This is a genomic window from Pseudomonas sp. NUPR-002 (assembly GCF_056322725.1).
Map to the genome: position 1 here is coordinate 3,644,192 of NZ_CM150476.1, position 112,845 is coordinate 3,757,036.

114 protein-coding genes (2 of these 114 only partly in view) are annotated in these 112,845 nt (G+C 60.4%); 83 read left to right on the top strand and 31 right to left on the bottom strand.

What is annotated here, in order from left to right; translation table 11 throughout:
* From ACVWSC_RS16335 to ACVWSC_RS16365, 7 genes are all read right to left on the bottom strand, one after another.
* Positions 1-1,173, bottom strand: partial view of a fimbria/pilus outer membrane usher protein gene (locus tag ACVWSC_RS16335; RefSeq protein ID WP_442107824.1) — the beginning only. The gene continues 1,371 nt to the left of window position 1, outside the view; 1,173 of the gene's 2,544 nt are visible here — the first part of the coding sequence; it begins with the start codon at positions 1,171-1,173; its stop codon lies off the left edge, out of view.
* A gap of 20 nt (positions 1,174-1,193) precedes the next feature.
* A complete protein-coding gene (locus tag ACVWSC_RS16340; RefSeq protein ID WP_442107826.1) occupies positions 1,194-1,934 on the bottom strand; it encodes a fimbrial biogenesis chaperone in 741 nt (246 codons plus the stop codon).
* 60 nt (positions 1,935-1,994) lie between these two features.
* A complete protein-coding gene (locus tag ACVWSC_RS16345) occupies positions 1,995-2,462 on the bottom strand; it encodes a fimbrial protein (protein WP_442107828.1) in 468 nt (155 codons plus the stop codon).
* Positions 2,463-2,676: 214 nt separating this feature from the next.
* A complete protein-coding gene (gene gorA / locus ACVWSC_RS16350; protein WP_442107830.1) occupies positions 2,677-4,035 on the bottom strand; it encodes a glutathione-disulfide reductase in 1,359 nt (452 codons plus the stop codon).
* 93 nt (positions 4,036-4,128) lie between these two features.
* Positions 4,129-4,968, bottom strand: a complete 840-nt coding sequence (gene galU, locus ACVWSC_RS16355; RefSeq protein ID WP_442107832.1) for a UTP--glucose-1-phosphate uridylyltransferase GalU — start codon at positions 4,966-4,968, stop codon at positions 4,129-4,131.
* 202 nt (positions 4,969-5,170) lie between these two features.
* Positions 5,171-6,082 (bottom strand): c-type cytochrome, encoded by a 912-nt coding sequence (locus ACVWSC_RS16360; protein WP_442107834.1) that lies wholly within the window; start codon positions 6,080-6,082, stop codon positions 5,171-5,173.
* On the bottom strand, positions 6,079-6,729 hold the full coding sequence (locus tag ACVWSC_RS16365) for a c-type cytochrome (RefSeq protein ID WP_442107836.1): 651 nt from the start codon (positions 6,727-6,729) through the stop codon (positions 6,079-6,081). Before ACVWSC_RS16365 ends, ACVWSC_RS16360 begins: the two co-directional genes overlap by 4 nt.
* Before the next feature lie 239 nt (positions 6,730-6,968).
* On the opposite strand from ACVWSC_RS16365, the gene ACVWSC_RS16370 reads away from it, so the two are divergent.
* Positions 6,969-7,697: a DUF899 domain-containing protein gene (locus tag ACVWSC_RS16370; RefSeq protein ID WP_442107838.1), complete on the top strand. Its 729-nt coding sequence runs from the start codon at positions 6,969-6,971 to the stop codon at positions 7,695-7,697.
* Between the two features lie 7 nt (positions 7,698-7,704).
* On the opposite strand, the gene ACVWSC_RS16375 is transcribed toward ACVWSC_RS16370, so the two are convergent.
* Positions 7,705-8,847 carry an acetyltransferase domain-containing protein gene (locus ACVWSC_RS16375; RefSeq protein WP_442107840.1) on the bottom strand — a complete coding sequence of 381 codons (1,143 nt, stop codon included), beginning with the start codon at positions 8,845-8,847 and terminating at the stop codon, positions 7,705-7,707.
* A 126-nt stretch (positions 8,848-8,973) separates the two neighbouring features.
* Between ACVWSC_RS16375 and ACVWSC_RS16380 the strand changes: the two genes are divergently transcribed.
* Positions 8,974-9,891, top strand: coding sequence for a bestrophin family protein (locus tag ACVWSC_RS16380; protein WP_442107842.1), 918 nt, complete (start codon positions 8,974-8,976; stop codon positions 9,889-9,891).
* Here ACVWSC_RS16380 and ACVWSC_RS16385 read toward each other — a convergent pair.
* Positions 9,872-10,864, bottom strand: a complete 993-nt coding sequence (locus tag ACVWSC_RS16385; protein WP_442107844.1) for a bile acid:sodium symporter family protein — start codon at positions 10,862-10,864, stop codon at positions 9,872-9,874. The genes ACVWSC_RS16380 and ACVWSC_RS16385 overlap by 20 nt on opposite strands.
* Before the next feature lie 79 nt (positions 10,865-10,943).
* Here ACVWSC_RS16385 and ACVWSC_RS16390 point away from each other — a divergent pair, with 79 nt between their 5' ends.
* From ACVWSC_RS16390 to ampC, 4 genes are all read left to right on the top strand, one after another.
* Positions 10,944-11,756: an AraC family transcriptional regulator gene (locus ACVWSC_RS16390; protein WP_442114315.1), complete on the top strand. Its 813-nt coding sequence runs from the start codon at positions 10,944-10,946 to the stop codon at positions 11,754-11,756.
* 81 nt (positions 11,757-11,837) lie between these two features.
* Entirely contained in the window at positions 11,838-12,212 is a 375-nt protein-coding gene (locus ACVWSC_RS16395) for a hypothetical protein (protein WP_442107846.1), read from the top strand.
* A gap of 3 nt (positions 12,213-12,215) precedes the next feature.
* Complete coding sequence (locus tag ACVWSC_RS16400; protein ID WP_442107848.1) at positions 12,216-14,837, top strand: DUF4132 domain-containing protein; 2,622 nt, start codon at positions 12,216-12,218, stop codon at positions 14,835-14,837.
* A gap of 53 nt (positions 14,838-14,890) precedes the next feature.
* Positions 14,891-16,057 (top strand): class C beta-lactamase, encoded by a 1,167-nt coding sequence (gene ampC / locus ACVWSC_RS16405; protein ID WP_442114316.1) that lies wholly within the window; start codon positions 14,891-14,893, stop codon positions 16,055-16,057.
* 92 nt (positions 16,058-16,149) lie between these two features.
* On the opposite strand, the gene ACVWSC_RS16410 is transcribed toward ampC, so the two are convergent.
* The 6 genes from ACVWSC_RS16410 to ACVWSC_RS16435 all read right to left on the bottom strand — a co-directional run bounded on the left by ACVWSC_RS16410 (position 16,150) and on the right by ACVWSC_RS16435 (position 22,969).
* Positions 16,150-16,986 carry an IS3 family transposase gene (locus tag ACVWSC_RS16410; protein WP_442107850.1) on the bottom strand — a complete coding sequence of 279 codons (837 nt, stop codon included), beginning with the start codon at positions 16,984-16,986 and terminating at the stop codon, positions 16,150-16,152.
* Positions 16,983-17,285 carry a transposase gene (locus ACVWSC_RS16415; RefSeq protein ID WP_442107852.1) on the bottom strand — a complete coding sequence of 101 codons (303 nt, stop codon included), beginning with the start codon at positions 17,283-17,285 and terminating at the stop codon, positions 16,983-16,985. The genes ACVWSC_RS16410 and ACVWSC_RS16415 overlap by 4 nt, the downstream gene beginning before the upstream one ends.
* 260 nt (positions 17,286-17,545) lie before the next feature.
* The gene (locus ACVWSC_RS16420) at positions 17,546-19,351 is read right to left on the bottom strand and encodes a sigma-54-dependent Fis family transcriptional regulator (protein ID WP_442107854.1); all 1,806 of its coding nucleotides are present in this window, start codon (positions 19,349-19,351) and stop codon (positions 17,546-17,548) included.
* Positions 19,352-19,401: 50 nt separating this feature from the next.
* Positions 19,402-20,292 (bottom strand): transporter, encoded by an 891-nt coding sequence (locus tag ACVWSC_RS16425; protein ID WP_442107856.1) that lies wholly within the window; start codon positions 20,290-20,292, stop codon positions 19,402-19,404.
* A 69-nt stretch (positions 20,293-20,361) separates the two neighbouring features.
* Positions 20,362-21,486 (bottom strand): NAD(P)-dependent alcohol dehydrogenase, encoded by a 1,125-nt coding sequence (locus ACVWSC_RS16430; RefSeq protein ID WP_442107858.1) that lies wholly within the window; start codon positions 21,484-21,486, stop codon positions 20,362-20,364.
* 19 nt (positions 21,487-21,505) lie between these two features.
* A complete protein-coding gene (locus ACVWSC_RS16435) occupies positions 21,506-22,969 on the bottom strand; it encodes a benzaldehyde dehydrogenase (RefSeq protein WP_442107860.1) in 1,464 nt (487 codons plus the stop codon).
* 332 nt (positions 22,970-23,301) lie between these two features.
* On the opposite strand from ACVWSC_RS16435, the gene ppnN reads away from it, so the two are divergent.
* From ppnN to ACVWSC_RS16455, 4 genes are all read left to right on the top strand, one after another.
* On the top strand, positions 23,302-24,675 hold the full coding sequence (gene ppnN, locus ACVWSC_RS16440; protein ID WP_442107862.1) for a nucleotide 5'-monophosphate nucleosidase PpnN: 1,374 nt from the start codon (positions 23,302-23,304) through the stop codon (positions 24,673-24,675).
* 189 nt (positions 24,676-24,864) lie between these two features.
* The gene (locus tag ACVWSC_RS16445; protein ID WP_442107864.1) at positions 24,865-25,548 is read left to right on the top strand and encodes a TIGR04211 family SH3 domain-containing protein; all 684 of its coding nucleotides are present in this window, start codon (positions 24,865-24,867) and stop codon (positions 25,546-25,548) included.
* Between the two features lie 116 nt (positions 25,549-25,664).
* Complete coding sequence (locus ACVWSC_RS16450; protein WP_442107866.1) at positions 25,665-26,297, top strand: hypothetical protein; 633 nt, start codon at positions 25,665-25,667, stop codon at positions 26,295-26,297.
* Between the two features lie 13 nt (positions 26,298-26,310).
* On the top strand, positions 26,311-26,928 hold the full coding sequence (locus tag ACVWSC_RS16455; RefSeq protein ID WP_442107868.1) for a helix-turn-helix transcriptional regulator: 618 nt from the start codon (positions 26,311-26,313) through the stop codon (positions 26,926-26,928).
* Here the strand turns inward: ACVWSC_RS16455 and ACVWSC_RS16460 are convergent.
* A complete protein-coding gene (locus tag ACVWSC_RS16460; protein ID WP_010227092.1) occupies positions 26,923-27,138 on the bottom strand; it encodes a TOBE domain-containing protein in 216 nt (71 codons plus the stop codon). The genes ACVWSC_RS16455 and ACVWSC_RS16460 overlap by 6 nt on opposite strands.
* A gap of 493 nt (positions 27,139-27,631) precedes the next feature.
* On the opposite strand from ACVWSC_RS16460, the gene fdnG reads away from it, so the two are divergent.
* The 5 genes from fdnG to ACVWSC_RS16485 all read left to right on the top strand — a co-directional run bounded on the left by fdnG (position 27,632) and on the right by ACVWSC_RS16485 (position 33,453).
* Positions 27,632-30,682: a formate dehydrogenase-N subunit alpha gene (gene fdnG, locus ACVWSC_RS16465; RefSeq protein WP_442107871.1), complete on the top strand. Its 3,051-nt coding sequence runs from the start codon at positions 27,632-27,634 to the stop codon at positions 30,680-30,682.
* A gap of 16 nt (positions 30,683-30,698) precedes the next feature.
* The gene (fdxH, locus tag ACVWSC_RS16470; RefSeq protein ID WP_442114317.1) at positions 30,699-31,589 is read left to right on the top strand and encodes a formate dehydrogenase subunit beta; all 891 of its coding nucleotides are present in this window, start codon (positions 30,699-30,701) and stop codon (positions 31,587-31,589) included.
* Positions 31,586-32,230: a formate dehydrogenase subunit gamma gene (locus tag ACVWSC_RS16475; protein WP_442107873.1), complete on the top strand. Its 645-nt coding sequence runs from the start codon at positions 31,586-31,588 to the stop codon at positions 32,228-32,230. Before fdxH ends, ACVWSC_RS16475 begins: the two co-directional genes overlap by 4 nt.
* Complete coding sequence (gene fdhE / locus ACVWSC_RS16480) at positions 32,227-33,138, top strand: formate dehydrogenase accessory protein FdhE (RefSeq protein WP_442107875.1); 912 nt, start codon at positions 32,227-32,229, stop codon at positions 33,136-33,138. Before ACVWSC_RS16475 ends, fdhE begins: the two co-directional genes overlap by 4 nt.
* An 87-nt stretch (positions 33,139-33,225) precedes the next feature.
* Positions 33,226-33,453, top strand: coding sequence for a hypothetical protein (locus tag ACVWSC_RS16485; protein WP_442107877.1), 228 nt, complete (start codon positions 33,226-33,228; stop codon positions 33,451-33,453).
* Between the two features lie 17 nt (positions 33,454-33,470).
* Here the strand turns inward: ACVWSC_RS16485 and ACVWSC_RS16490 are convergent, their stop codons facing one another.
* Positions 33,471-34,217, bottom strand: a complete 747-nt coding sequence (locus tag ACVWSC_RS16490; protein ID WP_442107879.1) for a transglutaminase-like cysteine peptidase — start codon at positions 34,215-34,217, stop codon at positions 33,471-33,473.
* A gap of 193 nt (positions 34,218-34,410) precedes the next feature.
* Here ACVWSC_RS16490 and ACVWSC_RS16495 point away from each other — a divergent pair, with 193 nt between their 5' ends.
* Positions 34,411-34,737, top strand: a complete 327-nt coding sequence (locus ACVWSC_RS16495) for a hypothetical protein (protein WP_442107881.1) — start codon at positions 34,411-34,413, stop codon at positions 34,735-34,737.
* A 60-nt stretch (positions 34,738-34,797) separates the two neighbouring features.
* Here ACVWSC_RS16495 and ACVWSC_RS16500 read toward each other — a convergent pair whose 3' ends face one another.
* On the bottom strand, positions 34,798-35,403 hold the full coding sequence (locus ACVWSC_RS16500) for an RNA polymerase sigma factor (protein ID WP_442107883.1): 606 nt from the start codon (positions 35,401-35,403) through the stop codon (positions 34,798-34,800).
* 458 nt (positions 35,404-35,861) lie between these two features.
* Here ACVWSC_RS16500 and ACVWSC_RS16505 point away from each other — a divergent pair, with 458 nt between their 5' ends.
* Positions 35,862-36,476 carry a LysE family translocator gene (locus ACVWSC_RS16505; protein ID WP_442107885.1) on the top strand — a complete coding sequence of 205 codons (615 nt, stop codon included), beginning with the start codon at positions 35,862-35,864 and terminating at the stop codon, positions 36,474-36,476.
* Between the two features lie 12 nt (positions 36,477-36,488).
* Positions 36,489-38,012 (top strand): FAD-dependent monooxygenase, encoded by a 1,524-nt coding sequence (locus ACVWSC_RS16510; RefSeq protein WP_442107887.1) that lies wholly within the window; start codon positions 36,489-36,491, stop codon positions 38,010-38,012.
* 9 nt (positions 38,013-38,021) lie between these two features.
* On the opposite strand, the gene ACVWSC_RS16515 is transcribed toward ACVWSC_RS16510, so the two are convergent.
* On the bottom strand, positions 38,022-39,227 hold the full coding sequence (locus ACVWSC_RS16515) for a sugar transporter (RefSeq protein ID WP_442107889.1): 1,206 nt from the start codon (positions 39,225-39,227) through the stop codon (positions 38,022-38,024).
* A 249-nt stretch (positions 39,228-39,476) separates the two neighbouring features.
* Here ACVWSC_RS16515 and ACVWSC_RS16520 point away from each other — a divergent pair, with 249 nt between their 5' ends.
* From ACVWSC_RS16520 to ACVWSC_RS16530, 3 genes are all read left to right on the top strand, one after another.
* Positions 39,477-39,701: a hypothetical protein gene (locus ACVWSC_RS16520; RefSeq protein ID WP_442107891.1), complete on the top strand. Its 225-nt coding sequence runs from the start codon at positions 39,477-39,479 to the stop codon at positions 39,699-39,701.
* Between the two features lie 119 nt (positions 39,702-39,820).
* Positions 39,821-40,084, top strand: coding sequence for a PepSY domain-containing protein (locus ACVWSC_RS16525; protein WP_442107893.1), 264 nt, complete (start codon positions 39,821-39,823; stop codon positions 40,082-40,084).
* A gap of 1 nt (position 40,085) precedes the next feature.
* On the top strand, positions 40,086-40,613 hold the full coding sequence (locus ACVWSC_RS16530) for a cytochrome b/b6 domain-containing protein (protein WP_442107895.1): 528 nt from the start codon (positions 40,086-40,088) through the stop codon (positions 40,611-40,613).
* A 112-nt stretch (positions 40,614-40,725) separates the two neighbouring features.
* Here the strand turns inward: ACVWSC_RS16530 and ACVWSC_RS16535 are convergent, their stop codons facing one another.
* Both ACVWSC_RS16535 and ACVWSC_RS16540 read right to left on the bottom strand, forming a co-directional pair.
* On the bottom strand, positions 40,726-41,193 hold the full coding sequence (locus ACVWSC_RS16535) for a copper chaperone PCu(A)C (RefSeq protein WP_442107897.1): 468 nt from the start codon (positions 41,191-41,193) through the stop codon (positions 40,726-40,728).
* On the bottom strand, positions 41,193-41,804 hold the full coding sequence (locus ACVWSC_RS16540) for an SCO family protein (RefSeq protein ID WP_442107899.1): 612 nt from the start codon (positions 41,802-41,804) through the stop codon (positions 41,193-41,195). Before ACVWSC_RS16540 ends, ACVWSC_RS16535 begins: the two co-directional genes overlap by 1 nt.
* Before the next feature lie 269 nt (positions 41,805-42,073).
* Here ACVWSC_RS16540 and ACVWSC_RS16545 point away from each other — a divergent pair, with 269 nt between their 5' ends.
* Positions 42,074-42,760: a TetR/AcrR family transcriptional regulator gene (locus ACVWSC_RS16545; RefSeq protein WP_442107901.1), complete on the top strand. Its 687-nt coding sequence runs from the start codon at positions 42,074-42,076 to the stop codon at positions 42,758-42,760.
* 111 nt (positions 42,761-42,871) lie between these two features.
* Complete coding sequence (locus tag ACVWSC_RS16550; RefSeq protein ID WP_442107903.1) at positions 42,872-43,651, top strand: TSUP family transporter; 780 nt, start codon at positions 42,872-42,874, stop codon at positions 43,649-43,651.
* On the opposite strand, the gene nudC is transcribed toward ACVWSC_RS16550, so the two are convergent.
* Positions 43,619-44,449: an NAD(+) diphosphatase gene (gene nudC, locus ACVWSC_RS16555; protein ID WP_442107905.1), complete on the bottom strand. Its 831-nt coding sequence runs from the start codon at positions 44,447-44,449 to the stop codon at positions 43,619-43,621. The two genes, ACVWSC_RS16550 and nudC, sit on opposite strands and share 33 nt — an antisense overlap.
* A gap of 33 nt (positions 44,450-44,482) precedes the next feature.
* The gene (locus ACVWSC_RS16560) at positions 44,483-45,325 is read right to left on the bottom strand and encodes a crotonase/enoyl-CoA hydratase family protein (RefSeq protein ID WP_442107907.1); all 843 of its coding nucleotides are present in this window, start codon (positions 45,323-45,325) and stop codon (positions 44,483-44,485) included.
* 158 nt (positions 45,326-45,483) lie between these two features.
* Here ACVWSC_RS16560 and nhaB point away from each other — a divergent pair, with 158 nt between their 5' ends.
* Positions 45,484-46,986, top strand: a complete 1,503-nt coding sequence (nhaB, locus tag ACVWSC_RS16565) for a sodium/proton antiporter NhaB (protein ID WP_442107909.1) — start codon at positions 45,484-45,486, stop codon at positions 46,984-46,986.
* Positions 46,987-47,078: 92 nt separating this feature from the next.
* Here nhaB and zwf read toward each other — a convergent pair whose 3' ends face one another.
* On the bottom strand, positions 47,079-48,581 hold the full coding sequence (gene zwf, locus ACVWSC_RS16570; protein ID WP_442107911.1) for a glucose-6-phosphate dehydrogenase: 1,503 nt from the start codon (positions 48,579-48,581) through the stop codon (positions 47,079-47,081).
* A complete protein-coding gene (gene gnd / locus ACVWSC_RS16575) occupies positions 48,578-49,561 on the bottom strand; it encodes a phosphogluconate dehydrogenase (NAD(+)-dependent, decarboxylating) (RefSeq protein ID WP_442107913.1) in 984 nt (327 codons plus the stop codon). The genes zwf and gnd overlap by 4 nt, the downstream gene beginning before the upstream one ends.
* Positions 49,562-49,759: 198 nt before the next feature.
* On the opposite strand from gnd, the gene ACVWSC_RS16580 reads away from it, so the two are divergent.
* Positions 49,760-49,927, top strand: a complete 168-nt coding sequence (locus tag ACVWSC_RS16580; protein WP_442107915.1) for a DUF6026 family protein — start codon at positions 49,760-49,762, stop codon at positions 49,925-49,927.
* A gap of 100 nt (positions 49,928-50,027) precedes the next feature.
* On the top strand, positions 50,028-50,480 hold the full coding sequence (locus tag ACVWSC_RS16585; protein ID WP_442107917.1) for a DUF4440 domain-containing protein: 453 nt from the start codon (positions 50,028-50,030) through the stop codon (positions 50,478-50,480).
* A 7-nt stretch (positions 50,481-50,487) separates the two neighbouring features.
* Here ACVWSC_RS16585 and ACVWSC_RS16590 read toward each other — a convergent pair whose 3' ends face one another.
* Positions 50,488-50,979, bottom strand: coding sequence for a GNAT family N-acetyltransferase (locus ACVWSC_RS16590; protein ID WP_442107919.1), 492 nt, complete (start codon positions 50,977-50,979; stop codon positions 50,488-50,490).
* A gap of 420 nt (positions 50,980-51,399) precedes the next feature.
* On the opposite strand from ACVWSC_RS16590, the gene glgA reads away from it, so the two are divergent.
* From glgA to ACVWSC_RS16675, 17 genes are all read left to right on the top strand, one after another.
* Positions 51,400-52,959 carry a glycogen synthase GlgA gene (gene glgA / locus ACVWSC_RS16595; RefSeq protein WP_442107921.1) on the top strand — a complete coding sequence of 520 codons (1,560 nt, stop codon included), beginning with the start codon at positions 51,400-51,402 and terminating at the stop codon, positions 52,957-52,959.
* 16 nt (positions 52,960-52,975) lie between these two features.
* Positions 52,976-54,754 carry a malto-oligosyltrehalose trehalohydrolase gene (gene treZ, locus ACVWSC_RS16600; RefSeq protein WP_442107923.1) on the top strand — a complete coding sequence of 593 codons (1,779 nt, stop codon included), beginning with the start codon at positions 52,976-52,978 and terminating at the stop codon, positions 54,752-54,754.
* Positions 54,747-56,816, top strand: a complete 2,070-nt coding sequence (gene malQ, locus ACVWSC_RS16605; RefSeq protein WP_442107925.1) for a 4-alpha-glucanotransferase — start codon at positions 54,747-54,749, stop codon at positions 56,814-56,816. Before treZ ends, malQ begins: the two co-directional genes overlap by 8 nt.
* Complete coding sequence (locus ACVWSC_RS16610; RefSeq protein ID WP_442107927.1) at positions 56,813-59,581, top strand: malto-oligosyltrehalose synthase; 2,769 nt, start codon at positions 56,813-56,815, stop codon at positions 59,579-59,581. Before malQ ends, ACVWSC_RS16610 begins: the two co-directional genes overlap by 4 nt.
* Before the next feature lie 18 nt (positions 59,582-59,599).
* Positions 59,600-59,839, top strand: coding sequence for a DUF2934 domain-containing protein (locus ACVWSC_RS16615; protein WP_442107929.1), 240 nt, complete (start codon positions 59,600-59,602; stop codon positions 59,837-59,839).
* Between the two features lie 59 nt (positions 59,840-59,898).
* Entirely contained in the window at positions 59,899-62,043 is a 2,145-nt protein-coding gene (gene glgX / locus ACVWSC_RS16620) for a glycogen debranching protein GlgX (RefSeq protein WP_442107931.1), read from the top strand.
* 62 nt (positions 62,044-62,105) lie between these two features.
* Positions 62,106-62,900 (top strand): endonuclease/exonuclease/phosphatase family protein, encoded by a 795-nt coding sequence (locus ACVWSC_RS16625; RefSeq protein ID WP_442107933.1) that lies wholly within the window; start codon positions 62,106-62,108, stop codon positions 62,898-62,900.
* 312 nt (positions 62,901-63,212) lie between these two features.
* Positions 63,213-64,298, top strand: a complete 1,086-nt coding sequence (locus ACVWSC_RS16630) for an autotransporter outer membrane beta-barrel domain-containing protein (protein WP_442107935.1) — start codon at positions 63,213-63,215, stop codon at positions 64,296-64,298.
* 210 nt (positions 64,299-64,508) lie between these two features.
* Positions 64,509-65,024: an autoinducer binding domain-containing protein gene (locus ACVWSC_RS16635; RefSeq protein ID WP_442107937.1), complete on the top strand. Its 516-nt coding sequence runs from the start codon at positions 64,509-64,511 to the stop codon at positions 65,022-65,024.
* A gap of 158 nt (positions 65,025-65,182) precedes the next feature.
* Positions 65,183-66,397, top strand: a complete 1,215-nt coding sequence (locus ACVWSC_RS16640; RefSeq protein ID WP_442107939.1) for a hypothetical protein — start codon at positions 65,183-65,185, stop codon at positions 66,395-66,397.
* A 1,293-nt stretch (positions 66,398-67,690) separates the two neighbouring features.
* On the top strand, positions 67,691-68,434 hold the full coding sequence (locus ACVWSC_RS16645) for a hypothetical protein (protein WP_023098648.1): 744 nt from the start codon (positions 67,691-67,693) through the stop codon (positions 68,432-68,434).
* A 157-nt stretch (positions 68,435-68,591) separates the two neighbouring features.
* On the top strand, positions 68,592-68,831 hold the full coding sequence (locus ACVWSC_RS16650; RefSeq protein WP_023098647.1) for an AlpA family transcriptional regulator: 240 nt from the start codon (positions 68,592-68,594) through the stop codon (positions 68,829-68,831).
* A 10-nt stretch (positions 68,832-68,841) separates the two neighbouring features.
* Positions 68,842-69,711 (top strand): ParA family protein, encoded by an 870-nt coding sequence (locus ACVWSC_RS16655; RefSeq protein WP_023098646.1) that lies wholly within the window; start codon positions 68,842-68,844, stop codon positions 69,709-69,711.
* Entirely contained in the window at positions 69,695-69,955 is a 261-nt protein-coding gene (locus tag ACVWSC_RS16660; protein WP_074198446.1) for a hypothetical protein, read from the top strand. Before ACVWSC_RS16655 ends, ACVWSC_RS16660 begins: the two co-directional genes overlap by 17 nt.
* Positions 69,948-71,645, top strand: a complete 1,698-nt coding sequence (locus ACVWSC_RS16665; RefSeq protein WP_023098645.1) for a ParB family protein — start codon at positions 69,948-69,950, stop codon at positions 71,643-71,645. Before ACVWSC_RS16660 ends, ACVWSC_RS16665 begins: the two co-directional genes overlap by 8 nt.
* 2 nt (positions 71,646-71,647) lie before the next feature.
* Entirely contained in the window at positions 71,648-72,208 is a 561-nt protein-coding gene (locus ACVWSC_RS16670; RefSeq protein WP_023098644.1) for a DUF2857 domain-containing protein, read from the top strand.
* A gap of 3 nt (positions 72,209-72,211) precedes the next feature.
* Positions 72,212-73,396, top strand: a complete 1,185-nt coding sequence (locus tag ACVWSC_RS16675; RefSeq protein ID WP_023098643.1) for an STY4528 family pathogenicity island replication protein — start codon at positions 72,212-72,214, stop codon at positions 73,394-73,396.
* 74 nt (positions 73,397-73,470) lie between these two features.
* Here the strand turns inward: ACVWSC_RS16675 and ACVWSC_RS16680 are convergent, their stop codons facing one another.
* The 3 genes from ACVWSC_RS16680 to ACVWSC_RS16690 are packed head-to-tail and all read right to left on the bottom strand — an operon-like array spanning position 73,471 to position 76,123.
* The gene (locus tag ACVWSC_RS16680; RefSeq protein ID WP_023098642.1) at positions 73,471-74,871 is read right to left on the bottom strand and encodes a patatin-like phospholipase family protein; all 1,401 of its coding nucleotides are present in this window, start codon (positions 74,869-74,871) and stop codon (positions 73,471-73,473) included.
* Positions 74,872-74,874: 3 nt separating this feature from the next.
* Entirely contained in the window at positions 74,875-75,492 is a 618-nt protein-coding gene (locus tag ACVWSC_RS16685; RefSeq protein WP_023098641.1) for a DUF3313 family protein, read from the bottom strand.
* 16 nt (positions 75,493-75,508) lie between these two features.
* Positions 75,509-76,123: a TetR/AcrR family transcriptional regulator gene (locus ACVWSC_RS16690; protein WP_079280447.1), complete on the bottom strand. Its 615-nt coding sequence runs from the start codon at positions 76,121-76,123 to the stop codon at positions 75,509-75,511.
* 313 nt (positions 76,124-76,436) lie between these two features.
* Between ACVWSC_RS16690 and ACVWSC_RS16695 the strand changes: the two genes are divergently transcribed.
* From ACVWSC_RS16695 to ACVWSC_RS16745, 11 genes are all read left to right on the top strand, one after another.
* Complete coding sequence (locus ACVWSC_RS16695) at positions 76,437-77,222, top strand: PFL_4669 family integrating conjugative element protein (RefSeq protein ID WP_023098640.1); 786 nt, start codon at positions 76,437-76,439, stop codon at positions 77,220-77,222.
* Positions 77,219-77,764 carry a DUF3158 family protein gene (locus tag ACVWSC_RS16700; RefSeq protein WP_023098639.1) on the top strand — a complete coding sequence of 182 codons (546 nt, stop codon included), beginning with the start codon at positions 77,219-77,221 and terminating at the stop codon, positions 77,762-77,764. The genes ACVWSC_RS16695 and ACVWSC_RS16700 overlap by 4 nt, the downstream gene beginning before the upstream one ends.
* A gap of 70 nt (positions 77,765-77,834) precedes the next feature.
* Positions 77,835-78,233 (top strand): single-stranded DNA-binding protein, encoded by a 399-nt coding sequence (locus ACVWSC_RS16705; RefSeq protein ID WP_023098638.1) that lies wholly within the window; start codon positions 77,835-77,837, stop codon positions 78,231-78,233.
* 234 nt (positions 78,234-78,467) lie between these two features.
* Complete coding sequence (locus ACVWSC_RS16710; RefSeq protein ID WP_023098637.1) at positions 78,468-79,247, top strand: hypothetical protein; 780 nt, start codon at positions 78,468-78,470, stop codon at positions 79,245-79,247.
* Between the two features lie 161 nt (positions 79,248-79,408).
* Positions 79,409-81,421 carry a DNA topoisomerase III gene (locus ACVWSC_RS16715; RefSeq protein ID WP_023098636.1) on the top strand — a complete coding sequence of 671 codons (2,013 nt, stop codon included), beginning with the start codon at positions 79,409-79,411 and terminating at the stop codon, positions 81,419-81,421.
* A gap of 843 nt (positions 81,422-82,264) precedes the next feature.
* Positions 82,265-83,827, top strand: a complete 1,563-nt coding sequence (locus ACVWSC_RS16720) for an ATP-binding protein (protein WP_023098635.1) — start codon at positions 82,265-82,267, stop codon at positions 83,825-83,827.
* Between the two features lie 364 nt (positions 83,828-84,191).
* Positions 84,192-84,404 carry a hypothetical protein gene (locus ACVWSC_RS16725; protein ID WP_023098634.1) on the top strand — a complete coding sequence of 71 codons (213 nt, stop codon included), beginning with the start codon at positions 84,192-84,194 and terminating at the stop codon, positions 84,402-84,404.
* A gap of 22 nt (positions 84,405-84,426) precedes the next feature.
* A complete protein-coding gene (locus ACVWSC_RS16730) occupies positions 84,427-84,819 on the top strand; it encodes a hypothetical protein (protein ID WP_023098633.1) in 393 nt (130 codons plus the stop codon).
* Between the two features lie 96 nt (positions 84,820-84,915).
* Positions 84,916-85,377 carry a hypothetical protein gene (locus ACVWSC_RS16735; RefSeq protein ID WP_023098632.1) on the top strand — a complete coding sequence of 154 codons (462 nt, stop codon included), beginning with the start codon at positions 84,916-84,918 and terminating at the stop codon, positions 85,375-85,377.
* Between the two features lie 103 nt (positions 85,378-85,480).
* Positions 85,481-86,140: a hypothetical protein gene (locus ACVWSC_RS16740; RefSeq protein WP_023098631.1), complete on the top strand. Its 660-nt coding sequence runs from the start codon at positions 85,481-85,483 to the stop codon at positions 86,138-86,140.
* Between the two features lie 125 nt (positions 86,141-86,265).
* The gene (locus ACVWSC_RS16745) at positions 86,266-86,988 is read left to right on the top strand and encodes a DUF5983 family protein (protein WP_023098630.1); all 723 of its coding nucleotides are present in this window, start codon (positions 86,266-86,268) and stop codon (positions 86,986-86,988) included.
* Positions 86,989-87,171: 183 nt separating this feature from the next.
* Here ACVWSC_RS16745 and ACVWSC_RS16750 read toward each other — a convergent pair whose 3' ends face one another.
* Entirely contained in the window at positions 87,172-89,019 is a 1,848-nt protein-coding gene (locus ACVWSC_RS16750) for a bifunctional diguanylate cyclase/phosphodiesterase (RefSeq protein ID WP_023098629.1), read from the bottom strand.
* A gap of 441 nt (positions 89,020-89,460) precedes the next feature.
* Here ACVWSC_RS16750 and ACVWSC_RS16755 point away from each other — a divergent pair, with 441 nt between their 5' ends.
* The 20 genes from ACVWSC_RS16755 (at position 89,461) to ACVWSC_RS16850 (ending at position 106,640) form a co-directional block, all read left to right on the top strand.
* On the top strand, positions 89,461-90,258 hold the full coding sequence (locus tag ACVWSC_RS16755; protein ID WP_023098628.1) for a hypothetical protein: 798 nt from the start codon (positions 89,461-89,463) through the stop codon (positions 90,256-90,258).
* A gap of 79 nt (positions 90,259-90,337) precedes the next feature.
* Positions 90,338-90,703, top strand: a complete 366-nt coding sequence (locus ACVWSC_RS16760) for a DUF3085 domain-containing protein (RefSeq protein ID WP_023098627.1) — start codon at positions 90,338-90,340, stop codon at positions 90,701-90,703.
* 347 nt (positions 90,704-91,050) lie between these two features.
* Complete coding sequence (locus ACVWSC_RS16765; protein WP_023098626.1) at positions 91,051-91,971, top strand: DUF3577 domain-containing protein; 921 nt, start codon at positions 91,051-91,053, stop codon at positions 91,969-91,971.
* Positions 91,972-92,126: 155 nt separating this feature from the next.
* Positions 92,127-92,954: a DUF932 domain-containing protein gene (locus ACVWSC_RS16770; RefSeq protein ID WP_023098625.1), complete on the top strand. Its 828-nt coding sequence runs from the start codon at positions 92,127-92,129 to the stop codon at positions 92,952-92,954.
* Between the two features lie 88 nt (positions 92,955-93,042).
* Entirely contained in the window at positions 93,043-93,702 is a 660-nt protein-coding gene (locus ACVWSC_RS16775; protein ID WP_023098624.1) for a DUF3275 family protein, read from the top strand.
* 94 nt (positions 93,703-93,796) lie between these two features.
* A complete protein-coding gene (locus ACVWSC_RS16780) occupies positions 93,797-94,195 on the top strand; it encodes a hypothetical protein (RefSeq protein WP_023098623.1) in 399 nt (132 codons plus the stop codon).
* An 11-nt stretch (positions 94,196-94,206) separates the two neighbouring features.
* Positions 94,207-94,467, top strand: coding sequence for a hypothetical protein (locus tag ACVWSC_RS16785; RefSeq protein WP_442107950.1), 261 nt, complete (start codon positions 94,207-94,209; stop codon positions 94,465-94,467).
* A 78-nt stretch (positions 94,468-94,545) separates the two neighbouring features.
* Positions 94,546-95,196, top strand: a complete 651-nt coding sequence (locus ACVWSC_RS16790; RefSeq protein WP_023098621.1) for a hypothetical protein — start codon at positions 94,546-94,548, stop codon at positions 95,194-95,196.
* Between the two features lie 16 nt (positions 95,197-95,212).
* Complete coding sequence (locus ACVWSC_RS16795; RefSeq protein ID WP_225321758.1) at positions 95,213-96,376, top strand: DUF6094 domain-containing protein; 1,164 nt, start codon at positions 95,213-95,215, stop codon at positions 96,374-96,376.
* A 72-nt stretch (positions 96,377-96,448) separates the two neighbouring features.
* Positions 96,449-96,754 (top strand): hypothetical protein, encoded by a 306-nt coding sequence (locus ACVWSC_RS16800; protein ID WP_023098619.1) that lies wholly within the window; start codon positions 96,449-96,451, stop codon positions 96,752-96,754.
* Positions 96,755-96,844: 90 nt separating this feature from the next.
* Positions 96,845-97,156, top strand: coding sequence for a hypothetical protein (locus tag ACVWSC_RS16805; protein ID WP_023098618.1), 312 nt, complete (start codon positions 96,845-96,847; stop codon positions 97,154-97,156).
* 101 nt (positions 97,157-97,257) lie between these two features.
* Positions 97,258-99,537, top strand: a complete 2,280-nt coding sequence (locus ACVWSC_RS16810; RefSeq protein ID WP_023098617.1) for a DEAD/DEAH box helicase family protein — start codon at positions 97,258-97,260, stop codon at positions 99,535-99,537.
* A gap of 257 nt (positions 99,538-99,794) precedes the next feature.
* Complete coding sequence (locus ACVWSC_RS16815; protein WP_023098616.1) at positions 99,795-100,538, top strand: hypothetical protein; 744 nt, start codon at positions 99,795-99,797, stop codon at positions 100,536-100,538.
* 112 nt (positions 100,539-100,650) lie between these two features.
* Positions 100,651-101,226 carry a PFGI-1 class ICE element type IV pilus protein PilL2 gene (gene pilL2, locus ACVWSC_RS16820; protein WP_023098615.1) on the top strand — a complete coding sequence of 192 codons (576 nt, stop codon included), beginning with the start codon at positions 100,651-100,653 and terminating at the stop codon, positions 101,224-101,226.
* Positions 101,223-101,885, top strand: a complete 663-nt coding sequence (locus ACVWSC_RS16825; RefSeq protein WP_023098614.1) for a hypothetical protein — start codon at positions 101,223-101,225, stop codon at positions 101,883-101,885. The genes pilL2 and ACVWSC_RS16825 overlap by 4 nt, the downstream gene beginning before the upstream one ends.
* 11 nt (positions 101,886-101,896) lie before the next feature.
* A complete protein-coding gene (locus ACVWSC_RS16830) occupies positions 101,897-102,616 on the top strand; it encodes a TIGR03759 family integrating conjugative element protein (RefSeq protein ID WP_023098613.1) in 720 nt (239 codons plus the stop codon).
* Positions 102,598-103,188, top strand: coding sequence for a transglycosylase SLT domain-containing protein (locus ACVWSC_RS16835; RefSeq protein WP_023098612.1), 591 nt, complete (start codon positions 102,598-102,600; stop codon positions 103,186-103,188). Before ACVWSC_RS16830 ends, ACVWSC_RS16835 begins: the two co-directional genes overlap by 19 nt.
* A complete protein-coding gene (locus ACVWSC_RS16840) occupies positions 103,185-103,727 on the top strand; it encodes an integrating conjugative element protein (RefSeq protein WP_023098611.1) in 543 nt (180 codons plus the stop codon). Before ACVWSC_RS16835 ends, ACVWSC_RS16840 begins: the two co-directional genes overlap by 4 nt.
* Positions 103,728-103,731: 4 nt before the next feature.
* Complete coding sequence (gene traD / locus ACVWSC_RS16845) at positions 103,732-105,894, top strand: type IV conjugative transfer system coupling protein TraD (RefSeq protein WP_023098610.1); 2,163 nt, start codon at positions 103,732-103,734, stop codon at positions 105,892-105,894.
* Positions 105,891-106,640: a TIGR03747 family integrating conjugative element membrane protein gene (locus tag ACVWSC_RS16850; RefSeq protein WP_023098609.1), complete on the top strand. Its 750-nt coding sequence runs from the start codon at positions 105,891-105,893 to the stop codon at positions 106,638-106,640. The genes traD and ACVWSC_RS16850 overlap by 4 nt, the downstream gene beginning before the upstream one ends.
* A gap of 13 nt (positions 106,641-106,653) precedes the next feature.
* Here the strand turns inward: ACVWSC_RS16850 and ACVWSC_RS16855 are convergent, their stop codons facing one another.
* The gene (locus ACVWSC_RS16855; RefSeq protein WP_023098608.1) at positions 106,654-107,634 is read right to left on the bottom strand and encodes a hypothetical protein; all 981 of its coding nucleotides are present in this window, start codon (positions 107,632-107,634) and stop codon (positions 106,654-106,656) included.
* A 198-nt stretch (positions 107,635-107,832) separates the two neighbouring features.
* On the opposite strand from ACVWSC_RS16855, the gene ACVWSC_RS16860 reads away from it, so the two are divergent.
* The 9 genes in view from ACVWSC_RS16860 to ACVWSC_RS16900 are tightly spaced (at most 17 nt apart) and all read left to right on the top strand, a layout consistent with a single transcriptional unit that may run on beyond the window.
* Positions 107,833-108,213, top strand: a complete 381-nt coding sequence (locus tag ACVWSC_RS16860; RefSeq protein ID WP_023098607.1) for an integrative conjugative element protein, RAQPRD family — start codon at positions 107,833-107,835, stop codon at positions 108,211-108,213.
* Positions 108,210-108,443: a TIGR03758 family integrating conjugative element protein gene (locus ACVWSC_RS16865; protein ID WP_023098606.1), complete on the top strand. Its 234-nt coding sequence runs from the start codon at positions 108,210-108,212 to the stop codon at positions 108,441-108,443. Before ACVWSC_RS16860 ends, ACVWSC_RS16865 begins: the two co-directional genes overlap by 4 nt.
* A gap of 17 nt (positions 108,444-108,460) precedes the next feature.
* Complete coding sequence (locus ACVWSC_RS16870; RefSeq protein ID WP_023098605.1) at positions 108,461-108,820, top strand: TIGR03745 family integrating conjugative element membrane protein; 360 nt, start codon at positions 108,461-108,463, stop codon at positions 108,818-108,820.
* A 12-nt stretch (positions 108,821-108,832) separates the two neighbouring features.
* Entirely contained in the window at positions 108,833-109,231 is a 399-nt protein-coding gene (locus ACVWSC_RS16875) for a TIGR03750 family conjugal transfer protein (protein WP_023098604.1), read from the top strand.
* Positions 109,228-109,914 carry a PFL_4703 family integrating conjugative element protein gene (locus ACVWSC_RS16880; protein WP_023098603.1) on the top strand — a complete coding sequence of 229 codons (687 nt, stop codon included), beginning with the start codon at positions 109,228-109,230 and terminating at the stop codon, positions 109,912-109,914. Before ACVWSC_RS16875 ends, ACVWSC_RS16880 begins: the two co-directional genes overlap by 4 nt.
* A complete protein-coding gene (locus ACVWSC_RS16885) occupies positions 109,911-110,813 on the top strand; it encodes a TIGR03749 family integrating conjugative element protein (protein ID WP_023098602.1) in 903 nt (300 codons plus the stop codon). The genes ACVWSC_RS16880 and ACVWSC_RS16885 overlap by 4 nt, the downstream gene beginning before the upstream one ends.
* Positions 110,803-112,224 carry a TIGR03752 family integrating conjugative element protein gene (locus ACVWSC_RS16890; RefSeq protein ID WP_023098601.1) on the top strand — a complete coding sequence of 474 codons (1,422 nt, stop codon included), beginning with the start codon at positions 110,803-110,805 and terminating at the stop codon, positions 112,222-112,224. Before ACVWSC_RS16885 ends, ACVWSC_RS16890 begins: the two co-directional genes overlap by 11 nt.
* A complete protein-coding gene (locus ACVWSC_RS16895; protein WP_023098600.1) occupies positions 112,205-112,639 on the top strand; it encodes a TIGR03751 family conjugal transfer lipoprotein in 435 nt (144 codons plus the stop codon). The genes ACVWSC_RS16890 and ACVWSC_RS16895 overlap by 20 nt, the downstream gene beginning before the upstream one ends.
* Positions 112,639-112,845 carry the beginning of a conjugative transfer ATPase gene (locus ACVWSC_RS16900; RefSeq protein ID WP_023098599.1) on the top strand. 2,682 nt of this gene lie beyond the right edge of the window, so only the first 207 of its 2,889 coding nucleotides appear in the window; the start codon lies at positions 112,639-112,641; its stop codon lies off the right edge, out of view. Before ACVWSC_RS16895 ends, ACVWSC_RS16900 begins: the two co-directional genes overlap by 1 nt.

Sequence of the window (112,845 nt, forward strand, 5' to 3'; positions counted from 1 at the left end):
GCGATTGCTCAGGCCCTGTTGCCAACTTCCCTGGGCATGCTCCAGGCCAGTGTTGCCCAGACCATCGCGCCAGCGCCCGAGGCTGAAGTCAAAACGCCGGGCGCCCGGGCGCAAGGCCAACGGCGCTGCCTGATACGGCACCGTGAACGTGCGTTGATTGCCATCAGCTTCCGTCAGGGTCACCTCCAGGTCATCACTGAAGCCGTTGGCATACAGGTCACTGATTTCGAACGGCCCGGGCTGCACGGTTGACTCATGCAAGAGCACGCCATTCTGGCGGATAGTCAGCAACGCCGTACTGTAGGCAACGCCACTGACAGTCGGGGCAAAACCGCGTTGCGATGCCGGTAACATGCGCTCGTCGCTGGCTAACCCGGCGCCGGTGTAGGCGATGCTGTCAAACACCTCACCGCGACTGTAAGCCTCGCCCAGTGTCAACTGCGCTTGCCATGGGGCGATATCACGCTGCACATAGCTGGCCAGTGCCTGGTAACGCTGCTCGATACCCTCGCCGGCTTGCAGGTAGCCTTCATGACGCCAGTACCAGGCCCCGGTGTTGAGGCCACTGCGCAAGCCCAGGAAGGATTGATTCCACTGCTGACCGTCAATGCGGCTGCGCTGACTGAACAGGTTCAAGCGATAGTCGACAAACGCTGCAGGCGTGCCGCTGTCCCATTGCTCCGGGGGCAAATAATCCAGGGGTAGCGACACCAAGGCCGTTTGAGCGACCTGTAGCGACAAGCGCAAGCGACCATAATCCAGGCGCTCACTGGCCTCTATTCCCAACGCCGACAATGGCAGGCAGCTGTCGGTCGGCTGCAACTGCTCGCGCACCGAAGCGCCAAGCTGTGCTTGATCAATGGTCAGCGCCTGCAGCAATGTGCCGCTGTAACAAGGACTGGCCTGCGGCTCATCGCCTTGTTGACGCAAGGCTACCGACCAGCGTCCCTTCCAGTGCTCATTGACCACAACATCCAGCACCTGCTCGCCTTCAGGTACGCTGTCGGCATGCTGGAAACGACTGACATCGACAGCCGCCGCCCCCTCCGTTTGCAGGAATCGGGGATCGAACGCAACCGGTGCTGCATGCAGTCGATTGCTTGCCAGTGCGCTTGCCAGGCACAGCAAGGCCCCGGCCGTACGCCATGCAGGCGCGGCAGAACATTTCATCATCACTGTCGCCTCCACCGCGCTCAGTGCCGGTGGACGACCTCGGCGGACTGTTGGTGGAGCAACACCGCACCGTAGTCATTGACACTGCTGAAGTGCACGCGGGCGCTAGACGCTGCGGCCAATTCCAGCCCCTCTAAAGCAAACAGCTGGGTCGACATTGGCGCGAGGTGGCTGCTTTGGGCTTCGTGCATGCCCGCTGCCGTCTGGATCGCCAGCGCAGCGAGGTTGACGTGATAGCGGCTGGGATTGTGCGCTTCGAGCATCCATGCCTGATGCTGCTTGAGCAGACGCCAGGTCAACGCCTGCGGCGCTTGTTCTGCGGTTCCAGCAAGGCCTTGGGGGCGATACAGCAGCTTGATCCGCGAACGCACCGCAACCTGCAGGGCATTGCCTTGCCCCTTTGGCGGGATTTCCAGCACATTGAGCCAATACAGGCCTTCGCGGTCCTGGGGAAAGTCGTGCTCGGTTTGAAACAAGCGCAGTGTTTGCCCATTGCCCGGATCCAGGCGAAACAACGACGGCGTGAGGCTGAACGGCACCTGCAATTGCTCGATCGGGACCTCTGCCTGGCCCTCATCGATCCAGGCTTGCACCAACGACGGATGCTGCCCTTTGTGGTTCAAGCTGACCGTCACTTCTGCGGCATTCGCGGGATAGATCACCCGGGTTGTGGCAATCACAACACTGGCATTGGCCGCGCTACTGGACAGACAGGCAGCCAGAAGCCACCCGCGCCAGAACGGCAGGCAGATTGTTTTCATAGGAGGTCCTGGGTCGGCAAACAATAGAGGTTGGCAGCCCGGCAAGGGCTGCCAACAACTTCATGGGTACATCAGGGTGTACTGCACGCGGGTGTTCACCAGGCCTGGCGTTGTGCCGCCCAGTGAGTAGTATTCCGCCGAGTAAGCGAGCACTGCCTGACCGTTGATGATGTCAACGATCTGGGAGTTCTGGTTGCCTTGGGCAGCCGACAGGTTCATCGGCGCATTGGTGTTGTTGCGCAGCTGAACTTCAACGTTCTCGCTACCACCGGTATCCACAATCAGGCGCCCCTGCGGGCTGATGGTAGGACCAGATTCAAAGTAGGTAGAAACGCGGGTCAAGCCAGGCGAGCAGTTGGCCAGACGCAGATCGAAGCGCGTGTTGCCTGCGACCTGGCCTGGAGTGATCAACAGACTGGCCGGCACCGTCGGCAAGCTCACGGCCACATCGTTGTTGCCGCCATTGACTTCGCAAGTGCCCGCCTCAACGCTGCCGCTGAAGCTCATTTGACCGCTGGCCTGTGCCATCCCAGTGCTCAGGAGAAGACAGCAACTCAGCGCAAGAAGCGTTTTATTTGTAGGTTTCATCGTGACATTCTGCTTGGAAGTGAGTGGGGCAATCAGTATCTGAAATGTCCGACTCGGAGAATGTCAGCCGCAGGTCACGGCGATGGCCGCTTAAGTAACGGCTCAGGTAGGAAACGTTGGCCACCCTGCGTAGCTCCTACGCAGGGTGGGTGACTCAACGTGAAACTGGCGTGCGCAGGGTCACGAACTCTTCGGCTGCGGTCGGATGCACACCGATGGTTTCATCGAACTGCTGCTTGGTAGCCCCGGCCTTCAGCGCGATACCCAGGCCCTGGATAATCTCGCCCGCGTCCGGGCCGACCATATGGCAACCCAACACACGGTCGGTGTCGGCATCGACCACCAGCTTCATCAAGGTCTTTTCCTGAACATCGGTGAGGGTCAGCTTCATCGGCCGGAAACGGCTTTCAAAAATCTGCACCTTGTAGCCTTGCTCAAGCGCTTGTTCTTCGGTCAGGCCAACAGTGCCGATAGGCGGCTGGCTGAACACCGCGGTGGGGATATTCTGGTAGTCCACTGGGCGATATTGCTCGGGTTTGAACAGACGCCGCACCACCGCCATGCCCTCAGCAAGTGCCACGGGTGTCAGTTGCACCCGGCCAATCACGTCACCGATGGCCAGGATCGACGGTTCAGTGGTCTGGTACTGCTCGTCGACGCGAATGAAACCACGTGGGTCCAGCTCTACCCCCGTATTTTCCAGGCCCAGGTTATCGAGCATCGGCCGCCGGCCGGTGGCATAGAATACGCAGTCGGCAACCAGCTCACGACCGTCTTTGAGGGTCGCCTTGAGGCTGTCGTCGTCCTGACGCTCGATGCGCTGGATATCGCTGTTGAACTGCAAGTCCAAACCGCGTTTTTCCAGTTCTTCCTTAAGGTGGTTACGCACACCACCATCGAAACCGCGCAAGAACAGATCACCGCGATACAACAGCGAGGTTTTCGCCCCAAGGCCCTGGAAGATGCCAGCAAATTCCACGGCAATGTAACCACCACCCACCACCAAGACACGCTTGGGCAGGTCTTTGAGGTAAAAGGCTTCGTTGGAACTGATCGCCAGTTCCTTGCCAGGAATATCCGGGATCTGTGGCCAGCCGCCGGTGGCAATCAGAATGTGCTCGGCGCTGTAACGCTGGCCGTCGACTTCCACTTCGTGGGCGCCGGTCAGCTTGGCGTGGCCTTCAAGCAAGGTCACGCCGCTGTTGATCAATAGATTGCGGTAGATGCCATTAAGGCGCTCGATTTCGCGGTTCTTGTTGGCAATCAGCTGGCCCCAGTCGAACTGAGCGTCTTCCAGCGACCAGCCAAACCCTACGGCCTGCTCGAAGTCATCGGCAAAATGCGCGCCGTAGACCAGCAGTTTCTTCGGCACACAGCCGACGTTGACACAGGTCCCGCCCAGGTAACGGCTTTCAGCAACCGCCACCTTTGCACCGAACCCTGCGGCAAAACGCGCAGCGCGCACACCACCGGACCCGGCACCAATCACAAACAAATCAAAATCGTAGGGCATCTCGATGCTCTCAAGCCGCAAGTATCAAGCTACAGGCTACTAGAAAAAGCCCTGTGCGTTCCACTTGCGGCTTGCAGCATGGCGCTGGAAGACTTAGTACGCCTTACCGGTTTTGTAGAAGTTCTCGAAGCAGAAGTTGGTTGCCTCGATGTAGCCTTCAGCGCCACCGCAGTCGAAACGCTTGCCCTTGAACTTGTAGGCAATCACGCAGCCATCCTGGGCCTGCTTCATCAGGGCGTCGGTGATCTGGATTTCACCCCCTTTGCCTGGCTCGGTTTGTTCGATCAGACTGAAAATGTCCGGGGTCATGATGTAGCGACCGATGATCGCCAGGTTCGACGGGGCATCTTCCGGTTTTGGCTTCTCGACCATGTTGCGCACACGGTACAGGTCGTCGCCGATCAGGTCGCCGGCGATCACGCCATACTTGCTGGTTTCCTGCGGGTCGACTTCCATGATTGCAACGATGGTGCAGCGGTACTGTTTGTACAGCTTGACCATTTGCTTGAGCACGCCGTCACCGTCGAGGTTGACGCACAGGTCGTCGGCCAGCACCACGGCGAACGGCTCATCGCCGATCAGTGGACGACCGGTGAGGATCGCATGGCCCAGGCCTTTCATTTCGGTCTGACGAGTGTAAGAGAACGAGCACTCATCGAGCAGACGACGGATGCCGACCAGGTATTTTTCCTTGTCGGTGCCCTTGATCTGGTTTTCCAGCTCGTAGCTGATGTCGAAGTGATCTTCCAGCGCGCGCTTACCACGGCCGGTAACAATGGAAATCTCGTTCAACCCAGCTTCCAGCGCTTCTTCAACGCCATACTGGATCAGTGGCTTGTTTACCACTGGCAGCATTTCCTTGGGCATAGCTTTGGTAGCAGGCAGGAAGCGAGTGCCGTAACCGGCTGCCGGGAACAAGCATTTCTTGATCATATACGTCCTTAACAAGGGCTTTGCGTACGAAATTCGGCGCAGTCTAATCAGGCAGCGGCCACCTTACAATGCCCCCACCGACTGGCCGATGCCATCATAGAGAAATCCTAGTGTAGATAGTTCCCGCCGATCGTAAATATCGCCCCGTGATTTCATTGTGCTATTTCTTGTGAAATCACGGGGACGCCAGCAAAAACAGGCGTTACAACACTCCTTTACCGATCAGTACACCGTCTACCGTCTGTCCGTACAGGTTGACCCCGTCATTGGCATGGAACTTCAACCGGGTTTTCTCGATTGAGCCCTCGACCAGGCGCGGATCCTGCGGCCGTTCGTGGCGGTTGATGAAGGCCGCGACATCCCAGGCCTCTTGATCGCTCAGCGATCCAGGCTTGCCCAGCGGCATGTTGTACTTGATGAACGAGGCCGCCGTGTTGATCCGGTGCATGCCCGCGCCCCAGTTGTACGAGTCTTTACCCCACAGCGGTGGCATCACATAGTCCTGAGCGACTTTCTGCCCCTGACCTTCTGCCCCGTGGCAGATCGCACACTGCTGCTGATACACCTGCTCGCCGCGTTTGAAGTCATAGCCCTGGGCCGGCTGCGCGACCTCGGGATAGCCCCGGCCCGGCGTCTCGACGCCGATCGGCGCCTTGCTCGCCAGCCAGTAGGCATACACCGAGAGCGCAGTCATTTCCGGGCTGTCGGCCGCTGGCGGAGTACCGTTCATGCTGAACTGGAAGCAGCCCTGTATGCGCTCGGCGAAGGTGTTGACCTTGTCGTTTTTCTTACGGTAAGCCGGGTACATCGGGTACGCGCCCCACAGCGGCGCCGAGTGGCCCAGGCGCCCCTGGTCCAGGTGGCAGTTGCTGCAATTGAGGCCATTACCCACCTTGTCAGGCATCAGGCGCTTGGTGTCGACGAACAGGGCATGCCCCTGACGGACCATCTTGCCAAAGGCGTTGTCGGGCAACTCACTTTCTGCGGGCGGGGTAAACGCCGGAGCGCTGCCCGCCGCGGGGACTTTGAGTTGCGACTGGTCTTCCATGGCGATCGGCGCGGCGTGCGCAGTCCCCAGGGCCAACGCCAGGGCAGCGAACATCAATGCTTTCATGGTTTCACCTCCTGGCTGGCGGCGCTGGCAAAGTAATCGGCCACGGCCTTGATTTCCTCATCGTTCATGGCCTTGGCCACCCCCACCATCAACTGGTTCGGGTCGTTGCTGCGACTGCCATCGCGCCAGGCATTGAGCTGCGCCACCAGATAGGCTGCGGGCTGATGAGCCAGCGGCGGGAAATGCTCGCCAACCCCCACACCACCCGGGCCATGACATTGCACACAGCCCGGAATTTTGCGGTTCCAGTCACCGTACAAGGCCAGTTTCTGCGTGGCGTCGCTTGCCATCTGCTGCCTACGAGTGTCGGCTACCGCGTCGCTGGGCATCGCTGCCAGGGTGGTGGTCACCGCCTGGATTTCCTCATCACTGAGGGCCTTGGCCAGCGGTTCCATGATCGGATTCTTGCGACTGCCGTTACGAAAATCGTGCAGTTGCTTGCTCAGGTACGCCGCCGGCAAGCCGGCCAGGCGCGGAAAGCCCGCAGCCGCCATGCCTTTGCCATCCACACCATGACAGCCCAGGCAGGCCATCGCCGCAGGATTCTGGCCGCCTTGGCTGAAGACTTTCTGGCCGTCTGTGGCGTGGGCCGCGGAGACGGAAAACAGCAGCAGGCTACTTATCAGGATTCGATCCAGTGGGATCATCACGGACTCCATTCTTTTGTTATAAGCTTAGGCTTATTTTTCATAAGCCTATGAATAGTAGGCCTATCTGGCGCCCGCAACAACGTTGATGCTGATGTTCAAATGGCTAATGGCCAGCTGAATCGATTCGTGAGCACCGCCACCACCGCTCATCAGGCAAATGCGCTTATTCAGGCCCCGCTGTCGAAACACCCCCGCTGCGGACGACCATCCATACATCCCCCCACCGGAGCGTCACCATGGACAACTACCGCAACCCGCAAGTGGTTTCCCGCAGCGAATGGCTCAGCGCGCGCCGACAGTTGCTCTTGCATGAGAAAGCCCTGACCCATCAACGCGATGAGCTCAGCCGGGCGCGCCGCGCATTGCCGTGGGTACGCATCGAGCAGCCCTACCGCTTCGAAGGCCCTCAGGGGCAATTGAGCCTGGCCGATCTGTTTGGCGCACACAGTCAACTGCTGATCTACCACTTCATGTTCGACGAGGGCTGGAGTGAAGGCTGCGGCGGCTGTTCGTTCCTCGCCGACCACTTCGACGGTGCCAACCTGCACCTGGCCCACCACGACGTTTCACTGGTGGCCGTATCGCGGGCGCCGTTTGCCCAGTTTCAGGGCTTCAAACAACGTATGGGCTGGCGCTTCCCGTGGGTGTCGTCGCACGGCAGCACCTTCAATCGGGAGTTCGGCGTCAGTGTCAGCGACGACGGCAACAGCCAGTACAACTACGAACCCTACTCGGGCAATGAAACCGAGTTGCCCGGCTTGAGCGTGTTCTATCGCGATACCGACGGCACCCTGTTCCACACATACTCAAGCTATGCCCGTGGTTTGGACATTCTGGTCGGCGCCTATAACTTCCTCGACCTGATGCCCAAGGGACGCAATGAAGAAGGCACGATGGACTGGGTGCGTCATCACGACCGCTACGAGGGGGCCAGCGCCGACCAGCCCCACTGCTGCCACGAGTGAACCGGGCTCAGAAATACTTGAGCCAGGCAACATCCCGGCGCCGCTGTTTCAAGGCCGCGAACCAGCGCGTCGGGTAATACAAGACCAAGGCCAGCACCAGACTGCACAGCCACACACCGCTGACCTGATCGAAACCGAAATAAGCGCCCTGATTCAGCCCCCACAGCGCGACGGCGATCAGGTACAGCGCCTTGAGCACGTACAGGTGCAGCAAGTAGAAGAACATCGGCGCTGCCCCGAACAACGCCAGCAGTGGCACCCAGACGCGGCGCTGGTAGCGTTCCAGCAGTGCCAGCAGCAATAGACACAGGCCAAGGGTGGGCAGCAGGAACATCAGCGACGGCGGGTATTTGCGGGCGCTGAGAAAGCTCATGGTCGTGCGCAGGGCGTCACCTGTAGCCACCCACGGCAACTCGCCATACACGTTCAGATAGCGCACGCCAACGAACGCCAGTAACAGGCCACCCCCCCAACGCATGAGTAGCCTTGACCGGCGCACCGTCGGCACGCCCTGGGCAAACCACGGCCCCGCGCTCCAGCCCAATAGAATGACGCCAATCCACGGCAATACCGGGTAGGTGGTACGCGCGCGGATGCCGCCACCCAGCTCGATGAAATCACGCTGATGCAGGATCGCCCACGGTGTAAACCATGGGGAGTCAGCGCTGAGTACCCAGGGATCCAGCAGGTTATGGCCAGCGACGATCAACGCGCCGAAGCCCAGCAGCAGGCCACGCGGCAGATGCAGGGCCGCCGCCAGCACGATCATGCAGATCCCGATGCACCAGATCACCTGCAGCCACAGGGTTGGCGGCAACAGCGTACCGTTCCAGGCCAGGTTGACCAGGGTCAGTTCCAACAACACCAAAAACAGGCCGCGTTTGAGCAGAAACAGCGAGGTGTCGCGCCGAGTGTGCTTCTGGCTGTACAGCCAGGCAGAAAGCCCGGTCAGAAAGATGAACACCGGCGCGCACAAGGCACTGAGCAAGCGGGTAAAAAACAGCTCGGGCGGCACACTCGTGGCATCCATCGGGTCACCGACCTGACGGTGCAAGTAAAAGGTTTCGCGCACATGGTCGAGCAACATGAACAGCATCACCAGGCCTCGTAGGGCATCGATCGATTGCAAGCGGGAGGATGGAGGGGACATGAACGGCTCACGGCAAATGATAACGATATAATGTAACACCTCATCATCACCGAGCTGTATCCCGGCAAAGCTTTGCCCTACAGTAATGCGCGCACGTTCTCGCGCTTCTGTACAAGGTTTGCCTTGATGATCATCCAGCCGCAAAAACCCTCCATCCGCGTCCTGTTGTTCTCGCTCAAGGGCTCGATCATTCCAGTGATATGGCGCAAAGTGCTGTACACCGTACTGATCAGCTCCGCCGTGGTTGCTACTCACGGCACCCTGTTCGAATACAAGGTCATCCTCACCGCCACGCCCTTTACCCTCTGGGGCCTGACCCTGGCGATCTTCCTCGGCTTTCGCAACACCGTGGCCTACCAGCGTTTCTGGGAAGCGCGCACGTTGTGGGGCGAGTTGCTGATCGTCAGCCGCAACCTCACCCGCCAGACCCTGAGCCTGTTGCCCAACCTTGAGGCGGTCCAGCGCCGCGGCCTGTTCGATACACTGATTGCCTTTGCCTATGTGCTGCGCGATCAGTTGCGTGGAACGCCGCCGAGTGCCGACCTGCAGCGTCTGCTCGATGGCCCGACCCGCACCCTGATCGCCAGCAGCGGTGCGCCGGCCAGCCGCCTGCTGGGAATCCTCGGCCAGCGCTTGATGGCCCAGGCGCGCGAAGCCGGGGGTGGTGAAGTGCTGCAGGCCAACCTTGATCAGCAACTGAGCCGGATGTCTTACGTACTGGGCGGGTGTGAACGGATCAAGAACACCCCGATCCCCTACCCCTACATCCTGATGCTGCACCGCATCGTCCACGTCTACTGCTTCTTGCTGCCGTTCTGCCTGGTCGACAGCATTGGCTGGTTCACCCCGTTTGCCGTCTGTGTGCTGGCTTACACCTTCTTTGGCCTGGATGCCCTGGGCGACCAGATCGCCGACCCGTTCGACACTCAGCCCAACGACCTGGCCCTGGACGCCATGTGCCGCAACCTGGAAATTGCAGTACGCGAACTCGCGGGCGAAACCGCGCCAGCGCCCCTGCAACCGGTCAAGGGCGTTCTGCTCTGAGCGCCAACGCGTCATCGCGCGCAGCGTAACGCTGCGCCAACACCGCACAGACCATCAGTTGAATCTGATGGAAGATCATCAACGGCAGAATCATCGCGCCGATGCCGCCACCGACAAACAGCACCTGCGCCATCGGCACGCCGGTGGCCATGCTCTTTTTCGAGCCGGCAAACAGAATGGTGATGCGGTCTTCCAGGTTGAACCCCAGCCAACGCCCCAACGCACCGGTGCACCACAGCACCAATGCCAGCAACAAGCAACACACCAGCACCAGCCCGGCCAGGCGCGACGGCGCCACCGAATGCCACAAACCGCTGACCACCGCGTCGCTGAATGCGGTGTAGACCACCAGCAGAATCGAGCCCTGATCAACCACCTTGAGCCAACGCGCGTTACGCGCCACCCAGTTGCCGATCCAGCGGCGCGCCAACTGCCCGGCAACAAACGGCAGCAACAATTGCAGAACAATCTTCATGACCGCCTCAAGGCTGGAGCCGGTATCACCCTCCACGCCCATCAACAGCACCACCAGTACCGGCGTCAGCACAATACCCAGCAGGCTCGACGCCGCAGCACTGCAGATCGCCGCGGGCACGTTGCCACGGGCGAGCGAAGTGAAGGCAATGGCTGATTGCACCGTCGCTGGCAACGCGCATAGATACAGCACACCCAGGTACAGCTCGTCCCCCACCAGCGGCAACACCAGTGGCTTGAGCGCCATGCCCAGCAACGGAAACATCACGAAGGTACAGGCGAACACCAGCAGGTGCAGGCGCCAATGCCCGGCCCCGGCGGCCACCGCTTCGCGCGACAGTTTGGCCCCGTGCAGAAAGAACAGCAGGCCGATGGCCAGGTTGGTCAACCCGCCAAACAGCACTGCTGCACTGCCCTCACAGGGCAACAGCGTGGCCACAAGGATGACCCCGAACAGGGCCAGGGTGAAATTGTCGAACAGCATCCGCAGGTACTTCATGGTCAATCCTGACATGTTATGGTGGCGCGCCAGACGATAAGGTCTTTGTCCCTTGCTCACTAACGCCGGTACCCCGCCAGTGTCGCCAAACGGACAAACCAGCGCGCCCGAGCCGCACCTGCTCGAACAGCTGAGCGAACTGCCACGCCCGGTCTACGGCCAACTGCAGAGCCTGCCCAACATCGTCCTTGATTACCGGCACGCGCATCCCTGGGGGCAGTTGTCGTATGCCATCGATGGCGTGCTGCAGGTGCACACCGACCACGGCTTTTACCTGGTGCCGCCCCAACGCGCAGTGTGGGTGCCGGCGCAGGTCCCGCACCGCGTCAGCTGCCCCGGCGAAACCTGCCTGCGCAGCCTGTACCTGCAACATGCCCCGGCCAACTGGTCGAACACTGAGTGCCGGGTCATCGCCATCAACCCGCTGCTACGTGAGCTGATCCGCACCTTCAGCGAACTCCCGGTGCACTACGACCTGCAAGGTGCCGACGGTCGTCTGGTGCAGGTGCTGCTCGATCAGTTGGCAATGGCCACCGAACAACCCTTGATGCTGCCGCTGCCGCAGGACAGCCGACTGCGTGATCTGTGTAGTCACCTGCAGGCCCAACCTGATGCCAGCACCAGCCTGGGCGAATGGGCGCTACACACTGGGGTATCGGAACGCACCCTGAGCCGCCTGTTTCAGCGCGAAACCGGTTTGAGCTTCCGGCTCTGGCGTCAGCGCATGCGCTTGCTCAACGCGCTACCGGCACTGGAGCGTGGTGAGCGGGTCACCGACGTTGCCCTGGCCTGTGGCTACGATTCGCTGTCGGCCTTCATTGCCGCCTTCGGCAAGCAGTTCGGCGCGCCACCGGGGGCGTTCTTTCGTGCGCGCGAGCGCATTGTTTCGTAATCCGTGTCGTTTCTAAATTCGACGCCCGGCCTGCTATCCTCGCCCCACCTGACCTGCTGCCTGCCAGAAAAAGGAGTTTCCATGGCAACACTGACCGTACGCGACGAATCTGTTTCGGGCGAAACCTATGACGCCTTCACCCTGCAGTTTCCCAGCGCCAGCATCACGGTGCGCCAGTTGATCCGCGAGCGGGTCCACCAGGAAGTCCTCCTGCATGAGCAAGGTCGGGGCAGCTCCCCGCGGCAACCGCTGGTAGTACCCACCCGCCCGCAGGCCATTGAGCAAAAAGCGGTGGACTGGCGCCAACAGGCCGAGATTGCCTGCCAGGCGTTCGAACGCAACGGCTTTGTTGTGTTGCTGGATGAGCATCAGGCCGAGCAGCTCGATGAGGTATTGAGCATTCGCCACGACAGCGTCGCCAGCTTCATCAAATTGACCCCGCTGGTAGGAGGCTGAGGCATGGCGCTGGAACAACTGCAGGCGTTGATCAACGACATCCCGCAAACCGAGCTCGGCGCCGTCGAATACATCGGCCCGGACGGCTATCCGCTGCTGAGCAGCAGTGAGCTGCGCGCCGAACACCAATTGATCAGCACACTGCTACCGCAGTTGCAAAGCCTTGACCCTCAACCGCAAACGCTGGCCCGGTCGCTGGCCGCACTGCCCGCCATTCGGGCAGTGGCCGAGCAACAGCAACAGCAACGGGTACGGCTGGTGCTGGCACTGATCGAACGGATGGTGGCCTACGACAGTGGCTTGAGCCGCGCCAGCCTCAAGTATGAGTTCGCCCGTAGTTTCGACGAAGGGGTCATGCCGACGCTGGTCAGCCTGTTGCTGCAAACCGAGGGTGTGCTTGAGCAGGTGGCCGTGCCGGTATTGCGGTGGATCACCAGCTACCGCTTCGGCTATTACCACGTGTTACCGACACTCGGCGTGGTCAACTGGGCCATTGCCCGGCAACCGCTGGCACTGCCTGAAGGGTTGCTTGCGCTCCTGCGGCTGTTGCGCAGCCAGTGCTCAGACGCCGACCTGTACTGCGGTTCATTAAAGCACGGCAGTTTCGGCGAGCACTTGATCGGCCTGCTCGACCCACTGTTGGGCGACGGCACCTGGCAACTGTTGGTGCCCTGCGAATACTGGGCCCAGTTGGCAATCAACGACATCGACGCAATGCCCGCCGCGCACAGCAAACACTGGCTGGCCCTGCTCCGCCAGGCCAGTACCGCGAGCGCAACGCGGCCTTCGGCGAAATGGCTGAAACACGCCCGGCTTGTGCTCGACAATATCGGTGAAGTGCCACTGCGGGCCGCGCTGCTGCGCTGGTTCGCAGAGGTCGATCGCGGGCGAGCAGGCTCACTACTGTTCGACCGCTGGAACAGTGTCGATGATCGCGCCCGCATGAGTGAAGGCAATGCCATCATCCTGCGTGGCCTGTTGTGGATGACCCCGCTGCTGGCCGACAGCGAGCTGATTCGCGCACTCACCCGGGTAACCCTGAGCGCTTACCGCAAAGTCCGCGGCATCGGTGCCCGGGCGCCGAAAGTCGGCAACGCGGCGGTGTATGCCTTGTCATCGATTGCCACGACCGAAGCGGTGGGGCAACTGGCCCTGCTCAAGGCCCGGGTAAAGCTTTCCAGCGCCCAGAAAGAGCTGGAAAAAGCCTTCAGCACGGCCGCCGAAGCGCTCGCACTTCCACGCGACCAGATCGAAGAACTCAGCGTACCCAGCTACGGCCTTGAGCAGGTTGGCCTGCGCCGCGAAACCTTGGCCGACGGCGCGTACCTAGCCGAGCTGCGTGTAGAGGGCAAAACGGTGTCCTTGAACTGGTTTGACGCCGACGGCACGCCACGGAAGTCGCTGCCGGCCCAAGTCAAGGCCGACTGCAATGAAACCCTCAAGGAGCTGCAAGCGGCGGCCAAAGACATCAGTGTCATGTTGACCGCCCAGGCGGCACGCCTCGATACCCTGTTCCTGCTGGAAAAACACTGGCCACTGGAGCAATGGCAGCAACGCTACCTCGACCATCCGCTGGTCGGCACCCTGGCTCGGCGCTTGATCTGGAGTATCCGGGAAGGCGAGCAATCGCTTGCGGTCATGTTCATCGACGGCGGCCTGCACACCGTCGATGGTCACCGCGTGAATTTTTCCAGCACGGCTGAAGTCAGCCTCTGGCATCCCATCGGCCGCACAACGGAAGAAATCCTTGCCTGGCGTGAGCGCATCGAATCCTTGCAGATCACCCAGCCGTTCAAGCAAGCACACCGTGAGGTGTACCTGCTGACCGAGGCCGAGCGCCAAACCGCCACCTATTCCAACCGTTTCGCCGCGCACATCCTGCGTCAGCACCAGTTCCATACCCTGGCCATTGGCCGTGGCTGGCGCAACACATTGCGCCTGATGGTCGATGCCGACTACCCACCGGCGACCCGCGAGTTACCCAGCTACGGCCTGCGTGCCGAGTTCTGGATCGATGGCGTAGGCGATAATTATGGAGTCGATTCCAATGACACCGGTACCTTCCTGCACTTGAGCAGCGACCAACTGCGCTTCTACGCCAGTGATGCCGAAGAGGACGCAGCGCTGCCGCTTGAGCAGGTTCCGGCGCTGGTGCTCAGTGAAGTGATGCGTGATGTCGATCTGTTTGTTGGCGTGGCGTCGCTGGCCAACGACCCACAGTGGATCGACAGCGGGCCTGAGGGCCGCTTGCGGGATTACTGGCAAGCGCATTCGTTTCCTGAACTGGGGGCCAGTGCCCAGATCCGTAAGCAGTTACTGGAAAAACTGCTGCCACGCATGAGCCGCCTGAAGAACAAATGGGCCTTGCATGGGCGCTTTCTGGAAGTCACCGGTAAGCTGCGCACTTACAAGATTCACCTGGGCTCTGCCAACATTCTGATGCAACCGAATGACCAGTACCTGTGCATCGTCCCTGACGCCAAGGCACGTACCCAAGCCACACCCGAGTACCTACCGTTCGAAGGTGATGCGCTGTTGTCGATCATTCTGTCCAAGGCGCTGCTGCTGATTGACGACGACAAAATCAGTGACCCGAGCATCACCGATCAACTTGCGCTGCAGTGACCCGGTGACCACCCCGTGAACGCCCTTCAACTGATATGGAACCTGACCCGATGATGCGCTTCAGAACCCGGATCAGACCGGGGCTACTGGCGGCTGTAACACTTGCCTGCATCAGCACTCAAAGCCTCGCCAGCCCCCTGCCCGACGACCGTCTGGCGTCCACCGTGAATGCACACGTCCGGCCGTTGATGGCGCAACAGAACATTCCCGGCATGGCGGTTGCCGTCAGTGTGAATGGCCAACGCCATTATTTTAACTACGGGCTGGCCTCAAAGCAGACCGGCCAGGCCGTCAGCGATGACACCCTGTTCGAGATCGGCTCGGTGAGCAAAACCTTCACCGCAACCCTTGTCGCCCTTGCCCAGGCTAATGGCGCGCTGGCGTTGAGCGATCCGGCCAGCAAACACTGGCCCGCGCTCAAAGGCACCGCCTTCGATGGCATCACCCTGCTCAACCTTGGCACTTACAGCGCAGGGGGCTTGCCTTTGCAGTTTCCTGACGCTGTCACCGATGAGGCGAGCCTGCTGGCCTACTACCGTCAGTGGAAGCCCGACTACGCCCCCGGCACCCAGCGTTTGTACTCCAACCCAAGCCTGGGTTTGTTCGGATACCTCGCAGCCAGGAGCCAGAACACCCCGTTTAGCGAGTTGATGCAGCAGCAACTGCTGCCGCAACTGGGCCTTCAGCACACCTTCGTGCAGGTACCTGCGGCACAGCTGAACCATTACGCCCAAGGCTACGACAAGGATGACAAACCTGTGCGGGTCAGCCCGGGGCCACTGGATGCAGAGGCCTACGGGGTGAAAACCACCGCTGCCGATTTGCTCCACTACCTTGAGGTGAACATGCAGCCGGGCAGCCTCAGCGAGCCGTTGCAGCGAGCCATCGACACCACCCAGCGTGGCTATTACCGCGTTGGTGAAATGACCCAGGGGCTGGGTTGGGAACAGTACCGCTACCCTGCTTCGCTGGATCAGTTGCTGGCGGGGAATTCCACGTCGATGACCCTCGATCCTCATCGGGTGACGTGGTTCAAGCCTGCGCAGCCGCGGCAAGCCGATAGGTTGCTGAACAAGACCGGATCAACCGGTGGCTTTGGCGCTTACGTGTTGTTCGTGCCGTCCAAAGGCATCGGTATCGTGCTGCTGGCCAACAAGAATTATCCGAATGCCGAACGGGTGAAAGTGGCTCATGCGATTCTCACTGAGCTGGAGCGGTAGGAGCGGGCTTGCCCCGCGATGCGATGTGACTGAATGATCGCCATCGCGGGGCAAGCTGAACTGGTCAAGTAATCCTGGACACCCGTTAAGGTTTACGCCGCCAGCTTCTCTGCCTCGACCGGCGACCGGTATCCGTTGTAGCTGTGAGGCCTAGTGGTGTTGTAGCGGGTGATAAAGCGCTGCACATCCATTCGGGCCTCATGCTCCGAGTCGTAGCCATCTTCGGGTACCCACTCAGATTTCAGGCTTCCAAAAAACCGCTCCATCGGGGCGTTGTCCCAGCACTCGCCTTTACGGCTCATGCTCTGCCGGTGCCCATGCTCGCGCAGCTCATTTCTGAACTTGTGGCTGGTGTACTGACAGCCTTGGTCAGAGTGAAATAGCACACCCTTGGGGCGTCCGCGCAGCTCGGTTGCCATGCGTAAGGCCGCGCAGGTCAGTTCAGCATCCGAGATCATCGAGAACGACCAGCCGACAATCCGCCGTGCAAACAAGTCCAAGACAGCCGCGAAGTACAGCCAGCGCTTACCAGCCTTGATGTACGTTACATCTCCGCACCAGACCTCATTTGTCGCCCGCACATCGAATTGCCGTTTGAGCTCGTGCGGTGCGGTCAGGGCTTCAACGCCTGAAGATTTGTATTTGTGGCGTCTGCGTTGACGGCTGCTGATCCCAGCTTCTTGCATCAGGCGGCGCGCCTTGAAGCGGCCGACTGGGTGTCCACTGGCTTGCAGCATCTTGGCCAAGGTGCGCGAACCTGCCGCCCCTCTCGACTCACGATGATGTCTGATCAACTGGGCCTTGAGTTTTTCCCGTCCGGGGTAACGCCGGTCCTTACGCTGGCGCCAGCAGTAGAAACTGCTGCGGCTGACCCCAAGCACCCGACAACACTCATTAACGCCGTATTGCTCACCCAGCTCATCGATCAACGCGAGTGATCTTTGGCGTCCAAAAGCAGGAGAGCGCTGGCCTTTTTTAGGATTTCGATATCCCGGTCTTTCTGCTTGAGCAGGGCTTTGAGCCGTTGGATTTCCTGCTGGTCTGCCGTTATTGCCTTGGCACCCACAGGGGTTAAGCCTTGACGCTCCTGGCGCAGTTGATCGACCCAACGACGCAACGCTGTAGGGCCAATGCCTAAACTGGCACAGACCTGTGGAACTGATTGGCCTTCGTCCAGCACCATGCTGGCCGCCTGTAGCTTGAAGTCACTCGAGTAAGAATTACGCATATCCAAACACCTCAGGTTTGGGCGCCATCATAGCGCCCGATTGAGGTGTCCAGGATCATTAGGCCAGTTCAAGCCCGCTCCTACCGGAGGGCCGCCTGCGGGGAATTCCACTTCAAGAGCGGCTCAAGCGGTGGTTTAGGTGGCCCATGCAATTCTCACTGCACTGCAGCAGTGGGAGCGGCTTGCCCCGCGATGCGATGTGACTGAATGATCGCTATCGCGGGGCAAGCCCGCTCCTACCAGGAGGGACGCGTGGCCTGTCAGCCCTCGCGCAGCTTCTTGTAGAGCGTCGTCCGGGAGATTCCCAGCTGGCTGGCCGTAGCCGTCACGTTGCCGCCATTGGCGTCCAGCGCCATTTGAATGGTGTTGAGCATCGCCTCCTGCAAACGCCCTGTACGCGGTTCGCTACCCTGCTCATCACACCCCAGGTGCTCCGGCATTACCCACGGTTCGCCTTGCGCCAATGCAGCGGCAAGGCGCAATGCCTGTTCGAGTTGACGAATGTTGCCCGGCCAGTCGCGGCTGTGCAGCAAGCGCCGCGTCTGCGGGTGCAGTGGCGGGCTGGCATAACGTTGCGCCAGGCGGTCGATCAGCAGGTCCAGATCCTTGCGCTGACCAAGCGTAGGCAAGCGCACTTCCAGGCCACTGAGCCGGTAATACAGGTCTTCGCGAAAGGCCCTGGTGGCAATCAACTGCTTCAGATCGCAATGGGTAGCGCTGATCACCCGCACATCCAGGGCGATACTGCTGGTTGCCCCCAGGCGCGTCAGCCGACGCTCCTGCAACACGCGCAGCAAGCGCGTTTGCAGGGCCAGGGGCATGTCGCCAATTTCATCAAGCAGCAGCGTGCCACCATTGGCGGCTTCTAGCTGGCCTTTGGCACCACCCTTGCGCGCGCCGGTAAAGGTGCCTTCGCTGTAACCGAACAACTCGGCTTCGATCAGGCTTTCCGGAATCGCCGAGCAGTTGATGGCGAGGAACGGCGCTTGCGGCTTCCAGCGCTCATGCAGGGCACGGGCAAACACTTCCTTGCCGGTACCGGTCGCACCTTGCAACAACACCGGGACCCCGGCGGCAAAGGCTTTGCACGCCGCCTCAAAGCGTTGGTTCAATTGCCCATCAGCGCCCAGTGGCGCCGCCTCAGTTGGCACACTGACCGTACGGCTGAGGCGAGGCTGCGGGCTAAGCAGTTGCGCGTACAGTTGTGAGCCATCGGCCAGGGTCAGCAACTGCGGTGCGGGTGACGATGGGCTGGCCGGACGTTCGCCAAGCAAGCCTTCCAGACGCTCGCCGACGCGGCGCTCGCGGGTCAGGCCCAACAGGCTTTGCGCCACGCGGTTGGCGGCCTGGATATGCCCGGCCGCGTCGACTGCCAGCAAACCCTGCAACGGCGTGTCGAGCTGGCGCGGGTCATGCTGCAAGGAAAGGATCTGACAATCGCTGAGGTCGGCGTACAGGCGATTCTCCGCCGCCATCGCCGCGTAAGTGAGTTGCTCCATTACAGAGCTGGCCTGACGCTCACCGATCCCGGTGAAGTCCAGCGCGCCGATCAGTTCACCATTGAGCCCATGCAATGGCACGCTGACACAAAAGAAGCGCTCGAATTCGGTGAGGTAATGCTGGGTACCAATCAGCACGATCGGTTGCCCATCGGCCAGCACACAGACTGGAGCGGTGGTGCCAAAGCGGCTCTCATGGATGCGCCGTCCGGTATGCAACTGGTCCAACGGGCTGGGGCAGTTATGCGGCCGCCGACCGTAGACGATCACCCCCTGCATGTTGACGCAATAGAGGGTCCAGGATGGCCCGCCGATCAGCCGCCACAAGCGGTCGATCTCGGGCGCCACACAGTCCGCCAGGCGGCGATCGCTGTCGCCCAGTTCGCAAGGCTCGGGCTCAAGGGCTGCGAGGCACGCCTGCCCTGGCATCAACCCGGCGTCGCGGGAGCGGCGCCAGGAGCGGCTGATCGGTTCCGGCAACAGCCCCTCAGGCAGAGGATCGCCTTCGATGAAACGCTGGCGGGCCAGCACCAGTTGCTGTTGATTACGCAAAGCACCGGCATCCATGGAGACACCTTTATCGTGAGTCGGGCAAAGGTTCAGGGTATCGATCCTGGTCAAAATAGCAATAAAGCCCGCAGGTTGACGCCGCTGTCCTCCTGAAAACCGCCGACCACATGCACATCACGCGTCAGCTGGGCGCTGAGCTGCACCGAGCGCCCAAGCATCTGCTGGACCTCGAAGCGGACTTGCTGCACTTCGGTCTTCTGCCCCAGGTAGTCACCGTCCAGGTATTGCTTGCCGCCCATCGTGCTGCTGACACCCAGGGCGATGCGCTGGGCCGGATTGAAGTCGTAGCGCAGGTTGCTCTGCACCTGATAGGTCGGGTCTTGCTTGAGGGTCTGTGAGCCAGTGCCAGCCTGAGTGTTATGGCCATACACCACGACATCGCCGTACAGTTCCAGCGAGAACCGCCCCCACAACGGCTCGACCCAGCCCAGCTGCAGGTCACCCTTGTAGCGATTTTCACCGATGTTGAGGGTGTCGTGACGGTCGTACTGGCCCCACGGCAGGGTCAGCAACGGCGTGATGCCAACGTAGCGCCCGCTCGCCCCCGCACTGGGTTGATTGACCAACCAGAACGTCGCGCCGACGATCGGATCGCCCATGCCGCTGGCACTGCCCAGGGCGTTGCCGGCGATACGAGCATCGTAGACATGGCCGAATGGCAGCAGGATCTGCGGGTCGACGGTGATGCCGGCAACCTCCATGAAATGGATCAGACGCACGATGCTGATAGTGGATTTGAGGCCGGTGTCGTGCCGGCTGTCGGCCGCGCCATCAGCGTTGAAGCGCTCTGAACGGCTGTATTGCTGGTACCAGGCGGCGACCTGGGTGCCGGCAGGCAGGGCTGTGTAGTCCCCGGCGTTGACGTCTACCGCCAGCGCTTTGGCGGAAATCAGGCTGCAAGCAAGCAGCCCCAGCATGGAGCGGGAATGAGTGGGCACAGTAGAGGTTCCAGATTGTTGTTATTAGAGGAAAGCGCTGCGGGGTGCTGAACACACCCCGCAGGTGTTTCAGCGACCGATACGGATGATCGGCTTCAGGGTGATGCCTTTTTCGCTGTCTTCGGCGGCCTGGTTGATCTGGTCGAAGTCGTAGAACTTGACCAGCTTGTCGAAGGCGAAGCGACCTTGCAGGTACAGCTCGACCAGTTGCGGAATGAACGTCTGCGGCACGCTGTCGCCTTCGACGATGCCACGGATGGTCTTGCCGCCCAGCAACAGGTCATTGACGTCGAACTCGGCAGTGGTGCCCAGCGCCGGGGCGCCGACCACACCCAGGCTACCGCGCAGCCCCAGGGCATCCACGGCCTGGCGAAGCACTGCTGGCCTGCCGGTGGACTCCAGCGCGAACTTCACCCCACCGCCGGTGATTTCGCGGATGGCCGCCACCGGGTCGACGTCTTTGCTGTTGATCACATGCGTGGCACCCAGCGACTTGGCCAGTTCCAGGCGCGAGGGCACGACGTCTACCGCGATGATGGTGGTCGCGCCCGCCACCTGCGCCGCCAGTACCGCGCTCAAGCCCACCGCACCGGCACCAAATGAGGCAAAGCTGCTGGCCGGGCTGACCTTGAGGGAGTTGATCACCGCACCCGCCCCGGTCTGGATACCGCACCCCAACGGCCCGAGCAGCTCCAACGGTGCCTCGACGGGCACTTTGACGGTGTTGTTTTCACGCCCCAGGGCATAGGTAGCGAAGGACGACTGCGCGAAGAAGTGATCGTGCAGGCGTTCACCGTCAGCGTCTTCGATGGCGCACTGCCCCTGTGGGTCGGCACCACTGAAGTTGCGGCCGAAAAACTCCTGGCAATAGGCCGTCTGGCCACTGCCGCAGGACGGGCAATGGCCGCAGTAGCCATACGTCAGCACCACGTGGTCGCCCACGGCCAGGCCCTGAACCAACGGTCCCACCGCCTCGACCACCCCCGAGCCTTCGTGGCCCAATACCGCAGGCAACGGCACCGGGTAATACTGGTCGCGGACGATCATGTCGGTATGGCACATCCCGGTAGCGACGATGCGCACCAGCACCTCATCACCCTTGGGATGACGGATGCGGGCCGATTCCAGCACGAAAGGCGCGCCCTTGGCCCGGGTCACGGCAGCAGTAATTGTGTAGAACGCTTGTTCAGCCATTTATTATTATCTCCGGCGTTTACAGGGGGTAGGCAGGGGCGTCGCCTTTGACCGTCAGCCACTGCCATTGGGTGAATTCTTCGTGGTTGGCAGCGCCACCAATGCTGGTGCCATTGCCAGAAGCGCCAACACCGCCAAACGGGTTGATAACCTCGTCGTTGACCGTCTGATCGTTGATGTGCAGCAGCCCGACGCGCAGTTGCTCGCCCAGCTTCAACGCGCGCCCGACGTCTTGCGAAAGCACCGCCGCCGACAGGCCGTACTCGGTGTCATTGGCCAGGGCAACGGCCTCTTCATCGGTGTCAAACGGCACCACCACCGCCACCGGGCCGAAAATTTCCTCATTGAAAGCGGGGTTATCGCGGGTCACGCCACCCAGCACCGTTGCCTGGAAGAACAGCCCATCAAAACTGCCACCGGCTTCCAGCGTCGCGCCGGCCTGTTGGGCGGCTTGCACCACGCGGTAGGCATGGTCGCGCTGTTGAGCGTTGATCAACGGTCCCAGGTGCACCTCGGCGGTGGCCGGGTTACCGACAGTGAGGCTCTTGGCCTTGCTGGCCAGGCGGGCGAGAAACTGTTCGTAGATGCCCCGTTGTACCAGCAAGCGGCCGGTCGACATGCAGATCTGCCCCTGGTGCAGGTACACGCCCCAGGTGGCGTTGGCCACGGCCAGATCGAGGTCGGCGTCATCGAGCACGATCAGCGAGTTCTTGCCGCCCAGCTCCAGCGAGACCTTTTTCAAATGGCGCCCGGCCGCTTCGCCAACTTTGCGCCCGGCGCCGGTCGAGCCGGTGAACTGGATCATCGCCACGTTGCCATCGCTGGTCAGCGCCGCACCGGCTTCGGCGCCGCCTGGCAGTACATGCAGCAGCCCTGTCGGCAGACCGGCCAACTCAAACAGACGGGCAATCACAAAGCCACCACACACCGCGGTGCGCGGGTCAGGCTTGAGCACTACGCCATTACCGACCGCCAGCGCTGGTGCCACGGCACGCATGGCCAGGTACAGCGGGAAGTTGAATGGCGAAATGATCCCAATCACCCCCAGCGGTCGACGGCGCGCCAGGCTCAGGCGACCGGGGGTCGATGGCAGTACCTCGCCCTGGCTGCGCGATGGCAGGGCCGCGCTTTCATGCAAGGCCTTGAGGGTGATCGAAGTCTCGAACGCCGCCTTGGCCCGGGTCGAGCCGCTCTCGCGGACCAGCCACTGGACGATGTCATCGAAGTGCTCATGGCCCAGTTGCGCCGCGCGGCGAAACACGGCGGCACGTTCCTCATAAGGCTGGGCGAACCAGGCGGCCTGGGCACTTTTGGCCGAGTGGGCAGATCGGGCAATCTGCGCGGCATCCGCATTGGCAACACGGCCAAGCGTCTCGCCGGTGGCAGGCTCGATCACGGCGCTGGCGGGCAACGGCCCGGTCTCCCAGCTACCGGTGAAAAAACGTTGATCCCAGAGGCTCGCAGGCAAAAAAGCGTTACTCATTGCATATTCCTTCTTGTGTGTTTCAACTGGATCGCAAGGTCAAAGGCACCACGGCACCATGACCTGCTCGACACTGTTGCAATGTCTTTAGCAGATGCCGTGCCAGCAGCGACGGATGGCCTGCAGAGCCCGGTTTAGAGGGGGAAAGACGCTGCGATTGCGGCCATCGCAGCGTTCAGTTTCTGGACTGCGGCGTGCACCACCGTTCACATTCTGAACGGTCGAATGCAGCTTCCAGCGCAGCACAACGACAAGGCACTCGTTGCTGCAGCAATTTGTCGGTATGGTGGTGTACAGAAGATGGACGTTTACCCGCTCACAGGAAACCCAGAATGCCTCAACGTGAAGTTATCAATGCATCTGTCAGCCCCAAAGGCAGCCTGGAAACACTGTCTCAACGTGAAGTACAGCAACTGAGTGAAGCCGGATCCGGCAGCCTGTACACCTTGTTCCGCCAGTGCGCACTGGCGATTCTCAACACCGGCGCACATGTCGATAACGCCAAAACCATTCTCGAAGCCTACAAAGACTTCGAGGTGCGCATTCACCAACAAGATCGCGGCGTACGCCTGGAACTGCTCAATGCACCGGCCGATGCCTTCGTCGATGGCGAGATGATTGCCAGCACCCGCGAAATGCTCTTCAGCGCCCTGCGCGACATCGTCTACACCGAGAGCGAACTGGCCAGCCAGCGCATCGACCTGGAAAGTTCCCAGGGCATCACCGACTACGTGTTCCACCTGCTGCGCAACGCCCGCACCTTGCGTCCGGGCGTCGAGCCGAAAATGGTGGTGTGCTGGGGCGGTCACTCGATCAGCACCGAGGAATACCAGTACACCAAGAAGGTTGGCCACGAGCTTGGCCTGCGCAAACTGGACGTCTGCACCGGTTGCGGCCCCGGCGTAATGAAAGGCCCGATGAAAGGCGCGACCATTGCCCATGCCAAGCAGCGCATGAGCAGCAGCCGCTACCTGGGCCTGACCGAGCCGGGCATCATTGCCGCCGAAGCGCCGAACCCGATTGTCAACGAACTGGTGATCCTGCCGGACATCGAAAAGCGTCTTGAAGCGTTCGTGCGGGTCGGCCACGGCATCATCATCTTCCCCGGCGGCGCCGGTACTGCCGAAGAGTTTCTGTACCTGCTCGGCATCCTCATGCACCCGGACAACCGCGAGCTGCCGTTCCCGGTCATCCTCACCGGGCCGAAAAGCGCCGAACCGTACCTGCAGCAACTCAACGCCTTCGTGCAGGCCACCCTCGGTGCCGAGGCCGGCAACTATTACCAGATCATTATCGACAACCCGGCCGAAGTGGCCCGACAAATGGTCGAAGGGCTCAAAGAGGTCAAACAGTTCCGTCGCGAGCGCAACGACGCGTTCCATTTCAACTGGCTATTGAAGATCGAAGAAAGCTTCCAGCGCCCCTTCGACCCGACCCACGAAAACATGGCCAGCCTGCAACTGAGCCGTGACTTGCCCGCCCATGAACTGGCGGCCAACCTGCGCCGCGCGTTCTCCGGCATCGTCGCCGGCAACGTCAAGGACAAGGGTATCCGCCTGATCGAAGAAAAAGGCCCGTACGAAATCCATGGCGATGCCGCGGTGACGCAACCCCTGGGCAAGCTGTTGGAAGCCTTCGTGGCTCAGCACCGTATGAAGCTGCCCGGCGGCGCTGAATACGTTCCTTGCTACCGGGTGGTGAGCTGATTCAGCCCTGATTTCACCTCCCCCCAGCGTGCGGGCACTGCGTGTGCCCGCAACATTTGCTGCCATTTTCCTGCCTACCCCAGTGAACCTGCCTACAGAATAATGGTCTTTCTGCTGGCGGCTGCGTGCACGCCTGTGTTCATCGGCCCAGTCATCGGGCTTTTATTTTTACTCCACGCGAAGACCATCATGCCTATCTCTCGTTCTGTTGCTACGGCGCCTGTTGCTGATTCCACCCCTTTACTGCGCCCGCGCAACAGACTCGCCCTTGGCGTGGTCGCTGCCTTGATCGCCCTGAGCGGCCCGGCCCAGGCCGAAGAAGCCCCGAGCGCCGAGCGTTGGGTCAGTGACAGCCTGACCACCTACGTACGCAGCGGGCCCACCAACGGCCACCGCATCGTCGGCAACCTCAAGTCGGGCCAGAAAGTCACCCTGCTCGACACCCAGGGTAACTTCAGCCAGGTGCGTGGCGAGTCGGGCGACATCGTCTGGATCACCACCAGCGACCTGCAGTCGGTTCCCGGCCAGGCCGAACGCCTGCCGCAATTGACCGAGCAGGTCAGCGAACTGAGCCAGCAACTGAAGACCATCGACGACGGCTGGAAGGCCCGCGTGCAGGGCATGCAAGAGACCATGGACTCGCGCAAAACCCTGATCGATGAACTGGAAGCCCGCAACAAAGCGCTCAGCGCCGAGTTGAGCGACACCCAGTCGGAGCTGCGCAGCACCCAGGCGCGTCTGGGCGATGAGAACAAGCAGGTGCTGATGCGCTACATGGTCTACGGCGGCGGCATCGCCGGTGCCGGCTTGCTCGCGGGCTTGATCCTTCCGGCCCTAAGCCGTGGGCGCAAACGTAACGACCGCTGGTTCTGAATCCCACCCACATTCAAGGCGCCGCAACCACGACCGTTCGGCGCCTGAGCCATTAACGGCATATTTATATGCTGTAATTGATCTTGTAGGCCACTTCACCCGTTGAGGGTACTGCCATGAAGATCAGATTGCCGGTTGTGCTGCTACTTGCAGCCTTGTGTGCCCTTCCCACTTTGAGCCCCGCCGCTCAAACCGCCCCTCCCCAAGCCGAGTCTGCGGCACTGACTACCCGCCTGGCCCTTCGCGACCTGTGGGTTGAACATATTTTCTGGATCCGTAACTACGCCATTGCCAATCAGGTCGGCAATCGTCAGGCCGCCGAGGTGGCCAGCCAGGAGGTGGTCAGTAACGCCACCGCCATTGCCAACAGCATCGCCCCGCTCTACGGCCAGGCGGCCGCCGACCAGTTGTTGAAACTGCTGGCCGGGCATTGGGGAGCAGTCAAGCACTACAGCGATGCCAGCGTCAGTCAATCGGCCTCAGGTAAGCAGGCCGCTGTCAGCGAACTGACCAGCAACGCCAAAGCCCTGGCCGCGTTCCTGGCCAAGGCCAATCCCTATCTGCCTGAAGCGACGCTCAATACCCTGCTCGCCGCTCACGGCGGCCACCATATCGCCCAAATCGACGAACTGGGGAAAAATGACTACACGGCAGAAGCCAGTACCTGGAAACACATGCGCGAGCATATTCTCAGCCTCGCCGATGCCCTGACTGCGGCGCTGGTCAAGCAGTTCCCCGACAAATTCTGAGCGAGGCTTGCCGATGTTCGAAGGTTTGGGACGTACGCAACAGGACCTGCTTTGCGCCCTGCTGTACAAGGCTGCCGGCATGAGCATCGAAGAGCTGGCCAGTCAGTTGGCCGTCACCCGTACGGCGGTGCGCCAGCATCTGGCGGCGCTGCAGGGTGATGGCCTGGTGGTGCGTGGCGAGCTGCGCGCCACCGGCCGACGCCCCGAGCAGCTGTACCGGCTCAGTGCGGCTGGCCACGAGCTGTTTCCCCGGCACTATCACCTGCTGGCCAACTCACTGATCGATGAAGTGGCCAGCCTGATCGGCCATGACGCGTTGGTCATGCTGATGCGCACACTGGGCGAGAAAATGGCGGCAGACCTGAGCACGGAGCGGCTCGACGAACAGCAGATCGCCGCGCACATGAAGGACGTGGGTTATGAATCGGAAGTGTTCTTTCGCTCCGGTGCACCGGCGCAGATCGTCGCCCACAACTGTGTGTTTCATCAGCTGGCCGAAGCTCACCCTGAAGTCTGTGAGCTCGACCTGGCGCTGATCGGCAGCCTGGGTGGAGGGACGGTAGCGCACCTGGAATGCATGCTGCGTGGTGGCCATGTGTGTCGCTTCGAACTCACGCACAACGGCTCATAACTTGGCGATCGACACCTCGGTGGATTTGACGAAGGCAATCACCTCACTGCCCACCCGCAACTCCAGCTCATGCACCGAGCGGGTGGTGATCACCGAAGTGACGATACCTGCCGAAGTCTGCACATCGATTTCCGAGACCACTGGCCCTTCAATGATCTCCTTGACCGTGCCCTTGAACTGATTGCGTACGTTGATCGCCTTGATGGTCATGTTCTGCTTCCTCGTTCCGGGGTGCACTGCGGCGCAGTGCTTGAGGTGCAGAGTGCACGCTTACGCAAAAAACCAAAAAGAATAATTATTAATTTTTATAGAACATTTAGAGATATACGAGATTACCTGTAGGAGCGGGCTTGCCCCGCGATCCGATACACCTGACACACCACTATCGCGGGGCAAGTCGGATCGCCGCACCGCCGCCCCTACTTTAGTCTATGACCCGCCACCCGCCGCGCGTTGGCAGGCCGTCTAGAACGGGACTTACCGCTGTTGATAGAGCCGCTCGATAGCGCCATCAACACCCTTGATTAGTCCTACTTTTAATGCGGGAATACACTACTGTTCATCCGCGTTACCCAAGCCCTGCACCAGACAGGGCCTGCAACCAATCGTGACCTCATCCCCAGCCCACTGCGCTTGCGACGCCCTGTTGCCGGGCATTGCTATGCCCGCTGCTGTGTGCAGCCAATAGAATAAGGAGATAACCATGGGACTTGGCCGACGCCAGTTCTTCAAGCTATGTACCGCCGGTGTCGCCACCGCCACCTGCGCGACCCTGGGTTTTGCCCCCGGCATGGCCCAGGCCACGCAGTCACGCCAGTACAAGCTGTTGCGCGCCAAGGAAACCCGCAACAACTGCACCTACTGCTCGGTCGGTTGCGGCATTCTCATGTACAGCCTCGGTGACGGCGCGAAAAACGCCAAAGCGCGAATCTTCCATATCGAAGGCGACCCCGATCATCCGGTCAGCCGTGGCTCGTTGTGCCCGAAAGGCGCGGGCCTGGTGGACTACGTGCACAGCGAACAGCGCCTGCTGTTCCCCGAGTACCGCGCGCCGGGTTCGAACACCTGGCAGCGCATCAGCTGGGACCACGCAATCGAGCGTATCGCGCGCCTGATGAAAGACGACCGCGACGCCAACTTCATCGAGAGGAACGCCAAGGGCACCACCGTCAACCGCTGGCTGAGCACTGGCATGCTGTGCTCTTCGGCGGCCAGCAGTGAAACCGGTTCGCTCGACCAGCGCTTCACCCGTGCCCTGGGCATTCTCGGTACCGACAGCCAGGCCCGCGTCTGCCACGCCCCGACCGTTTCGGCGCTGGCGCCGACCTTCGGCCGCGGCGCAATGACCAACAACTGGGTCGACATCAAGAACGCCAACGTCGTGCTGATCATGGGCGGCAACCCGGCCGAAGCGCACCCGGTGGGCTTCAAATGGGTGATCGAGGCGAAGATCCGCAATGGCGCCAAGGTCATCGTCGTCGACCCGCGCTTCAACCGCAGCGCCGCCGTTGCCGATATCTACTCGCCGATCCGCGCCGGTTCCGACGTGACCTTCCTGATGGGCGTGGTCAACTACCTGATCAGCCACGACAAGGTCCAGCACGAGTACGTGCGCCACTACACCAACGCCAGCCTGATCGTGCGTGAGGATTACCACTTCGACGACGGCTTGTTCAGCGGCTATGACGCGAAAAAACGCAGCTACGACCGCAGTACCTGGACCTATGAGCTGGACGAAAAAGGCTACGCCAAGCGCGACCTGAGCCTGAGTCATCCACGCTGCGTGTGGAACCTGCTCAAGGCGCATGTCAGCCGCTATACCCCTGAGGTGGTCAACAACATCTGCGGCACGCCGCAAGAAGACTTCCTGCAGATCTGCGAGATCCTCGCCAGCACCTGCGTGCCGGATCGTACCGCGACCTTCCTGTACGCCCTGGGCTGGACCCACCACACCAACGGCGCGCAGATGATCCGCGGCTCCGGCATGATCCAGCTGCTGCTCGGCAACATCGGCATGGCTGGCGGTGGTGTCAACGCCCTGCGCGGTCACTCCAATATCCAGGGCTACACCGACCTGGGCTTGCTGTCGCTGCGCCTGCCCGGCTACATGAACCTGCCCTCCGACGAGCAGACCAGCCTGGCCACCTACCTCAAGCAGACCACGCCGACGGCGCTGCTGGAAGATCAGGTCAACTACTACAAGCACACCCCTAAGTTCTTCATCAGCCTGATGAAAAGCTTGTGGGGCGACAAGGCCACTGCCGACAACGACTGGGGTTTTGACTGGCTGCCGAAGTGGGACGACAGCTATGACGTGCTCAACTACAGCAACCGCATGTACGAGGGCAAGGTCAACGGTTATATCGCCCAGGGCTTCAACCCGGTGGCGGCGTTCCCGGACAAGAACAAAGCACAGGCCGCCTTGGCCAAACTCAAGTTCCTGGTGATCATCGACCCGTTGGCCACCGAGACGTCGAGTTTCTGGCAAAACCACGGCGAACAGCACGATGTCGACACCGCCGCAATCCAGACCGAGGTGTTCCGCCTGCCCTCCTCGTGTTTTGCCGAGGAAGACGGCTCGATCGTCAACTCCGGACGCTGGCTGCAGTGGCACTGGGCTGGCGCCGCACCGCCGGGCGAGGCCTGGCACGATGGCAAGATTCTCGGCCATCTGTTCATGAAGATTCGTGAGCTGTACCAGCAGGAAGGCGGCGCCAACCCAGCGCCGATTCTCAACATGGCCTGGGACTATGCCGACCCGTACGACCCGAAACCCGAAGAAGTGGCCAAGGAGTCCAACGGCCGCGCCCTGGCCGACCTGCATGACGAACAGGGCAACTTGATCTTGCGCAAAGGCCAGTTGCTCAACGACTTCTCGCAACTGCGCGATGACGGCAGCACCCAGTGCTTCAACTGGATCTTCGCCGGTTCCTGGACCGAGCAAGGCAACCAGATGGCCCGCCGTGACAACGCCGACAGTGGCCTGGGCTGCACACCGGGCTGGGCCTGGGCCTGGCCGCAGAACCGACGCATTCTCTACAACCGCGCCTCGGCCGACCCGCAAGGCAAACCCTGGGATCCGAAGCGCCAGTTGATTGGTTGGGATGGCCAGCGCTGGAGCGGCGTGGACGTTCCCGACTTCGCCGTGACCGCAGCACCTGGTGGCAAGGTCAATCCGTTCATCATGCTGCCTGAAGGTCTGGGTCGACTGTTCTCGGTCGGTGCCCTGAACGATGGCCCGTTCCCTGAGCACTACGAACCGACCGAAAGCCCGTTGGCGAGCAACCCGTTGCACCCGCAAGTCACCTACAGCCCGACTGCAAGGGTGTACGAAAGCGACCGTAAACGCATGGGCAAACGCGAAGACTTCCCGTACGTGGCCACCACCTACTCGATCACCGAGTTGTTCCGCCACTGGACCAAGCACGCGCGCCTGAACGCCATCATCCAGCCTGAGCAGTTCATCGAGATCGGCGAAAAACTCGCCGGTGAAAAAGGCATTGTTCAGGGCGACACCGTCAAGGTCAGCACCCAGCGCGGCTACATCAAGGCCAAAGCGGTGGTAACCAAACGCATCCGCCGACTGACCGTTGCCGGCCAACAGGTCGACACCATCGGTATCCCATGCCACTGGGGTTTCGAGGGTGCTACCCGCAAGGGTTTCCTGGCCAACACCCTGACTCCAGGCGTTGGCGACTCGAACACCCAGACGCCGGAGTACAAGGCGTTTCTCGTGAACATTGAAAAGGTCTGAGGGCGAAACCATGTCCATGCAATCTCAAGACATCGTCCGCCGCTCAGCCACCAACGTGCTGACCCCGGCGCCGCACACCCGCGACCACCAGGCCGAAGTGGCCAAGCTGATCGACGTCAGCATCTGCATCGGCTGTAAAGCCTGTCAGGTGGCCTGCAACGAATGGAACGACCTGCGTGACGAAGTCGGTCATAACGTCGGCGTGTACGACAACCCGGCCGACCTCACGGCTGACACTTGGACGCTGATGCGCTTCGATGAAGTCGAAGACGAAAGCGGCAAACTCGAGTGGTTGATTCGCAAAGACGGCTGCATGCATTGTGCCGACCCCGGCTGCCTGAAAGCCTGCCCGCAACCGGGGGCGATCATTCAGTACGCCAACGGCATCGTCGATTTCCAATCCGAGCATTGCATCGGTTGCGGCTACTGCATCGCCGGTTGCCCGTTCGATGTGCCGCGCATCAGCCAGAAAGACAACAAAGCCTACAAGTGCACCCTGTGCGTCGACCGCGTTTCGGTGGGCCAGGAGCCTGCCTGCGTGAAAACCTGCCCGACCGGCGCGATCAACTTCGGCAGCAAACAAGACATGCTGCATCAGGCCGGTGAGCGCGTCACTGAGCTGCAGGGCCGCGGCTTTGCCGGGGCTGGCATCTACGACCCGCAGGGCGTTGGCGGCACCCATGTGGTGTACGTGCTGCAACATGCCGACAAGCCGCAGCTGTACCACAAGTTGCCGACCGACCCGCGCATCAGCAGCGCCATCCAGGGCTGGAAAGGCTGGATGAAACCGGTGGCCGCCGCGGCGTTTTTCGCCACCCTGGCCGGCACCCTGTTCCACTACATCGGCGTAGGCCCCAACGAGGTCGACGAACAGGACGAGAAACGCGAGGAGGATAGCCACGCATGAACACCGACAAACTGATCCTGCGCACCCGCTTCATCGACCGCGCCTGCCACTGGTTCATGGTGATCTGCTTTTTCGCCGTGGCGTTGTCGGGGCTGTCGTGGTTCTTCCCGTCGTTCAATGGCCTCAACGCAGTGTTCGGCACCCCGCAGCTGGCGCGCATCCTGCACCCGTTCTTCGGGGTTGTGGTGTTCGTCCTGCTGATGTTTCTGTTCGTGCGCTTCGTGCGCTACAACCTGCCGGAGCGCGAAGACCTGCAGTGGTTCAAGAACCTCAAGCAGGTACTGGCCGGTAAACATGACCCGGCCTTGAACATCGGCAAATACAACGCCGGGCAGAAGGTACTGTTCTGGGGGATCATGAGCCTGATCACCCTGTTGCTGCTCAGCGGCGTGGTGATCTGGCGGCCCTACTTCGCGCCGCTGTTCTCCATCCCCACGATCCGCATTGGTCTGCTGCTGCATGCCGTTGCCGGCATCAGCCTGATCCTGTTGATCATTGGCCATGCGTACCTGGCGTTCTGGGTCAAAGGATCGATTCGCGGCATGGTCACCGGTTATGTGAGCCGTGGCTGGGCAAAAACCCACCATGATCGCTGGTACCGGCAGATCAGCAAGTCAGGCAAAAACGGGGGCAAATCATGAGCAGCATTCAAATGAACCCCGTACAAACGCCGACGGGCGGGGTCAACGAAATCATCCCGGTGGTGCTGCCGTCACTCAAGGACCGTTACCGCAAACGCGCTGCACGCCTGCGTGAGCTGGCCGAAGGGCATGCCATGGGCGACTACCTGGGGTTTTGTGCGCAGTTGGCTGACAGCCAGCAGCAGCTGCTTGAGCGCCTGCCATTGCCGCAGGCGCTCAAAGACTCGCTGGCACAGCGGCTGGGCAACGGCCAGGCGCCGCTGGCCACTGGCGACTATCCGCGCGACCGCTATTGGCAGCAATTGCTGCAGGGGGTCATCGATCAGCTTTACCCTGAAGCCAACCCGGCGGTGCGCAGTACCCTGGACGCATTGCGCGGGCACAGCCCCGAGCAACTGGAACACCTGGCCAGCGCCTTGCTGGCCGGTGACTATGCACAGGTCGGTAGCGCGCGGGCGTTGTTTGTCTGGGCAGCGCTTTCGCTGTACTTCACCCAACTGGCCAACGCCCTGCCCGCCTCGGCCAGCGCTGCCCTGGGTGAACAGCGCCAACACTGCCCGGTGTGCGCCAGTGCGCCGCTGGCCAGTGTGGTGATGACCGGCGCGCAAGCCGGTTTGCGTTATTTGCAGTGCAGCCTGTGTGAATGCCGTTGGCACATGGTGCGGGTCAAATGCAGTAACTGTGAAACCACCGGCGCGCTGGACTACTGGTCGCTGGAACGGCAGGATGCCGCGGTCAAAGCCGAAAGCTGCAACGATTGTCACAGCTACCTGAAAGTCTTTTACCCGGAAAAAGACCGCGACCAGGAACTGCTGGCCGACGACCTTGCCTCCCTGGCCCTGGATGCCGAGGTGGAGCGTGAGGGTTATGGCCGCAGTGGTGTGAGCCCGTATTTGTTTCCTGGCTGAATGAACATCGCGGGGCAAGCCCGCTCCCACAGCGATCGGGTGGGAGCGGGCTTGCCCCGCGATCAAAGCCACTACCTAGGAGGCCCCATGGCCCTGAAAAAATCTTCCGCCGAACTCAAGCGCGACCTGAAAAGCGTTGCCGCCAACCTGGAGCGCACCGCTGGCGAAATCAGCAGGCTGGCCGAGCGAATCGACGGTGTCGATGTGGTTGCCGTGCTGCACCTGATGAACCGCTTGTACAAAGATTCGGACAAGCTCCACGCTTACGCCGACGAGATCAAGAGCGGGCGCATCATCCGGGCCAAGGCCGAGTGATCAGCCGTTGGCGCAGATCAGTAATTGAGCGCCGACAGCAGCAGCTCGTGAGGCGCGCCGCTTGCCTCTTCACGGGCAATGACCGATTCCTCACGCTTGGCTCTTTGCAGCAAAGGCTGCCAGTTCGGTAACTGATCGACACCACTTACCCATTGCAGGCGGGCATGATCAAAGCTGAACAGATTGCGCTCATCAAAAGCGAATTTCACGTTTAAATCATTGCGTTGGCTAATCGGTAGCATGGCTTTTTCAAGGTTATCCAACAGCACCGGCTCTGCCTGTTCATTTGCCCAGTAGCCGAGCACCATATGCGCTTGCTGTGTTGCTGTCTGTGTGGCGTAAACCATACGCAACTGACTGTCGGCAATACCAAGCAGTTGCAGGGTGAAGAATTTAGCCAAGGCAAAGTCTTCACAATCGCCCATGCCCTTTTCTACGGTTTGCATGGGCGACGCCCAGTAATCAGATTGCTTCCATACATCGATATCTTCGCCATAGCGAATCGTGCGATTGAAGAAATCATTCACCCGCTGCAGCTTTTCTTGATCTGACAAATGGCTTGAGTCGCTGATCAAAGCGCGCCAGGCACTTACCCGCTGGGTGGCTTGCTGGCGTTGCTGGCTGTCCGCGACTGGCACTGTCTGCGTCAACGGGGTGGCAATGGCGCTCCCCGAAACAATTGCACAACCCAGTACAATAGCGGAAAGAAATCGAATGGTTCGTGCACCACTACATTTGGAAATAAGCGCATTGCGAATTATCAAGCAGTACCTCACTTAATAAGCATTGGTTCCTAAAGCCGAACCGCCTAAATCGGTTCGCACCATAAGGTATTGCCAGATTGGCAAGCAAGGTGCATCCGTCGGAAAGCCGCGAAAAATTGGCTGTAACAAACCGCCTTCTCGTTCGTCTATGAATAGCACGCCTCAAGCGCTTGAGCTTTCTGAGGGCTTCATCATGAAACTGATATTTAAAATGTCGGTATTACTTGCGGCTGCCTGCTTTAGCAGTATTGGCACCGCAGCAAGCAACGCAAATAACTCGACACTATTACTTGCCGAAGGTGGTAGTGATCGCTTGCTCAACTATCATTTTGAAAATGCAGCCGCTAGAAGTCAGTTCGATCAAAATGCGGGCGAACGTTATGTACAAATGGTCAAAGAACAACCAACAGCCTCTGGCGTAACTACAACTAAAGAAGCACTTCCACAAACTAACGAGCTTGATCCTCGGTTAACCTCCCCCATCATCAGAGACCGAGAAGAATACCGCAGTGCACACTGAACACTGACGCTGACCGCGCGCACAGGGAGGTGCGCCGATAACCGGAACGCCCATGGCAAGTTAAAACCGGCCGTCCTGTTGAAAGACGCTGAGACGCGCCCGCATGCGCTGGCGGCCTCTGTGCAGATGTACGCGTACATTGCCTTCTGTCATCCCCAGGGCACTGGCAATTTCCTTGTATTCCAACCCGCCAAACTCACGCATGATCACTACATTGCGCTGCGCTGTCGGCAAGTCATGCAACTGCTTTCGGATATAGGCATGCAACTCGACTTCGGCGAGCAGTTCCTCCGGGCCGTCGTGGTGCCATTGCCTGGGGATCGACAGCCATGCGTCATCTTTATCGACGCTGGAGATGATGGGCGAGTAGCGATCAAAACCCCAGCCGTCCAGCGACACCTCGCGCCCCTTGCGGCGGTTGATGGAGTGAGCTTCATTGATGGCGATTCTTGCCAGCCAGGTACGAAATTTTGAACGCCCTTCGAACATGCCAACGGCCGCGACCGCCTTCAACCAGGTTTCCTGAGCGACATCATCGGCAGCGTCTGGGCCGACCAGCGGGGTTACCAGTGTAATGAGAAACGCATGATGCTTTTTTATCAAGCCCTCCAGCGCATGAGCATCACCGTTGCGCAGCCGCTCTAACAGATCATGCTCATGGTCCATAAGGGTTCTCCCAAGTGCTCCGACCTTTGAGCACTTTCAACACACCAGCACAATTAAAATATCACCCCCACTACTAAACATTAGAAATTAATAACTTGGACTCAAATAAGTAGAGAACCTAATAGTTACTCAGGCGTACTTCCCCAACACCGTGTAACGCTGGCATTACACTGATCACCTATAGCGCGCCATGGATCCAATGCAGCGCATGCTCATGTAAATGCTAGATCACTTCAGGCGTTATGCAAACCTGAAACGCGCCCTTACAAACTTCGCAAGTTCATCTTATTCCGGCATTAAAGGCTGCCCCGGCAATGACGCAACACCCGGTTATTTTAGTTACTGAAACCGAAGTGAGTACCATGCGCATTACTTGAGCGCTGGAAGGCGGACTGAAGTCGGGTGTATGTTAAGGCGCTTCACCTTCTCCCCTTACTACCGCATGGAGCGCACTACAAATGCCAAGCCTGGATTTTCTCATCACTTGCCTGATCGTCGTGCTGATACCAGGCAGCGGCGTGATCCTGACCATCTCCACCGCGCTGGTGGCCGGTAAACGCGCCAGCCTGTACACCGCACTGGGCTGTACCGCCGGGATCATCCCCCACCTGCTGGCCTCGATCCTCGGCCTGTCGGCGATTCTGCACACCAGCGCCCTGGCCTTCCAGGCCCTGAAATTTGCAGGTGTCGCCTACCTTCTATACTTGGCCTACGCTACCTGGCGCGACCGCTCGGCCTTTGTCGTGGATCGCAACAGCAAAGTCAGCAGCGCTGGCAGCCTGATGTTGCGTGCCGGTTTGTTGAATATCCTCAACCCCAAGCTGACCTTGTTCTTTCTGGCCTTTCTGCCTCAGTTCATCACGCCGCAAGGCGGATCGGTCACGGGGCAGATGCTCAGCCTGAGCGGGGTGTTCATGCTCATGACCTTCGTGGTGTTTGTGTTGTACGGCCTGCTGGCCAACGTCTTCCGCCGTGCGGTGATTGAATCGCCGCGGGTTCAAGACTGGTTGCGCCGCAGTTTTGCTGCATCCTTTGCCGGCCTGGGCCTGAACCTGGCGTTCGCCCAGCGCTGAGGAGCGCGCGCGATGAAGCGCTGTGAGGTATTGATCGTAGGCGCCGGCCCGACCGGGCTGGTGCTGGCCTTGTGGCTGAGCAAACTTGGCATCAAGGTACGCATTATCGACAAGAGCGCCGCGCCCGGTACCACCTCCCGTGCCTTGGCGGTGCAGGCGCGGACCCTGGAGCTGTACCGCCAGCTGGACCTGACTGCCGCCATCCTTGAACAGGGCCATCGGGTGCCTGCGGCCAATCTCTGGGTCAAAGGCCAGGCGGCGGCCCATTTGCCCTTCAGCAGCATTGGGGGCGGTTTTACCCCCTACCCCTTCCTGCATATTTACCCTCAGGATGAGCACGAAAAGCTGTTGATCGAACGCCTGCAGGGCTACGGTGTTGAGGTAGAGCGCGAGACCGAACTGCTGGAACTCAACCAGGATACGCGAGGCGTCAGCGCTCGCTTGCAGCATGCCGATGACCCGGAGCAACACTGTCAGGCGCGCTATGTGGCCGGCTGCGACGGTGCCCGCTCTACGGTGCGTAAAGCACTGGGGATCGGCTTTCCCGGCGGTACCTATCAACAAGTGTTCTACGTTGCCGATGTGCAGGCCTCAGGCCCGGCACTCAACGGCGAATTGCATGTGGACCTGGACGAGGCCGATTTTCTTGCAGTGTTTCCACTGGCAGGCAGTGGTCGCGCGCGGCTGATTGGTACGGTACGCGACCAACGTGCCGAGCACGCCGAACAGTTGCGTTTCGCCGACGTCAGCCGCCGCGCCATTGAGCACCTGCATGTGGAGGTGCAGCAGGTGAATTGGTTCTCCACCTACCGAGTCCACCATCGGGTAGCGGAGCACTTCGGCCGCCAGTCTGCCTTTCTTCTGGGTGACGCGGCGCATGTCCACAGTCCAGCCGGTGGCCAGGGCATGAATACCGGCATTGGTGATGCCATCAACCTGGCCTGGAAACTGGCCAGCGTCCTCAAGGGCAGCGCTCAACCGAGCCTGCTCGATACCTATGAAATTGAACGCAGCGCCTTTGCCAAACGCCTGGTGTCGACCACCGACCAGGTGTTCAACTTTGTGACTGCCGATGGCCGCCTGGCGGCCTTGTTGCGCACGCGCCTGGCGCCGCGGGTGATCCCGCGAATGGTGGCGTTCAAGGCAGCGCGCGAGTATCTGTTTCGCAGCGTTTCGCAGATCAACCTCAACTATCGCTACATGCCGTTGAGTACCGGCAATGCCGGGCACGTCCAGGGAGGCGATCGCTTACCCTGGGTTGCCGAAGGCGGACGCGACAACTTCGCCGGTCTGAACCGCATGTGCTGGCAAGTGCAGGTGTACGGCGCAGTGGGCGCCAGCCTGGTGCAATGGTGCAGCGGCCACGGCATCCCGGTAGACGTATTCATCTGGAGCGAAGCGCATCAGGCGGCGGGCCTGGTGCGCGATGCGGTCTACCTGATACGGCCGGATACCTACATTGCCGGCGTCTGGAGCAGTGCTGACCCGCACGTCCTGGAGGCCTATTTCGAGGAGCGTGGCCTCTATCCGCGCTAACCGACCTGCTTACCGTTGGTCACCGGCAAGCCCGTTGCCCGCCGCTGACCTGGAAAACCGATAGGTGGTGACTGCACACAACACCAGCCCCAGCAGCGCCAACGCCCCGCCAACCAACCCGATGTTGGCCAATCCCAGGTGTACGCTGACCAGGCTACCGATCAGCGCCCCGGCACCGATGCCAATGTTATAGATCCCGGAGAACATCGCCATCGCCACATCCGTGGCATCAGACGCCAGAATCAACACCTTCGACTGCAACGCCAGGCTGAAGCACATGATCGCGATGCCCCAGAACACACTCAGGGTACCGAGCAGGCTGAACTCACCCGACAGCGGCAACAGCAGCAAGAGGCAACTGGCAAGCAGGGCAATGGCGGCCAGCAAAAACGCGCTGGGAAAACGTTCGCTGTAGCGACTGAACAGCAGCGAACCAAATACGCCGGCGCCACCAAACAGCAGCAACAGCAGGGTCGTGCGCTCGCCTCCGACCTGGGCGACGTTCAAGGCAAACGGTTCGATGTAGCTGTAGGCGGTGAACTGGGCGGCGATGACCAACGCGACCAGCACATACACGGTCACCAACGCCGGACGCTTGAACAGCACCGGCACGCTGCGCAACGACCCGGAGTTCTGGCTGGGCAACAACGGCAGCGACTTCACCAGGCACAGCAAGGTCGCCAGCGCCACCCCGGCGATGGCCAGAAAGGTCGTGCGCCAACCCAATGCCTCGCCGACTACCCGGCCCAGCGGGATACCCATCACCATCGCCAGGGTGGTGCCGGTTGCCAACAGCCCCAGCGCCTTGGCCTGCTGCCCTGGCGGCGCCACACGCACAGCCAACGACGCAGTAATTGCCCAGAACACCGCATGAGCCAACGCGATGCCGATGCGGCTGAGCAACAGCGTGGTAAAACTCTGCGCCACCCAGGACAGTAAATGGCTGGCGATAAACAACACAAAGATCACGATCAGCAATTTGCGCCGCTCGACATTACGCGTCAGCAGCATCATCGGCAGCGACGCCAGGGCGACCACCCAGGCGTAAATGGTCAGCATCAGGCCAACTTGCGCGGTGGACATGTCAAAACTGGCGCCAATGTCACTGAGTAGCGCCACTGGCACGAATTCAGTGGTGTTGAAAATAAAGGCTGCCAAGGCCAGGGCGATCACACTGAGCCAGCTGCCGGCTCGCGCATCCACAGGTGTAGTCATCGGTGGGGGTGTTACTCCAGATCGATTGCAGGTGCCGGACGCAAGTGCGCGCCCAGCATGAAGCGCTCATGGCCGTCGGGCCTGAGTGCAAGCGTGTGCGCTGAGGAATGGATTATAAGTATGCGGGGTATCGCTTGCGGGCAAGGATAGTACGTCAGGGCAAAGCCTGTCACCTGTACAGCGCCCGGCTGGCGACAGCAGATTTCCTCGGCACTGCTACACTGAAGTCGCCGAAAGGAGGATTGCACCATGTCCGAAAAAGACATCACCACGCTACTGACCTTGATCGACCACCGGCAAGCCACGCTGGCCAGCGCCTGCAAAGAAATTGCCGACTGGATCGACCGTCAGGGCGACGTACCCGCTGCTGGCAGGATCCGCGCCAGCCTCAAGGCAGTGGAAGCAGACGGGGCACTGGTCAAAAAGACCCTGACTTCACTGAAAGTCGACCGCCCGCTGCCACGCTTTCGTTGATCGATCCCTGCAGGGCACCACGGCTTGGCGATGTATTCGCAACGCCGCACGCCCTGACTCAAGCTTAATCCGGCTTCATGGCTGTGCTGCCGCGTGTTTGCCCTTCACGAGGACTCGTCATGCGTAATCTTTTGCTCGTTGCATTGCTGATCGCTAGCCCCTTGGCCCTGGCCAAAACCGAATGCACCAAGGCCGACAAAGCCCAGTGGCAAAACCCGGACACTTTTCAGCAATCGTTGAAAAGCCAGGGTTACGAGATCAAGAAATTCAAAGTCACCGACGGCAACTGCTACGAGATCTATGGCTGGGACAAGGATAAACGCAAAGTCGAGATCTATTTCGACCCGGTCAGTGGCAACAAGGTAAAAGAAGAGATCGATTGAAGTGAGCAACGGCACCCTGCGCCTCTGGGATCCCTTGGTGCGGTTTTGTCATTGGTCGCTGGTGCTGGCGTTTGTCGGCGGATACTTCTTCACCGAAGAGGGTGATGGCTGGCATCGCTGGCTCGGCTACTACGGCGTTGCCATCGTGCTGATTCGCGCTGGCTGGGGGTTTGTCGGCACACCGGCTGCGCGCTGGAAAGACTTCTGGCCGACCCCGGGCAGAGTGAAGTGGCACCTGCAGGCCCTGTTCAGCGGCGAGGATTACCACCGCCTGGGCCACTCCCCGCTTGGGGCGCTGGTGATGGTGCTGATGCTGGCCCTTATGCTCGGCCTGGGTTTGAGTGGCTTTCTGATGGAGGAAGTGGATTACTTCTGGGGCGAAGAGTTGCCGCGGGATATTCATGAGTACATGGCCAACACCTTGCTGGCGCTGGTTTGTCTGCACATTGCTGCAGCCGTATTCGAAAGCCTGCGCCTGAAGGAAAACCTGCCGCTGTCGATGGTCACCGGCAGGCGCCGTAAACGCTGACTGTGTTGATCATCCTGTGTGGGAGCGGGCTTGCTGTGGGAGCGGGCTTGCCCCGCGATGGCGGTGTGTCAGATACACCGCCATCGCGGGGCAAGCCCGCTCCCACACACTGTCAGTGCATGTGCTCGTGGCCGTGCATGGCTTCGGCGTTCAGCGCGCGTACTGGCGCGTTGACTTCCAGGCGCTGCTTCTGGCCCTTGGCGTCTTCAATCACCAGGGTCAGCGGGACTTGCTCGCCTTCCTTGACCTGTTGTTTGAGCTTCATCAGCATCACGTGGTAACCGTTAGGGTCGAGGCTCACCGCCTTGCCTGCTGGCAACTCGACGCTCTGCACCTGCTTCATGCCCATGACATCGTTGTCCATGGTCATCTGATGCACCTGGACGATCTCGGCCACAGGTGACTGCACCTCCACCAGCTTGCTGTCGCTGCTGGCGGTGAGGGTCATGAAGGCACCGGTGGACTGCTGGTGCGGCACGGTGGCGCGAACCCAGGCATCACTGACGGTGGTGTCCGCAACCGCTGGCAGCGCCAGGCCGATGAGGGCCAGCGCGGCCAAGGTACGTTTGAACATAGGCATCAGCAAACCTCCATGACCGTGAGCAGATCTTCCGTACACTCTTTAGCGGTCAGTGAATGAGACAACCCCAGGCGCAACTGGCCACGGGAATCGAAGACGTAACTGGTCGAGGTGTGCGAGATGGTATAGGTGTCGCCACTGGGCACCTTCTCGTAGAACACACCGAATTCCTTGGCCGCAGCGGCTGTTTCTTCCAGGGTACCGGTCAGCGCCACGAACGAAGGGTCGAACGCCTTGACGTAGGCATCAAGCACTTCGGGGGTATCACGCTCCGGGTCCAGGCTGATGAACACCACCTGCAGGAAACCGCCATCGCGCCCCATCAACTTTTTGATCTGCGCCGCACGGGCCAGCGTGGTCGGGCATACCGCCGGGCACTGGGTAAATCCGAAGAACACCATGGGCATCGTGCCCCAGAAACTCGACAGGGTGCGTGGGTTACCCTGGGTGTCTTTAAGCTTGAATGAGCGACCAAGGATCTTGTTACTCATGTCCTTGCCGTATTTGAAATCGAGCACACCACCGGAGCGGGGGTCGCAACCTACCAGGGCGCCCAGGCCCAGCAGGCTGATCCCGGCCATGATCTGGCGCCGGGTCAGTAAATCAGTCATGTAACCATCCTTTTGGGAAGGTGTTGCGCCTCGTGTAGGAGGCCTGTCGAGAAAGCGCGACATTTTGTCATGGCGCTCTGCCAAGGTTCCAGCACCTATCGCCCCGTACGTCTGTAACCCTTGATTTTCGGGGTGCGGCCCGTTGTCGCAGAATGTGACAAGAACCTTGAGCTAAAGCCTGCGCAGGCATTTTCCTGCGGAAAACTATCACTACCGCTATATATTTTTGTATATTGCGAAGCTGTTGAACCAGCCAGGCGAGCGCGTAAATGGAACACATGCTGTATGAGGAACCTGCGAGCACGACAGGCAGCGCAGCGTGTGGGGAACACCAACCGCTGGAGAAAAAGGCCAACGCGCCTGGGCGGCGCAATCGCGCGCTGATTCTGCGCATGGCGGCAAAATCCTTTGCCCGCAAAGGCTTCGCCGCTACCACCTTGAGTGAGGTGGCGACGCTCAGCGGCGTGCCGAAGGCCAACGTCAATTACTACTTCCACTCCAAGGAAAACCTCTACCAGCAGGTGCTCGACAGCATTACCCCGCAGTACCTGGATGCCTTTGCCCAGTTGAGCCCTGCCAGTGATCCGCTGGAGGCCGTCGATCGCCTGATCCGCGCCAAACTCAGCATCATCCGCAGCCAACCCTGGGCGGCCAGGGTGTTTATTGCCGAGATGATGCACGGCGCCCGGCATCTGCCGGCGGAGCAGACCGAACGTCTGCAAGGCGAGATTCAGAAGGGCGTGGCGTGCCTGCAGCACTGGATCGACAACCGCCAGCTGAATGCTGTCGATGCCAAACACCTGCTGATCAGCTTGTGGGCGACCACCCAGGCCTACGCCAACTTCAATGCGCAACTGAGCACCGATACCGACCAGGGCACACCACTGAGTGCCGATCTGGACAGTGCGGTGGCGAGCATCACTCGCCTGGTATTGCATGGTGTGCTGCCCGGCTGAGCACCGGCACACGCGAAAGCCGCAGCCGACCCTGACACCGGGCCTGGACTCTATTACCATACCGGGCCTCGGGCGCAGCTCCTTCTGTGCCCACCCGATTAAGCCCATGCCATGCCTTTCGAACTTAGCGTAGACCTGACCACCCTCGCCATTCTTGCCGCCGTTGCCTTTGTTGCCGGTTTTATCGATGCCATCGCCGGCGGCGGCGGACTGTTGACCACCCCCGCCCTGCTCACTGCCGGCATGCCGCCGCACCTGGTGCTGGGCACCAACAAGCTCAGCTCGACCTTCGGCTCGGCGACCGCCAGCTTCACCTACTACCGGCGCAAGCTGTTCCATCCGGCGCAGTGGCGCCACGCCTTGATCGGCACCTTTGTCGGTGCCCTGATCGGTGCGGTGGTAGCGCACTACCTGCCCGCCGAGTGGCTGAACAAGATGCTGCCGGTGATCGTCTTTCTCTGCGGTGTGTACCTGCTGTTCGGCGGCACGCCCAAGGCGCCACTGGATGCCGATGCGCCGGTGAAAAAGAAATGGCAACTGCCCCAGAGCCTGACCCTGGGTTTCTATGATGGCGTGGCCGGCCCTGGCACCGGGGCGTTCTGGACGGTGAGTACCTTGCTGCTCTACCCCATCGACCTGGTCAAGGCCAGCGGTGTGGCGCGCAGCATGAACTTCGTCAGCAATGCGGCGGCGTTGTCGGTGTTCATCTTTTCCGGGCAGGTCGACTGGCTGGTCGGTCTGTCCATGGGCTCAGCGCTGATGGTCGGCGCGTTCTTCGGTGCGCGCACCGCCATCAGTGGCGGTAGCAAGTTCATCCGCCCAGTGTTCATCACCGTGGTGCTGGCCCTGACTGTGCGCCTAGCGTGGCAGCACTGGTTCGGCCAGGCCTAAACGCCGCGCCACGTACAGATCGATCAGGTACCGGGCAATCGAGCGCCCCGCTGGCAACGGCGGCAGCGCATCGACCCGGAACCATTGTGCATCCTCGATCTCGTCCGGCTGCATGACAATCTCGCCACTGGCGTACTCGGCATGAAAGCCGAGCATCATCGAGTGCGGGAACGGCCAGCACTGACTGCCGACGTACTGAATGTTCTGCACCTCGATCGCCACTTCTTCGCGCACCTCGCGCACCAGGCAGTCTTCGGCGGACTCACCCGGCTCGGCAAAGCCGGCCAGGGTGCTGTAGACCCCGGTGACAAAACGCGGTGAACGCGCCAGGAGAATTTCGTCGCCGCGGGTGATCAGCACGATCATGCTCGGCGAAATGCGCGGATAGCTGCGCAAGTCACAGGGCTGGCAGTGCATCGCGCGCTCCAGGGGGATCTGCGTCATAGCCTGGCCACAACTGCCGCAAAACCGGTGTTCGCGGGCCCAGGTAGCGATCTGCGCTGCGTAGCCGAGAATCTTGTAGGTGTCGAAATCACCTTCCAGCATGAACTGGCGCAAGCCGCGCCAGCTGCAAGCCGGCACCGCCTGCGCCTGGCGCAGTTCGAGCAGGTACACCGGCTGCCCATCGAAATGGCCGATGCCATGCTCGAACAGCACGTCCAGGTCCTGACGCTTGAGCCAGTCGCGCGGGAACAACGCGCCGTTGGCATCAACCAGAAAACCTTCACTGCAGCGCGCGACCGCCAGGCCGCCCGCCAATGTCGTGTCCAGTACCGCGGTGGTCCAACGCACAGCCATGTTCCGGTTCCTTGCGCGGGCCCGCCGCTGCAATCAGTCGGCGAACTCGGGTTTCTGTTTGCTCATGTGGGCAGCCACGGCCACCCGCAGATCGGTGGATTGCAGCATGGCGGCGTTCCAGGTGGCAATGTACTCCAGGCCATCGTCGATCCGGTGATCGCGCATATAGCTGAGCATTTCCTTGGTGCCGGCCACGGCAATGGGGGATTTTCCCGCAATTTCGGCGGCAATGGCAAAGACTCCTTCGAGCAATGCCTCATGGCTGTCGTACACCCGGTTGACCAGGCCGATACGCTGCGCCTCGTCGGCCTCCACCGTACGCCCGGTGTAGGCCAGCTCGCGCATGATGCCGTCGCCGATGATCCGCGGCAGGCGCTGCAAGGTGCCGACATCGGCAGCCATGCCCATGTCGATTTCCTTGATCGAAAACTGTGCGTCGTTGCTGCAGTAGCGCATATCGCAGGCCGACACCAGGTCGATAGCGCCGCCAATGCAATAGCCCTGGATGGCTGCCAGCACCGGCTTGCGGCAATTGTCCACGGCATTGAACGAGGCCTGCATGCGCAAAATGGTGCGGCGCAACAGACGCGCGTTGCGCCCGACATCCTTGCCCAGCTCATTGGCCACCGAGGCCAGCAGCATCAGGTCGATGCCAGCAGAGAAGTGTTTACCCGCCCCGCTGATCACCACTGCACGCACTGCATCGGTGTCGTCGATCCACTTGAAGATATCGACGATTTCGCTCCAGAACGCCGCATTCATGGCGTTGTATTTTTCCGGGCGGTTGATCTGCACGTGGGCGATGCTGTTCTTCAGCTCGACCTTGAAGGCCTGATAGGCGGTAAGTTCAACTTCGAGTGCTTGGTAGTCGCTCACAATTGCGTTCCTTGAGAGGGGCTGGTCAATCCGCCGACTATATCAAGGCGCGGAATACGACCAAGGCCGTGCTTGTGCCAAAACCGGGACTTTTACCTTGATCTGACGGCGCGTATCCGGCACCGTGCGCTCCTGTAGAATTATTAGGATACATTTTCATGCCCCGCTCCCTCGCCGGCGCCCTGGCCCACAACTTCCTCGGACAGTCGCCCCGCTGGTACAAGGCCACCCTGTGCCTGTTCCTGATTCTCAACCCGGTCCTGCTGTTCACCCAGGGCCCGGTGGTAGCCGGCTGGGTGCTGGTGATCGAGTTCATCTTTACCTTGGGCATGGCCCTCAAGTGCTACCCGTTGATGCCCGGCGGCTTGCTGGTAGCCGAAGCCCTGGTACTGCGCATGACCACGCCGCAGGCGCTGTATGACGAGCTGCAGCACAACTTCCCGGTGATCCTGCTGTTGATGTTCATGGTCGCCGGGATCTACTTCATGAAAGACCTGCTGCTGTTCGTGTTCTCGCGAATTCTTCTCGGGGTACGCTCCAAGGCGCTGCTGGCCTTGCTGTTCTGCTTTCTCTGCGCCTTCCTCTCGGCGTTCCTCGATGCCCTGACGGTTACCGCGGTGATCATCAGTGCTGCGGTGGGTTTCTACTCGGTGTACCACCGGGTCGCCTCGGGCGCCAATCCGCGGGAAGAGTCGAACCTGGACAGCGACCAGGACATCGCCCAGATGCAGCGCGATGACCTGCAACAATTTCGCGCCTTCCTGCGGAGCCTGCTGATGCATGGCGCGGTGGGTACTGCCCTGGGTGGCGTGTGCACCTTGGTGGGCGAGCCGCAGAACCTGCTGATCGGCCATGAAATGGGCTGGCACTTCGGCGACTTTTTCCTCAAGGTGGCCCCGGTGTCACTGCCCGTGCTGGTTGCCGGCCTTGTGACCTGCGTGCTGCTGGAAAAGCTGCGCTGGTTTGGCTACGGCACCTTGCTGCCAGACAACGTGCGCCAGGTGCTGGCGGCCTATGCTGCCGAAGACGATGCCCAGCGCACCTCGCAGCAACGTGCCGCCTTGCTGGTACAAGGCGTGGCCGCGTTGATCCTGATTGTCAGCCTGGGCCTGCACATCGCTGAAGTGGGCTTGATCGGCTTGTTGGTGATCGTATTGATCACCTCGTTCACCGGCATCACCGACGAACACCGCCTGGGCCGTGCGTTCCAGGATGCCATGCCGTTCACCGCGCTGCTGGTGGTGTTCTTTGCGGTGGTGGCTGTGATCCATGATCAACAGCTGTTTACCCCGCTGATCCAGTGGGTGCTGGCGCTGCCGGCTGATCAGCAACCAGGCATGTTGTTCATTGCCAACGGTTTGCTGTCGGCGATCAGCGACAACGTGTTCGTGGCGACCATCTACATCACCGAGGTCAAGCAGGCGTTCCTCAACGGCCATATGAGCCGTGAACACTTCGAGACCCTGGCGGTGGCCATCAACACCGGCACCAACCTACCGAGCGTCGCCACCCCCAATGGCCAGGCAGCGTTCCTGTTCCTGCTGACCTCGGCAATTGCCCCGCTGATTCGCCTGTCGTACGGGCGCATGGTGTGGATGGCCCTGCCTTACACCGTAGTGATGGGCGGCCTGGGCTGGTGGGCAGTGACCTACTGGTTGTAATCGATTACGCACGGTAGGAGCGGGCTTGTCCCGCGATTGCGGTCTGTCAGTCACAGCGCATCGCGGGGCAAGCCCGCTCCTACCGGTGGGCCTCACTTGCCGATGGGATGCCATACCCGCCGCTCGCGGCTCAGCAGCTCATCCGCCGCCACTGGCCCGTCCTCACCGGCCGCATAGGGCTGCACCTCCCCCGCCTCTTTCCAGGCATCCAAAAACGGCTGCACGGCGCGCCAGCCGTTTTCGATGTTGTCGGCGCGCTGGAACAGGGTCTGGTCACCGGTCAGGCAGTCGTAGATGAGGGTCTCGTAGCCGGTGGACGGGCGCATTTCGAAGAAGTCCTTGTAGGCAAAACCCAGCTCGATGTTCTCCATGATCAACGCCTGCCCCGGACGCTTGGCCTGCAGGTCAAAGGCCATGCCCTCGTTGGGCTGGATCTGGATACGCAGGTAATTGGGCTGTAACCGCTCGACCTCGGTATCGCGAAACTGCGCATACGGCGCCGGTTTGAAACAGATGGCAATTTCAGTGTCGCGTTGACTCATGCGCTTGCCAGTGCGCAGGTAGAACGGCACACCCACCCAGCGCCAGTTATCGATCATGACCTTCAGGGCCACGTAGGTTTCGGTCTGGCTGTGCGGGTCGACCCGGGGTTCTTCGCGGTAACCGGGTAATTTTTTGCGTCCCTGTTTGCCGGCGGTGTACTGGCCACGCACCGAGTTCTTCAAGGCCATGGTCTTCGACCAGGGCCGTATGGCACCAATGACCTTGGCTTTTTCACTGCGTACCGCATCAGCGCCAAAGGCTGCTGGCGGCTCCATCGCCACCATGGCCAGCAGTTGGAACAGGTGATTAGGCACCATGTCGCGCAGTGCGCCAGTGCCGTCATAGAAGGCACCCCGGCTTTCCACACCAACGGTTTCGGCCGCGGTGATCTGCACGTGGTCAATGTAATGGTTGTTCCAGAACGCTTCGAAGATACCGTTGGAGAAGCGGCTGACCAGAATGTTCTGCACCGTTTCTTTGCCCAGGTAATGGTCGATACGGTAGATCTGCTTTTCGCTCATGACGTTGAGCAGGCAGGCGTTGAGCGCTTCTGCGCTGGCAAGGTCGGAGCCAAAGGGTTTTTCCACGACCACGCGGCGAAAGCCCTGGCTTTCATCCAGCAGCCCTGCAGCGCCCAGACGCTGAACCACGTCGCCGAAGAATCGTGGCGACGTGGCAAGGTAGAACACCGCGTTGGCACTGGGATTTCTGGCGATCCGTCGGGCAATGGCTTGATAGGTAGCCTCGTCGAGGAAATCGCCGGTCTGATAGCCAATGCGCTTGGCCAGGCGGCCCCAGAGTTTCTCATCCAGGCAGTGCGCGCCCTGGCTTGCCTTGTCACGCTCATGCATGAACGCGTGCAGACGCTCGACGAACTCCGCGTCGCTGGCCGGGTTATGGTCAATGCCAACGATTCGCAGGTTTTTATCCAACAGCCCGTCACGACTGAGGTTGTACAGGGCCGGCATCAACAGGCGCTTGACCAGATCGCCATTGGCACCAAAGAGGAACAGCGTGCACGGCGGTGCCGCGTCGATCTGAGGTTTACTCATTCGGTTTTCTTCTCAACGTGACCACCAAAGCCGAAGCGCATCGCCGACAGCATGCGGTCGGCATAGGTGCCCTGCTGCTGTCGGGAGCGGAAGCGAGCGAACAAGGCGCTGGACAATACCGGCACCGGCACCGCCTGTTCCACAGCCGCATCGATGGTCCAGCGCCCTTCGCCGCTGTCGGCCACCGAGCCGCTGTAGCCACCCAGTTGCGGGTCGGCCACCAGGGCGTCAGCGGTCAAATCCAGCAGCCAGGAGGTGACCACGCTGCCGCGGCGCCACACCTCGGCGATCTCGGCAACATCCAGGTCGAAGCGCTGGTCGGCGGGCAAGGCGTCGCTGCCTTTGCTCTTGAGGATGTCAAAACCTTCGGCATAGGCCTGCATCAGGCCGTACTCGATGCCGTTATGGATCATTTTCACGTAGTGCCCGGCACCCGCCGGGCCCGCGTGGATGTAACCCTGTTCGGCGCGACCTGCAGGCCCCTGGCGTCCGCGGGTACGGGCAATGCTGCCGACTCCCGGGGCCAGCGTGGCAAACAGCGGATCGAGGCGCTCGACAACACTTTGCTCGCCACCGATCATCATGCAATAGCCGCGTTCCAGGCCCCAGACGCCACCTGAGGTGCCGACATCGATGTAATGCAACTGACGCTTGGCCAGCTCTTGGGCGCGGCGGATATCGTCTTTGTAGAAGGTGTTACCGCCATCGATGATCACGTCATCGGCATCCAGCAGATCGGCCAGCTGGGCGATGGTCTGCTCGGTTGCCTCACCTGCGGGGAGCATGACCCAGACCGCGCGTGGCTGTTTCAACTTGGCCACCAGCGCGCCCAGGTCATGGGCGCCATTGGCGCCCTCGGCCTCCAGGGTTTTCACCGCGCCGTGATCTCGGTCGTGCACCACCGTGCGATGACCACCGCGCATCAAACGCCGTGCAATATTGCCGCCCATGCGGCCGAGCCCCACGATTCCCAGTTGCATGTGCCGATGCTCCCCTGACTGATAAAAACACACCACTCAAGCGTTAAAGGTTAGTCCAGCCTGGGTCGGCTTGGTTCATCGACGAGCGGCAAGACAGCAAGAAACAAAAAAGTTCCCATCGCTGCAAAAAGAATTCAGAATCGCGCCCGATCGAGCAGCTACGCTTGCAACAATGACCCACCATTTGCGAGGTGTGCAATGGCAACCCTTCTACCGAAAATGCCGCCCCAGACCCTCTACGTGACGGTACACCGGGATGAATTGCGACGCTTGCGCGAAGAGCGCGACCGCCTCCAGCAGCAAGTCGCGCAGCTGAGCCTGCAACTGCAACAAGCCCAGGCGGGAGCAAAAACCGCAGCGGTGTGACTGTGCAGTGGAGATTGCTCCCGATGTCACCCACTGTGGCATTGCTCGCACATTAAGGGCCCAGGCGCCATGAGCGTCGCCTATCTGATGGGCCCTTTGCATGAAACACTGTTCCCTGTTTTTACCGCTGGCCTTGCTGAGCATGGCCTCTTTCCCTGTGCAGGCATCGAACTGTGCGCTGATCAGCGAAGCGCAGGTGCTCGAACTCTTCAATCAGTGGAACGCCAGCTTGCACAGTGGTGAACCGCAACAGGTGGCAGCGCTCTACCGCGACGATGCGATTTTGTTACCGACGTTGTCCAGCGAGCCACGCCTGAATACCGCAAGCCGTGTGGATTACTTCACAGGCTTCCTCAGCAAGCAGCCCTCCGGTGAACTGGATACCCACCACGTCACGTTGGGCTGCAACATGGCCAGCCTGTCAGGGCTGTACACCTTTACCTTTGCCCAGACCGGTGAACAGGTGCCCGCACGCTATTCATTCACCTACCGTCTGGACGGTGAGCGCTGGCTGATCGACAGCCATCACTCATCATTACTGCCAGCCAGCTAGGCGGTGATCACAGCGCCTTGTGCCAAAACTGCATGGCGCCGTGGGCCGGGTCGAATCGGGCGTGCTCAAAGCCAAAGGTGCGGTAACTGCCCTGGGCGGCAGGGTTGCCGTCGAGCACTTCCAGGGTCAGTTTGCAGCAACCACGCTGCCGGGCGATCTCTTCGACCTTGGCCAACATCTTGTGGCTCAGGCCTTTACCACGATGCTCAGGCACCACCGACACGTCATGGATATTGACCAGTGGCCGGCAGGCAAAGGTGGAAAATCCTTCAAAGCAATTCACCAGGCCTGCAGGCTGGCCACCGACAAAGGCCAACACGCTGAAAGCATGAGGGCGTTTGGCAAGCTCTTGCGGTAGCTGCGCCAACAGCTGCGGATCAAGCGGCTGCCCGCCCCCCATCGGGTCGCGCGCGTAGTGGTCGAGTACCAGCGCAATCGCCTCGGCGTGCATCGGGTTGCTGTAGCTGGCTTGCAGTACCAGAATCTGTTCGACGTCCATTGTCATCCCCAACGCGCAATAAAAAAATGGCCCGGCAACTGCCGAGGCAGAGCGCCGATTGTACGGCAAGCCATCGAGCGAAAGTAAAGTGACCAGCGGGTCACATATTTCGCGTGATCTCTCCTACACTCAGTATTCGGCCACGAGATTGTCTGGAAAATACGACAGAAATAAGTCGAACTTTCTGAAATCGCAGTAGGTCTGCAACAGTAAGGGGCTACATTTCCGGGCATCCGGATGCGCCCCAACCACCCCAGAACGTATGTACGCCGTCGGCTGGACTGCCGCCTCGCTTAGCGCTTGCGCGCATGGTTTACGGGCACGGAACGCAAGGTTGATTCCACACACAGAGAGAACCTTAAGCAGACACACAACAACACTACGGGTGACCACACCCGCAACATAGGGACGGAGAGAAGTATGATCAGTGCCGCTGTCGAACCTCATGTAGAGCATTTCACCCCGGACAACCGTGCGTCTGTGACCACGGACTTCACCACGACAGCCAAGGCACCCGGCGCCGACTCCCGGCATAACCCGAACAAACGCAAAGTCCTGTTCGTCACGTCGGAAATCGCCGATCTGGTCAAGACCGGCGGCCTGGGCGACGTTTCTGCCGCCCTGCCGCGCGCGATGCGCCATTTGCATGACGTACGCGTGTTGATTCCGGGTTACCCGCAAGTACTGGAGAGTGACAACCCGATTCACCTGGTCGGTGAGCTGGGTGGCCATGCGGCCCTGCCGCCGTGCAAGATCGGACGCATGGACCTGGCCGATGGCCTGGTCATCTATGTCCTGATCTGCCCGGAACTGTATCAACGTGAAGGCACACCCTATGGTGCCAACAACGGCCGCGACTGGCCGGACAATCACATTCGCTTCGCCCGCCTGGGCCTGGCAGCAGCGGAAATCGCTGCGGGCGAAGGCATGGTGCACTGGAAGCCCGACCTGGTTCACGCCCATGACTGGCCGGCAGGGCTGGCCCCTGCCTACATGCACTGGCGCGGCTTGCAAACGCCAACCCTGTTCACGATTCACAACCTGGCCTATCAAGGGGTGGTCAGCCGTGCCTGCTGCCCGGAGCTGGCGATTCCCGCCCATGCCCTGCAACAGGAAGGCATGGAGTTCTACGGCAAGTTGTCGTTCCTCAAGGCGGGCCTTGCCTACTCCAGCCACATCACCACGGTCAGCGCCACCTATGCCCGGGAAATCACCACCCCGGCATTTGGCTGCGGCCTTGATGGGTTTCTCGGCAGCAAAGCCCAGCAAGGGCTGCTCAGTGGCATCCCCAACGGCATCGATGAAAGCTGGGATTCGGCCAGCGACCCCCACCTGGCCCACCCGTTCAGCCTCAATGACTGGGACGGCAAAGCGGTCAACAGCCGCCAGGTGCGCGAACTGTTCGAACTCAAGCCGTCTACCGGGCCGCTGTTTGCCGTGGTCTCCCGTCTGGTTTACCAAAAAGGCCTGGACCTGACCTTGGGCGTGGCCGATTACATTGTCAGCCAGGGCGGTCAGATCGCGATCATCGGCCGCGGTGAGCCGGAAGAAGAGCAAGCCATGCGCGAACTGGCCCTGCGTCATCCGGGGCAAGTCGGTGTGCGTATCGGCTTCAACGAAACCGATGCCCGGCGGATGTTCGCTGGCAGCGATTTCCTGCTGATGCCGTCGCGCTACGAACCCTGTGGCCTGAGCCAGATGTATGCGCAGCGTTTCGGTTCTCTGCCGGTGGCACGCAACACCGGCGGGCTGGCCGACACCATTGAAAACGGTGTTACCGGTTTCCTGTTCGATGAATCCACGGTCGACAGCTACCGCGAGGCGCTCAGCCGGGCGTTCTATGTGTACGGTAAAAAGGATCTGCTCGGCGCCATGCGCTGCCTGGCCATGACCCAGCCGTTCAACTGGTGCCAGGCGGTGGAACCTTACGCGCGACTGTATGAGGAGCTGGTCGAGCGGGTTCAGGTGACGGGCCGCTGAGGCCGAGGTGGCAGGTATGCCCTTGCGGTCAGATCAATTCGCGACCCACGGGGCCGTGATGCTCGACAGCAACACCGTGCGTTTCGCACTGTGGGCACCCGATGCCCACAGTGTCGAGGTGTGCCTGGAGCCGGACCTGCGCCAGCCCTTGCAGCGTGGTGCCGATGGCTGGTTCCGCGGCCGTTGCCCGGCGGGCGCGGGCAGCCGCTACCGCTATTGCATCAACGGCGAACTGCAGGTGCCCGACCCGGCCTCACGCTTTCAACCCGACGGCGTGCACGGCCCCAGTCAGGTCGTCGACCCAAATGCCTACCCCTGGCAACACAACGACTGGCAAGGGCGCCCCTGGCATCAGGCGGTGATCTACGAGCTGCATGTCGGCCTGCTGGGTGGCTACGCAGCGGTCATCGAGCAATTGCCGCGACTGGCGGCGCTGGGCATTACCGCCATCGAGTTGATGCCGCTGGGGCAGTTTCCCGGTGAACGCAACTGGGGCTACGACGGCGCCCTGCCCTTCGCACCGCAACACAGTTATGGCACGCCACAGCAGCTATGCCAGTTGATCGACCAGGCTCACGGGCTAGGTCTGATGGTGCTGCTGGATGTGGTCTACAACCACTTCGGCCCGGACGGTAATTACCTCGGTCAGTATGCCGGCGAATTCTTTCGCCATGACCGTCATACGCCCTGGGGCGATGCCATCGATTTTCGCCGCCGTCAGGTGCGCGACTTCTATATCGAGAATGCCCTGATGTGGCTGCATGACTACCGCTTCGACGGCTTACGCCTGGACGCGGTGCACGCCATCGATGACCCAGACTTCCTGCAGTTGTTCAACCAGCGCGTGCGCCGCAGCCTGCCCGCCGACAGGCATGTCTGGCTGGTGCTGGAGAACGAGCACAACCAGGCCAGCCTGCTCGGCAGCGGCTTCGACGGGCAGTGGAATGATGACGGCCACAACGCCTTGCATGTGCTGCTGACCGGGGAGGATGAGGCCTACTATGCCGATTACCGTCAGAACACCATCGACAAACTGGCCCGGTGCCTGAGCCAGGGCTTCGTGTTCCAGGGAGAGCCTGATCGCAACGGTCGCCCTCGCGGTGAGCCCAGTGCCCAGCTGCCGCCAAGTGCTTTCGTGCTGTTCTTGCAGAACCACGACCAGGTGGGCAACCGTGCCCATGGCGAACGGCTGACCCAGCTCTGCCCGCCCCAGGCGCTACGCGCGGCCATCACCCTGCTGTTGCTGTCGCCGATGATCCCGCTGCTGTTCATGGGCGAAGACGTGGGCAGTGAGCAACCCTTCCTGTTCTTTACCGATCACCACACCGAATTGGCCGATGCCGTACGCAACGGACGACGCGCCGAGTTCGCCGGTTTCAAAGCCTTCACTGACGCCGAGCAACGGGCAGCGATTGCCGACCCCAATGCGCTGACCAGCTTCAACGCTTCACGCCCTCGCTTCCCGGAAGATCCGCCTGGCCCTTGGCAAGCGTTCTACCAGCAGCTGCTGCAGCTACGCCATCGGCACATCATTGCTCATCTGCCGGGTAGCCGTTCCTTAGGTGCTGAAGTGCTTGCCGACAAAGCCCTGACCGCACGCTGGCGCCTGGGCGATGGCAGCGTGTTGCGTATTGACCTGAACCTCGGCGCCCACGCGGTGCCCTGCAAACTGCCCGCAACCGCCACGTACCTCTACCGTTGCACTGCCGATTCGCCGGACACCGAGCAATTGCCTGCCTACAGCACCCTGGTCAGCCTGCTACCGCCTCACACACCGGAGCCCGCCCATGACTGATGCCCACCTGCAGCACCTGGCGCAATTGGCCGGCATCGCCGTGGACTGGATTGACGCCAACGGCCAGGCACAACGCGTCAGCGACATCGCCCTGCGCCAGGTACTGGCTGGGCTTGGCCATCCTGCGGCGGATACGCAAAGCATCAGTGCCAGCATTGATGCACTCAAAATAGCTCACGACGCCCGTCACCTGCCGCCACTGTTTACCGTCGATGAGCAGCAAGCGCTGGACCTGTCTGCCTACTTCCCCGCCGCCAGTGCTTGCCGGGTGCTGGAGGAGAACGGCAGCGAGCATCACCTGCAACTGGATGCCAACGGCGCGCTGCCGCCCGGGTTGCCGTTGGGCTACCACCAGCTCGAGATCAATGGCCAAGCGTTCATCCTGGCCGTAGCCCCCACACGTTGCTTCAGCCTCAACGATGCCCTGAACACACCCACACCAAGGTGTTGGGGCATCAGCGCCCAACTCTACAGCCTGCGCCGCCCCGGCGATGGTGGCTTTGGTGATTGCCTGGCCCTGGAACAACTGGCCCGCAGTGCCGCCGAGCGCGGTGCCGATGCCCTGGCGATCAGCCCGCTACACGCCATGTTCGCCAGCGATACGCGCCGCTACAGCCCCTATTCGCCGTCCAGCCGTTTATGGCTCAACAGCCTGTACGCCAGCCCGGCAGCGATGCTCGGGGAGCGTGCTGTGCGCATGGCCATAGAGACCCTGGGGCTGGAGGAAACCCTCGAGCACCTTGAGCAACAGCCACTGATCGACTGGCCGCAAGCGGCCACTGCCCGCTATCAGTTGCTGCATTGCCTGTATGAGGACTTTATCGACGGAGATCATCCGTTACGCGTGGATTTCGACCATTACCGCACCCTGGCCGGCGCCCCGCTTGAACAGCACTGTCGTTTCGAAGTGCTGCAAGAACAGGCTCAAGCCCGCGGCCTGACCCCGGACTGGCGCCAGTGGCCCACCGCCTGGCACAACCCCGACAGCCCCGAAGTCGCAGCCTTTGCCGTCGAACATCAGACGCAGGTTCAGTTTCATGCGTTCTGCCAATGGTTGATCCAACGCAGCCTGCAACGTGCCCAGGACGCCGCGCGCAGTAATGGCATGGCCATCGGCCTGATTGCCGACTTGGCGGTGGGCACTGACGGTGCTGGCAGCCAGGCCTGGAGCCGCCAGGATGAACTGCTGGCCGGGCTCAACGTCGGCGCACCGCCCGACATTCTCAACCGTTCGGGGCAGAACTGGGGGATCTGTGCCTTCTCGCCAGAAGGCTTGCGCCGTAACGGCTACCGCGCCTTCATCGAATTGCTGCGGGCCAATTTTGCCCACGCCGGCGGCCTGCGCATTGACCACGTCATGGGCTTGCAGCGCCTGTGGCTGATCCCTCAGGGCAAGCACGCCAGTGAAGGCGCCTACCTGCACTACCCGGTTGACGACCTACTGCGCCTGTTGTGCCTGGAATCGGTGCGCCATCGGGCGATTGTCCTCGGTGAAGACCTCGGCACCGTACCTGCAGGCCTACGGGAAAAACTCGCCGAGCGGGCCATTCTGGGGATGCGCGTGCTGCAATTCGAGCAAGACCCACCCGGCCACTTCAAGCCTATCCTGGACTGGCCCGACAATGCCCTGGCGACCTCCAGCACCCACGATCTCCCGCCGCTGGCCGGCTGGTTACAAGGGCGAGACATCGACTGGAATCAACGCCTGTCACTGATCGACGCGATCACCGAACGACACTGGCGCGACACCCGCAACCACGAAGCCGAGGGGTTGAAACGCGCGCTGGAACGCAATTACGGCGCGCACGCCGACAGCGATCAGTTGATCGACGCAAGTATCCGTTATCTGGGGCATACCCGCGCGCCGCTGGTGCTGGTGCCGCTGGAGGATTTGTTGGGCGTTGTCGAGCAACCCAACCTGCCGGGCACGGTCGACACCCACCCCAACTGGCGCCGACGCTTTGCGCTACCCGCCACCCGACTGCTCGACGATGAGGATGCGGCGCGGCGCCTGGAGCTGTTGGCCCAAGCCCGCGAACAGGCCTGGGAGCGCGACCGGTGACGGCCTTGAACGCCACGTTGCGCGTGCAGTTTCATGCCGGCTTCAGCCTGGACGATGCACTACCGCTGGTGCCGTACTTTGCACGCTTGGGTATCAGCCATCTCTATGCTTCGCCCTTGCTCAGTGCGCGCCCAGGATCGCTGCATGGCTATGACGTGATCGACCCGAGCCAAGTCAATCCGCTGCTGGGTGGCGAGGCCGCGCTGATTCGGCTGGTAGCGGCGCTGCGTTTGCACGGCATGGGCCTGATCGTCGATATCGTCTCGAACCACATGGCCGTTGGCAGTGACAATCCCTGGTGGCAAGACCTGCTGACCTGGGGGCGGCGCAGTCGCTACAGTCAGTTCTTCGACATCCAATGGCACTCCACCGACCCCTTGCTTGAAGGCCAGTTGTTGCTGCCGTTTCTCGCCAGCGACTACGCCAGCGCCTTGCGCGCCGGTGACACACCGCTGAGCTTTGAGCCGCATGAAGGGCGTTTTTACATCCGTCACCATGAACATCGCTTTCCCCTCAACCCCTGCGATTACGGGCACATCCTGTGTTTGAGTGACCACCCTGAGCTTCAGGCGCTGGGTACGCGCTTCGCCGCCTTGCATGGCATTGCCGCGCCTGCCGAGACGGCCGTGCGGTTACAACAGGCACTGGCGGCGCTGGCCGCGCGGGTGCCGATCGACAGCCTGCTCGAAGCCTTCGACGGGCGCACCGTAACAGGCTTCGAACGCCTGCACCGTCTGCTCGAACAGCAGGCTTACCGTCTGGCCAGTTGGCGCACAGCCGCCGATGACATCAATTGGCGACGTTTTTTCGATATCAATGAACTGGCCGGCTTGCGGGTCGAGCGCCCTGAGGTGTTCGAGGCCAGCCATCAAAAGATTTTCGAATTGATTGGCCGAGGGTTGATCGACGGCCTGCGCATCGACCACATCGACGGCCTGGCCGACCCACGCGGCTACTGCCGCAAACTGCGGCGTCGCGTCGATGCACTGCTGGCACAACGGCCGCTGCACGCGGCGCTGGATCATTTGCCGATCTACGTCGAGAAGATTCTCGGCGCCAACGAGCAGTTGCACCGTGACTGGGGGGTGGATGGCACCACCGGTTATGAGTTCATGAACCAGGTCAGCCTGCTGCAACATGACCCCGCTGGCGAGCTGACCCTGACTGACGCCTGGAGCGCCCTCAGCGAGCGCCCGGCCTTTGCCGAAGAGGTGCGCCTGGCCCGCCAGCAGGTGCTGGGCGCAAGCCTGGCCGGCGACTTCGAATCGGTGGCGCAAGCACTGTTGCAGGTCGCGCGTGATGACCTGATCAGCCGCGACCTGACCCTGGGCGCGATTCGCCGGGCGTTGCAGGCACTGGTGGAGCATTACCCGGTCTACCGGACTTACCTGCATGCTGGCGGCTGTCCAAGCCAGGATGCCCCCTTCCTTGAGCAGGCATTGGCGGGCGCTCGACAAACTCTCAATGAAGGCGACTGGCCGGCGCTCGACGCACTGCAGTGCTGGCTCGGTGGCCAGCCATGGCGCACGCTACCGCCCGGTCGTGCACGCAAGCACTTGCGTCATGCCTGCATCCGCTTCCAGCAACTGACGGCGCCTACCGCTGCCAAGGCCGTTGAAGACACCGCGTTGTATCGCTCGGCCGTGCTGCTTTCACGCAATGACGTGGGCTTTGATGCCGAGCGTTTCAGTGCCCCGGTTGCCGACTTCCACCATGCCAATGCACAGCGTCTGCAGCATTTCCCGCACAACCTGCTGTGCACCGCGACCCATGATCACAAACGCGGTGAAGACCATCGTGCGCGCCTGGCCGTGCTGAGTGAGCGCAGCCAATGGTTCGCCAGCCGTGTCGAGCACTGGTGTGAGCTTGCCGCACCACTGTGCAGCACGCTGGCTGACGGCATCGCGCCGGGTCCAGCCGAGCAGTGGTTGCTGTACCAGACCATACTCGGCAGTTGGCCCATGGACCTCGACGAAAGCGATACCTTGGCACTGCAGGCATACGCCGAACGCCTGCAGCAATGGCAACGCAAGGCCTTGCGCGAAGCCAAGCTGCGCAGCAGCTGGAGCGCGCCCAACGAGGCCTATGAGCAAGCGTGCCTGGCGTTCATTCACGACCTGTTGCTCGACCCACAAAGCCAACAGTTACGCCATTCTCTAACCCAGGCCGCGCAGTCCATCGCCTGCGCTGGGGCCCTGAACAGCCTGGGCCAGTGCCTGCTGCGCATGACGTCCCCCGGTGTGCCCGACCTGTATCAGGGCACGGAGTTCTGGGACCTGAGCCTGGTCGATCCGGACAACCGCCGCGCCGTGGACTACGCCGTGCGGCGCCAGGCTCTGGACGACAGCACCCATACGGCGCAGTTGCTTGAGCAATGGCGCAATGGCCGCATCAAGCAAGCGCTGATCAGCCAGGTGCTGCAACGTCGTCAGCAATACGCCGAGCTGTTCGCCTACGGCCGCTACCTGCCCGTGCAGGTGCACGGCAAGCACGCGCAGCAGGTGCTGGCATTCGCGCGGATAAGCGATGAGGCGCGCGCGCTGGTGATCGTCCCGCGCCTGGCCTGTGGCTTGCTTGCTGAAACATCAATGCCCTTGATCCCGGCACAGAACTGGGACGATACCCACCTGCGATTACCGTTTGACTTGTCACCTGCCAATTGCTCGGGACTTTTTGCCAGCAGCGTAGTCACAGCCTCAAAGGAGCTGTTACTCAGCGCTGCACTCAAGGAGTTTCCGGTCAACCTGTTGATTGATCATGCCTAAGCCCTCAGGAGCGTCGAGATGAGTATTGAAGAAAAACGTGTACGTGAATTTGCCTACCAGATCTGGGAGTCCGAAGGTAAACCCGAAGGCCAGGAGTCGCGCCACTGGGAAATGGCCCGCAAGCTGGCCGAAGCGGAATCACTGGCGCCGAAGGTTGCGCCGCGCAAGGCCAAGGCCAAGCCGGCTGCAGAGACGGTGCCGAGTAAGCCGGCGGCGGTGAAGAAGCCGCGTGTGAGCAAGAAGCCACCTGTTGCTTGATTGTTTTCGCGGGGCAAGCCCGCTCCTACCGGGGCTTGCCAGGCGACTGAAGGAGCACTATGAAAAAGCCGATGCCCGCCGCCGAACCTTCACGCCTGCGTGAAGGCCTGCCATTTCCCCTGGGGGCCACCTGGGATGGCCTGGGGGTTAACTTTGCCCTGTTCTCGGCCCACGCCACCCGGGTAGAGCTGTGCCTGTTCGATGCCAGCGGCGAGGTTGAGCTTGAACGCATTGAACTGCCGGAATACACCGATGAAATCTTCCATGGCTACCTGCCGGACGCTCACCCCGGGCAGATTTATGGTTACCGGGTACACGGCCCCTACGCGCCACAACAAGGTCACCGCTTCAACCCCAACAAGTTGCTGATCGACCCTTACGCCAAGCAACTGGTGGGCAGCCTGAAATGGTCCGAGGCGCTGTTTGGCTACACCATTGGCCACGCCGATGGCGACCTCAGTTTCGATGAGCGCGACAGCGCGCCGTTCGTGCCCAAATGCAAGGTCATCGACCCCGCCTACACCTGGGGGCGCGACCAGCGCGTCGGAGTCCCCTGGGACCGCACCATCCTCTACGAAGCCCATGTGCGTGGCATCAGCATGCGTCATCCAGCGGTACCGGAAGCGAATCGCGGCACTTTTGCCGGGCTGATGTGCGATGAACTGCTCAACCATATAAAGCAGCTGGGTGTGTCTTCCATCGAACTGCTGCCGATTCACGCCTTCGTCAATGATCAGCACTTGCTGCAAAAGGGCTTGAACAACTACTGGGGCTACAACAGCATCGCCTTTTTCGCCCCGCACCCACGCTACTTGGCCAACGGCAAGATCGCCGAATTCAAGGAGATGGTCGCGCACCTGCACGACGCCGGCCTGGAGGTGATTCTCGATGTGGTCTACAACCACACCGCCGAGGGCAACGAGCTGGGCCCGACCCTGTCGATGCGCGGTATCGACAACGCCTCTTACTATCGGCTGATGCCCGAGGACAAACGCCTCTACATCAACGATTCGGGCACTGGCAACACCCTGGACCTGAGCCACCCTTGCGTCTTGCAATTGGTCACCGACTCGTTGCGCTACTGGGCCGGGGAGATGCATGTCGATGGCTTTCGCTTCGACCTGGCGACCATTCTTGGCCGCTATCACGAAGGTTTCGACGAACGCCACAGCTTCCTCGTCGCCTGCCGTCAGGACCCGTTGCTCAGCCAGGTCAAGCTGATTGCTGAACCCTGGGATTGCGGCCCCGGTGGCTATCAGGTCGGCAACTTCGCCCCCGGCTGGGCCGAGTGGAACGACCGTTTTCGCGACACTGTTCGCGCCTTCTGGAAAGGCGATGAAGGCCAGTTGGCGGACTTTGCCGCGCGTATGACCGCCTCCGGTGAGCTGTTCAATCGCCGTGGCCGCCGGCCCTATGCTTCGGTCAACTTCGTTACCGCGCACGATGGTTTCACCTTGCGTGACCTGGTCTCGTACAACGACAAACACAACGAGGACAACGACGAGAACAATGAAGACGGCAGCAACAACAACCTGTCGTGGAACCACGGTGTCGAAGGCCCCACCGATGATGCCGACATCAACGCCCTACGCCTGCGCCAGATGCGCAACTTTTTCGCCACCTTGCTCCTGGCCCAGGGCACACCAATGATCGTCGCTGGCGACGAGTTCAGCCGTACCCAGCACGGCAACAACAATGCTTACTGCCAGGACAGTGAAATCGGTTGGGTCAACTGGGCCCTGGATGACGAAGGCGCCGCCCTGCTCAAATTCGTCAAACGCCTGACCAAACTGCGCCTGGCCTATCCAGTGCTGCGACGCTCACGCTTTCTGGTAGGCGATTACAATGAGGCTATCGGCGTCAAGGATGTCACCTGGCTCGACCCGCACGCCAATGAAATGAGTGTTGAGCAATGGCAGGACAAGCAAGGCCGCTGCCTGGGCATGCTCATGGATGGTCGGGCTCAGGTCAGCGGTATCCAGCGCCCGGGCGCAGATTCCACCTTGCTATTGATCGTCAATGCGCACCACGACAGCGTCACCTTCAGCCTGCCACAGGTGCCCCAAGGTGAGCACTGGAACTGCCTGATCGATACGGACCGGCCCCAGTTGCGCAAGGGTGAACGCCATGAGTTTGCAAGCCCGCTGCAGGTTGCAGGGCGCTCGCTGGTGCTGCTGGAACTGCAGCCAGAAGACGACAGTTGAACAGTGGAACTGTGATCCCCAGAGCCGGTCCCATGCAGTAGGCTTGTTGATCAGGAGCAATCGTGAACGTCAAACCCGATCCTACTCTCCTTTCAACCACACAGGCAGCATCGCCGGTGCGACGCCTGCAAGTGCTCACCGTCAACACCCACAAAGGCTTCACGGCTTTCAACCGGCGCTTCATCTTGCCGGAATTGCGTGAGGCGGTGCGTAGCACCCAGGCCGATATCGTCTTTCTTCAGGAAGTACTGGGCAGCCACGACCGTCATGCGGCGCGCTACAGCGGTTGGCCGAAAACCTCCCAGTACGAATTTCTCGCCGACAGCATGTGGACCGATTTTGCCTATGGACGCAATGCGGTCTATCCCGACGGCCACCATGGCAACGCGCTGCTGTCCAAATACCCGATTATCGAGCACCGTAATCTGGACGTCTCGATCAACGGTCCGGAACGTCGTGGCCTGCTGCATTGCGTGCTGGATGTCCCCGGTCAACCGCACGTCCACGCCGTGTGCGTACACCTGTCATTACTGGAAAGCCATCGGCAAAAGCAATTGCAACTGCTGCGCCGTCTGCTTGACGCCTTACCCGCCGAGGCACCGGTGATCATTGCCGGAGACTTCAACGACTGGAAGCTGCAGGGCAACCGAACCTTGGGCCTGCATCGGGGGCTGCATGAAGCGTTCGAACGCCATCACGGCCTGCTCGCCCGAACCTATCCGGCACGCTTGCCGTTGTTGCGCCTGGACCGCATCTACCTGCGCAATGCCGGTAGCCATGCGCCGCGAATACTGAGCAATAAACCCTGGAGTCACCTGTCCGATCATCTGCCTCTGGCAGTGGAAGTGCAGCTCTAGCAATGATTCGGCATAGCCGTGCTGGCTGAAATCGCCAGCACGACTATACAAAGTAAATAATTGTTTAATTTCAGCAAATTGCCCCATCCAATAGCTTGACAACGGTTATTTCACGCCTTCTTGACGCCCGCCCGCTCCTCTCCTTAGCTACATGTAATGCAGCATTGCGTAACTCGATTCCGGGCCTCTAGCTCGCGGCTTTCAGCGCGCGAAAGAGACTGGTTTTGCTGGTTTGGGTCGCCCTCTGGTTTTGTTTTACAGCCCGTGACATCAGGCCAGAATCCTTGGCTGTTACATCAGAGGAGATCCGCCATGAAAAAAGCTCTGAATCCTACTGGCTTTGAGTATGTTTTCTACGCGGTTTCCACGTCGCTGCTACTGGCAACCCCGTTGGAAACCTTCGCGTCGGGCCTGGAAGACAACGACCCGTTCAGCACCCTTGTACAAGCACAGGCACACGCCCTACCCGCGTTATCGCTGACCCCGGTCAGCGCCAGCGGCCTGGGCCTGAATGCCCTGAGTGCCTTGTCTGAACGCCTGGCCGAGCGCAACGCGCCCCTCGCCAATGACAGCATCGCCAGCCAGTGGGCACCGTTCTTCCCTGCAACGCCGATGAGAAACGGCGCGCCTGCCCCTGCGCGGCTGGAAATGAACAATCAGAGCCTACAGATCAGCCCGGACCTGTTCATACGCGAAAGCAGCAACGGCAATATTCACCGCGTCGGTTTCTTTGTGGGTCACAGCAACCTGCAAAGTGGCTTCGATGGCATGCGCAAACCCCAGGTCGGCGACAAAAAATCCAACGTCAGTCTGGAAGGTGAGAGCCTGGGTATGTACTGGAGCATGACCCATGATCAGGGCTGGCATGTGGATGCCGTCGCCATGGGTACCCGTTTCGACGTGAACGGCCGTAGCGAAAACGGTCAACGTCTGGATGGTGATGGTCACGCGCTGACCTTGTCGGTTGAGGGCGGTTACCCGATTAGCCTGGGCAACAACTGGACCCTCGAGCCGCAAGCGCAGTTGATCAACCAACAGTACTTCCCCGGCAGCCAGACCCAAACCGATACCCGCCAAGCCTTCGAGCAACAACCCAACTGGACCGGCCGGGTCGGTGCCAAATTGTCTGCACGCTACAACGTGCGCGGCATGCCCATCGAACCCTTCGTCCGCACCAACCTGTGGCACGACTTCTCCAATGCCGACAACGTCAGCCTCGACAAGGTCGACAAGATCAGCAGCGGGCGTAACTCGACCACGGTGGAACTGGGCTTGGGACTGGTGGCACGGGTCACCCCGAAAGTGGCGTTGTTTGTCAGCGCCGACTACAGCAGTGATATTGATGACAATGACCTGAACGGGGTAATCGGCAACCTCGGGGTCAGAGTCAGATGGTGAGGTATCCGTGAGTGTAAATGGGGTCGTTCAAGGCGGCGACAATGTGCATCGTTAATGCCATCAAGCCGCCGGACTCACGCCTGTGAACAACGCGCGCCCTACGACAGATGATCATGATTTTTGCAGCACAGAACCGAAGAGCCGCTAAGCTGAGAACCGGCGAGCCCGGAAACTCACAGCAAACGCTAACTCGTCATACAGGGACGTACTATGAAAAATTGGACTGCACTGCAACGCCAGCGTCTGATCGAATTGCCCGATTTACTTGATTACCTGCCGTTGCTGATTAAAGACTTGGGGTTTTGCTTCTACGCCTATACCTTCATTCACCCCTGCCAACAAGACAGCACCACCAACTACCCCGCCCGTTGGCTCGCCCATTGCGAACGCCACGGTCACTCCCCGCATGAGCCCATCGACGCCCATTGCCGGACTTCCCGCCTGCCACTGCTGTGGACCGCTAATACCTTTCACAACTCACCCGAGAGTTGGGCTGCGGCACAAGAATGCGGCCTGCGCCACGGTTGGGTTCAACCTTTGCATGACCAACAGTCGCGCAGCAGCTTGAGCATCCTGCGCCCTCACGTGTGCATCTCAACCCAGGAGCTTTACGAAAAAGCTGCGCAGGTCATGTGGCTCGGCGAACAGCTACACCGGGCTTCCATGCGCTTTTTCACACGCTCGAACAATAACCAGGCGCCGGGAACATCGGTTTATAGAGCCTGACGTCTGACAACCGTGAGTTCACGCTCAGCCGCTGCATAAGCATCCACACAATAGCCACATGCAGCTACTGACAAAAATGCCAGTTACCGCCGTGTATCGCTTCAATTACGCTCACTGAGACGCCGTATTTACCTCTGAGAAACACAAGGATCGTGCCAGTGAAAACACTCACTCTCTGCGCTGCTGTTACAGGACTGCACCTGCTCGCTCAAAGCGCATCGGCAGCTGAATTACCCGAGCGTATCGAATCCATCGAACATAAAACGGCCCACTGCTTTTCGGCTCCTCCAGCCGTCAACTGCGAAGTATCCGCAGTGGTGCGAACAGGAGGAAGTCTGATACTTGCCAATGATAAGCCGGTACCAGACCGCGAAGGCGCTGCTGTATTCACGCTCGCTTTCGCAGAGGGGCAACTCAGTGGACTGCCAAGCTATTTGCCCGGCAAGGCACTCAAAGAGGCAGACAAATTCGAAGCACTTACAACAACACTCGATGGTCGATACGTCATCGCCAGCACCGCGTTCAACAAAGCCGGTACTGAGCAAAACCCTCGCGCCGACGTGCTCAACACCCTCGTTTACTGGCCGGTAAATGATCCCCAGTCAGCCAAAGTACTGTCGCTGTCTTCACGCGGCGGAGTCAGCAGTTCAATGACCCTGCGCAAGCAGATTGGTGAAGCCGTTGGTTCGCCCTACTTTCAAATCGAAGGTATCAGCATGGCGCCGAGCGAGCCAGGCATGGCCAGCCGTGCGGATGAGCAGTTGATTCTGGGTGTTCGCAAGCACGGCAACAGCAGTGCTGATTCAGCATTCAGCTTTCTGCTCATCTCAGCGCATGTGAAGCTCAACGACGGCGAGCTGAGACTTGTAGACAGCTTCAAGAACATCAAACGACTCGAACTGAGCGCGTCAGGGCATGCGCTCGGGCTGTCGGGCATCGAATATGACCGTTACAACCAGGACCGGCTCTACGCGGTGACCAGTTTTGAGCAGACGTCAGTCGATGATAAGGGGAACAAGGTCGACGAAATCGGTGGATTTCTGTGGGTGCTGCCGTTCACTGAAGGCAAACCGGGTGAGCCGCGGCTGGTGCACCGTGCAGATGGCAAAGCGCTGATGTTCAGCAATAAACCCGAAGGTGTAGAAGTGCTGGACGCCCGGCACATACTGGTGGTTCACGACGATGACCGTGTGGAAGTGCAAACCTCGGAAGCCGGCATCAAACGCGGTAACAGCGAGTTCGCTTACAGTCAGATCACCTTTGCGCACGTGCCCCCTGAGCAAGATTCCGCCGCAGCCGGCCCTGCTGTACACAAAGAGGTGCTCAATGTTGATCGCGGGGCAAGCCCGCTCCCACCGGAGCCGCTTGAATAGCCATTCAAGGCTGTTGCTCCCATGCTTGGCATCCTGGCGGAAACGAAAAAAGACGCCGAAGCGTCTTTTTTTGTACCTCGCAGACTTCCGTAGAATTCTGCAAGGCTATATCTGGAGCGGGAAACGAGACAAGCACTAAGCTTATAAGTCTTTGATTTCCTTCGCTTTCATTTCACTGTGCAAATCAGTGAAGCCACGATTCTAGCCTCGTTTTCGCGCACCGTCAACGAAGTCGCTCCAAAAATTTCCATCAACCGCCAGTGACGGCCAACGAAGTGGCACAGAACGTGAGAACGATCGCCCTTCCGTACGCCGACCGATGGTGCCTTCGCCATGCAGGTCACCCTTCAAGCTCGCCGCCGTTCCGATGAGCATCTAGCACATGCAATCTCACCTGGCCCTTGGCCCACGACGTCGCGTCGCATCGGCAGCTTCTTAATGCCCAGATGCTGCTCATCAGGTGCCAGTTGTCGCGAGCAAAAAGAAGTCAACCGAGGATGCTCGTCTCCGGAGCCCGACCTCTGAGCTTTACGGATCGCCCCTCGTGCTACGCAAAGGAACGATCCTCGAAGTCACCACCAAGACTTTGGGCCATGCTCCGGCTGTAGTTCTTGGTCAGGGCAACAGATACTCTTTCTGGCTTCTGCTCTAGGATAGAGACAGCAGGTGCACCGCGTGAACACGGACAACCGCTAAGCCTGTGACCGTGTTGCAAAGCAGCGGGCAACAACATGCCCGCGACATCTGTAGCCTAGCGAAGAATCTGCATCGTGGAGCACGTCACTTGCCCATGGAACCTTGCCCAGCTTGAGACTGGGAGACGTAGCGAAGATGCCCCGACACCTTAGAGCAGCACATGTGATCATGTCGCGTTAGGCGATCACCACCATCGTCGTGAAATTCTCTCTGTGTCGAATTTGGTCTAACAGCATTCGCGCTCGGTCTCACCCAAGAGCCCCGGGTGCTAAGCGACCAGTTTTACAAGCCACCGACGGCCAACATAGACCTCCAGGGGGACAGAGGAGACCTAAATGGTCTTGCCGGAGCAGGCTGCCTCCATAACGCTGGCATGTGCGGACACGTACCACTTGTGAAAACACACCGTTCGCCGACTCCAGGGCATCGTCTTTTCATTGATGACTGGCTTGCCCATTCGTCGAATACAACGCAGCCCTGCACTCGGGCATCGAGATGCAGGATCCTGAAGAAATTAACTCAGCAACATCATCGGACCGACGCGCAGTCGGTAGCAGAGGAGTAAGTGATGTAGCACTCCCCAAAGGAGCTTGATGCATGCATAAGGATCCGCCAAGGTCTAAGGTGTTCTATCGCCCCATCGAAGCAGCCATCCGATGGGCAGGTCTTCTGAGATACAAGCAAGCTATTTTGTCCGCGATTTCTTCGCTGCGATGTCTGCCCACGAGGCTAGAATGCCCGCGCTGGGAAGAGTTAATGCTGTGCAACGATCGCATTTATGATGCGATCGTCAACGGCGATCTCCCGTACGGCCGAGAGGGCATCACACTCAATGACGAGTCGCTGCTTGGCACCAGCGATTTGACAATCAGACACGTTGACCTCAAAAGGTGGATGCAGATGCACTACCCGGAGCACCGTCCGGGCTTCCTGTTCAGCCGGGCGGAGCGAATCGTGCACCCCGTTATCACCCTAGAAACAGGTCAGGCGATGCTGATCGAGCGTCAAGCACTGAAGGCCGAGTTAGAACACTGCCGTCGTAAGTTGCAGGCGCTACAAGAAAGCCATGACGGGCTACTGAAACAAGCATCTCGCATCCCTGCTTGCAGCCAATGTCCCATCACCGAACGGGCTGAGTCTACATACCTCAACATAGTTGGGGGAATGCTCGATCTGATGCTGGGTCAATCACCAGCAGGAGCGGCCTACTCATGCTTCAGGACCCAAGAGGCTGTCGTCTCAGCCCTGATTGCTCATCACAGCGGAGCTATGGGTATCACCGAGCGTACGCTGAATGGCAAGTTCGCTCTGGCGCGCAGAAAGCTCCGCGACTCCAGCTAGTAGAACGCGGCCCCTCTCACCGAAACCGCGTTCGTGGCAGTTAGGCAAGCTTGTATCTGCAACTCCGGAAATTGCATTTGCAATGTACTTCAGCAGCCATGTCTATTGAATAGAGGTCACGCCAACAAACGCCACTGAGCGTTAAGGAGTGACCAACATGTCGCAGACACCGGTACTGCAGCCAGGCGAACGCCGCATCTTGCGGCTTGATGAGGTCGAAGCCAAGTCGGGCTTCAAGCGCGCGCACATCTATGCCCTCATGAAGAAGGGCCAGTTTCCGCAAGCCTTGCGCCTTGGCGTACGGGCGGTCGGCTGGGACTCAGTCGAAGTCGATATCTGGATCAGCGATCGCCTGAAGAACCGGGTGCCCCCGTCCCCACATACACACGACGCCTGAGGAGAGAGCCATGCAGGTTGTCTCCATCATTTCAACCAAAGGCGGGGTCGGCAAGACAACCACCGCAGCCAATCTCGGTGGATTGGTCGCAGACGCCGGGTTGCGCGTGCTGCTGATCGATCTTGATGTACAGCCGACCCTATCATCGTACTTCGAACTAGCGCACCGAGCGGTCGGAGGCATCTATGAGCTACTTGCCTTCAACGAGCGCCGTCCAGAGCAGTTGATCTCCCGCACCGTGATTGACGGACTGGACTTGGTGCTGTCCAACGATGATCGCGGCGAACTCAACACATTGTTGCTGCATGCGCCAGATGGCCGATTGCGCCTACGTCATCTGCTACCAACGCTTGCCACTCGGTATGACCTTGTGCTTATCGACACCCAGGGCGCGCGTAGCGTCATGCTGGAGATGGCGATTCTTGCATCGAACATGGCGCTGTCGCCCGTCACACCCGAGATCCTGGCGGCGCGAGAGTTGCGTCGGGGTACTCTTCAACTGATTGAGGATATTGCGCCCTATCGTCATCTAGGCATCGAGCCGCCTACGCTGCATCTGCTGATCAACCGTGTTCACCCCGTGTCATCGAATGCCAGGCTGATCCAACAGGCCTTGCGCGATGTATTCCTGGGACACGCTGGTGCGCGCGTTCTGGATACCAATGTTCCGGCTATCGAGGCCTATCCGCGTGCGTCAACGCGGGGCCTGCCGGTGCATCGAGTCGAGTATCGGCAACCTTTGGGCCGCGTCGCACCCGCTGCACTGGAAACCATGCGAGCCCTAGCCAGCGAACTGCTACCAACTTGGCAAGAGCACTTCGCATTGGTCACCGGCAAGACTCCTGAGATAAAGGAGGCCGGCAATGGCGAACGCGCATGAGTTGGCCCGCGGTCACAAGAGGCTGAAAGCGTTGATTGAGTTTGCACTGGCTGAAGGCTGGCATGTCAAACGCACACCCGGTGGCCACTTGAAATTCACCAAGACCGGCTGCTCGCCGATCTACACCAGCTCAACTGCAAGCGACCATCGCGCGGGATTGAATGCACGTGCTCAAATCCGACGCGCAGAGCGAGAGGCAGTAGACCACTTACGGGCCGCTGTTCCGGGAGCCAGCCATGGCTGAAATGACCCAGAAGGACATGGCTGAAAAACTGCTCGCTGCGGGCTTTCCACGCAACGGCCCAAGCGCCTCCGCACTGAGCGACCCGATCGCCGATACGCCCATGGTGGTGACGTTAGACCAACTGCGCTCGTATGACCATGACCCCCGCGTCAAACGCAACCCGGCCTACGAGGACATCAAGGCATCCATCCGCGAACGGGGCCTCGATGCTCCACCTGCGATCACCCGCAGACCTGGCCAAGAGCACTATGTCATCCGCAACGGCGGCAACACCCGGCTGGCGATCCTGCGCGAGCTGTGGTCCGAGACCAAGCAAGAGCGCTTCTATCGCATCTCATGCCAATTCCGTCCTTGGCCGGAGCGTGGCGAAATAGTCGCCCTTACCGGGCACCTGGCGGAGAACGAGCTACGCGGGGGGCTGACGTTCATCGAACGAGCCCTCGGTGTCGAAAAGGCGCGAGAGTTCTACGAACAGGAGGCTGGCAGCACGTTGAGCCAGTCGGAGCTAGCAAGGAGGCTTTCAGCTGACGGATATCCCGTCCAGCAATCGCACATCAGTCGCATGCGAGATGCGGTTCACTATCTCCTTCCGGCTATCCCGAACGTTCTTTACGGCGGCTTGGGCCGCCATCAGGTGGAGCGCATTGCAGTAATGCGCAAGGCCAGTGAGCGCATCTGGGATCGCTACGCCGCCGAGCGAAAACTAACCTTGGGATTTGAGGATTTCTTTCAAGACGTGCTGGCACAGTTTGACGTTCAGCCGGACGAGTTTTCCGCCCAGCGAGTGCAAGACGAGCTCATCGGTCAAATGGCGGAGCTCCTGAGCATCAACTATGACACGCTGAGCCTGGATCTCAATGAGAGCGAGAACCGCCATCGCGCCTTGATCAGCGAGCCGTCCACCTTCCCACAGCATGAGACAGGAGTGCTTAGCGAAGCAAGTGAGACAAGGAAAACCTCGCCTTCCGGCTCAAGTGACCATCCGTCTGAAATCCCCAAAACGGCTCCCGATACATCCCCTCGACCTTCAGTTCGGTCGCCCGAAAATTCGACACCACCTACCACGGCAGCCTCCGATCAAAAATCAGCCGATGACGAGACTTCGACCGGAAACAATGCTGCAGGAGCATTTCTACAAGATCACATTGTCTCCCGCGCACCAACGACTGAACGTTTGCAATCGATACAGCGCCTCGTCGCGGGGCAGTTGGGCGATGCGCTTCCGCCAGACTTCGAGCAAAACGTGCTGCAGGCGATTCCCGTCCAGGCGGGTGGGCTCTATCCGATTTCAGATGTCTGGTACATCGATCCCGGCCTCGACGCCCCCGAGTATCTTCGCGTCCACATTGCTCAGTTTGCGCGAGAAATTGCGAACGAGGCTTCGCTTGTCGACTGTATCGCACCATGCGACTACGGCATTGGATTCCGATGCCTGCCGGAAAAAACCGGTGAAACTGAAGCCGCCTCGGGGGCCTGGATGCTTTTGGCGTCCCTTTGCGGGCAAGGGTCTGCCGCGGAGTTGGATCGTCTCCCTCAGTCCCTGCCGCAGCTTCTGCACGGCAAGGGTGACCTCGCCAAGCGGTTGAGTGACACCGCGCTGGTCAAGCTGTTCCGACTGCTGCGTCTGGCTCGCCGCCTGCTGGATCTTGAGTCCGGTGGCGACGATCACGGCATGAGCAAAGGAGGCTAGCCATGTCGCCCCCCCATCCGCTCAACCAAGCCGTCATAGCTCAGGCCCTCCATGACCTGCGCAATGGGCAGTTGCGTCGTTGTAAGGCGATGGGGTTTGGCGATGACGACTTGGACGCACTCAAGCATCCGGCCCTCATCAGCGTTTTGGCCAATGCATCCGTGTCTTGGTGCTCCGTCTCCATCAATCGCGAGGTGCTACGTCGCCTGCTCACTCAGGCTTTGGACGTAGAGAAGGAAATCGCGACCGTTGACCGTATGCTGCGTCTGGGCGCGAGCACTGAGATGGTCAGCCGCTTCTACGGCCTGACCCATCAGGAAGTCGCCCTGCGCCGCGAGATCCTCAACCTGCCGAAGCGAAAAGGCCGGCATCCTGTACTGGACGAGACACAAGATACAGAGCTGTGGCGGCGCTGGAAGGAGCTAACTGCGCGGCAGACTGTAGACCGCGACAGTGAGGTTTCGCTCCTGTCGGTCGCCATGGATCTTGCCGAAGGTATGGCGTTACCTCTGTCGGTGATCTGGGCCACCATCAAGTCCTGGATCGACCAGGGACTGGTTTAGCTCATGGCAGTGGAAGATGGGTCTCAACGCCGTGGCCCTGTTCCGCTGTCGGACCTGTTCGATGGCGCGTTGAAAACTCTTGCGGCCCAACAGCAGACCGCGCCAGCGCCTACCCCCACGGACGGGTTCCTGTACAGCGGCAACCGGCACGAAAGCGTGCCCCGTTCGCTGTTTCTTGATCGACGGCTTACACCACTGGAACGAAACGCCTGGCAAGTATTTCGTTTGCTGCTCAACGACGATGGGCTCACCGCATTCCCTACCTACGAGCAACTGCGTCCATGGCTGGCGTCCATGCCTTGTGGCCCGCAAGCCTCGCATGAAACCGTCGCACGGGCTCTGACTCTACTACGCCTGACACGCTGGCTTAGCCTCGTCCGCCGGCGACGCGATGCCTCGACAGGTCGCATACAAGGGAACCTCTACGTGTTGCACGACGAACCCTTGACGCCATTCGAAGCCATGCAACTGGATCCTGACTACCTGGGCTTGGTCAGCCAGGCGCTGGGCCATTCAGCAAAGGCAGTTCAGGCCGTTGGTGTCCAGACGCTCAAGGATATTGCCGAAGACCCGATGCTCAGCGGCCGAGAGTTGCCAACGCGCCTGCAGGTGCTTACACAACGCATGACCAAGGGCGGCTGGCTCACCGAAAGTTATTCACAGGACGACACCAGCCACGATTCCGAAGAAGGCTCGGACCGCTTTCTTCGGAATGCCGATGCACCGGCTACGGAATCCGAAGCAGGAGCGAAACCCGCGCAAAACGCCTCTCTTCGGAATCCGAAGGAGGACCGTACAGTACGTAAGGAAAGTATTAATGAAATACGTACTACCGCGCGGGCGCGGGCGCTGAACAGCCTGCAATGGCCAAAACGTTTCTCCGATCTCAAGCCCGAACAACAAGGAGGGGTGATGGTGGCGCTTCAACAGGTCGAAGAGCCCATGCGCCAAGCCGTCCTTGACGAATGGGACGCACGCTGTAAAGGCACATCAATCCGTAATCCGGCCGGTTATCTGTTTGGCATTGTTCAGCGCGCTATTCGAGGCGAATTCAATGCTTGGGCTGGTCAGGTCAAGCCAGCCCCCCCTCCGGCGTCACTTCAACCGGCAGAGCCACGAAATGTTGTGCCACCAGAACTGGCCCGTAAGCACATCGAACGATTGCGTGACCTGCTTAAGAAGAGCTAAGCGCGTACAAGCAACGTCTTTTTAAGCTATCCCCAGGGGATACCCAGAGATGCCAACATCTCAATGTGCATGCCTCAGCGCTTGTCCAAATGGTCCAACGATTGCTTCAGCCCCTGGAATGCAGTTGACGAACGTAGAGCGGCAGCGCCCGCATCTTGAAGAGCACGTACGTCAAGCGCTTCGATCGTAAAAGCTGTTGGCACACGAAGCAGTGAAGTGCGTATGTCTGGTTCTTCAAGGTCCCGCAGGCTGACAGTGATGAGATGGATTTCGACGTCGGGAGAGAATGGACTGTCTTCCTGGTTTCGATTTTCATCAAGCTCCGCTGCAATTCGCTTGATGTCGTTTTCCAGCAAGGAAAGCGTTATTTGAGTCTCGCGCGCGCCAGCGCCATAGAGCAACGTCTCCAGGACTTCTCCGGTCGACGGCACTTCATCACTAAGGTCAACCCTTGTTGCCAGATCGCGGGCAGAGTTCACCGCAACCAAGACAATGCGACGAATCGAATGTCGAGGCACACCAGAAAAAGAGTTATAGATTGAGCCATTAGCCATTAGCCTATCGATCATCAATCGTATGCCTAGGTTGTCACTGACCCCGCCATCTACCAAATGAATGTAAGGGCGCGCCTTGGCATCTAGGTAGCCATCTGTGCTTTGCCGCAGCAGCTGAATACGAAAATCAGTGCTACTGGATGCTTCGCCATCCGGTGGGAAAAGCGCTTTACCGCATCGGTCGGAAAAATTGCGTAGCGTCATCGGGGACAGGATGATCGGAACGGCCGATGACGACGCCACAGCAAAGGACAATGGCACACTGTTCAGATCCGAACAGATTAGCGAAAACTGCTCTGGGGTGAAGTCGAAAGGTGCGCCGGTTGTTAGGTCCGTCGCCGTGATCAGTAAGCTCGGCGCTTTCGGATTCTTGCGGACATCACCAAATGTCATGCCTTCGTATAGTTCGTCGAACCGGTGTGCCAATATGTGCGTGCGTCCGAACCAAGGAGAGGTGAGGTTGAACAAGTTATTTGGATAAAAGACTTGTTTGAGCAGGGTCGACTCGAAGGGCTTCAACAAAAAGTCTGGTTCAAATCGCTCTAAGGTTTGATCACCAAAGGCAGCGTAGTGCGCTGCGAGAATACTTCCTCCCGAGACGCCGCTGACGATTGAAACCTCATCGAGAAGCGTCGTTGGTCGTCCGTCTAGCGTGAACTCTGTGCGCTTTAATTCCTTGAGCACGCCCAGACCAAATGCGGCCGCGCGTGCTCCGCCTCCCGACAGCGTGACCGCAACCACCACAGGCCCTGTTCTGTAGTCGTCCTGCTGCGCCTCGGTTATCTGTGCCACATTGACCCAGGGGCGAAAGCTAGAGCAGCCACTCAAAATCCCCAGGGCAGCAACAGTCAGGATTCTCGCGCACAGCATGCCAGAACGAGGTGTTTTGCAACTGCGGAAGAGATTTAGCTTATTGTCCATGTGTCAAGGGCTCTCATCGCGCCAGACGCTACCGACGTGTTCGATACATGCACGAATTGAATTCTTCGCATGGCCCAACAATGAGTAGGAAGAAGCAAAATCTGCAATTGGACTGCCATGCTCAAAGCAGCTGGCAGCCAATACGCGGTGACCTGTTCGATCGTCCTCTGCCAAAAACTCCAGGCTTGCACCACCCGTTGTCACAGGCCCAACAAGTAGTGTTGTAAGCGCATTGACTGCTCTGTTAGGTGTCTGCAGTTCAGTGATCGCCACACGTATTCGGATTCGATCTGATGCACTAGTAGCAAGAGATGCCGCAAAGTACGATCGCAGCTCTGCAGAGGTATAGCCTAGGATCTCTCGTTGCTGTTCCGCGTCTAGCCCCGTTATGACACCCGAGTTCGTTGCGACCAAGGCATCATCTACGACTACTTCAGTGCAACACCCCCAACTGAATCCGGGCGCCCTGTATAGCAAAACATTTTCAAACTGCGTTGGAACGAGAATCTCGCGATCGCCGAGAAACGGGGAGCGAGTCATGCCGTTAGTCGCGCAGCCGGAGATCAGGCCAACGACGCATAGCGTTGATCCCGCAAGGATAAATCTGCGTAGTGGATTCATTGCTTAGCCTCTAGTGTCAGCGTTGCTTGGACGGTATGAGTTCAAGCTCACCTGAAGCCAGCCCTTGAAGAGTTCGCAGTAGACGATGGCGCTCTTCGAGCTCAAGCGTGGGAAAACCCATCATCTCCGCGAAGAAGGCACCATCCAGAGCAACTAGGACGAGTGCAGCCACTTCAACACTTCTCGCGGAAATGCGCGCTCTCGCATATTGCCGCCTGTACCAAGCGCGAATGGGCTCAAGCAATGTCGGGTCTTCTGCCACAGCCGCTAACAACGCCGCACCCAATTTTTCCATTTCATTGTTGGGCATTGACGCAACCTGGCTGGATAGCCAAGGGTCCGGGTCACCGGCGAATTTCCGCTCGCGCTCTTCCTGTGAGGAGTCAAAGGCATGCACCTGGTCGTCGATCAGCGTAAGGAGCAAGTCCCGCTTTGTTTTGAAGTGATAGAGGAATGCCCCTTTGCTTAGACAGGCCCGCGCAACAACCGCGTCGATCGTCAAGCGGTTCGCCCCCTCTTGGACGACCACATCACGTGCGGCCTGAAGGATGCGTTCACGTGTTTGTTTCGCTCGAGCTGAAGACGGAGCAACAGCATCATCACTAGGCTCAGCATTTTTTTTGTCGGCCAAAATCGTGCTCCCATAATTAGAATTAGTACCGTCGGGACGGTATGTTATCAGGTCGCACTGGCGGCTGTCCAAGTCTTACCTTTGCAGTAGCAAGGGTTGACGGTTGCAGATGCTCTGACACTGGGCGTCGACAACAGCCCGGACCATGAGCTGCGGCACGTTGTTGGATGTCCTTGGAGCTATCCCCTGGGGATGGACCAGGGTGAGGGGGCTCATCGCAAAGCTGGGAAGCACCAGGTTCGGTTTGTTGACAGACGGCCTTCTCTGCCCACGCGAAGCTGTCGACTCGTTTCCCCAATAGCGAGTCCACACCATGGCAACCAACGAACCTTTGCAGTTGAATCTAGGGGCACTTCGCAGCGCAATGTCATTGACGCTGCACACCCACCACGCCTCTCGCATCTGGCATGGGCGTGCCGCAGGTGAAGGCCGAGCGGCGATAGTTGGCCTCAACGGCTACGTCTCGGTCATGAACAAGATGAAACGCGGCGCCGAGCAGGATGACCCTTACTCAGACTGGTGGATGCTGCGCATTGAAGAGAAGCTCGATCAGACGAAGGAGACCCTGCAGACATTGCGCGAGCAGGTTGATCAGGCCCTGGCCGGTGTGCCAACAGCACTGACACTCGGCGAGAACCTCAATGTGCAGCCCGTCAAGCTTCCACTGTTCGTCAATGCCCAATTGGGCTTTGCCGCGGTCTATCTGCTGGCTGACTACGACGACATCGCCCGCAAACTGATCCTGGCCCATCACACCGCGCTGATTGATCGCAGCACGCTCGAGCGCTGGCTGAATGACGGCGCACATGCCTTGCGCAGCCTCTTCTCGCTGGCGCAGCAGTTCCGGTACTCAGGCACGACGCGCGATGACTTTGCCGCGAAGAATGCTGCAGCGCGCGCGGCAATGGAAAAACTAGGCGAGCTGCCGCAGGACGTGCTGGAAGGCACACGCCGTTCGCGCTTTGCGCCGCCGATTTCGCGCCGTGGTCTGCAGCAGCGCGAGGCTTCCCAGCCCACGGAGCCAGCTGCAGTCGAGAGCGCCGGCACGGCGCTAGTGCCGCCCGCGTCCGGCACAGATGCAGAGGACGAACCAGCATGACGGATCCTGGCCTGGGGCAATACGCCCACTTTCGTCCACTAGAACAGGCGGACTTCATCAAGCTGGAACAGGCAGCCTATCTAAAAGGCCTTTTAAGACCTTTTAAAGGTAAGGGGACTCTTGAGGACTGGGCCATCCGTTGTCACGAGCAAAGGGACCAGCTTATCGCCCTGGCGCAACGCCGCGTGCTGCGGCAAGCAGCAGGGCATCCCTTCAACCTGTTGCCCGCGGAACTGGCCCAGCAGAAAACTGGCGCAGGGACGACCTTTCTGCGCTGGCGCAGGCCGGACCGCTCGGCCATGGGCGTAGCGCTGTGGCAGGAGCTCATCGCCAGCGCCACCACCCCAGTCAGCCTGCTCGCAGACTTGTATGCCCTGGAACAGCAGCGCATCGTGCTGAACATGCAGATCAGCCTGTTGCACACGCTGGGCCGCCAGGCACAGGAGTGCGCCAGCAAGATGACTCAGGCCGAACTCGCGTACATGCGCCGAGTGCAGGGCACAACTACCACCGCACGGTCAGCAAATATGCTGCTCCCATGACCGCCAATCGCGCCCCTCTCGCATTGGCCATAGGCCAGGCGGGCACTTCACCCACCAAGGAGATTTCGACATGAGCACCCACTTCTACGGCGAAGGCAACATCGGGTCCACCCCTGACTTCCGCGAGTTCGCCAACGGAAACGACGAGCCTAACCGTCTTCTGCGGCTGAACGTCTATTTCGACAACCCGGTGCCGAAGAAGGACGGAACCTTTGAGGACCGCGGTGGGTTCTGGGCGCCGGTGGAAATCTGGCACCGCGATACCGGCCACTGGAAGGATCTGTATCAGAAAGGCATGCGTGTCATGGTCGAGGGACGTACGGTCAAGGACGAATGGGAGGATGCCGATGAAAACGAGCGCACCACGTTCAAGATCGAGGCCCGGCGCGTCGGCATTCTTCCGTTCCGTATCGAGTCGGTAAAGCTAAGCGCCAGGCCCGCGAACGAGCAGGACAACGAAGCCAAATGATCCATCGGAGCGGTGCAGTGCGTCCTAGTCCCGCACCTCGCCCCCCAGGGCAATGCCATCCCCTGGGGATTACTCCACTAACGTCTACTGAGGATTTTCTGGCGGGCCAGCAGAAGCTCCTGCGAACGCCGCAGAGCTTTCGGCCATGGATCAGAGCTTCAAGGCGATCTCGCCACTCGATAGGACTCATCTTCACCGGCATACTGATGGAATTTCATTCAGGAGATTTCATCCGTGATCAGCCATAGAACCCGCTATTCGCTTGCCCAGTTTCTCTCGATCCAAGAAGCCTCTGTCTCCATCGCGCTGTTCAGCAAGTACGGCGTTGAGCATCTCGCGCTGTATCCAGCCCAGTTGCTGCCTAGCATCGTTAATACCGTCCGTGACCAGGATGATCGAACCCTGCTCAAGGTACTACAGGAGATTGTTGCAACGCCTGGAAACCTTCGCGCTAAGGTGTCCCCGAAGACGCTTTTCGAGGAGCGCATGCATGATCTGACACAGTGTCTGCTGATAGACGGCTATATTGCGCAGGATAAGAAGTTGCTGCAGACGGACCCGTCCATCGCCGACGCGGCACCTGTCGAAGACGATCTGATCACCGCATTGCGTGGCTTTGGATCGCCACAACGGGACGCGATCATCGACAAGATAAACGACTCGGCCGAAGCATTCCGGGCCGCGCCGCCTGACTACAACGCAGCGCTGACCAATGCACGCGTCGCGCTCGAAGCGCTCTCGGTGGATGTCGCAGCAGAAGTTGTCCACCAGCAGCAGATAAACGCCTCCTACAACCCCGCCAAATGGGGCGAGGTCATTGGCTTCTTGCGAAGCAGCGGAGAGATCACGCTCGAAGAGGAAAAAGGCTTGGCTGGCGTCTTTGGTTTCCTCAGCCCTGGCGCTCACCGGCCGGTCGGTATTCCCGAAAACCAGATGGCCCGTTTGGGGCGATCGTTCGCACTCAATATGTGCTGGTTCTTGCTGCAGAATCGAATTGCTCGCCGCAGCAGCTGATCTCGCGTCACGGCGACTCCGTCGCCGTGTAGTTAGAGAGCGATTTCACGCACCAAGCCGCAGACACAACGCGATCGCCCGGCATCCGCGTTGTTTGCTGCCTCACCCTCAAGCTCGCGACATGCTTGCGCCCATGAACAACATCGTGCGGGTGAGGCAACATGCGGCTATTTCTCTGCGAGAAGCCCTCTCAGGGTAAGGACATCGGGCGAATCCTGGGCGCCACACAGCGTGGCAACGGCTGCTTGAGCGGCCCCGGCGTCACCGTCACCTGGTGCATCGGTCATCTTGTGGAAGCCGCTCCACCCGAGTCCTACGGGGAGCAGTACAAACGATGGTCGATAGAGCAACTGCCCATCATTCCAGAGCGTTGGCGCGTCGAAGTCAAACCCAAGACGGCGACGCAGTTCAAGGCAGTCAAGCAACTGCTTGCACAGGCTACGGAGCTGGTCATTGCAACAGACGCGGATCGTGAAGGCGAATTGATCGCCCGCGAAATCATCGAACTGTGCGGCTACCAAGGCCCCATCCAGCGACTGTGGCTATCGGCGCTCAACGACGCATCCATCCGCAAGGCACTGACCTCCCTCAGAACATCGGCAGACACGCTACCGATGTACTTCTCAGCGTTGGCGCGCTCTCGTGCAGACTGGCTGATCGGCATGAACCTCAGTCGACTGTTCACCGTCCTGGGCCGGCAAGCCGGATACGAGGGTGTGCTTTCCGTGGGGCGCGTGCAGACGCCCACGTTGAAACTGGTCGTGGACCGTGATCGTGAGATCGCACGCTTCGTCTCTGTGCCCTACTGGGTTGTCGAGGTAGCGCTGAACGCTGGGTCGGCCACCTTCACGGCCAACTGGCAGGCACCGCCCGCTGTCTGTGATCCGAACGGTCGCTGCCTTCAAGAGGCTGTCGCCCGGCAGGCACTGGAGCGCATCCGTGCAGCGGGTTTGGCCAAGGTTGGCTCAGTGGAAACCGAGCGCGTCAGGGAGGCCCCGCCGCTGCCGTTTGACCTGGGCACTTTGCAGGAGGTCTGTTCTCGTCAGTTCGGCCTCGACGTGCAGGAAACGCTGGATATCGCGCAATCGCTCTATGAGACGCATAAGGCCACTACCTATCCCCGCTCGGATTCAGGCTACCTGCCCGAATCCATGCTGGCTGAAGTGCCTGCCGTGCTGAGCGCCTTGGTTGCGACCGATCCGACGCTCGGCGCGATCGTCGCCAAGCTCGATCCTGCCCAGGTGTCCCGCGCCTGGAGCGACAGCAAGGTCACCGCTCACCACGGCATCATTCCCACCATGGAGCCAGCCAAGCTGTCTGCCATGTCCGAGAAAGAGCAAGCCGTCTATGGCCTGATTCGCGCCCACTACCTTGCCCAGTTCATGCCACACCACGAATATGACCGCACTGTCGCGCTGTTGTCATCGGCCGGAGAATCGTTGCAGGCCACGGGCAAGCAGGTCGTCGCGCTGGGCTGGCGCCTCGCGTTGATCAACTGCGGCCCGGACGCCACGGACGACGAGCCGGCCCAGCGGGCTCAAATCCTGCCAGCGCTCTCGAACGGCATGCAGTGCCGGGTCGCGCAGGCGGAGATCAAGGCCATGAAGACCACGCCGCCCAAGCCCTTCACACAGGGCGAGTTGGTCAAGGCGATGAAGGGCGTGGCCAAGCTGGTCTCGGATCCGAGGTTGAAGCAGAAACTCAAGGACACCGTGGGTATCGGCACCGAAGCCACCCGTGCCAACATCATCGGAGGCCTGCTCGGACGTGGATACCTCCTGAAGAAGGGCCGTGCCATCCGTGCATCGGATGCGGCCTTCACTCTGATTGAGACGGTACCGGCCGCCATCGCGGACCCAGGAACCACGGCAATCTGGGAACAGGCTCTTGACATGATCGAGTCGGGGCAACTGACCCTCGATACCTTCATTGAGAAGCAGTCGTCCTGGATCGCCCAGCTGATCCAGCAGTATCGCGGCACCAGTCTGGCCATCAAGGTACCGCAGGGGCCGGCGTGTCCCGAGTGCGGCACCTCCACCCGCCAACGTACCGGCAAAAGTGGACCATTCTGGTCCTGCAGCCGGTATCCGGATTGCAAGGGCACGCTGCCCGTCGAAACGGGCAATCGCGCTCGTGGTGCAAGTCGCAAGCGTGGCGGCAAGCCGAAAGCTTGAATCCCACCACCATGTCGGCCCGCAGCCGGCGACATGGCAGTCCGTCCCGCAGCCCAGCGGGACAACCAGCGCGCGACTCCTTCTGCAACGGTGTGCGCGCCCCAGCGGGCCCTGCGGTCCATGGGGCGAGAAGGCTACTTTTACTTGAATCGCGTTCCCGCGCATTCTCCTGATCGGCTTCTCTTCCATCCGCAGAGAGGGGTCTCCTGGTCGCTTGCCGGCATGCGTTGCAGCGAGCTACCAGGAGATCCCTCCGGGTCGATGGTATTCAGCGCCGGAGCCCGCCGGCGAATCAACGGGCGCCTTTTGTGCGCGGATGTGCGCCAGGCAATACCGACCCCAGCCACGATATGGGTCGGATGTGAACGCTGAGACAGCGGACGGTTATACCGACGACCGAACCCTGTGCAGCCCATGGGTGGTGACCTTGTCCTGAGTCGGAGGCCAGATGGCCTCCGGCACCTCCTCATGCCGAACCCAGGCGTGTAGCGCACCCAATCAATCGCACACCATCGCGGAACGTCTCAGTTCCCATTTCCCGACGACAGGACCAGCCCCGACCAAGATCCTTGGCATTGGCTCGCTGATTCATCAGCAACCCGCCAGCAGCCAAGGTCGCCCCAGGCTGCGCCACGCCCTAGGCGTGTCGACCATCCCCGTCCGCATCGCATCGTGCCGCGGATGCCCGCCCGCCAGGGCGGTGATGCATCGCAATCCGTCGGGTCCTCCCATCCATTTCAAGCTCAAGCCAACCACCTCCGTGTGTACGCGGTGCTTCCGTTCGCCTTCCGGCATTCCACCCTCCACGCGTCCAAGGGCGCTGAACCTTCTAAGGAGTTTCCTATGACCACCATCCGTCTTCAGACGAACCAGAACCGTCTCATCGCCAACCTGCGCCATGCGTTCAACCAGAGCTCGATGCTCGGAGAGCTGCTGCAGAACGCCAGGCGAGCTCAAGCGAGCGCCATCCACTTCACCGTGGACGACAGCAGTCTCACCATCCGCGACAACGGCAGCGGCATCGCCAACCTGCAGACCCTCATCCACATTGCCGAGTCCGGCTGGGACGAGAAAACCCAGACGTGCGAGAACGCTTTCGGCATGGGCGTGTTGTCCACGTTGTACTTCGCCGAGCGCCTGACCGTCCGGTCTGGTGGGAAGGCATTCAGTGCGGCGACCGTGGACATCATCCGGGGCGAGCCGATTCAGGTGATCCCCTGGGATCTGGTTGAGGGCACGGAAATCCGATTGGATGGCATCCAGCCGACACAGCCCGGGGAGACCCTGTCTGTTTGGGCTGAACGCCTTCTGCGCACACTGTGCGAAGCCTTTCCAGTTCCCATCTGGCTCAATGGCCACGCTGTGCTTCGGCCCCTGGCGGACCCCGCGCTGCAATGGCGTGAGACGCCCATGGGCCAGATCCTGCTGGACCTGTCTGCTTCACGCACGCAGTGGCGATGCTTCCTCCAGGGGCTTCCGATCGGCCGATCACCGTCAACCTGCAGGCACCACGTCGTCCAGTTGCCAAACAACACGCTCGCCAGGCTTCCCGATCGCCAGCATCTGTTGAATGAAGCGGAAGACCACAAGCGCATCCAAGTCGCGATCGACAGCGCCTTTCGCCAAGCATTGATCGAGACCAAGGAGCGCCTCTCGACCAGCGACTTCATCGTGCACTACGCGCGCATCTGCATGGACTCATCCAACGCCGACTTGCTCAACGACGTTCCCTTCGTTCCACGAGCCTGGTTCCGATCCTGGGCCCTTGAACCGTCCGGATTCCGCCGTTACTGGGATCGCCACTTGGCCGAGGGCATCGTGGCTCGGGAGGTACTGGAAGAAACTGGCGCTTGGCGGATCGAATCGGATGGCGATGACGCGCCCACGGCTGAGGTGTACCTGGAGGCTCGCAAAGCGTTCTTGCTCGATGAAAGCGGGATCGATGCCGGGCACTGGTTACTGGGGCTTGTAAGGCCCATCACGCCGGAGGAAGTCCAGGTCCGCCCAGGTGCCATCCTGCATCATGACGCCAGCCTGTGTCTGGCCGACTACGAGGTCGAATTGACCTTGGCCGACGGCCTGAACGTCTGCATCGAAGGCGAGCCGGACGTTGCGGTCGGCGCCATTCGCAAAGGCGTGACGTTGTTCCTCACTGCCGATGCAGGCGGTGCGACTGCGCTGGTCTCCGACTACATCTTCGATGATCGCTATGACGAGGATCGCGAGGACGAAGACGGCAGGACCATCGACACCTTCATCGCAGTAGGGTGTTCGCAGTCTCCGGCCGGTGTTGTGCAGGCCCTGCTGCCCGTCACCTTGCGGTATGCAATGCAACCAAGGTTGGCAGGTGCCGTTGTTCATCTGACCTTCGATGCTGAAGGAAGACTGGCAGCAGTCACCGCCTGACACTGCCGTCCACCAACCACTGCGCCCCCGGGATTTCCGGGGGCTTTTTTTTGCGACAAGAGGCACACCTAGCATCGGGATGGCATGAATCCGGTCCAACCTGGGTTCCCATTTCTCCCAGACGCCAAATGCTGCATGGGCAAAGCTGCCCGCATGTGTCGCTGACGTTGTCAGCACCATGCCAGCAGCAAGGATCCTCCGGCTGCGCAGGGAATCCCCGCCCTGAGATCCACCAGTCCGCCATCGCATCGGTTCCGCGGACGAACGCCATCCAGGCGTCGATGCAACTTTCTTTCTTCACCCCTCGCGGGAACTGCCATCCCGACAGGGACAAGGCCGTCTCGCCGTCACCTAGGAGCCGTCCATGTCTCACCGTGCCTCTTTTGGTCATCTGGCCTTGGTCTATGTCGGCAAGTTCCTGCCGCTTGAAGTCATGCAAAGCGCGGCGGGCCACTACATCGGCACACGCGATAGCGAGGGCCCTGTGTCTCGCGAATCGATCGAGTACTTCCGAAGCGCGGCCACCGCTCAGCGCGCCCTCGAAAGAGGCGGCTGGACCCAGTTGCCCAACCCCTGATCCATCAGCTAGGAGAGAATCCATGAACCAGCTTCTGCCCCCGGAAGTCGTCGAGCAGATCGTGCGGGAAGAGCGGCATTTCGCATGCGCTCCAGACGCATTCTTTCAAGCCTGGAAACGCGGCGCCGAAATTGCGGGGCCCGAGTGGTTTGGCAACGGCACCTGCGAAGGCCTGCAGCACGCCACCAGCAAATGGGACCTTCGGCCCAACATGCTGATGCTCAACGAAGCCCTCGGCGTTCTGAGCAGCGGCCAACGCATGTTCCTGTCCGCAATGGTCAGCTTCTACAACGCCCCTGAGGGCGCTGCCATGCTGCGTCGTTGTGGATTTGAAGGGCTTGCCGATCTCGGCGGCCTGGATCTGGAGCGCCGTCAGGTCATCGCCGACCTGGTGTTGAACTACAGCGGCTGGTAAGTCACCAAAGCCGACCTCCGCATCCATTTTCCACACCCAAGAGGGACATCCGTCCTTTCGGGGCGGTGTCCCTCCCTTTTCTACAGGAGCCACACCATGTCCCGAACCCCCTCCTTTGCGATAGTCCTCGAAGGTGGCCTGGTCCAAGCCATCGTCGTACAAGACTGGCCACGCCACCTACCGCTGCCGCCATTTGTTGTCGTGGACTACGACACCGAGGGCGCCGACGATGACGAGATCACGCGGTTTGACATCGGCCAGAGCACGGCCGAAGCCATCTGTCGCAGCGACACGCCAACAGTATTCGAATCTCTTCCAGACGCCCTGTCTCCTCAGAGCATCCTGACGGCACTGGGCGAGTCAATCGCCGAAAAAATGCCCGAGCCTCTAGCCCTCGCCCGCTCGGTACGTGAGGAGATCGTCGACCTGGATGCTCGCCTGAATGCCGCCGAACAGTCACCGACGGGCGACGACTACAACCAACTCTACGTCATTGCCAACTGCGGCCTCATCGAGGTGCAGAAGGCACTGGGCGACACCACCGACTTCGGCGACTGATTCGCCTTCTACCTCTTGGCCCGATGCGACGAGCATCAGGTCCGTCCCCGCGGATGCCACGTCCGCAAGGGGCTGGCTCCGCTCCAACCTCAAGGAGCCAATCATGGCCAACAATTACTACGACGCCACCGGCGTTCTCGTCCTCAACCAGGTGACCCCCGTCATCTCCGCGCTGTTCGGCGGCTTCAAGCTCGACGCTTCCTTCCCCAGCGAGGGACAAGCCTACATCGCGCTCGTTGCCGAGGACCACAACCCGAGTTGGGAAGACCTCTGCGAAGGACTGTCGGAGCTGGCCACCTCGCTCGACCTGCCGCTACCCGATGATCCGCTGGCAGTGGAACCGCTGCTGGAGACCCTGTCTCGACATTTCGGAACCGACCAGGACGAAGCGCTGGCGCATCTCATCGAGCACCATCAGTTTGAGGACGCCGCAGACCTTGATGCGCTGTTCCTGATCGCCACGCGATTCGATGACGGCCACGGCCTTCAGGAAATCCGCTTCGAGGGCTGCTGGCACTGCAGCAAGCCGCGCCTCTTCAACTTCGGAGGCGATGCGCAGTTCTTTAGCCGAGAGTTCGAAGCGTACTGCGCTTCCGGACAGGCGCTGCAGTTTGGCGATTCGGTTCGCCAAGCACTACTCAAACAAGACCTGGAAGCGGTCGCCAACCACTTCACGCGCGAGGTCCACCGCTTGCTTGCAGGCATTCAGGACGCATCGGTGCGAGCTCAGACGCAAAAGCGGATGTCCGCACTGCTGCACTGAAATCGGCGCCATTCGGCGCTGGGTATCCACCTCACACACCGCCTGAGCGCGGTGAATTTCCTTCCCTCGGGGCCAAGCCCCGGTGGGGGTTGGCTCCATTTCAACCCTCACCGGAGAATGGCACCATGATCCAGAAGATCAATCCCTTTGCTCGCGGCTACTACGGCTTCGAGATTCGACGCGTAGCGGTGATCAGCTATGACGATCGCCATCCGCAAATTTTCGTTCCGCTGCACCCCTCTCAGCGCCACCTGCCTGATAACCAGGTGGCCTTGCATGCCGGCATATTCAACGAGGAGTATGCGCTGGTCACTGACGACCAGGTGGTAGCCGAAGAATTGGATGCCACCTGCGGTGGCAGCGGAACCATCCTGGCGGTTTTTCATAGCATCTACGGCAAGAATGTCGAAGGATCGCTCATCCATATTGGCGACAGCCAGACCCGGGAATCTGCGCAGGAGGTTGTGCGTACGCTTGCATTCGAGACCGGCTTTTACAGCCGGTGCTGGGAAATCAGCACTGTGCACATTACCGAGGATGCGGGTCGATTCCTTTTCGAACTCGCCGACATCGCAACACCGACGGCGCTTCTCTTCGTCGCATTTCGCATTCCTTACAGCCCGGCCATCGGCATCAAGCTGATCGCCACCCCCTGGACGGATACGAATCTGCAACAGGTCGAAGGCCTCACCGCTACCGAACTGCGTGCGGAACACCGCGCAAAGGGTGTGCCAGAGGAACTGGCCGACCTGTTGCACCTAGCTGGCCAGGCTGACGTGCGCATGTTGATCCTCGATGCGGACGCTTCCATTCTGGAAGGACTGTCGGTCATCGAGGAACGAGCATAGACCCTTACCACCGCGTCAACCACCAACCCACTCCGAGCCCCTCCAACGAGGGGCCCTTTTTTTATTGGCCAAATTTGAACCGATCACTCTTCTGGGTCACCGTCAGACGCCACGCTCCCTGTAGTAGCCCGCGCGCTGGCCATCGACCTCCCGGTAGCGAAGCTCGATCGAGCGTGCAAATAGTCACTTAGCCTCTTCCGTGTTTGCAGCAATAGACTTAATCGCAACCGCCTGGATCCGGCCTTTGCCTCCTTTTTTTACTGAATACATCATTTCGTCCGCACTTCGCAGCAAGTCTTGCGGAGCAGAGTCCCCGGATCCAACAACTATTCCAATACTTGCGTCGATTTGCACGTACTTACCAGGCGCAATCTCAATGCTCTCGCGAATCTGCTCAAGGCAGCGCTGTATTACTACCGTTGCTCCGGCAGTGCCTTCGACAGAGTTCAGCAGGACAGCAAACTCGTCTCCTCCAAGCCGTGCGACTACATCGTTACCGCGGATGGCTTCCGTCAATCGCTTAGCCGTCTGACACAGTACGGTATCACCGGCATCATGGCCGTAGACATCATTGATTTTCTTGAACCCATCAAGATCCATGTAGCAAACTGCAATAAATTTTTTGTTGCGGCGGGCATTGGACAAAGCGCCCTCAAGGCGTAAATCAAACGATCTCCGATTTGCAATTCCGGTAAGTGCGTCGCTTAATGCCAAATCCTGGGCATTCTTTTCACTGCGCTTTATGGAGTCAATGTCTACCATCATCCACAAGCTTTCTTTTTCAGACACTGCTGCACCACTTAGATCAATCCAAATAGCGTCACCATTCTGTCGCTGCATTTGCAGCTGCACTGAATATCGACCATCATTGCGGAGCGCTGTGTACCCAGCAATTCCAATACGCTGATGATCCTCATCGTTCAAGTACAGATGCCGTGATGGCTGCCCATCCAGCTGCCCGTTTTCATACCCAAATATGCGCGACGTCGCCATATTCGCCCAGACTATTTTCCTCTCGCGCACCCTCATCATTCCAACGAGATTATTCTCAAGCATCAGGCTCTGTTCTTGAACAACGCCAATAGCCTCAAGCCGAGCTTTTCTCTCTGCTCGCTGCGTACGGAAAAGATAGTAGGAGTAGGCTGCAGTAATTCCTAGAACCATAAGGACAAGAAGAGCCTGACGAAGAGCCTCAGCCCTCCAGTTTTTAAGAAATTCATCCGTAGCCAAACCCGTAAGAGCGATAAGCGGATAGCCCTCGATTCGAGAATACGCAGTGATTCGCTCGATATGATCAAGCGGCGTTGGCGTGATATACCAGCCCCTTTCATCTCCCTTGCTCAATTGATCCAAAAGCTCGTCTGAAACGATTTTTTCACCAACCCCTTTTTTTGACCAGGGATCAGACCTAGAAAATCTAGCAACTAGATTTAGAGAGTTTGTTCGTAAAGCGATCGCACCAGCATCCCCCATATCCAGACGGGAAAATCTCGTCATCAGTGCATCCGACCTGACCTCAGCATAAATGATGCCGTAGAAGTTTCCATTTTTAGTTCGGAGCCCGCGAGCCAAAACAATGCACCACTCATTCGAGTCATCACACAAAACCGGCTCTGAAAAAACCATCTTCTCCACATGCGCAGCTGATAGAAAGTGTGAGGATTTAGAGACATCCACTGCCTTTCCGTTCACCTCGATCCCCACTGTTACCGAAGCGTCGGCAAACCTGAGATTAGATACTTGCGGCAGCAACATCCCTTGCTCCGCCAGTTCTTTCGTCACAATCCTATTACGCTCTTCCTCTGAGTGGACATCACTCACTCTCAAAGCAATGGTCGATAAAGAGTTCTCGATCAAGTGCATTTGCGCACCAATCTCAATACTCAAACTGTTCGCAAGATTCGCCGCGGCCTGTTGCGCCTCGTATATATCCGCATCGCGGCTGTTTTTTAGGCTCAGCGAGACCCCAAAAATGAGAATGGAGGCAACAGCCACATTAGAGAAAACCAACAAAGAAGCAAGGCGCAGCATTCATAATCCTCTTTCGACAGCCTTTTGAAACCCCGTGATTACTGGAACATTCCCCAGATGGCCATCATATTTATGATATGTCAGGCACAACCTGCAGAAAATGCCGGCGAGCCCTCTGATGATCCGATATGCATGCCGAGGCCGGGGCTCCACCACTAGAGACCATTCTCCCCATGCACCTCGAAGGTGCTGCCAACAATGCGAAGACATGAGATTCGGTTTTCGAGTGACGTTGGAGGTGTCTGGGTTCACGCTGCGTATATGTTCGTCGGCGTAGCCGGCAGCATCCCAGGCGGTCAAGGCCATCAAGACCGCGGCACGCCATCGGTGTGCTGGCTGCATCAATCCTCGGAACGTTCGCCGCTCTACATTCAATCCACCCCAAGGGACAATCCATCCCTTGCGGTTGGGGAGTCCCGTTTTTTTTCAGGAGACTCCACCATGGATCACCAAGCCATTCGCCAGCAGCTTCCCTCGCTGGTCGCCGGCCACCTGCCACGCACAGCGCGTAGCTTTCAGTTCAACATCTTCGACGGCCAGCCCAAGGAATCCGCCCTGGGCTTTCGCATCGACCCCAAGCCCTTCGAAGGCAAGGTCGTTGCGACCACCGATGAAGCCATCGTCGTCAAGATCGGCCGCACACAGTTCGCCGTGCTGGACCGCGAACTGGTCACGAACATCCCGGTCGAAGGGGCCAAGGTCGCTGTCCAACCCTACGCACGCCGTCGCTTCGATGGCTTGCGCGCGGACACCCCGGAAGAAGTCGTGGAACACTCCTCGGACGGTACGCCATACAAGGTCACCCGCCTGATCCTCGGCTCGGCACCTGCACATTTGCCGATCGCTAAGCCGGAGTGCCTTGAACTTCAGCAGCTCATCGAGCAATTGGAGTCGATGCCCGCACCAGACAGGCATCGCACCATCAGCCACATGTTGGTCGATGCCCACGCCAGCGACTTCGCACTGGTCGACCCGTCACCGAAGGACATCATCCGCACTCCGCCGACGATCAGTTTCAACGTGACTACCGGCAAGTTCGTCGGGCGCGTGAGCGTGCTGTATCTGCGCGGCGACGACGTCTATGCCATCGAAATGCACCGCGATGGCGTATGCGTCGAGCGGCGCGACGAAGTGTACTTCGACATGCTAGGCGACACCTTGGCACATCTGATCGACGATGGCTCCTGGCGCCGCATCCAAGTTCAGTCCATCTCCGGTCGCAAGGCCACCTCCCACTAACTACCCGACCGCGACCGAGCCACCCACCCTGGTGGTGGCTCGTGCTCGCCCCTCATCCAATCCCGTGAAGGAATTTCTCATGACTCTGCTCTTCAAAGGCAGCGCGCTTCGACCCGTCCTGGCCGAAGCCATTACCAACCAATGCCGCGTCATCCTGGTCAAGGATCATGGCGTGTACTGGCTCGCCGAACACGGTGAGCGCAGGCCCGACAAGCGCCAGAAGCTGATTGCCTATGCAGTTGGCTGCGACCCGGATGTCGATCCGTTCGATGACTGGTGGGAACTGGCGCGCATCGAGCTGGGCGGCGACGACTTCGGCGAGTTCTTCGACCCGAACGAAGTCGTGCTCACACGCATCCTGAACAGCACCGATGACCTGATGCTGTCGGCCACGCCCACGCACCTGTCGCTGCAGGCCGTGGCACCTACCGCACCAGAACACTGACCCTGCATCCCAAGAGCCTTCGCCAGTCGAAGGCTCTCTTTCTTGGGCCTGCGCAAAACGGGCTCGGGGCATTTCCTATTGGTCGTGGCGGCCCGGCGCGCATGGTGTGACGCTGCGTCCATGCTTGCTGACGTTGTCAGCGACATGCCAGGCAACCATCGGTCTTCGAGGTTGCGGCGCAGCACCCGCTGCGTGACCACACCAGTTCGCACCGCATCCATGCGCGAACGGCCACCGGCTCGCCGGTGGTGGATGCATTTGCCGTTCTCAACCCATCGCGGGGTTACGCACCTCTCCCCGCATCGTGGGGTTGGTGTGTCTCCGCTCTTTTCCTATGGAGATTCACCATGAGCACCACGTCCAACGAGAAATCCTATTTCGACCTTCACACCTCCGGCATCGGCTACCTGCAGCGTGCCCGTGAGGTTCCCGTCAAGGGAGGTCGCCGCGCACAGCCGTTCCTGGCTTGCACGATCGCCGCCCTGGTTGGTTCCGCCAAGGAGCCGTCCATCCGCTACTTCGACGTCAAGGTGTCCGGCACCGAGGCCAAGAAGCTGGTTCAGTCGTACGTCGGCATCGATGATCCCAAGCAGCGTCCGCTGGTCCGTTTCCGGCTCGGCGACCTCTGGGGCGATGCGTTCATCCGCCCCAGCGGTGAACGTCAGGGTGAAGTGGCAGCGAGCCTCAAGGGGCGCCTGCTGAAAGCCGAGGTGATCGATCGCGCCGAACTGGCTAAGATCGAGCAGCACGAGCTCATCACCCGAGGCATCGGCTACCTGAGCCGTCCGAAGGAGGTCACTCCCAAGGACCGCGATCCGTTCCTGTCGTGCACCATCGGCGCACTGACCGGTCCGGTCGATGAGCCGGAGTATCGCTACTTCGACACCATCGTCGCTACCACCGACGCCCAGCACCTGGTGCGTCGCTGCGTTCAGGCCATCGAGGCTGAACGCAAGGTCCTGATCGCCTTCCGGCTGAACGACATGCGGGCTGACCCGTACGTGCGCACCAAGGGCGAACGAGCCGGCGAACCGGGCGTGAGCCTGGAGTCCACGCTGATCCACATCGGTCTGATCAAGGTCGATGGCCAGCAGGTCTATCCGGCTCCTGCGGACAAAACCGAAGCACCTGCAACCCCGGACGCACAAGCGCCCAAGGCCAAGAGCACTGCCGAAATCGGCGACGCCGCCAAGCCCACCGAGCCCGCCCCGCGCGAGCACGAAGCTGAAGCGGTCGAGCACGAACCGGCAATGGCCGCTTCGTTCTGACCCACGTCAGGCTCCACTCCGGGGCCTGATCGTTTCTCCCACCTGATCCGTGCCCTCCCCTCGGGGAGGTGCACGCGTTCGCGCTTTTTCATCCCTAGCGTCAAGCCAGGCCATCCGGCCCAGGCAGATGCACGTCTTATCTCAGGAGAATTGCCATGTCTCTCGCAACCCGCTTTGCCCATCGTTCCCCGGTGCTGCGCGCGGATCGTCCCTTGTCGGACGACCAGATCCGTGCTGTTGCCCCTTCCATCTTCGCTGACGCTCCCCACGGAAGCCGATCCGAGCGGTATGCCTACATACCGACCGCGACCGTGCTGACCAAGCTGCGTCAGGAGGGCTTCGAGCCCTTCATGGTGTGCCAGACCCGTGTCCGCAACGAAGACCGGCGCGAGTTCACCAAGCACATGATCCGCATGCGCCATGCGAGCCAGATCAACGGCTCGGAAGCCAACGAGATCATCTTGCTCAATAGCCATGACGGCACCAGCAGCTATCAGATGCTGGCCGGCATGTTCCGCTTCGTCTGCCACAACGGCCTGGTCTGCGGTGAAACCACTGCCGACATCCGTGTCCCCCACAAGGGCGACGTGGCCGGTGAGGTGATCGAAGGCGCCTACGAGGTCCTCCAGGGCTTCGAGCAGGTGCAGGCGTCGCGAGACGCCATGCGCGTCATCACCCTGGAAACAGGGGAAGAAGAAATCCTCGCGCGCTCCGCACTGGCGCTCAAGTACGACGATCCGACCAGGCCTGCGCCTGTCACGGAGACTCAACTGCTTGCGCCCCGGCGCTTCGACGATCGACGACCGGACCTGTGGTCGGTGTTCAACCGCATCCAGGAAAACATGGTCAAGGGTGGCCTGACGGCACGCACGTCCAATGGACGCCGGCAGCGCACCCGCGAAGTGCAAGGCATCGACCAGAACCTGCGCCTGAACCGGGCGTTGTGGATGCTGGCCGATGGCATGCGCCAACTGAAGGCCTAGCGCCGCACGGATCACACCCCTCGCGGGTGCGGTCCGTTTCTTTTTCCCTTGGATCTCACGATCCCCCCAATCATCGAAGGAGCACACCATGGCGGCCAAATCAGCCCCGAAGTCCAGCGCACCCCTCATCGTCCCCGGGCAGCTCACGCTGCGCACCATCAACGGCCGCAATGGCCGGTTCAATGTCGGCCGCCTGGTCACCGCCATCGGTGAGTTCGCCGTCAAGGATGCAGAGCTGGAGCAGTACCCCGAAGGCAAGTACGACGGGGAGTTCCACATCCGCTTCATCTATCCCAAGGCCTATCCCACGGCCGGCGGAATGCGTTTCGAGATCCGCGCCAACCTGGACGGCATGACCCTCTCGGGCCTGGACCGGCTGAGCAAGGACGAGGCTCGCAGCTTCGCCACGCAAGAGGTCGATCCGCTGGACGAGGACGTGACTCAGCCATCGGCTACGCCAGCGGTCAAGCCTGCTGCCGATCCTGTGCAGGCCTCGGCCGATCCGCTGATCGATACCACGCCCTTTGGTGTGGATGCGCCATCTGCGACCGTGGCTGCCTCCGGCGGCCCCGACAGTGACGATGCCGCATTGTTCGGCCTGCTGTGGCCGCTGGGCGACTCCGTGAAACTGGATTCGACCATCGACCGCCGCACCCTGCGTGCACAGATCGCCCGGCTGGGCGAACTGGGCTACGCCCTCGACTTCAAGTCACAGCAGTGGAACCGGCCGGAACAACAGGCCGCCTGATCTGCCTCGCCGCATCCGCGGCATCTTCATCCACCCGCCGGGGCTCCGTCCCGCCAGGGAGGACTCCGGCATTTTCTTGCAGGAGAACTTCATCATGGGCTGGCTTTTCTCATCACGCACCCGGTCAGAACTGATCCGGGACCTCATCCAACCCGAAGAGCGCGAGCGCGCCAGCGTCCGCATCATCGCGCATACGCTGCGTGGCAACGTGTTGTGGTCCGTTGTCGAGATCACGGCCAAGGCCGAAGGCGTTCACCAGGAACTCGCGCCCGGCGAGTCCATGTGCTACATCCGCTGCGACCTGCTCCAACGCAGTGGCGGTCAGTGGGGGTACAAGGGCATGGACGAGTCCGTGTCACCGTACTACTTCACCTGCCCGCTGCGCTATCTCGAGATGGCCAAAGAGATCTCGCCCGATTGGCGCGAGAAGGTTCGGGCCTATCACGCTCAGCGGCGCCGGCCGGCAGCTTCGTCGCAACTGGCCGTGGCCTGAAGGAGGACGCGATGGACACTTCGCTGCAATCCCTCTCGCCCAAGCTGCTGGGCCAGGTCGAAGACCAGCTGTCCAACAACGAGGTTTCCTCAGACGAGGAACTGGTTGAGGACTTCATCCAGGCCGGCCTGACCGACGCACAGGCGCGGGAAGCCATCGGCTACCGCGACCGCTATCTCATCAACGTGTACCACCAGGACTTCACGCCGATTCGTACCCCAGAACGTGCATTGCGTTTCAACCCGCACGCCAGGGACTTCGAGCCGGAGTAGTCCGCATTCCTTCATTCCTTCCGGGGCATCACTGCCCCTGCGGGCGGTGCTGCCCCTCATTTCATCGAGGACACCACCATGCCTGAACCTTTATCTCCCAACCCCCTGTACCGCATCGATGAATGCAGCGACCTCATGGCCGATGCATGCGTTTGCAGCGATCAGGGCGATCTGATCTTTCTCTCAATCTGGGCGCGGGATACCGCGATCCAGCAGTTTCTGGCCCGGCTGACGCTGGGCCGCGACGAAGATGGGCTGGAGCAATTCCACCTCATCACCGATCAAGGGGGCTCCATCCCCGTGTTCGTCGGATCGGTCGACCGCTTGGAAAAGCGCCTGACACGCTCCTATCGCCGCACGCTGTTCGGCTCGATGGTCAATCTATGGCTGTTCGACCGGCGCTGCACCCGTCCGGACAAAGCCACGGCCAGCGCGCTCACGCTGCTGCCGCGTGCCTCGGCCGATCCCACCTTGCGCCTGTGGCACCTGGTCAAGGACACATGTCCACTGCCGCTGCTGGACCACTGGCAAGCGCCGGTACTGGCGCTGCTGCGCGAGCGCGACATGCTCCAAACCCTGACGGTGGCCCTTGGTCCGCTGCAGGGCTTCCGGATCGGGCTCGATGTCCCGGTTCTCACCGATGCCCTGGGCGAACTGATCCGCCGCGGCGTCCTGACCGCCTACCCGGTACCGGCTCACGCCGAGCTGCCAATGGAAGCGATGGCTTGATCCGCCCGTCACGGATGTGCGCTCTGCGCGCGCATCCGACCTTTATCCCCCCGCCAATAAGGAGACTGCCATGGCACTGATGTTCCCGCGGCTCGCCCGCAATTTCGCCAAGAACGGGTACTACCCGACCGACGAATCCACGCTCGAACGAGCGCTCAGCGCACTGGCGCCCAGCGATGGGCCGATGTGCATCCTTGATCCCTGCGCAGGTGAAGGTGTGGCCATCGCGGAAGCCGCGCATGCCCTCGGGCATGCGCAGGTCCGCGCGTACGCCGTGGAGTACGACCAGGAGCGTGCCAATCACGCGCGGCTTCTGGTCGATCACTGCATCCACGGTGACCTCATGGACACGCTGGTCTCGCGCCAGTCGTTCAGCCTGCTGTGGCTCAACCCGCCTTACGGCGACCTGTCCAAGGATGCCAATGGCAACATCGGCTACGAAGGCAAGGGCCGCGCCAGGCTGGAGAAGCTGTTCTATCAGAAGACGCTGCAGCTGCTGCAGTACGAAGGCATCCTGGTTTTCATCGTGCCGTCCTATGTGCTCGACGCCGAACTGGTCGGGTGGCTGACGCGACACTTCACCGATCTGAGCATTCACCGTGCGGTGGATACGCAGTTCAAGCAGGTGGTCGTATTTGGACGTCGGATCCGCCAGCGCGAGCTGGTCGGTGACGACACCAAGGCAGTCCGGGCCCGATTGCTACAGATCGGGCAAGGTGAAGTCGAGGCGGATGAACTTCCGTCCGAGTGGACATCGCTGCCATATGTGGTTCCCACGACCTCGGTCGAGCCGGAGCATTTCTACCGGATCAGCATGGAGCCGGCGCAGTTCGCCGAGGAAGTGAACCGGCTGCAGGGCCTTTGGCCCGCATTCGAGACACACCTTGGTGCTGCCCAGCAATCCCTGCGTGCCCCGGCACGTGCTCTGTCCCACTGGCACCTGGCACTGGCCCTTGCGGCTGGCGCCATCTCGGGTGTCGTGCAGTCCAAAAGCGGCCGCATCCTGGCCGTCAAGGGCGACACCTACAAGCGCAAGGCCACCGCCGTCGAGCACCGTGAGCGCGACGATGGCTCCATCGCAGAGACACGCATCCTCACGGACAAGTTCGTGCCGGTCATCCGCGCATGGGACCTGTCTCCCGACTCGGCCTCACTGGGGCAAGTCATCACCATCCACTGAGCACAAGGCTGTAGCGCGCTCGAAGGCGGACGCGCTGTTGTGGCCCAATGAAATCACCAAGGAGGACTATCGATGGCGTCGATCAGGATTGACACCTACATCCACCAACTGCAGTTCCCCATCGGGGCGCTGATCATCAGCAAAGGCGTCGATCGCCTGATTCGTGCCGGCACCGAAGAACCGTTCCAGTTTCTGCGGCGTCACGCCCGCGGCGATTGGGGCGATGTCCCCGCTGACCAATGGGAAGCGAACATCGCGGGAATCCAATCCGAGGCCAAGCTCGAATCGTTCTATGTTGCAACCAACGGCCAGCGCATCCGCATCTTCACCGAAGCGGATCGCAGTGCCACCCACATCGTGCTGGCTTCCGAGAACTGACTCGGTAGACCCGCACCATTCATCAACCCACTGGGGCCATGTCGCCCCGATGGGGTGCCATGGCCCCGCTCTCCCTATCCAGGAGGCCCCATGGCAACCGAAGCAGTTTCCCTCAGCGCCAGTCCCACGCGGCGTTTCAACCCCGGCCAGATGGTCGTGACCTCAGGCGTGGATGCGCTGATCCGTCAGGGTCGGCTCAATCCCACCCCGTACCTGCGCCGCCATCTCAGCGGTGACTGGGGCGATCTCGATGACAGCGACCGGCAACAGAACGACGCCGCGCTGCAATCGGGTGAAGATCGCCTGTTCTCTTCCTACCAGGTCACCACCGACCTGAAGATCTGGGTCATCACCGAGTGGGATCGCAGCGTCACCACGCTGCTGCTACCCAGCGAGTACTGATCCAACCACGGCGGCCATAGGTCGCAACTTCGCTTTCATCCCCCTGGGGCATTCATCAGCCCTCAGGGACGGTGCGTGCCCCTTTTATTTGGAGCATCACCATGACCATGCAACTCGAAGCGGCGCCCGCCGCAGACACCTCGCCCACGACCGACGACCTTTTCGATCCCGCATCCAGCGAGCTCTCCCTGAGCCTGCAAGACTTCGTCGCCGAGTTCGGCGACGAATTGCTGGACTCGCTCAACCGGGCCAATCCACCCGTCTACAGCGGTACGCCGCACGCCCACCGTCAGCTCGTGCTAGCCGGTCTCAAGCGCAAGCTGTTCCCAGCCCAGGCCGAAGTCGTCCATGCCGCCGCCGAGCTGCTCGCCAACCATGGCGAGCGGGCGGCGATCGTCAATGGCGAAATGGGTACGGGCAAAACCACCGTCGGCATCGCGCTGGCGGCCGTTCTCCACGCCGAAGGCTATCGCCGCACCCTCGTCCTCAGTCCGCCACACCTGGTCTACAAGTGGAGGCGGGAGATTCTGGAAACTGTCGCAGGCGCAAAGGTCTGGGTGCTCAACGGCCCTGACACGCTGCTCAAGCTCATCAAGCTGCGCGAGCAGTTGGGTGTGCCGGCCGCTGGCCAGGAGTTCTTCATCATCGGCAGGGTGCGCATGCGCATGGGCTTCCATTGGAGGCCCGCATTCACACGCAAGCGCACCCGGTACGGCGTCATGGGGGCCTGCCCGCACTGCGGGACGGTCGTCAACAACCTTGACGGCGAGCCGATCAATGCTCTGGAGCTGGAGGCGGAGGAAGTCCGCCGCAGGTGTGGCGTCTGCAACACCGCTATGTGGACACTGGTTCGCCCGCGAACCCTGTCCGGCAGCGATCAGCACTCGGCCGTGCTGCGGGCCTTGAAGCGTATCCCGACGATCGGCGAAGCCACTGCGCAGAAGCTGATGAAGACGTTCGGAGATGGCTTCCTGGCCTCGATGCTTGGCGACAACCTCCACAACTTCATAAATCTGATGGACGACCGGGGAGAACTGGTCTTTTCCGATCGCCAGGCACAGCGCATGGAACGCGCGATGTCCAGCATGGAGTTCGGCTTTGGCGAAGGCGGCTACCAAGCCTCCGAGTACGTCAAGCGCTATCTCCCGCAGGGCACCTTCGACCTGCTCATCGCCGATGAGGCCCATGAGTACAAGACGGGTGGTTCCGCGCAAGGCCAGGCCATGGGCGTCATCGCAGCCAAGGTCCGCAAGACCTTGCTGCTCACCGGCACCCTCATGGGGGGCTACGCAGACGACCTCTTTCATCTGCTGTTCCGGGCTTTGCCCACGCGCATGATCGAGGACGGATACCGTCCCAGCAGTAACGGCAGCATGAACGCGGCCGCCATGGCGTTCATGCGGGACCACGGCGTCCTGAAGGACATCTACTCCGAGAGCGACGGGCCAGCCCACAAGACGGCCAAAGGCTCGAAGATCACAGTCCGAACGGTGAAGGCACCGGGCTTTGGTCCGAAAGGTGTCCTGCGCTGCGTCCTGCCTTTCACGATCTTCCTGAAGCTGCGCGACATCGGGGGCATGCTGCCGCCGTATGACGAGGAGTTCCGGGAAATCGCGATGGATGCCGAACAGGCCCACGCCTACCGCGACCTGGCCACGCGCCTGACCGCGGAACTCAAGGAGGCCTTGCGCAAGCGGGATACCACCTTGTTGGGTGTGGTGCTCAACGTGCTGTTGGCCTGGTCCGACTGCTGCTTCCGTGCAGAAACCGTGCGTCACCCACGCACGCGCCAGGTCCTGGCGTTCACACCGGCTCAGTTCAACGAGCTGGAGATCATGCCGAAAGAGCGTGAGCTGATCGACATCTGCCGCGAGGAGAAGGCAGCGGGTCGCAAGACCCTGGTCTACTCGGTCTATACCGGTACGCGCGACACCACGTCGCGCTTGAAAGGGCTGTTGGAGCAGGAAGGCTTCAAGGTCGCTGTGTTGCGCGCAAGCGTGGATGCGAGCCGCCGAGAAGACTGGATCGCCGAGCAGCTCGACCGGGGGATCGATGTCCTCATCACCAACCCCGAGCTCGTCAAGACGGGGCTGGATCTGCTGGAGTTCCCCACGATTGTGTTCATGCAGTCGGGGTGGAACATCTACACGTTGCAGCAGGCCGCCCGCCGTTCGTGGCGCATCGGCCAGAAGCTGCACGTGCGGGTGATCTACCTGGGGTACGCGGCCACGTCGCAGATGACGTGCCTGGCCTTGATGGCCAAGAAGATCCTGGTGTCCCAGAGCACGTCAGGCGACGTCCCGGAATCCGGGCTCGACGTGCTCAACCAAGACGGTGATTCGGTAGAGGTCGCCCTGGCCAGACAGCTTGTTGCTGCTTGATGGTCTTTGTATGCCGGCGCCCTCGGGTGCCGGCATTTTTTCGTGCACGAATCACCTAATCGCGTAACCCTGTCGGCGATAGGTAAACTGAGTCGATTAGGTTACTCGCAGAAGGCAATCTGCTGCGATTGCTAAGGTGATGATTACGAAAAAAGTTGAGTGCGGCATCACTGACAACGCGCCGGGAGTCGCTAGGCTGCTGCTTTGGAAAAACGCTGTCTCGGATTGGAAAAACGTTCATATCGGAGGAAAAGAAGATGAGTCCAGATGATGTCGCCGCGATCCAGAGAATCGTGCACGATGCGATGCAAAACACCGAGTTCATCAACAAGGTTTGGATCGCGGGCGCTGCCGTAGTTGTGTCCGTTTTTGCCGCTCTTGTCGCCTCGTTCACGCAAATGCTGGTAGCTCGATCGCAGCGTAAGACACAGCTAAGGTTGGCCGCTCAGCTAGAGCTTCAGCAGAAGCAAGCACTCAGCGAGCAACTGTCCATGCAGGAACTCGCATCGCGTCGAATAGCAAACGCCAACGTCTCTGCAAAGCGGCAGATATGGATTGACGAGTTGCGAAAAGACATCGCCAGATACCTGTCGCTATGGCAGGAGATATGTTATCGGTGGGATGCCATCGTGAGCGAACCCCGGACCGAGGAGATCTCCGACCAAGCGCTCAACGCGTTCAAGCAGCCTATCGCCGAAATGCGCCTGGAGGCCTTGGAACTGCAGTTGCGTATCGAGTTGCGATTGAATATGACAGAAGTGGATCATCAGGAACTCAAAAACCTCATGAAGGAGCTGGAGACATCCACCATCCTGTTCCAACGTACCGCGAGTTCGCTTCCGCCTGCAGACATTCAGAAGGTCTTCGGAACGATCAAGCAACAGCTGATCGCCAAGTCTCAGAAGATCCTCAAGGACGAATGGGAACGGGTCAAGAAGGAGTCGTACGCAGATCCCAGCGTAACAACTTCCAGCAAGCCCACCTCCAGGTCGGCTGCCTGAGGTAGCCGACCGACATCCCGTAAAAACTGGGCGCGCGCCATTGCGCATTCTTTGCTGACTGGGTCGAGGCGCCCGGCGAAGGTATCGGCTTACTGCAACAGGAAGCCGATCCATGCAAACATTCAGTCTCGTCCCCCGCGCGGTCGCGTGTGGCTTGTTGAGCATCGCCACACTGCTTGGCGGCTGCGCCACCGCTTCAGCGCCTGCTGTCATCGAGTCGGTTCCGGACGAAGCGGCGATCTCTGCTCGCGTACAACTGGAGCCGGAGTTCATTCCGGTGGCGCGCTACGGCCGCTACACCCTCGTCGAACTGGCACCGCTCACAGCGCAGCGTGACCTGCTTCAGCAGGTGATTGACGTGCGGATGCCGGAAGAGGCCAGAGCCAGCATAGGCGATGGTCTGCGCCACGTACTCAAACGCAGCGGCTACCAGATGTGCGAGACGGCACACGCGGTCATCCAGCTGTATTCGCTCCCAATGCCCGCCGCCCATCTGCAGTTGGGCCCCATGACGCTGCGTGACGCGCTGCTCACCCTTATCGGGCCGGTCTGGGATCTGGAAGTGGATGACCGCTCACGGCAGGTGTGTTTCGTCCAGCCAAGAGCCCAGGGGGCTCTACCCATCCAAGAACTACCGCCCACCGGAGCAATCCCGCCTATCCAGGTTGAAGAGGGTTCCCAGCCATGACCACATCACACCCCCTTCCCGCGGCGAAGTCATCGCGCGCCCCATCTCTCGCCCACATATTGCTGTGGGCGTGGCTTGTGGGCCTGACGGCGTTGGTCTTGGTCGCGCTCCAGATAACCGGCGAGCTTGCTGGACAGTCTCAGCTCGACAGCTCCGTGCAGCGTCTGCAAGCACTGGAGTCACGCGTGGGTGAGATTGTGCAGGCCAATCGTGCTCTGCAAGAGCGACCTGCGCCGGCGACCGCTACGGCACTACAGGAGGTGCACCAGTCATTGAAATCCCGCGCTGATTCCCTGGACCAGGCATTGGTCACGCTTGCCAGCCAAGAGGATCTTGTTGCATTGCGGGCGGATCTGGAACAAATCAAATCGCGCCAAACGACAGCACGCAGCAGCACCGTAGCGAGCAAGCCCCATCCCGTGCAGCAGGCAGCAGTCAAGCCAGCGGAGGCTCCCATGCCATTTCGAGTGATTGGCTCGGAACTGCGTGCAGGCCAGCGCACGGTATCGGTCGCACCGGCAGGTGGCGCTCTCTCCGCCTCTCAAATCCAGGTGCTACTGCCTGGCGAAAGCATCGGCCATTGGCGTCTGCAAGATATCGACCGAAACACCGCCGTGTTTCGTGCCGGGGAGCAGATCCGTCGCGTGGCCATTCCCTGAGGGACTATCCCATGAAGCAGCCACTCCTGCTCACCGCAATGCTTCTGGCAGCCCTCAACGAACCAGCCTGGGCACAGCAAACACCGGCTACACCGTCGCATACTACCCAGAGCCAGATCGAGCACAGTCAGGACGACAAGCTGGCCCGCGACTGGGGGCTGCGCCGGGAAGAGTGGACGCGCTACCGAGAGCTGATGGCCGGTCCCCTTGGCATTTACTCGCCCAATCTGGATCCCCTTTCCGCCCTCGGAACAGAAGCTCGTTCCGACGAGGAGCGACGGCGCTACGCCGAGCTCCAGGTGCAAGCTGAAGCACGCCGCGTGGAAAAACTACTGGCCTACCAACGCGCTTATGACGAAGCTTGGCAACGGTTGCAGCCCAATGCCCAGCGCGTCAACCTGCCAGACGCTGGCCCGCGTCAAACCAACGCCTCAGTTCAGGGAAGCGGACGCACCGCCGTTTTCGTGCGTGACAACTGTGCCCCTTGTGACCAAGCCATCGCGCGGCTGCAAGCGTCGGGCTCGGCCTTCGACGTATACGTTGTAGGTAGCCGAGCCGACGATGCCCGCATTCGCGACTGGGCACGCCGGACCAAGATCGACCCGTCCCGCGTTCGTGCCCGCACGATCACCCTCAATCACGATGCAGGTCGCTGGCTGGCCCTCGGGCTGCCAGGTGAACTGCCCGCTGTCGTACGGCAGGTGGATGGCCAATGGCAACGGCAGCCCTAGGCCTGGCCCGACAAGCCCTGATGCTGTGGCTGGTCGGTGGGGTGATCAGCGAGACCGCCGTGGCCCAAGAGATCCCGCCGCCGGCCTACCAATTGGCCGCCAGGCAGGCTGGAATTCCCTCCGTTGTGCTGTACGCCGTCGCATTGCAGGAAAGCGGCATGCGCCGCAATGGACGCGTTGTGCCCTGGCCCTGGTCCCTGAACGTCGCGGGCGAGTCTCAGCGGTTCGCCACCCGTGTCGAAGCATGCGCCGGCCTGCAGCTGGCCTTGCGCCAAGTTCCGCCAACACGCGTGGACGCAGGCCTGGGCCAGATCAATCTTGGTTATCAGAAGCATCGCTATGGCCGCCCCTGCGACTTGCTCGATCCTTACGCCAATTTGGCGATCGCCGCGCAGATCTTGCGCGAGCAGCACACCCCGGGCGAGGACTGGCTACTGGCGATAGGTCGCTACCACCGACCGGCTGGTGGTGCACCTGCCGCGCGCTACCGGCGCAGCGTCGCCCAACATCTGGAGCGCGTGCAAGCCTCGTCACGCGCAGCATCTGATGTCCGCAAGGAGACCCCACCATGAACCTCTCCCACCTCTCGGCTGCACACGGGTTGGTCGTTCTGCTGACCATACTGGCTACTCCATTACATGCGGCCAAGCCCTTAGTCGTTGTCCAAGACCACGGTGGCACTTCAGCGCTGCCTTACTACGAAGCGCTCAACCTGCTGCCGCGTATGTCGGGTACGCCAAAGCCTCCCATCGTAATGCCCGTGCCACCATCCAAGGCTGGCGGTGAAGCAAACATGCTGCCGGTGCGCAGTACCAAGCTAACGCCAGGCACGGTTAATCGCCGTGTCATCGAGGCACCAGGGCTGCAGCCGTTCTTCTTGATCGGAGACGATGAAGCCTCACATGCTTGGTTGTTCCGCCATGCAGCCTCTCTGCGTGAGCGCAACGCCGTGGGTCTAGTCGTGAATGTAGACTCGATGCAGGGGCTCACCCGTCTGCGGGCTCTCGCACCCGGTATCCAGCTCGCCCCCGTAGCTGCCGACGATCTGGCTGACCGGCTTGGCGTTCGGCACTACCCCGTGCTGATCACCAGCACCGGCATCGAGCAATGACGCCATGGGCCAGACCCAGCCTGTAGAAGTCCTGCTGCGCCCAGCGGTGGAGCTTTACACCGTGGCGGCTTGCGCCGGCGCGGCGTTTTTGTCCTTAGTAGCTCCATGGTCGCTCGCGCTAAGTCCGGCCATGGGGATTGGCAGTGCGCTGGCATTCCTGGCCTTCGGTGCGATCCGCCTGAGACAGGCCCACGCGATCCTCCGATACCGCCGCAACATCCGACGCCTTCCCCGCTACGTGATGATCAGCCGAGACGTACCAATCAGCCAGCAGCGGTTGTTTATCGGCAGAGGCTTTCTCTGGGAGCAGAAGCACACGCACCGGCTGATGCAAACCTATCGTCCGGAGTTCCGACGCCATGTCGAACCCACGCCAGCCTACATGATGGTCCGACGTTTGGAAGAGCGCCTGGAGTTTGCGCCGTTCCCGCTCTCGCGTTTGGTCAGGATCACTGCCTGGGACATCTCGCTCAATCCTTTTCGCCCATTGCCACCGGTTGGCGGTTTACCGCGCCTACACGGCATTGAGCCAGATGAGGTCGACGTCAGTTTGCCGCTTGGCGAGCGTGTTGGTCACTCGCTGGTGCTGGGAACCACCCGTGTCGGCAAAACGCGATTGGCCGAGCTATTCATCACCCAGGACATACGGCGCAAGAGCGCTACCGGTGAACATGAGGTGGTTATCGTCTTCGACCCGAAAGGTGATGCCGATCTGCTCAAACGCATGTACGTAGAAGCCAAGCGGGCTGGGCGCGAAGGTGAGTTTTACCTCTTCCACCTGGGCTGGCCCGAGATCAGCTCGCGCTACAACGCAGTGGGGCGATTCGGGCGCATCTCCGAGGTTGCCACTCGAATCGCCGGGCAACTCTCGGGCGAGGGCAACAGCGCCGCCTTCCGGGAATTCGCTTGGCGCTTCGTAAACATTATTGCGAGAGCACTCATCGAATTGGGCCAGCGCCCCGACTACCTGCTGATCCAGCGGCACGTCATCAACATTGATGCCTTGTTCATCGAGTATGCGCAGCACTACTTCGCCAAGCACGAGCCCAAGGCTTGGGAGGTTATCGTCCAACTTGAGGGGCGGCTGAACGACAAGAATATTCCACGCAACATGATCGGCCGTGAGAAGCGTGTAGTGGCCTTAGAGCAGTATTTAAGTCAGGTGCGCAACTACGATCCCGTTCTGGACGGACTGCGCAGCGCGGTGCGCTATGACAAGACCTACTTCGACAAGATTGTTGCGTCATTGTTGCCGCTGTTGGAGAAGCTGACCAGCGGGAAAATCGCTCAGCTGCTGGCGCCGAATTATTCCGACCTCGAAGATCCGCGTCCGATCTTCGACTGGATGCAGATCATCCGCAAGCGCGCAGTCGTTTATGTCGGTCTGGATGCCCTGTCAGACGCGGAGGTTGCTGCCGCAGTGGGGAATTCAATGTTCTCGGACATGGTCTCGGTGGCAGGTCACATCTACAAGTTTGGCGTCGATGATGGCTTGCCAGACGCAAATCCGGGAGCGAAGGTCCCCATCAATGTCCATGCGGATGAATTCAATGAGCTGATGGGCGACGAATTTATCCCCATGGTCAACAAGGGCGGTGGTGCCGGTATTCAGGTCACCGCATACACACAGACACTGAGCGACATCGAGGCGCGCATTGGCAATCGCGCCAAGGCTGGCCAGGTTGTGGGCAACTTCAACAACCTGTTCATGCTGCGTGTGCGGGAGACGGCCACTGCGGAACTGCTGACCCGCCAGTTGCCAAAGGTGGAGGTTTACTCCACAACCATCGTCAGCGGTGCCACCGACAGCTCAGACATCCGCGGTGCCACCGACTTCACATCGAATACCCAGGATCGCATCAGCATGTCCAGCGTGCCGATGATCGAACCATCGCAGGTGGTTGGACTTCCCAAGGGGCAGTGCTTTGCTCTATTGCAAGGCGGCAACTTGTGGAAGATCCGCATGCCGCTGCCTGCACCCGACCCCGATGAGGTCATGCCCAAGGATCTACAGCAGTTAGCCGGCTATATGCGCCAGAGCTATAGCGAGGCAGCACAGTGGTGGGAGAACACTGGATCACCAGGCCTGCAGGAGGAAGATCTGCCGGAGGATCTGACCGATGACACGATCCCGCCCGAAGCTGCCGGCAGCGAGCAGTTGCCATGAGCGATGCGGTCAGCACCGCGAAGCGCCAGGAGGCCCGCCGTGAAGGACTGCTTGTCGGCTTGATCAGCACGCCGTTCAGGTTGTTCGGCGTCTTGATCGGCTCGCTGCTGATCTCGATCGTGATCGAATGCGTGGGGATGCACTTCTTTTGGAAGGATCAGGGCTGGCGTCACTCTCAGGCTATGCTGCAGTACGAGCTGACCCACCTGTCTGGGCATTTCACTCGCAGTGCCATCGTCACGGAGCCCACGCGCACAGCGCATGAGCTCGTGGATACAGGCTACCGCTGGATGTTCGTGCGCACTGGTCTGCTGGCGCGCATGGAGCAAACGGCTGACCGCGCCCGCGCGCCCAGTCAGCATCGCACACGAGACTTCCGCTACTTCATCAGCCAAGCCTACGTGTGGGCGGAAAGCTACTTGATTGCCGCTGCCTTTACGACGCTCACGTACCTGGTTCGACTACTTGTGCTGGTGCTGACCCTGCCTTTGTTCGTAACAGCAGCATTCGTAGGCTTCGTGGATGGATTGGTTCGCCGCGACGTACGCAAATTCGGTGCAGGGCGGGAGTCCGGTTTTCTCTATCATCGCGCCAAAGCCTCGCTCATGCCACTGGCAATCTTGCCTTGGGTGATTTACCTGGCTTTGCCAGTTTCGGTTCACCCGCTGATCATTCTGCTGCCGAGTGCGGCTCTTCTTGGGCTGGCCATGAATCTCACCGCTGGCAGCTTCAAGAAGTATCTGTGACAGACTCTCGGCTCTAGATTCCAACAGCCAAGGAGTGAATGAATTTCTTTATTTCTGCTTGGCGTATCTCAGGTAGGCCATCGTTGATGTAGTAATTCATAGCCCTGGCCGGCACCGGAATAACCTCATTATCGTACTCAAATATAAGGCAGTGGCTCAACTGGAAAATGACGGCAACTTTCTCAGAATCAAGCTTCTCCATCTCGGATTTCTTGAAGTTGCTATAAAAAACTGACTCCAAATGGTGGGCCGTAAAGTTGCTTATTATTGCTTGAAAGTTTCGATTGACGAGAATAGAACGAAGTAAACCTTGTTCCTTGATGTTTTGAGAAAATACACCTCGACTCTGCTCTAGACGTTCGTAGTTGGCGGCGAAAGAATCAAAAATAGAGCGCGCCATTTCAAAAATGCGGACCTTGTCAACCAAATTAGTTAAGTCGTATGCAACATACCCCACTTCTGCCTGCCCGTTACTTATGCGTTTGTCCAGCTGTTTTATGGCATCAGAAAACTCATGTCTGAATTTTCTTTCGCTGTGTAGGTACTTGCACTCAATCGCTATTTTTTGTCGACACAAGACCACATCGCATTCGGTAGAGAGGTCGATTTCCACTCCGTCACCCATACTTGCTGCGAATCTGATTGCCATGGCAAGCTCGAAGAATGCGTCGTTGTATCTCTCATCCTCATCAGCAAGGGTGTGCCCCCCATCGAGCAAGTCAAGCAACTTCTGTTGCGGGACGATGATTTTACTATCGACATCGAACAGAGCATTGATCGAACGATATTTGTTGACTATTCCAATGAGCGCCGCAACCTCCATCTCGTCCATTTTTTCAAGGTCGTCCAGCTTTTTCCGATAGCCCCACAACTTTGTGCTTTCAATCGGTGCGCCTTTTCCAATCTTCAACCTTAATTTTCTAAAATTATTGATCAATAGATCAAACTCTTCTAGCAACCCATCGAAGGCGAGCGATTTCGCTACAAAACTCATACTTACCCCATTCAGTTCAGTCCCAACGTTGATTATCACCCGGTCCGGACGGCGAGACTGGAACCGATCCGGACAATCTATCCACCGTGTCGTCCTAGCGCCTCAAATCCGGTAGCCCGCATTTCTCATTGTTTGCAGCCAAGGGACGCTCGCCTTGCCACGATCACTCCATTGCTGATCTGACTAGGACATAGCGCGATGGTGCTGCCAATCCGTCCCGGCGTTGCACGCAGCGGCGCCTACTTGCTGCTGAATACCCTCCTGATGACAGGACTACCCCTGGCCGCCAACGCTGACACGCCAGCGCAGCGCCAGGACTTAGCCGCCGCTGCCCGCCAGCTTGAGACTCTGGAACACCTCGTAGCTCACAGCGCTGCCAATGTCAGGATTACGCCGGGCGAGCGCTACCACTTTGACTACGCCCGGCTACGCAATGACCTAACCCGCGTGCGAAGCGGTCTCCAAGACTACCTAACGCCACCGCGCGCCCAGCCTCGAGATCCTGCCGAGCTGACCGGCCAGTACCGCACCGAACAAGAAGCCTCCGACTATCCAATCGGTAGCGAGCCCAAGCCATGAATGGTGCTCAGCTCTCAGCATTTCAAGCCAACAGCGGTTTCACGCCTGCAGTGATGGCCACCGTGCTCGTAGGCGCCGTATTTACGGTGCTGCTGCTATGGGGGGTCTGGGCGATCCGTACAGCCTATGTGGGCTGGGCAGAAAGCCGAATCAACCAGCGCCAGTTCCTCGGCGTCCTTGTGCGGTTTCTTGCCATGTACATCGTGCTGACGTTTTTCCTTATCTCCTGACTTCGAAAGGGCCAATCATGAAGACCAGCAGTTCCCCCACCCAACGCCTCCGGCTCTCGACACTCGTCCTCGGTGTGCTGACGCTGCCGGTGGTGTCGTTTGCCCAAGGCCTGCCCACACTGGAGAACCCCTCGCGTGGCACCGGCAACGGCATCATGCAGACCATTCGCAACTACGGCTACGACATCGTGCTGCTTGTCGCGCTACTCGTGGTCGCCTCCATGTTCATCGGCGTCTGCTATCACGCCTACGGCACATACGCCGAGATCCACACCGGCCGCAAGACCTGGGGCCAGTTTGGCCTCACGGTGGCCATCGGCGCGGTACTTCTCGTGATCGGCATCTGGCTGCTCACCGAAGCCACCGGCATCCTGTAAGGAGGCTTGGCCATGTCCGAGCATCAGCATGTGCGGGAGGACGGCACGGTGTCCTTCCTGCCGCACCGGCTCAACCGTCATCCGGTGGTTGTGCGCGGCCTGACTGCAGACGAACTTTGGATCTGCTGCGGGCTGTCCGGAGCTGCCGGGCTGATGTTCGGTGCGCCACTGTCGTGGATGTTCTCGACCATCGCGCTAGCACCGACATTCGTCGTCGTAGGTGTGGTGCTCGGTGTGCTCGTTGGCGGCGGCATCTTGCGCCGCCAAAAGCGCGGCCGACCCGACACCTGGCTGTACCGCCATCTGCAATGGTGGCTGACGACGCATCACCCCATCGTCTCGGACAGGATCGGCGGGCGGGCGCTGATCACTCGCTCCGGCTTCTGGTCGGTACGAAGGGCGTCGCGATGAGCCGGTTCAAGAACGAGGTTGCGCACCTGCAGGCGCACATCAAGACCCTGCGCATGGGCGCCGTAGCGTTGTTGCTTCTTGCGCTGGTCATGGGCGGGGGGTGGTGGAGCTCGCCGCGCGATCTCACCGTCCATGTGCCACCGGATCTGCGCTCGGGCAGCACGCGCAAGTGGTGGGAGGTTCCACCGGAATCGGTGTATGCCTTTACCTTCTACGTGTTCCAGCAGCTCAACCGCTGGCCGACCAACGGTGAGGATGACTACGCGCGAAACCTTCACGCACTTTCGCCTTACTTCACTCCCGCGTGCCGAGCTTTCCTGCAAGCCGATTACGACTATCGCCGCAACGCAGGTGAGCTGCGCCAACGCGTGCGCGGAATCTATGAGATTCCCGGTCGTGGCTACGGCGACAACCCCAACGCACGCGTGCGGGTCGTCTCGGACCGCGACTGGGTAGTGACCCTGGACATCAGCGCGGACGAGTACTACAGCTCCGAGCAAATCAAGCGTGCGCTCGTTCGCTATCCAATCAAGGTGGTTCGGGCGGATGTGGATCCCGCTCGGAATCCGTTCGGACTGGCACTCGATTGCTACGACGGCGCGCCGCAGCGCATTGCCGCACCCGAGACACCACCTCATCCTCCCGCCCGCGGTGGTCTGGGCGTCCAAGGAGAAACGCCATGAGAAAGCAAGTCCCCCTTTGGCTGAGTGCTGCCGTAGTGGTCGCGATCGCACCTCTGGTTCATGCGGTGGAGATTCTTCGCTGGGAACGGCTGCCGCTGGCGGTGCCTCTGGTCGTGGGCCAGGAGCGAATCGTGTTCATCGATCGCAATGTGCGCGTCGGTGTACCGGCCAATGTGGGTGAGCGTCTGCGTATCCAGAGCGCCGGAGGCGCGGTGTATCTGCGCGCTATCGAGCCCATCGAGCCAACGCGACTGCAACTGCAGGACGCCGATACGGGCACGCTAATCCTGCTGGACATCGCTGCCGAGCCCGCACGCGAAGGTGCTTCGCCGTTGGAGCCGGTGCGCATCGTGGATGGCACCAGCGCTGCAACGCGCTATGGCGAGCAAACAGCCGAAAGCGGCAATGCCGTGCCAGACAGGACCCAACCCGCGCAGAGCCTGCGTGAAACCCCGATTGCCGTGGTGCTCACACGCTATGCAGCCCAGAACCTCTACGCGCCGTTACGTACGGTCGAACCCGCTCCCGGCATCATGCGTGTCAACCTGAGACGCAATCTGGCGCTCGACACGTTGTTGCCCACTTTGCCGGTCAAATCCACCGCGCTTGCTTCCTGGCGCCTAGAGGACCACTGGGTTACGGCGGTCCGCGTCACCAACACCAGCAACGTCTGGGTCGATCTGGATCCGCGCACGTTGCAAGGCGACATCCTGACAGCGACCTTTCAGCACCCTGCACTGGGGCCGAAAGGCCGACCGGAAGACACCACGATGGTGTATCTAGTGACACGACGCCATGGCCTGCCACAGTCCCTGCTGCCAGCCATCCAACGCTTCAATCCAGCGGTGAATCTGCCCGAGCCAACCACATCGACGCAAGGAGACGTCCATGCGCAGTAACGGTCTGCTCAAGTGGTTAATGATTCCGGTGGCGCTGATCGTGCTGTTCTTTGGCATCCGGCTGTTTTCCAGTAACGGCGGCAAAGCCCCCGCCAGTGTCGACGCCAGTGCCCAGCTCACGCCTGAAGAAATGAAGGCACTGGGGATCGAAGGCGACACACCACGCGACACAGTCGCAACTCTGGTCGCCCAGGTAAAGCAACTTCGTACAGAACTGCAGACGGCCACCTCGGACAACAAGACGCAACGCGAAGAGAACCAGCGCCTGCGTCAGCGGGAATCGGCGATCGACCAGCGCATCGGCACCGCCCTAGAGTCCGAACGCGCTAGTCTTCGCCGCGACCAGAAGCAGATCGCCAGCGAGCGCCAGCAGGCCGAAGGTTTGCTGGAAGACCTACAACGCCGCCTTGAGAACATCGGTAACCGCAGCAATGGCCATTCCGATCTGCCAGTGGGGCTGGGCCTGGGTGAGGGCGATTCAGACGGCATGCGGAGCGCAACGAGCGGTATGCGCTGGGTGGAGCCCGACGACGCCAAACAAACCGATGGACGGGGCCGGAGCAGCGGCAGCACGCTCAGCTTCCCCACCAGTTTCGGCCCGGCCCAACGCACCCTGGAAGCCACCGCCGACTCGGTCGCCAATGCCGGCACCAAAGCCGCTGGGATCAGCAAGGCCAAGGCGGTCTACACCGTACCGACCAACTCGACGCTAATGGGCTCGGTGGCGATGACCGCACTGATTGGCCGCGTGCCCATCGATGGCACGGTGAACGATCCGTATCCGTTCAAGGTTCTGGTCGGGCCGGACAACCTGACCGCCAACGGCATAGATATCCCTGACGTGGCAGGCGCAGTTTTCAGCGGTACTGCAGCCGGCGATTGGACGCTCTCGTGTGTGCGTGGCCAAGTGCGCAGCATCACCTTCGTCTTCAACGACGGCACGATCCGCACCATTCCCGAAGACCGCGATGGAAACCAGCAAAACAACAACCAGCAAGACGGCCTAGGCTGGATCAGCGATCCGCACGGTATTCCCTGCGTCAGCGGCGACCGCCGCAGCAATGCCCAGCAGTACTTGGGCACCCAGGCATTGATCACGGCCGCAGGTGCCGGCGCGGCCTCGCTGATCAAGTCTGACAGCGGGCGGTCGTCCTATGTCGGCGCAGATGGTTCCATCGGAACTGTTGGCATCAGTGGCAAGGAAGCTGTCGGTCGGATCCTGGCTGGCGGCGTCCAAGAGATGTCGAGCTGGGTCAACAAGCTTTACGGGCAGGCATTCGCCGCAGTGTATGTGCCGCCGGGAGCCAAGGTGGCCGTCCACCTGGAGAAGCCACTCGCCATCGACTACGACCCAGAGGGCCGCAAAGTCAATCACCGTGCAGGAGAATCCCATGCGCTCGAACTGGACTAAGTCTCTTGTACTGGCACTCGCGGTGGGCGCACTCGCCGGCTGCGCCACCAACAAGGAAGAGCTGCTCACCCACGGTGGGCGGACCATGCAGGTCATCTGGCAGCAGGAGGCTGGCGACGGGGGCACCGGCCAGGCGGCCCGGCGCCAATTGCTCGATGCGCGTCAGACCCTGCGCCGACCGTTGCTCGAAGCGGACATCGCCGCCGCACCTGCCGAGCAGGCCCGCTATACCCGCACCGCGGCGAACGAGATCTACCGTCAGTTTCATCGGCTTCCCAACCCCGATCTAGTGATGTACGTATTCCCGCATCTCGCGGGAACGGATCCTGTGCCGGTGCCAGGCTATACCACGGTATTCCCGCTGTACCAGCGCATCCAATACGCCATGCCGGGCGAGCGTGTGGAGGACTATTGATGACCTGGACGCTGCCCTGGCGCCGCCGGACGGAACCCGGCGCTTCATCCTCTGAGCAAGCACAGCCAGATGGCTGGCAGCGCCATATCCATGCGCTGAGAGATGGAGGCGTACAGCCGCCTGGCGAGGCCGTTCAGGGTGTGCGTGCCGCAACTACGACTGATGAGCAGGCCCTCTACGACGTAGCGCCATCGTTCGTCTCTCTC

Bases quoted from the DNA above. Each gene is read 5' to 3' on its own strand.
- ACVWSC_RS16340 (WP_442107826.1), bottom strand. From the start codon at position 1,934: ATGAAAACAATCTGCCTGCCGTTCTGGCGCGGGTGGCTTCTGGCTGCC.
- ACVWSC_RS16505 (WP_442107885.1), top strand. From the start codon at position 35,862: ATGCCAAGCCTGGATTTTCTCATCACTTGCCTGATCGTCGTGCTGATA.
- traD (WP_023098610.1), top strand. From the start codon at position 103,732: ATGGGCCAGACCCAGCCTGTAGAAGTCCTGCTGCGCCCAGCGGTGGAG.
- ACVWSC_RS16485 (WP_442107877.1), top strand. From the start codon at position 33,226: ATGGCCCTGAAAAAATCTTCCGCCGAACTCAAGCGCGACCTGAAAAGC.
- ACVWSC_RS16650 (WP_023098647.1), top strand. From the start codon at position 68,592: ATGTCGCAGACACCGGTACTGCAGCCAGGCGAACGCCGCATCTTGCGG.
- ACVWSC_RS16830 (WP_023098613.1), top strand. From the start codon at position 101,897: ATGAAGCAGCCACTCCTGCTCACCGCAATGCTTCTGGCAGCCCTCAAC.
- ACVWSC_RS16450 (WP_442107866.1), top strand. From the start codon at position 25,665: ATGAAGATCAGATTGCCGGTTGTGCTGCTACTTGCAGCCTTGTGTGCC.
- ACVWSC_RS16510 (WP_442107887.1), top strand. From the start codon at position 36,489: ATGAAGCGCTGTGAGGTATTGATCGTAGGCGCCGGCCCGACCGGGCTG.
- ACVWSC_RS16515 (WP_442107889.1), bottom strand. From the start codon at position 39,227: ATGACTACACCTGTGGATGCGCGAGCCGGCAGCTGGCTCAGTGTGATC.
- ACVWSC_RS16590 (WP_442107919.1), bottom strand. From the start codon at position 50,979: ATGGACGTCGAACAGATTCTGGTACTGCAAGCCAGCTACAGCAACCCG.
- fdhE (WP_442107875.1), top strand. From the start codon at position 32,227: ATGAGCAGCATTCAAATGAACCCCGTACAAACGCCGACGGGCGGGGTC.
- galU (WP_442107832.1), bottom strand. From the start codon at position 4,968: ATGATCAAGAAATGCTTGTTCCCGGCAGCCGGTTACGGCACTCGCTTC.
- ACVWSC_RS16495 (WP_442107881.1), top strand. From the start codon at position 34,411: ATGAAACTGATATTTAAAATGTCGGTATTACTTGCGGCTGCCTGCTTT.
- ACVWSC_RS16790 (WP_023098621.1), top strand. From the start codon at position 94,546: ATGCCTGAACCTTTATCTCCCAACCCCCTGTACCGCATCGATGAATGC.
- ACVWSC_RS16345 (WP_442107828.1), bottom strand. From the start codon at position 2,462: ATGGCACAGGCCAGCGGTCAAATGAGCTTCAGCGGCAGCGTTGAGGCG.
- ACVWSC_RS16895 (WP_023098600.1), top strand. From the start codon at position 112,205: ATGCGCTCGAACTGGACTAAGTCTCTTGTACTGGCACTCGCGGTGGGC.
- ACVWSC_RS16840 (WP_023098611.1), top strand. From the start codon at position 103,185: ATGAACCTCTCCCACCTCTCGGCTGCACACGGGTTGGTCGTTCTGCTG.
- malQ (WP_442107925.1), top strand. From the start codon at position 54,747: ATGACTGATGCCCACCTGCAGCACCTGGCGCAATTGGCCGGCATCGCC.
- zwf (WP_442107911.1), bottom strand. From the start codon at position 48,581: ATGAGTAAACCTCAGATCGACGCGGCACCGCCGTGCACGCTGTTCCTC.
- ACVWSC_RS16685 (WP_023098641.1), bottom strand. From the start codon at position 75,492: ATGAATCCACTACGCAGATTTATCCTTGCGGGATCAACGCTATGCGTC.
- ACVWSC_RS16735 (WP_023098632.1), top strand. From the start codon at position 84,916: ATGTCCCGAACCCCCTCCTTTGCGATAGTCCTCGAAGGTGGCCTGGTC.
- ACVWSC_RS16745 (WP_023098630.1), top strand. From the start codon at position 86,266: ATGATCCAGAAGATCAATCCCTTTGCTCGCGGCTACTACGGCTTCGAG.
- ACVWSC_RS16730 (WP_023098633.1), top strand. From the start codon at position 84,427: ATGAACCAGCTTCTGCCCCCGGAAGTCGTCGAGCAGATCGTGCGGGAA.
- ACVWSC_RS16540 (WP_442107899.1), bottom strand. From the start codon at position 41,804: ATGACTGATTTACTGACCCGGCGCCAGATCATGGCCGGGATCAGCCTG.
- ACVWSC_RS16770 (WP_023098625.1), top strand. From the start codon at position 92,127: ATGTCTCTCGCAACCCGCTTTGCCCATCGTTCCCCGGTGCTGCGCGCG.
- ACVWSC_RS16815 (WP_023098616.1), top strand. From the start codon at position 99,795: ATGAGTCCAGATGATGTCGCCGCGATCCAGAGAATCGTGCACGATGCG.
- ACVWSC_RS16380 (WP_442107842.1), top strand. From the start codon at position 8,974: ATGATCATCCAGCCGCAAAAACCCTCCATCCGCGTCCTGTTGTTCTCG.
- nudC (WP_442107905.1), bottom strand. From the start codon at position 44,449: ATGGCTGTGCGTTGGACCACCGCGGTACTGGACACGACATTGGCGGGC.
- ACVWSC_RS16615 (WP_442107929.1), top strand. From the start codon at position 59,600: ATGAGTATTGAAGAAAAACGTGTACGTGAATTTGCCTACCAGATCTGG.
- gorA (WP_442107830.1), bottom strand. From the start codon at position 4,035: ATGCCCTACGATTTTGATTTGTTTGTGATTGGTGCCGGGTCCGGTGGT.
- ACVWSC_RS16375 (WP_442107840.1), bottom strand. From the start codon at position 8,847: ATGTCCCCTCCATCCTCCCGCTTGCAATCGATCGATGCCCTACGAGGC.
- ACVWSC_RS16550 (WP_442107903.1), top strand. From the start codon at position 42,872: ATGCCTTTCGAACTTAGCGTAGACCTGACCACCCTCGCCATTCTTGCC.
- ACVWSC_RS16775 (WP_023098624.1), top strand. From the start codon at position 93,043: ATGGCGGCCAAATCAGCCCCGAAGTCCAGCGCACCCCTCATCGTCCCC.
- ACVWSC_RS16720 (WP_023098635.1), top strand. From the start codon at position 82,265: ATGACCACCATCCGTCTTCAGACGAACCAGAACCGTCTCATCGCCAAC.
- ACVWSC_RS16630 (WP_442107935.1), top strand. From the start codon at position 63,213: ATGAAAAAAGCTCTGAATCCTACTGGCTTTGAGTATGTTTTCTACGCG.
- ACVWSC_RS16655 (WP_023098646.1), top strand. From the start codon at position 68,842: ATGCAGGTTGTCTCCATCATTTCAACCAAAGGCGGGGTCGGCAAGACA.
- ACVWSC_RS16865 (WP_023098606.1), top strand. From the start codon at position 108,210: ATGAATGGTGCTCAGCTCTCAGCATTTCAAGCCAACAGCGGTTTCACG.
- ACVWSC_RS16365 (WP_442107836.1), bottom strand. From the start codon at position 6,729: ATGATCCCACTGGATCGAATCCTGATAAGTAGCCTGCTGCTGTTTTCC.
- ACVWSC_RS16850 (WP_023098609.1), top strand. From the start codon at position 105,891: ATGAGCGATGCGGTCAGCACCGCGAAGCGCCAGGAGGCCCGCCGTGAA.
- ACVWSC_RS16880 (WP_023098603.1), top strand. From the start codon at position 109,228: ATGAGCCGGTTCAAGAACGAGGTTGCGCACCTGCAGGCGCACATCAAG.
- pilL2 (WP_023098615.1), top strand. From the start codon at position 100,651: ATGCAAACATTCAGTCTCGTCCCCCGCGCGGTCGCGTGTGGCTTGTTG.
- ACVWSC_RS16445 (WP_442107864.1), top strand. From the start codon at position 24,865: ATGCCTATCTCTCGTTCTGTTGCTACGGCGCCTGTTGCTGATTCCACC.
- ACVWSC_RS16360 (WP_442107834.1), bottom strand. From the start codon at position 6,082: ATGAAAGCATTGATGTTCGCTGCCCTGGCGTTGGCCCTGGGGACTGCG.
- ACVWSC_RS16545 (WP_442107901.1), top strand. From the start codon at position 42,074: ATGGAACACATGCTGTATGAGGAACCTGCGAGCACGACAGGCAGCGCA.
- ACVWSC_RS16855 (WP_023098608.1), bottom strand. From the start codon at position 107,634: ATGAGTTTTGTAGCGAAATCGCTCGCCTTCGATGGGTTGCTAGAAGAG.
- ACVWSC_RS16535 (WP_442107897.1), bottom strand. From the start codon at position 41,193: ATGCCTATGTTCAAACGTACCTTGGCCGCGCTGGCCCTCATCGGCCTG.
- ACVWSC_RS16810 (WP_023098617.1), top strand. From the start codon at position 97,258: ATGACCATGCAACTCGAAGCGGCGCCCGCCGCAGACACCTCGCCCACG.
- ACVWSC_RS16420 (WP_442107854.1), bottom strand. From the start codon at position 19,351: ATGGATGCCGGTGCTTTGCGTAATCAACAGCAACTGGTGCTGGCCCGC.
- ACVWSC_RS16805 (WP_023098618.1), top strand. From the start codon at position 96,845: ATGGCAACCGAAGCAGTTTCCCTCAGCGCCAGTCCCACGCGGCGTTTC.
- ACVWSC_RS16670 (WP_023098644.1), top strand. From the start codon at position 71,648: ATGTCGCCCCCCCATCCGCTCAACCAAGCCGTCATAGCTCAGGCCCTC.
- ACVWSC_RS16645 (WP_023098648.1), top strand. From the start codon at position 67,691: ATGCATAAGGATCCGCCAAGGTCTAAGGTGTTCTATCGCCCCATCGAA.
- glgA (WP_442107921.1), top strand. From the start codon at position 51,400: ATGATCAGTGCCGCTGTCGAACCTCATGTAGAGCATTTCACCCCGGAC.
- gnd (WP_442107913.1), bottom strand. From the start codon at position 49,561: ATGCAACTGGGAATCGTGGGGCTCGGCCGCATGGGCGGCAATATTGCA.
- treZ (WP_442107923.1), top strand. From the start codon at position 52,976: ATGCCCTTGCGGTCAGATCAATTCGCGACCCACGGGGCCGTGATGCTC.
- ACVWSC_RS16875 (WP_023098604.1), top strand. From the start codon at position 108,833: ATGTCCGAGCATCAGCATGTGCGGGAGGACGGCACGGTGTCCTTCCTG.
- ampC (WP_442114316.1), top strand. From the start codon at position 14,891: ATGCGCTTCAGAACCCGGATCAGACCGGGGCTACTGGCGGCTGTAACA.
- ACVWSC_RS16525 (WP_442107893.1), top strand. From the start codon at position 39,821: ATGCGTAATCTTTTGCTCGTTGCATTGCTGATCGCTAGCCCCTTGGCC.
- ACVWSC_RS16765 (WP_023098626.1), top strand. From the start codon at position 91,051: ATGAGCACCACGTCCAACGAGAAATCCTATTTCGACCTTCACACCTCC.
- fdnG (WP_442107871.1), top strand. From the start codon at position 27,632: ATGGGACTTGGCCGACGCCAGTTCTTCAAGCTATGTACCGCCGGTGTC.
- ACVWSC_RS16675 (WP_023098643.1), top strand. From the start codon at position 72,212: ATGGCAGTGGAAGATGGGTCTCAACGCCGTGGCCCTGTTCCGCTGTCG.
- ACVWSC_RS16415 (WP_442107852.1), bottom strand. From the start codon at position 17,285: ATGCGTAATTCTTACTCGAGTGACTTCAAGCTACAGGCGGCCAGCATG.
- ACVWSC_RS16800 (WP_023098619.1), top strand. From the start codon at position 96,449: ATGGCGTCGATCAGGATTGACACCTACATCCACCAACTGCAGTTCCCC.
- glgX (WP_442107931.1), top strand. From the start codon at position 59,899: ATGAAAAAGCCGATGCCCGCCGCCGAACCTTCACGCCTGCGTGAAGGC.
- ACVWSC_RS16635 (WP_442107937.1), top strand. From the start codon at position 64,509: ATGAAAAATTGGACTGCACTGCAACGCCAGCGTCTGATCGAATTGCCC.
- ACVWSC_RS16890 (WP_023098601.1), top strand. From the start codon at position 110,803: ATGCGCAGTAACGGTCTGCTCAAGTGGTTAATGATTCCGGTGGCGCTG.
- ACVWSC_RS16660 (WP_074198446.1), top strand. From the start codon at position 69,695: ATGGCGAACGCGCATGAGTTGGCCCGCGGTCACAAGAGGCTGAAAGCG.
- ACVWSC_RS16825 (WP_023098614.1), top strand. From the start codon at position 101,223: ATGACCACATCACACCCCCTTCCCGCGGCGAAGTCATCGCGCGCCCCA.
- ACVWSC_RS16395 (WP_442107846.1), top strand. From the start codon at position 11,838: ATGGCAACACTGACCGTACGCGACGAATCTGTTTCGGGCGAAACCTAT.
- ACVWSC_RS16870 (WP_023098605.1), top strand. From the start codon at position 108,461: ATGAAGACCAGCAGTTCCCCCACCCAACGCCTCCGGCTCTCGACACTC.
- ACVWSC_RS16755 (WP_023098628.1), top strand. From the start codon at position 89,461: ATGGATCACCAAGCCATTCGCCAGCAGCTTCCCTCGCTGGTCGCCGGC.
- ACVWSC_RS16475 (WP_442107873.1), top strand. From the start codon at position 31,586: ATGAACACCGACAAACTGATCCTGCGCACCCGCTTCATCGACCGCGCC.
- ACVWSC_RS16885 (WP_023098602.1), top strand. From the start codon at position 109,911: ATGAGAAAGCAAGTCCCCCTTTGGCTGAGTGCTGCCGTAGTGGTCGCG.
- ACVWSC_RS16715 (WP_023098636.1), top strand. From the start codon at position 79,409: ATGCGGCTATTTCTCTGCGAGAAGCCCTCTCAGGGTAAGGACATCGGG.
- ACVWSC_RS16460 (WP_010227092.1), bottom strand. From the start codon at position 27,138: ATGACCATCAAGGCGATCAACGTACGCAATCAGTTCAAGGGCACGGTC.
- ACVWSC_RS16705 (WP_023098638.1), top strand. From the start codon at position 77,835: ATGAGCACCCACTTCTACGGCGAAGGCAACATCGGGTCCACCCCTGAC.
- ACVWSC_RS16435 (WP_442107860.1), bottom strand. From the start codon at position 22,969: ATGAGTAACGCTTTTTTGCCTGCGAGCCTCTGGGATCAACGTTTTTTC.
- ACVWSC_RS16780 (WP_023098623.1), top strand. From the start codon at position 93,797: ATGGGCTGGCTTTTCTCATCACGCACCCGGTCAGAACTGATCCGGGAC.
- ACVWSC_RS16385 (WP_442107844.1), bottom strand. From the start codon at position 10,864: ATGAAGTACCTGCGGATGCTGTTCGACAATTTCACCCTGGCCCTGTTC.
- ACVWSC_RS16860 (WP_023098607.1), top strand. From the start codon at position 107,833: ATGGTGCTGCCAATCCGTCCCGGCGTTGCACGCAGCGGCGCCTACTTG.
- ACVWSC_RS16750 (WP_023098629.1), bottom strand. From the start codon at position 89,019: ATGCTGCGCCTTGCTTCTTTGTTGGTTTTCTCTAATGTGGCTGTTGCC.
- ACVWSC_RS16760 (WP_023098627.1), top strand. From the start codon at position 90,338: ATGACTCTGCTCTTCAAAGGCAGCGCGCTTCGACCCGTCCTGGCCGAA.
- ACVWSC_RS16580 (WP_442107915.1), top strand. From the start codon at position 49,760: ATGGCAACCCTTCTACCGAAAATGCCGCCCCAGACCCTCTACGTGACG.
- ACVWSC_RS16500 (WP_442107883.1), bottom strand. From the start codon at position 35,403: ATGGACCATGAGCATGATCTGTTAGAGCGGCTGCGCAACGGTGATGCT.
- ACVWSC_RS16700 (WP_023098639.1), top strand. From the start codon at position 77,219: ATGACGGATCCTGGCCTGGGGCAATACGCCCACTTTCGTCCACTAGAA.
- ACVWSC_RS16370 (WP_442107838.1), top strand. From the start codon at position 6,969: ATGGACAACTACCGCAACCCGCAAGTGGTTTCCCGCAGCGAATGGCTC.
- ppnN (WP_442107862.1), top strand. From the start codon at position 23,302: ATGCCTCAACGTGAAGTTATCAATGCATCTGTCAGCCCCAAAGGCAGC.
- ACVWSC_RS16725 (WP_023098634.1), top strand. From the start codon at position 84,192: ATGTCTCACCGTGCCTCTTTTGGTCATCTGGCCTTGGTCTATGTCGGC.
- ACVWSC_RS16680 (WP_023098642.1), bottom strand. From the start codon at position 74,871: ATGGACAATAAGCTAAATCTCTTCCGCAGTTGCAAAACACCTCGTTCT.
- ACVWSC_RS16785 (WP_442107950.1), top strand. From the start codon at position 94,207: ATGGACACTTCGCTGCAATCCCTCTCGCCCAAGCTGCTGGGCCAGGTC.
- fdxH (WP_442114317.1), top strand. From the start codon at position 30,699: ATGCAATCTCAAGACATCGTCCGCCGCTCAGCCACCAACGTGCTGACC.
- ACVWSC_RS16455 (WP_442107868.1), top strand. From the start codon at position 26,311: ATGTTCGAAGGTTTGGGACGTACGCAACAGGACCTGCTTTGCGCCCTG.
- ACVWSC_RS16430 (WP_442107858.1), bottom strand. From the start codon at position 21,486: ATGGCTGAACAAGCGTTCTACACAATTACTGCTGCCGTGACCCGGGCC.
- ACVWSC_RS16585 (WP_442107917.1), top strand. From the start codon at position 50,028: ATGAAACACTGTTCCCTGTTTTTACCGCTGGCCTTGCTGAGCATGGCC.
- nhaB (WP_442107909.1), top strand. From the start codon at position 45,484: ATGCCCCGCTCCCTCGCCGGCGCCCTGGCCCACAACTTCCTCGGACAG.
- ACVWSC_RS16400 (WP_442107848.1), top strand. From the start codon at position 12,216: ATGGCGCTGGAACAACTGCAGGCGTTGATCAACGACATCCCGCAAACC.
- ACVWSC_RS16665 (WP_023098645.1), top strand. From the start codon at position 69,948: ATGGCTGAAATGACCCAGAAGGACATGGCTGAAAAACTGCTCGCTGCG.
- ACVWSC_RS16740 (WP_023098631.1), top strand. From the start codon at position 85,481: ATGGCCAACAATTACTACGACGCCACCGGCGTTCTCGTCCTCAACCAG.
- ACVWSC_RS16695 (WP_023098640.1), top strand. From the start codon at position 76,437: ATGGCAACCAACGAACCTTTGCAGTTGAATCTAGGGGCACTTCGCAGC.
- ACVWSC_RS16835 (WP_023098612.1), top strand. From the start codon at position 102,598: ATGGCAACGGCAGCCCTAGGCCTGGCCCGACAAGCCCTGATGCTGTGG.
- ACVWSC_RS16520 (WP_442107891.1), top strand. From the start codon at position 39,477: ATGTCCGAAAAAGACATCACCACGCTACTGACCTTGATCGACCACCGG.